Source organism: Streptomyces silvae (assembly GCF_016745505.1).
Classification (GTDB): Bacteria; Actinomycetota; Actinomycetes; order Streptomycetales; family Streptomycetaceae; genus Streptomyces; species Streptomyces silvae.
The window spans coordinates 1-90,652 of sequence record NZ_JAERUC010000172.1 but is presented as its reverse complement, the minus strand read 5'-3'; the positions used below and the strand labels follow the sequence as shown (position 1 = coordinate 90,652).

Here is a 90,652-nt window from a genome sequence, read left to right as displayed (position 1 = left end):
GGGGCCGGACCGTACGCACGGTCCGGCCCCGCCGCTGTGTGGTGAGGACCGCTACCGCGGCAGCTGCGCCTCGATGGCCGCGACGACCTCGGGGGCGTCCGGCTCGGTGCGGGGGCGGATCCGGGCGACCGGCTCGCCGTCGGGCGAGATCAGGAACTTCTCGAAGTTCCACTGGACGTCCCCGGCCGCGCCCTCGGCGTCCTCCAGCTTCGTCAGCTCCGCGTACAGCGGGTGCCGGTTCTCGCCGTTGACGTCGGTCTTCTCCAGCAGCGGGAAGCTCACCCCGTACGTCGTCGAGCAGAAGGTCCGGATCTCCTCCGCGGTGCCCGGCTCCTGGCCCGCGAACTGGTTGCAGGGCACCCCGACCACGGTGAATCCGCGGTCCGCGTAATCCTTCTGCAGCTTCTCCAGGCCGGCGTACTGCGGCGTGAGCCCGCACCGGGAGGCGACGTTCACCAGCAGGACCGCCGAGCCCTTGTGGGCGCCAAGGGTGGTCGGTTCGCCGGTGAGCGTGCGGAGCGGGATGTCGTGCAGCGTCATGGGATGTCTCCTCGGTCGCGTGGCGTCCCCCTCATTGTGACGGTCCCGCCGGGGACGCCTCCCGCGGGTCCAGCGCCCGGTAGTAGAACGTCGTCGCCCTGAGCGTGCCGTACGGGTCCGCCGCGTAGTCCGGCACGGAGCCGCAGGGGGTCCAGCCCGCCGAACGGTAGAGCCGCTCGGCGTCGCTCCCCGTCTCGGTGTCCAGGACCAGCAGCGCCAGCCCCTCGGCGGCCGCGGACCGCTCGACCGCGGTGAGCAGGGCCCGGCCGACCCCCCGGCCCCGCGCGGAGGGCCTGACCACGAGCTTCGCGACCTCCGCCCGGTGGCGTGCGTTCGGCATGGGTGCCTTCACCAGCCCGATCGTGCCCAGCGGCCGCTCTTCGTCCCGGGCGATCCAGACCTGATGGCTCCCGGCCTCCACCGCGGCTGCCCGCTCCCGCCACCAGACGGCAGCCGCCTCCCGGTCCAGCGGGGCGAGGAATCCGACGGAGGCCCCGCCCTCCACGGCCTCGACCAGCAGGGCGGCGAGCTCATCGGCGTACGTGACCAGTTCGGGGCCGGACACGGGGACGATCTCGGTCATGAAGCGGGTCCTTTCACGTTCACGGCAGGACGATCATCAGTGCGTAGCGGACCCGTGACGGGCCCGGACAGCGGAAGTGCGAGGGGCCGCGCAGCCGGAAACGCAGGCAGTCCCCCTCGTGCACGGTGTGCACGGTCCCCTCGACGGTGATCTGGACCGTGCCCTCCAGCACCCAGATGTGCTGCTCCACACCGGGCACCGGCGCGTTCTCGTACGCGAGGGAGGCGCCGGCGTCGAGTGTCCCCTCGATGACCTCGGCGCGCAGGCCCGGGTGCGGCGGCGAGACGGAGCGCCGGACGAACCCGGTCCGCTCGTCCCGCCACACCGGCTGTCGCGCGGCCGTGACCAGCTGCGGGGGCTCGGCCTCCACCTCCAGCAGCAGCCGCGACATCGTGCGCCCGTACACCGTGCACAGCTGACCCAGTACGACGGTGGTGGGGCTCAGCTCCGCACGCTCCAGCCGCGACAGGGTCGAGCGGCTCACCCCGGTGCGGCGGGACAGCTCTTCCAGCGACCAGCCGCGCTCGGCGCGGAGCATGCCCAGCCGTGCCGCGAGGCGGTCGTCGACGCCGGCGGGCGCTCCAGGCTCTCTCATATGAGGGATTCTATCTCTGCTTCGAGAAGAGGCCAACCGGGTGATGCCGTGTCAGGCTGATAAAAGGAACATAAGCCGCGAAGTGTCTCGACCGAGGCGCTCATCGGCTGGGATCCGAGGAGGCCGACATGGCTGGAAGTGCGAGCGAGACGGGACGCGACACCGCCCGGGGGAGCGCGGCCCAGTCGGGCTGGACCGTATTCGCGGCGGTGATGATGATCTTCGGTGGGGCGATGGCCATCCTCGAAGGCATCGCCGCCATCGCCAAGGACGATCTGTTCGTCTCGACCCGGAACTACGTGTTCCAGTTCAACCTCGCGGGCTGGGGCTGGGTGCACCTCATCCTGGGCATCGTCGTCGTCCTCGCCGGCTTCGCGCTCTTCAGCGGGGCCCTGTGGGCGCGCGCCGTCGGTGTCGTGCTCGCCGGGCTCCTGGTGGTCGCCCACTTCCTGTGGCTCCCGTACTACCCGTTCTGGTCGCTGGTGCTCATCGCGATCAACATCTTCGTCATCTGGGCGCTGTGTGTGGGTCCGCAGAAGAGCGTTCGAGCCTGAGCACGAGGACGTAGGAGACCACCACCGCCACGATGACCAGCGGCATCACGGTGATCCCCTCGCGGCCCAGCAGCAGCGTGGCGAGCAGTACCGACGTCATGGGCAGCCTCAGCATCGCCACGCACATGGCCCCGATGCCCATCGCGAAGCCCGACGTGGGGTCGAGCCCGGGCAGATGGGCGAGCGCCAGCCCGCCCGCCGCCCCGATGAACATCGACGGGAAGATCGGCCCGCCCCGGAAGCTGCTCAGCGACGCGCAGTACGCGAGCGCCTTGCAGACGACGAGGATCAGGAGGGTGGCGGCCGACAGCCCCGCGTCCGTGGAGAGCAGCGGGCCGAGCGCGTCCTGGCCCGAGTAGAGCACCTGGGACGCCTCGTGGCCGGTGCTCTCCGCGTACAGCAGGGCGAGCACCCCGACGGCCAGGCCCATCACGACGGCGGACGACACCGTCCGCCGTCCGGTGCGTTCCTGCAGCAGCAGGGCCAGCCGCTTGATCCATGTCCCGGCGAAGGCCGCCGCGACGCCCAGCACGACGGCCCAGCCGAACGCGGCCAGGGTGGGGTCGTCGGCGTGCGGCACACCGGGCAGCGTCAGGGAGTACGTCCCCAGCCCGGTCCACGAGCCCAGCCCGATGAAGATGAGCGAGCCGATACCGGAGGCCAGCAGCCCCGGGACGAGCACCAGACCGAGCGTCATCCCGGCGAGCCCGGACGCCTCCATCAGCAGGAACGCGCCGAGCAGCGGGGAGCCCAGCAGGGTGCTGACGGCGGCGAAGCTCCCCGCCGCCCCCACCATGGCGGCCGCGCTCGGCTCGATGCCGGGCCTCACCAGGCGCACCGCGTAGACGGCCAGCCCGCCGCCCAGGGCGATGAGCGGCGCCTCCGGGCCGAGCACCGCGCCCAGCGCCAGCGAGGTCAGCGCGGCGAGCGCGATCCCGGGGAGCTCCGCGGCCGCCGGCGCGCCCCCGTGCGACATGCCCTCGGCCGGGTTGCTCCCGCCCCTTCCCGGGAGCAGGCGGATGGTCAGGCCCGTCAGCAGGCCCGCCAAGGCGAGCAGGGGCACCGGCCACCACGACGGTGTGCCGTGGAACCCGAGGGCCCGGGGCAGGTCGTCGTAGGTCAGCGACTGGAGCTCGTGGACGAGCGCCAGGAAGCCGAACGCGGCCGCCGAGATCGGGACTCCGAGCAGCGCCACCATGACCAGCAGGACCAGGTACTGCCGGGTGCGCACCACGGCGAGAGGGTCCGGGCTTCCGGTCCCGGGCGCTGCCCCGGCTTCTGCAGGCATCGTCATGGTCTCCTCGGTGTCGGATCCCGGCCGGGACGGGCCGTCCCGCCGGGATCCACACGGTGATACCACGATGTGACGTTCTGTCCGTGATGTACCCGCTGGCCGCAGGCGGTGAAATCCGGTGCTCCGCTACTTCTCGCCCGCCCCTGCGGCGGGAAGGCGGCCGGCGGCCACCGCGTCGACGAGCGCCCGGTGATCCCGCTCGTTCTGATCGGCGTACCGCTCGGCGAACGTCTCCAGCGCCCGGTCGAAGGCGTCGCCGTGGCCGAGGTAGGCCGCGATGGCGATGCGGTCGCCGGACCGCGCGTGCGCCCGGGCCAGCGTCGTCCCGCACAGCTCCCCGAAGGCACCCATGCCGCGCGGCACCATCAGTTCGGGTTCCACCACGCCCTTCCAGTCACGCAGTTGGCGTACGTAGAAGTCCCGGCGCTGCCCGTCGAACCCCTCGACCCGTCCCAGCCCAGGAAGATGTCTCCCGCGGCCTGCATCAGGCGCTGGCCCGCCACCACCCGCTCGCCCTGGTTCCGGTACGCACTCGCTCCCGCGTGAGGGGCGAGTACCGAGGAGTCCGCCTCCTTGGCCTGGAGGAAGAGCGGATCCCCGCCGTCCCTGCCCAGCAGGAGGAAGATCCAGCAGCGGGTCCCGACGCTGCCCACGCCGACGACCTTGCGGGCCATGTCCACGGCCTGGAAGTCGGTGAGCAGGGACCGCCGGTCCGAGGGCAGACTTCGGCCGTAGCCCCGGAGGAGCTTGCGGAACTGCTTCTCCGTCGCGCGGCGTTCCGCGTCGGGCAGCAGGTCGGCGATCGGCACGACCAGGGGCGGATCCGGCGCGATGCGGACCTGCCCGCCGCTCACCTCGGTGAGCTTCGCGAACGCCTGCAGACTGTCCCGGGTGCGGGCCTTCGCCGTCACGCCGGCCACGCGCCTGCGGCCCCGGGCGGGAAGACTGTCCGCCGCCATGGCCTTGAGGCGGTCCTCGTCGGTCTTCGCGTACCAGACGTCGAGATTGCGCATGTCCGCGAACCGGATCATGGACTCCCGGTACGACCGAACGGTCGCCCGCACGATGCGGGCCCGCTCCTTGTCCGTGAAGCCGTTGGCGCGGGCCGCGATGACGAGACTGGCCGCCAGCCGTTTGACGTCCCACTCCCACGGCCCCGGCAGTGTCTCGTCGAAGTCGTTGATGTCGAAGAGCAGATGACGTTCGGGGGAGGCGAGCAGCCTGAAGTTCATGAGGTGGGCGTCACCGCACAGCTGGGCCCTGATCCCGGAGACCGGCGTACGGGCCAGGTCGGAGGCCATGACCGCCGCGGCCCCCCGGTAGAAGCGGAACGGCGACTCCGTCATCCGCCCGTACCGGATGGGGATGAGCTCCCGCACCCGGTTCGCCGACTGGGCCTCCAGGAGGGCCAGCGGGTCCGGCCGGTCGGCGGGCGGCTCGTACGCGCCGTGACTGGATCTCGGGACCCGTTTGCGGGCCGCCCTGCCGAGCGCGGCCCGTTCCTCCGGAGTGGCGCCCGGTACGGCACGGAGCTGCGAGGCGCGTTTCTGGGGCATGGCGGCCCTCCTGACTGCGAGCGGGGCCCCGCGTGCGGCCCTCGCCTCCCATCATCCCGGCCCGGCCCGGTTCCGGCCGTTCGGCGGGGTCCGGCGGCGGCCACGGTCCCGGTCCGGCCCCGGTGGGACCCGCGGCCTCAGCCCGGTCCGCCACCCCGGCCGTGCCTCAGGCCCACGCGCCGCCAGATCGCCCGCTGGGATCTGAGCGCGAGGGCCCCCACGACGATCAGCACGACGATGTTGACCAGGAGCTGGACGAGGGAGCCCCAGGCCTCCGACCAGCCGGCGAAGGCCGTGGAGACGTTGATGGCGGCGGCCGCCGGGATGGTCGTCACCGAGATGAAGACCCCGAGCAGGGCGCTCGTGCGGGCCTCGGTGAGTGACACGATGCCGACGACACCGGCCAGGGCGGCGACCGCGAAGGAGAAGAAGTTGGGGGTGTTGATCAGGTTGGAGACGGGCCGCAGCCCCCGGTCGAACGCCTCCGACTGCAGACCGAAGCCGCGGATGAGCAGACTGAACAGAAACGTGACCGCGATCGTCAGCAGGAAGCCCGTGCACAGGGCTGACAGTCCGGCGCGGACCATGGCCCGGTTCCCCCGGTCGAGACCCAGGGCCACCGCGACGATCGCCCCGTACTCGGGGCCGACGACCATCGCGCCGACGATCAGGATCTGGGAGTTGGTCACGATGCCGACCGAGCCGATCAGGCCCGCGATGACCAGATAGAGGTAGAAGCTCGGCGCGTACCTCCCCCCGGACCGGATGCGCGCCTCCACCTGCTCCCAGACCGGCATGCCGGCGAGGGCCCCGAGCCGCAGCGCCGCGGCGTCCGGGGCCCGTCCCGGGAAAGCCATGTCGACCGGCTCGACGACCACGGACCCGCGGAGGTCGACCCGGAGGTCCCGCAGACCGCGCAGGACCTCGTTCGCGGCCCCCGCCAGCACGTCGCACGCCACGGAGTCACCGTCCGGGTTGCGCGCGGCACCCCGCTGCACGATCAGGTTCAGGACGTAGGGGGCGCTCCCCAGAAGCTCCTCGACCCGCTCGGTGAGGTCCGGAGGGCTCACGGCGCGGACATGGATCATGTCCACCTGGCACCTCCGCGCGGCCGGGGGAGGTGGTATGCGGGGGACTGGGCGGTCATGGACCGATACCTTCCCACAGCGGCCACGCTCCGCCGGGCGACCCGCGCACGGGGGCGCCGGTGTCGCCGTACGGAGCGGCCGGCCCGGTCCGCGGCCCCGCTTGAGAGAATCAGCCCGTGGAATCCCCAGAGCCCTTCCCCGGCTTTCCCGAACCCCCGGCCGAACCGGACCGGCCGGCGGTCCGCCGCCCCGTGCGCTGCGCCCTGTGCGGGCGCCCCCTCACCGGCACGGAGTCACGCCGGGCCGGGCTCGGACCCGCCTGTGACGCCAAACTGCATCCGGCGGGCCCGGACATCCGGACCCGCCGTCATGAGGTCGATCAGGACCCGCTGCCCGGGACCTGAACGGCCCCGGACGCGCGGGCTACGCGCCGTCGAGGCGGCGGAACAGCCCCTCCTGCACCACGGACACCAGCAGCTGCCCCTGACGGTCGTAGATCCGCCCCCTGGCCAGCCCGCGGCCGCCCGTGGCGATCGGCGACTCCTGGTCGTACAGGAACCACTCGTCCGCCCGGAACGGCCGGTGGAACCACATGGCGTGGTCCAGCGAGGCCATGTCGAAGCCGCGCGGACCCCACAGCGGTTCGACCGGGATCCGTACCGCGTCCAGCAGCGTCATGTCGCTCGCGTACGTCAGCGCACAGGTGTGCACCAGCGGGTCGTCTCCCAGCGGGCCGACCGCGCGCATCCACACCGCGCTGCGCGGGTCCGCGCCCTCGACCTCCTCGGACGTCCAGCGGAGCCGGTCGACGTAACGGATGTCGAAGGGCTGGCGCCGCGCCATCCGCTCCAGCGCCTCCGGCAGGCCGCCCAGGTGCTCGCGCACCTCGTCGGCGACCGTCGGAAGCTCCTCCGGGCCCGGCACGACACGTGCCGGCGGCAGCTGGTGCTCGAAGCCGGCCTCCTCCGGACGGTGGAACGACGCCGTCAGATTGAAGATCGTCCGGCCCTGCTGCACCGCCGTGACCCGGCGCGTGGTGAAGGACCGGCCGTCCCGCACCCGCTCCACGTCGTAGACGATCGGCACCCCGGGGCGGCCGGGACGCAGGAAGTAGGCGTGCAGGGAGTGGACGGGGCGGTCCCCGTCGGTCGTCCGGCCGGCCGCGACCAGCGCCTGGCCCGCGACCTGCCCGCCGAAGACCCGTTGCAGGGACTCCTCGGGGCTGCGGCCACGGAAGATGTTGACCTCGATCCGCTCCAGGTCGAGCAGCTCGACCAGGCTGTCGGCGGGGTTCGTCATGCGGTTCTTCTCCACTCTCCTGGCCGGCGCGCCGTCACAGCTGGCCCACGGCCGTGACCCGGACGACCGCCCGGCCCTCCTCGTCGGAGGCCGCGAGATCGACCTCCGCACGGATTCCCCAGTCGTGGTCGCCCGCGGGGTCGGCGAACGCCTGCCACACCCGCCACAGACCGTGCTCCTGGTCCTCGTCGATCTTCAGAAGCTTCGGGCCGCGCGCGTCCGGACCTGTGCCCAGGTCCTCGTGCGCGTCCCAGTAGGCGTCCATCGCCTCGCCCCAGGCGTCCTCGTCCCAGCCGGAGTCCGCGTCCAGCTCGCCCAGGTCACGGACCCTGTCCAGCGCGGCCAGCTCCACCCGGCGGAACATCGCGTTGCGCACCAGCACCCGGAAGGCACGGGCGTTGGCCGTCACCGGCTTGACCTCGTCGGCCCGCTCCTGAGCCTGCTCGGCCGTCTCCACCTCCGGGTTGGCCAGCTGCTCCCACTCGTCCAGCAGGCTGGAGTCCACCTGGCGCACCATCTCGCCCAGCCAGGCGATCAGATCCTCCAGGTCCTCGGACTTCAGGTCGTCCGGGATGGTGTGCTCCAGCGCCTTGTACGCGCTCGCCAGATAGCGCAGCACGATGCCCTCGGTGCGGGCCAGCTCGTAGTTCGACGTGAACTCCGTGAACGTCATGGCCCGTTCGTACATGTCCCGGATCACCGACTTCGGCGACACCGGGTGGTCACCGACCCACGGGTGGCTCGTGCGGTACACGTCGTACGCGTGCCAGAGCAGCTCGCTCAGCGGCTTGGGGTACGTGACCTCCTGGAGCCGCTCCATCCGCTCCTCGTACTCGACGCCGTCCGCCTTCATCTGCCCGACGGCCTCACCCCGCGCCTTGTTCTGCTGGGCGGCCAGGATCTGCCGCGGGTCGTCGAGCGTCGACTCGACCACGGACACCATGTCCAGGGCGTACGAAGGGGATTCGGCGTCCAGCAGGTCGAACGCGGCCAGCGCGAACGTCGACAGCGGCTGGTTCAGCGCGAAGTCCTGCTGGAGGTCGACCGTGAGCCGTACGATCCTGCCCTCGGCGTCGGGCGTGTCGAGCTGCTCCACGACACCGCCGTCGAGCAGCGAGCGGTAGATCGCGATGGCCCGGCGGATGTGCCTCAGCTGCGCCCTGCGCGGCTCGTGGTTGTCCTCCAGCAGATGGCGCATCGCCTCGAAGGCGTTCCCCGGGCGTGCGATCACCGACAGCAGCATCGTGTGCGTGACCCGGAAACGGGAGGTCAGCGGCTCGGGATCGGACTGGATCAGCTTGTCGAAGGTGGTCTCCGACCACGCGACGAAGCCCTCGGGGGCCTTCTTGCGGACCACCTTGCGCTTCTTCTTGGGGTCGTCGCCCGCCTTCTTGACGGCCTTCTCGTTCTCGATGACGTGCTCGGGTGCCTGCGCGACCACGAAGCCCGCCGTGTCGAAGCCGGCCCGGCCCGCGCGGCCCGCGATCTGGTGGAACTCGCGGGCGCGCAGGGTGCGCACCCGGGTGCCGTCGTACTTGGTGAGGGCGGTGAACAGCACCGTGCGGATGGGGACGTTGACCCCGACGCCCAGCGTGTCCGTGCCGCAGATGACCTTCAGCAGACCCGCCTGGGCGAGCTTCTCGACGAGGCGGCGGTACTTGGGGAGCATGCCCGCGTGGTGCACCCCGATGCCGTGGCGCACGTACCGGGAGAGGTTCTGGCCGAACTTGGTGGTGAAGCGGAAGTTGCCGATCAGGTCGGCGATCTTCTCCTTCTCCTCCTTGGTGCACATGTTGATGCTCATCAGCGACTGCGCTCGCTCCACGGCCGCGGCCTGCGTGAAGTGCACGATGTAGACGGGCGACTGCCGGGTGTCCAGGAGCTCGGTGAGCGTCTCCGTGATCGGCGTCAGCCGGTACTCGTAGCTCAGCGGGACCGGACGCGTCGCGGAGCGCACCACGGACGTGGGGCGGCCCGTGCGGCGGGTCAGGTCCTCCTCGAACATCTTGACGTCGCCGAGGGTGGCCGACATCAGGACGAACTGGGCCTGCGGAAGCTCCAGGATCGGGATCTGCCAGGCCCAGCCGCGCTCCGGTTCCGCGTAGAAGTGGAACTCGTCCATCACGACCTGGCCGATGTCGGCGTACTTGCCGTCACGCAGCGCGATCGAGGCGAGCACCTCCGCGGTGCAGCAGATGACCGGGGCGTCGGCGTTGACCGAGGCGTCGCCGGTCAGCATGCCCACGTTCTCCGTGCCGAAGAGCTTGCACAGGTCGAAGAACTTCTCCGAGACCAGCGCCTTGATCGGCGCGGTGTAGAAGGTGACCTTGTCCTGGGCCAGCGCCGTGAAGTGCGCACCCGCCGCGACCAGGCTCTTTCCGGAGCCGGTGGGGGTGGAAAGGATCACGTTCGCCCCGGAGACCACCTCGATCAGCGCCTCCTCCTGAGCCGGATAGAGGGTGATGCCCTGCGATTCGGTCCATGACGAGAAGGCCTCGAAGAGGGCGTCCGGGTCGGCGGTCGGGGGCAGCTGATCGATAAGGGTCACGCCCCCATCTTGCCTGTCCCCGGCCCGGATGAGGGAACCGGACGATCCGGCGAAGATCACGGACGATACGCTTCCCACTCAACTCGGCTGCCTCGCACAGGCAATGGCGGCCCGGCCTGGACGCACGGCCGAATCACGATGGGGGCGGGAACAGCCATGATGGGACCGGCACACTCTCTGTCAGGGGCAGCGGCCTGGCTGGGGGTGGGTGCCGCCGCCGCGGCCGCGGGGCACACCATGCCCTGGCCCGTCCTGGTCGTGGGAGCCCTGATCACCGCGGGCGCCGCGCTCGCCCCGGACCTCGACCACAAGTCGGCCACCATCTCGCGGGCCTTCGGACCGATCTCCAAGGGCCTCTGCGAGATAGTCGACAAACTCTCGTACACCGTCTACAAGGCGACCCGGGGGCCCGGCGACCCGCGCAGGAACGGCGGCCACCGCACCCTCACCCACACCTGGCTCTGGGCGGTGCTGATCGGCGCCGGAGCCTCGGCCGCGGCCATCTTCGGCGGCCGGTGGGCGGTCCTGGGCATCCTCTTCGTCCACCTCGTCCTCGCCGTCGAGGGCCTCCTGTGGCGGGCGGCCAGGGTCTCCAGCGACGTCCTCGTATGGCTGCTGGGCGCGACGAGCGCATGGATCCTCGCGGGCGTCCTCGACCAGCCGGGCAACGGTTCCACCTGGCTGTTCGACGCGCCCGGCCAGGAGTACCTCTGGCTCGGGCTCCCCATCGTGCTCGGCGCGCTCGTCCACGACATCGGCGACGCCCTGACCGTCTCGGGCTGCCCGATCCTGTGGCCGATCCCGCTCGGCCGTAAGCGCTGGTACCCCCTCGGGCCCCCCAAGGCCATGCGGTTCCGGGCCGGCAGCTGGGTGGAGCTCAAGGTGCTGATGCCCGCCTTCATGATCCTCGGGGGACTGGGCGGCGCGGCGGCGCTCAACGTCATCTGACACCGGGCCGCCGCGTCCGGGGGCGGTACGCCCGCCGCCGTAGCACCATGGCGGCATGCTGCTCGCCAGGCTCGCCCATGTGTCCCTGGAGGTCGCCGCGACCTCGTCCCGCACCCGGAAGACCGCCCTGCTGGCCGGGCTCTTCCGGGAGACGGGGCCGGACGACGTCCCGGTCGTCATCCCCTATCTCGCCGGCCGTCTCCCGCAGGGCCGCCTCGGGATCGGGTGGAGCGCCCTGCGCCACGAGGTGACGCCGGCCCGGACGCCCACGCTGGCCGTGACGGAGACCGACGCCGAGCTGACCGCGATCGGGGCGCTCACCGGCCCGGGCTCGCAGGCCGCACGCAAGGAGCGCCTGGCCGCACTGCTCGGCGCCGCCACCGCCGACGAACAGCGCTTCCTGCGCGCCCTGCTCACCGGGGAGGTGCGGCAGGGAGCGCTGGACGCCGTCGCGGTCGACGCCCTGGCCGACGCGGCCGGAGCACCTCCCGCGGAGGTACGGCGCGCGGTCATGCTCGCCGGGTCGCTCGGCCCCGTCGCCCGCACCCTGCTCGCGGAGGGCCCCGGCGGCCTCGCGTCCTTCCGGCTCACCGTCGGCCGGCCGGTCCAGCCGATGCTGGCGCACACCGCCCGCTCGGTGGCCGAGGCCATCGGCCGGCTGGGGCCCTGCGCCGTCGAGGAGAAGCTGGACGGCATTCGCGTACAGGTGCACCGGGACGGGACGCGGGTGTGCCTCTACACCCGCACGCTCGACGACATCACCGACCGGCTCCCCGAACTCGCCGCCGCGGTGGCCGCCTTCCCCGCGGACCGGTTCATCCTCGACGGCGAGGTGATCGCGCTCGATGCCGACGGCAGGCCCCGGCCGTTCCAGGAGACCGCCGGCCGGGTGGGCTCCCGGCGCGACGTCGCCACCGCCGCCGGCGCCGTCCCCGTGGTCCCCGTCTTCTTCGACGTACTGTCCGTCGACGGACGCGACCTCCTCGACCTCCCCTTCGCCGAACGCCACCGGGAGCTGGCCGCGCTGGTTCCCGAACCGATGCGCGTACGCCGCGTCGCCGTCGACGACCCCACGGACGAGGCGCAGACCGGGGCGGCGGAGACGTTCTTCGAGGAGACGCTGGCCCGCGGGCACGAGGGCGTCGTCGTCAAGGGCGGCACAGCGGCGTACAGCGCCGGGCGCCGGGGCGCCTCCTGGCTGAAGGTCAAACCCGTGCACACCCTGGACCTCGTGGTGCTCGCCGCCGAATGGGGCCACGGCAGACGCACCGGGAAGCTCTCCAACCTGCATCTGGGGGCGCGCCGGGAGGACGGCACGTTCGCCATGCTGGGCAAGACCTTCAAGGGGCTCACCGACGCGCTGCTCGCCTGGCAGACCGAGCGGCTCGGGGAGCTGGCCACCGGCGACGACGGGCACGTGGTGACCGTACGCCCGGAACTCGTCGTGGAGATCGCCTACGACGGCCTCCAGAGCTCCACCCGCTACCCGGCCGGCGTCACGCTGCGGTTCGCCCGCGTCCTGCGCTACCGCGAGGACAAGCGGGCGGAGGAGGCGGACACGGTCGACACCGTCCTCTCCCGCCGGACATGACTCCGGCCCCCGCCCGCACGGCGGAGGCCGGGGGAGGGGGCCGGGACGTGCGGCTCAGCGGTGGACGTCCGCGCCGGCGGTGTGCGCGCGGATCTCCTCCGGCGTGAGATAGGCGTCGGTGTACTCGAAGTCGCGCAGGGTGGCCTGCTTACGGGCCTGGAACCCCGTCCGTACGAAGTCGTCGCCGGCGATCGCGTTGAGCAGCCAGTTGGTCATGACCCGGGTCTTCGCGACGTTCGTCCGCAGCGCCGCCCAGTGGTAGCCGCGCGCCGCGGCCTGGGCCGGCAGGCCCCTCAGCTCGATGCCCAGCGGCTTGGACACCGCGTCCCGGCCACCGAGGTCCACGACCAGACCGAGGTCCTTGTGCTCGTACGGCTGGAGCGGGCGGCCGCGCAGGGACGCGATGATGTTGTCCGCCAGCCTGCGGCCCTGGCGCATGGCGTGCTGCGCGGTGGGCGGGCAGATCGCCCCGTCGCCCTTGTGCAGGTCCGGCACGGCCGCCGCGTCGCCGAGCGCGAACACGCCGTCGCGGCCGGGCAGCGTCATCTCCGGTGTCACGGCGAGCCGGCCGCGCACCGTCTCCGCGTCGAGGGTGGCGATGAGCGGGCTCGCCGCGACACCGGCGGTCCAGATCAACGTGCGGCACGGCAGTACCCGGCCGTCCGTGAACGTCACCTTGTCCGGCCCCGCCTCCGCCACGGAGACACCGAGCGAGACCTCGATCCCGCGCTTGCGCAGGATCTCCTGGGCGCTGAGACCGAGCTTGTCGCCGAGCTCGGGCATGAGCTTCGGCGCGATGTCGATCAGATGCCACTTGATCAGCTTGGGGTCCAGCCGGGGATAGTGCTTGACGGCGTTGGCGGTGAGCAGCTGCAGGCACGCGGCCGTCTCCGTACCGGCGTATCCGCCGCCGACCACCACGAACTGCAGCCGGGACGCCCGTTCCTCCTCGTCGTGACTGGCGTCGGCCAGATCGAGCTGGGAGATGACGTGGTCCCGGATGTAGGCGGCCTCCGCCAGGGTCTTCATGCCCCGGGCGTTCTCGACGAGCCCCGGGATGTCGAAGGTCCGGGTGACGCTGCCCGCGGCCAGCACGATGTAGTCGTACGGCTCGTTCACGATCTCGTCCGTGATCTTGCGGACCACGCAGACCTTCGCCTTCGTGTCCACCCCGATGGCCCCGCCCGGCACGATCCGGGTGCGGTGACGCCGGCTGCGGCGCAGGGAGACGGCGACCGACTGGGGGGTGAGCACCCCGGAGGCGACCTGAGGGAGCAACGGCAGGTAGAGCTGGTACGAGAACGGGGTGACGAGCGCGATGTCCGCCTCGCCGGGCGCGAGGGTGCGCTCCAGCCGGCGCACGCACTCGACCCCGGCAAAGCCGGCGCCGACAACGAGAATCCTGGGTCGTGCCACGGTGTGCGTCCCTTCTCGGGTTTACGCGGTCATCGCTCGCCTGCCCCGGATCCGGGGCCAGTCACTCCTCATCCTCACCTCGGAGGCATCAGTTCGCCTCCCGTGCGGCGGACCGTGCCACCGGACGACGGGTGGATCGGGGAGCGGCCTTCGTACGCGCGCGTGACCTCCTGGCACAGGGGCGGGCCGTCCGTGACCTCACGGCAGAGGGGCGGGCCGCCCGTGACCTCCCGGCAGAGGGGCGGGCCGCCCGTCCGGCGTACCCGCCTCCCTCCTGGGCCGGGTGACTCAGCCGTGCCAGGAGCGCCACAGGGCCGCGTAGGCGCCGTCCGCGGTGACCAGCTCGTCGTGGCTGCCCAGCTCGGTGATGCGGCCGTTCTCCACGACCGCGATCACATCCGCGTCGTGCGCCGTGTGCAGCCGGTGGGCGATGGCGACCACCGTACGGCCGTCCAGCACCCGGGCCAGGGAACGCTCCAGGTGCCGGGCCGCCCGCGGGTCGAGCAGCGACGTCGCCTCGTCCAGCACCAGCGTGTGCGGGTCCGCCAGGACCAGCCGGGCCAGGGCGATCTGCTGCGCCTGCGCCGGGGTCAGCGAGAGCCGGCCCGAGCCGACCTCGGTGTCCAGACCGTCGTCCAGCGCCCGGGACCAGCCGTCCGCGTCGACCGCCGCGAGCGACGCCCACAGCTGCGCGTCGTCCGCGTCCGTACGGGCGAGCAGGAGGTTGTCCCGGAGCGAGCCCACGAACACGTGGTGCTCCTGGTTGACCAGGGCCACATGACCGCGCACCCGTTCGGCCGTCATCCGGGACAGCTCCGCCCCGCCGAGCGTGACCTCGCCGCTGCGGGGCGCGTAGATCCCGGCCAGCAGCCGGCCCAGCGTGGACTTGCCCGCCCCGGACGGTCCGACCAGCGCGAGCCGCGTACCGGGGGCGACGTCGAGCGACACCTCGTGCAGGACGTCCACGCCCGCGCGGTAGCCGAAGCGCACCTCGTCGGCACGCACCTCCCGGCCGTCGGGGCCGACCCGGTCGTCACCGGCGTCCGGCTCGATCTCCCGTACGCCGACGAGCCGGGCCAGCGAGACCTGGGCGACCTGCAGCTCGTCGTACCAGCGCAGGATGAGGCCGATCGGGTCCACCATCATCTGCGCCAGCAGCGCCCCCGTCGTCAGCTGTCCGACGGTGAGCCAGCCCTCGATCACGAACCAGCCGCCCAGCAGCAGCACCGCGCCCAGGATCGTGACGTACGTGGCGTTGATGACGGGGAAGAGCACCGAGCGAAGGAAGAGCGTGTACCGCTCCCACGCGGTCCACTCCCGGACGCGCCGGTCCGACTGCGCGACCCGGCGGGCCCCCAGCCGGTGGGACTCCACGGTCCGCCCCGCGTCCACCGTCTCGGCCAGCACGGCGGCGACCGCCGCGTACCCGGCCGCCTCCGAGCGGTACGCCGACGGCGCACGCCGGAAGTACCAGCGGCAGCCGACGAGCAGCACCGGCAGCGCGACCAGCACCGCGAGGGCCAGCGGCGGGGCGGTGACGGTGAGCGCGCCGACCAGCAGCCCCACCCACACCACGCCGATCGCCAGCTGCGGCACGGCCTCCCGCATCGCGTTGGCCAGCCGGTCGATGTCCGTCGTGATCCTGGACAGCAGATCACCGGTGCCGGCCCGCTCCAGGACACCGGGCGGCAGCCCGACCGACCGTACGAGGAAGTCCTCGCGCAGATCGGCGAGCATCTCCTCACCGAGCATCGCCCCGCGCAGCCGCATCGTCCGCGTGAACACGGTCTGGACGACCAGCGCCAGGGCGAACACCGCGGCGGTGCGCTCCAGATGGAGGTCGGTGACCCCGTTCGAGAGGTCCTCGACGAGCCCGCCGAGCAGGTAGGGGCCGGTGATCGACGCGATCACCGCGACCGCGTTGGCCCCGATCAGCAGGGCGAACGGCCTGCGGTGACGCCGCAGCAGAGAACGTACATACGTCCGTACGGTCGTCGGCGTACCGACCGGCAGAGTCGTCGCCGACGTCGGTGCGGCCGGGTCGTACTCCGGTGGTGCCAGGCCGATCATGCTCTCTCCTCGATTTCCTCGACCGCACGGGCCGGCAGCAGGCCGTCGATCGCGGTGATCCCGTCCTTCGCCCCGCCCTCGTCCTCGGTCTCACGGGTGACGACCGCCCGGTAGCGCGGTTCGTCCCGCAGCAGTTCCCGGTGGGTGCCCGCCGCCACGACCGTGTCCCCGTCCAGGAGCACGACGCGGTCGGCGAGGTCCAGCAGCAGCGGGGACGACGAGAACGCCACCGTCGTACGGCCCTCGCGCAGCCGCTTCACACCGGCCGCGACACGGGCCTCCGTGTGCGAGTCCACGGCCGATGTCGGCTCGTCCAGCACCAGCGCCTCCGGGTCGGTGACCAGGGACCGCGCCAGCGCCAGCCGCTGCCGCTGGCCACCGGAGAGAGAACGGCCGCGCTCGGTGATCCGGGTGTTCATGGGATCGCCGTCCGCGTCGACCGACGCCTGCGTCAGCGCGTCCAGCACATCGGCGCACTGCGCGGCCGCCAGGGCGTCATCGGCGGCCACCGCACCCGACGAGGGCACGTCCAGCAGCTCGCGGAGTGTCCCCGAGAGCAGCACCGGGTCCTTGTCCTGCACGAGCACGGCGGTCCGGGCCGAGCCGAGCGGCAGCTCGTCCAGCGCCACACCGCCGAGCAGCACCGAGGGGACAGGACCGGAGGCGTCCTCGTCCGGCTCGGCGTGGCCGCCGAGCCGGTCCGCGAGCCGGCCCGCCGCGTCGGGGTCACCGCAGACCACGGCGGTGAACAGCCCCCGGGGAGCGAGCAGTCCGGTCATCGGGTCGTACAGGTCACCCTCCGGGACCTGGGCCTCCAGCGTGGACGCCTGATCGCTGCGCTTCAGCGACAGCACCCGGACGGCGCGCTGCGCGGACGGCCGGGAGAAGGAGTACGCCATGGCGATCTCCTCGAAGTGCCGCAGCGGGAAGAGCATCAGCGTCGCCGCGCTGTAGACCGTGACGAGCTGACCGACCTCGATCCGGCCGTCCTGGACCAGCGTGGCCCCGTACCAGACGAGTGCGATCAGCAGCACGCCCGGCAGGAGCACCTGGATCGCCGAGATGAGGGCCCACATCCGCGCGCTGCGCACGGCGGCCTTGCGGACCTCCTGGGAGGCGCGGCGGTAGCGGCCGAGGAAGAGTTCCTCGCCGCCGATCCCGCGCAGCACCCGCAGACCCGCCACCGTGTCCGAGGCCAGCTCGGTGGCGTGCCCCGCCTTCTCGCGCTGGATGTCGGCCCGCCGGGTGGCCCGGGGGAGGAGCGGCAGGACCGCGAGGGCGAGGGCGGGCACGGCGACCGCGACCAGCACACCCAGGGAGGGCAGGTAGAGGACGAGGCCGACGCAGATCAGGACGAGGGCGAGTGCGGCGGCCGCGAAACGCGACAGCGCCTCCACGAACCAGCCGATCTTCTCGACGTCGCCGGTGGAGACGGCGACGACCTCGCCCGCCGCGACCCGCCGCGTCAGCGCCGACCCCAACTCGGCGGTCTTACGGGCCAGCAGCTGCTGCACCCGGGCCGCGGCGGTGATCCAGTTGGTGACCGCCGTCCGGTGGAGCATGGTGTCGCCCACCGCGATGAGAACGCCCAGCGCGACGATGAGCACCCCGGCGAACGCGAGGTCGCCGCCTGAGCGTTCGACGACGGCCTGCACCGCGAGACCCACGCCGAGCGGGAGCCCGGCGATCGCGCACTGGTGCATCAGCCCCCAGGAGAGGGACTTGAGCTGGCCGGTGAGCTGACCCAGGCCCAGCCAGAGGAGGAAATGTGGGCCCGACCTGACATCGGGGTCGCCGGGATCCGTGTACGGAAGATCGCGAATCTGCATGACGTCCCAAGGATCGGAAGGAGCGGAGATCCGCAGGGATCTCGTGGAACAGGAGGGAGCAAACCGTGCAAGGTTCGCTTCCCGCCCCTCTCCGAGGCAAGCGATTTAATCGGCGCGACGGCCGGTTCCGGCCGAGGGTCCGCAGGTGGTGCGCCGCCGGGTCCGCTCCGGGTCCGTTTCGGGTCCGTTCTGGTTCTCTTCCGGTTTCCTTCCGGGGGACGGGCCCCGCCGCCGAGGAGGCGGCGGGGCGTCGGACGGGTCTACTCCGCGGGCTCGGGGGAGTCCACGCCGGAGCGGGCCTTCTTCCACTCACCCCGGGTGAAGTCGGGGATCGGCTGCGGTGCGCCCTTGGCCTTGATGGAGAGATGGCTCAGCGGGACGGGCGCGGTCCAGGTGGCGGCGTCGTACACGTCGAAGTCGGGGGCGAGCCCGAGACGCATGCACTGCATCAGCCGGAAGACCAGCATGTAGTCCATGCCCCCGTGGCCGCCGGGCGGATCGGCGTACTTCTTCCACAGCCAGTGGTCCCACTCGGCGTACGCCCCGAAGTCCGCCCACTCGTCGTTCGAGTGGTCCGGTTCGAGGTAGATCCGCTCGGGGTAGTCCTCGAAGACCCCCTTCGTACCGCCGAGGCTGTTGATCCGTGAGTAGGGGTGCGGCGTCGACACGTCGTGCTCCAGGCGGATCACACGGCCCTTGGCGGTCTGGACGAGACTGATCGTCCGGTCGCTCTCGATGTACGTCTCCTTCCAGCTCGGGTCACCGGCCGGCATGTGCTCCTTGCGGTACGCGGCGAGACCGAGCGAGGGGGAGCCGACACTCGTGATGCTGACCGCGCGGTCGCCGCGGTTGACGTCCATGTAGTTGGCGACCGGGCCGAAGCCGTGGTTGGGGTACAGATCCCCGCGCAGCCGGGTGTGCCACAGCCGTCGCCAGGGCCCCTCGTAGTAGTCCGGGTCGAACATCAGGCCGCGCAGGTCGTGGTTGTAGGCGCCCGCACCGTGCAGCAGGTCGCCGAAGAGACCCGCGTGCGCCATCCGCAGGACCCGCATCTCGTTACGGCCGTAACAGCAGTTCTCCAGCTGCATGCAGTGGCGCCGGGTCCGCTCGGAGAGGTCCACCAGCTCCCAGAGCTGGTCCAGCCGCAGGGCGATCGGACACTCGACCCCGACGTGTTTGCCGTGGAGCATGGCCGTCTTCGCCATCTCGAAGTGGAAGTCCCACGGGGTCGCCACATAGACGAAGTCGATGTCTCCGCGTGCGCAGAGATTTTCGTAGTCGTCCTCCCCCTTCGTGTAGACAGCGGGCGCCGGCTGGCCCGCTGCCGTCACCTTCGCGGCGGCCCGCTCGGCCTTGTCCTTCACCGGGTCGCAGACGGCGACGACCCGCACCCCGTCGACGGCGAGGAAGAGGTCGATCATGCTGCCGCCGCGGTTGCCCAGGCCCACGATGCCCACGCGTACGGTCGAACGCCGGTCGAAGCGGACTCCGGCCATGGTGGCGCCCTTGCGCGCCGGTACGGCCTGTGGGTCGGCGGCCGCGGTGTGTTCAGCGGCCGACGCCGAACCCGCACCGAGCGTTCCGAGCCCGAGTCCGGCACTCGCGGCTCCCACCGCGCCGGCTGTGGTGCGAAGAACGGAACGACGGCTCAGCGAGCCGTCGTCCGTGGTCTGCGGGTCCTGCCCCTGGGGGTTCTGGTCCTGTGGTGCGTCGTCATTCATCGGGCCTCCAGAGAGGGGAATTTGACGGTGCGCGTACCGATCCGGGGCCCGTGTGGACAGGGCGGGTTCCCGAACCTCGGTTAGGACCTTGGACGGTGGGGCTGTTCTGACGCAAGGGACGCGATTGGACTCCTGTGTTTAAACCATGGACTTCCATGAGCTTCCCGGGCTTCCCCTGGGCTTCCGGCACTTGCGGGCCGTCGGCGACAACGGCTCCCATGACACGGCTGCACGCCCGCACGGCCGTGTGCGGTCACACGGCCGTGCGGGCACGCCAGGACGGCGGGGCAGGGAAAGTGTGGGAAGGCCGGGCCGGGCCCCGTGTCAGAGCACCGGGCGGGTGGCCCACTCCAGCTCGATCAGCGCCGAGCGGTAGCGGTGGCCGGTCGCCCGGTCCATCCCGATCTCGCACGTACGGTTGGCCGACAGATAGGCGTCGTACGGACGGGTGTTGACCTCCGCCGCCTCCTTGGCGGTCGCCGAATCGGTGAGTTCCTTGTGGAGCAGCCCGCGGTCGCCCGCGAACCCGCAGCAGCCCGCGTCGTCCGGCACGACGACCTCCTCCGCGCAGGACTCGGCCAGCGTGCGCAGCTGCGCCACATCGCCCAGATGCTCCATCGAGCAGGTGGGGTGCAGCACCGCGGAACCCGTCCTGCGGAACACGGTCAGCGAGGGCAGCAGCTCGTCGGCCGCCCAGACGAGCGAGTCCACGATGGTCAACTCCCGGTGCAGCGCCCGGTTGTCCTCGGTGAGGTACGGGACCACCTCGTGCGCCAGGCCCAGCGTGCACGACGACGCGTCGACGACCAGTGGGAGCGCGCCGCCCGCCGTCCAGCCCCAGGCCGCCTCCACGACACGGTTCGCCATGACCGCGTTGGCGGTGTCGTACCCCTTGGAGTGCCAGATCGTCGCGCAGCAGGTCCCGGCGACGTCCTCGGGGATCCAGACGGGCTTGCCCGCCCGCGCCGACAGGGAGACGACGGAGTCGGCGAGCGGCAGCGCCCCCTCGTCCTCCGGGCTGGCGAAGATGCGGTTCACACAGGCCGGGTAGTAGACGGCGCTCGCCCCCGCCCGGGAGGTGGGCGGCAGCCTGCGGGGTGCGCCGCCGGGGATCTCGGGCAGCCACTCCGGCAGCAGATCCGGACGTACGGCCTTGCGGGCGAGCCGGGTCACGGCCTCCAGCACCCGGTCCCCGGCATGGCGGGTGACGGCGTCGGCCAGGCTCAGGGCGACCCGCGCCGAAGCCTCCACGACCTTGAAGTGCTGTGCGGTCAGCGCCGCGACGCGCTCCTCGCGGGGGGAGTGCCGGTGATGGCGGAAGTCCTTCATCATCGCCCCGGTGTCGATGCCGACCGGACACGCGAGCTTGCACGTGGAGTCGCCCGCGCAGGTGTCCACGGCGTCGTAACCGTAGGCGTCGAGCAGCCCGGACTCCACCGGGGACCCGCTCGGCTGGCGCATCATCTCCCGGCGCAGCACGATCCTCTGACGCGGCGTCGTGGTGAGGTCCTCGCTGGGGCAGGTCGGCTCGCAGAACCCGCACTCGATGCACGGGTCCGCGACCGGCTCGACCTTGGGGATGGTCTTGAGTCCGCGCAGATGGGCCTTCGGGTCCCGGTCGAGGACGATCCGGGGGGCCAGGACCCCGTCAGGGTCGATGGCCTGCTTCGTACGCCACATGAGCTCCGTCGCGGTGGTGCCCCATTCCCGCTCCAGGAAGGGCGCGATGTTACGGCCGGTGGCGTGCTCCGCCTTCAGTGAACCGTCGAAGCGGTCGACGACGAGCGTGCAGAACGCGTCCATGAACGCGGCGTACCGCTCGACGTCGGCCAGTTTCGCGGCGTCGAACGCGAGCAGGAAGTGCAGATTCCCGTGTGCCGCGTGCCCCGCGACGGCGGCGTCGAAACCGTGGGCGGCCTGGAGCGTGAGCAGCGCCTCGCAGGCCTCGGAGAGCCGGGACGGCGGTACGGCGAAGTCCTCGGTGATCAGCGTCGTGCCCGAGGGGCGGGAGCCGCCGACCGCGGTCACGAACGCCTTGCGCGCCTTCCAGTACCCCGAGACGGTGGCGGCGTCCCGGGTGAACGCGTTGGTGACGGAGACGGCCGGGGTCACCAGATCGAGGTCCGCGACGACCGTGGCGGCCGTCCGCTCGAAGGCGGCGAGGGCGCTCTCGTCCGGGGCACGGAACTCCACCAGGAGCGCCGTCGTCCCCTGCGGCAGCCCCGCCCAGTCGGACGGGACGCCCTCGACGCGCACCGAGGCGCGCAGGGTGTTGCCGTCCATGAGCTCCACCGCGATCGCACCCGCCTCGTTGAACCCGGGCACCGCCGCCGCTGCCGCCGTGAGGGAGGGGAAGAACAGCAGCGCGGAGGAGATGTGGCGGTCCAGCGGCAGGGTGTCGAAGACGACCTCGGAGATGAACCCGAACGTGCCCTCCGAGCCGACCATCAGGCCCCGCAGGATCTCCACGGGCGTCGAACCGTCGAGGAACGCGTCCAGGCGGTAGCCGTTGGTGTTCTTGATCTCGTACTTCGCGCGGATCCGGGTGGTGAGCCGCTCGTCGGCCTCGATCTCCGCCTTGAGAGCCAGCAACTCGTCACAGAGACGCGGCTCCGCGTGACGCAGCAGCTCGTCGGCGTCGTCCTCGGCCGTGTCGACCACCGTGCCGCTCGGCAGGACGAAGGTCAGCGAGGAGACCGTACGGTACGAGTTCCTGGTGGTGCCCGCGGTCATCCCCGAGGCGTTGTTGGCCACGACCCCGCCGACGGTGCAGGCGATGGCGCTGGCGGGGTCGGGGCCGAGGATCCGGCCGTGCCGGGCGAGCGTGGCATTGGCCCGCATGACGGTGGTCCCGGGCCGGATCCGGGCGCAGGCCCCGCCGTCCAGAACCTCGATGCCCGTCCAGTGGCGTCGTACGTCGACGAGGATGTCCTCGCCCTGCGCCTGGCCGTTGAGACTGGTGCCGGCGGCGCGGAAGACGACCCCGCGGCCGTTGCCGTGCGCGTACGAGAGGATCGCCGAGATGTCGTCCAGGTCCTCGGGGACCAGCACGACCTGGGGAAGGAAGCGGTAGGGGCTGGCATCGGAGGCGTACCGCACCAGATCGGAGACCTTCCACAGCACCTTCTCCGGACCGAGCAGAGCGGTCAGACCCGCCCGCAGCTCCGCCGGAGTCCCAGACGCCTTCCAGCCGGGCACCCGATCGGGCGACGGCGCGCGTCCCGCACGAGGACGCAGGGCTTCCGGCTTCGGCTCCAGCAGCGGCATGTCAGGGTCCCCTCGACGGCGCGGTGCGGTGGCCGCACCGCGTGCCTCAGCAGCGGCGGCGCTCCGGCATCCCGTCGACCAGAGCGGTGAGCAGCCCGCCGAGCACCTCACGCTGCTCGGCGGTCAATGGAGCCAGGATCTCCTCCGCGGCGGCCTTGCGCGCGTCGCGCATCGAACGGAGCACGGCCCGGCCCTCCTCGGTGATCTCGATGCGGATCACCCGGCGGTTGGCCGGATCCGGGGCGCGCCGCACCCGGCCGCTCGCCTCCAGGCCGTCGACCAGGGTGGTCACGGCGCGGGGGACGACGTCCAGGCGCTCGGCGAGATCGGCCATCCGGGGCGGGCCGTCGTAGTGCGCGGTCGTGCGCAGCAGGCGGAACTGGGCCGGCGTGATGCCTATCGGCTCCAGCTGACGGCTCTGGATGCGCTGGAGACGGCGGGTGAGCCGCAGCAGCTGCTCGGCCAGCATGCCGTCGGAGTCGGGGGAGTCCATGAGGGAACAATATCAGGACCTCGTTCATTGTGAATAGAGGTAACAATGAGCTAAGCTCCCGAAGTCAAGCTCTCGAAGTCCGTCTTCCTCCCGGGCCTCCGCGCCGGCCGCCGGACGCACGAGCCCCGCCCGCCGCACGCTCTCGAAGGAGCCCATGAAACCCGACGAACCCACCTGGACACCTCCCACCGGGGAGGCGGGCCAGCCGCCCGCCGAGCTGCGCCGCATCTTCCGGCTCTTCCGGCCCTACCGGGGCCGGCTCACCGTGGTCGGACTGCTGGTCGGCGCCTCCTCGCTGGTGTCGGTCGCCTCCCCGTTCCTGCTCCGCGAGATCCTGGACACCGCGATCCCGCAGGGGCGCACGGGGCTGCTCACCCTCCTCGCGCTCGGCATGATCCTCACCGCCGTGATGAACAGCGTCTTCGGTGTCCTGCAGACCCTGATCTCCACGACGGTGGGCCAGCGCGTCATGCACGACCTGCGCACCGCCGTCTACACCCAGCTGCAGCGGATGCCCCTCGCCTTCTTCACGCGCACCCGCACGGGCGAGGTCCAGTCCCGCATCGCCAACGACATCGGCGGGATGCAGGCGACGGTCACCTCCACCGCGACCTCCCTCGTCTCCAACCTCACCGCCGTCATCGCCACCGTGGTCGCCATGCTCGCGCTGGACTGGCGGCTGACCGTCGTCTCGCTGCTCCTGCTGCCCGTCTTCGTCTGGATCAGCCGCCGCGTCGGCCGGGAGCGCAAGCGGATCACCACCCAGCGCCAGAAGCAGATGGCCGCGATGGCGGCCACGGTCACCGAGTCGCTGTCCGTCAGCGGCATCCTGCTCGGCCGGACCATGGGCCGCTCGGACTCCCTCACCCAGGCCTTCTCCGAGGAGTCGGAGCGCCTGGTCGACCTCGAAGTGCGCTCCAGCATGGCCGGACGCTGGAGGATGTCGACCATCGGCATCGTGATGGCCGCCATGCCCGCGGTCATCTACTGGGCGGCCGGCCTCACGCTCCAGTCGGGCGTCACGGCCGTCTCCATCGGCACCCTGGTCGCCTTCGTCTCGCTCCAGCAGGGCCTGTTCCGGCCCGCGGTCAGCCTGCTCTCCACCGGTGTGCAGATGCAGACGTCCCTCGCCCTGTTCGCGCGCATCTTCGAGTACCTCGACCTCGAGGTGGACATCACCGAGCCCGCGAAGCCCGTCCGGCTGGAGAAGATCCGCGGCGAGATCGCCTTCGAGGACGTCACCTTCAGCTACGACGAGAAGGGCGGCCCCACGCTGAGCGGCATCGACGTGACCGTGCCCGCCGGGAACAGCCTGGCCGTCGTCGGCCCCACCGGCTCGGGCAAGTCCACGCTCAGCTACCTCGTGCCACGGCTGTACGACGTCACGGGCGGACGGGTCACGCTCGACGGCGTCGACGTACGCGACCTGGACTTCGACACCCTCGCGCGGGCCGTCGGCGTGGTCTCCCAGGAGACGTACCTCTTCCATGCCTCGGTCGCCGAGAACCTCCGCTTCGCCAAACCGGACGCCACCGACGAGCAGATCGAGAGCGCGGCCCGCACCGCGCAGATCCACGACCACATCGCCGGGCTGCCCGACGGCTACGACACCCTGGTCGGCGAACGCGGGTACCGCTTCTCGGGCGGCGAGAAGCAACGGCTGGCGATCGCCCGCACGATCCTCCGGGACCCGCCCGTACTGATCCTCGACGAGGCGACCAGCGCCCTCGACACCCGTACGGAACACGCCGTGCAGCAGGCCATCGACGCGCTGTCGAAGGGCCGCACCACGCTCACCATCGCCCACCGGCTCTCCACCGTCCGGGACGCGGACCAGATCGTCGTGCTGGACGAAGGCCGGGTGGCCGAGCGCGGCACGCACGAGGAACTGCTCGCGCAGGACGGACGCTATGCCGCCCTGATCCGCCGCGACAGCCGTCCGGCCCCCGCGCCCGTCTGATGCGCCGGAGCCGGAGGAGTGGGCGGACACACGGCAGCGCCGCCGCTCCCGTGGGACGGGAAGCGGCGGCGCCGTTGTGCAGAGACGGTCAGACGAGCCAACCCACGAAGTGGACGATGCCGGCAAGCAGGTTGGTCAGGAAGTTCATCTGGTAGTTCTCCTTGTGCGTGGTGCTTCTCTGGGACATGCGCAGTTGCGGTCTGCAGCCCGGTGTGTGCGCTCAGTAATCATCAGTCGCGGTGCGGTGGTTGAGCAACAAATCCCGGAACGACCACGCGTTCGAGCGAACATCCGCTCCCGTGTTCGTGTGTTCTCGTGCCACCCGCGGTCGCTGACGCCCGGTCAGGCCGGCACCCTCTCCAGCAGCCGGCTGACCGAACGGACGGCCGCCCGGCCGGCCCGGTTGGCCCCGACCGTGCTGGCGGACGGCCCGTAACCGACGAGGTGGACCCGCGGGTCCCGCACCGCCTGAGTGTTCTCGACGCGGATGCCACCGCCCGGCTCCCGGAGTTTCAGGGGCGCCAGGTGATCCACGGCGGCGCGGAATCCGGTCGCCCAGAGGATGACGTCGGCTTCCACGGTGCGGCCGTCGGCCCAGGCCACCCCGTCCGGCGTGATCCGCTCGAACATCGGGAGCCGGTCGAGGACACCCTGCTCGCGCGCGCGACGGACGGCGTCGTTGAGCGGCAGCCCGGTCACGCTCACCACGCTCTGCGGCGGGAGCCCGAGGCGTACACGCTCCTTCACCATGGCCACCGCGGCCCGCCCCTCCTCCTCACCGAACGGCCCCTCCCGGAACACCGGGGGCCGCCGCGTCACCCAGTACGTCTCCGCCGCGACCTCGGCGATCTCCATCAGATGCTGGGTACCCGACGCGCCCCCGCCGACCACGACCACCCGCAGCCCGGCGAACTCCGCGGGCCCGGGATAGCCCGCGGTGTGCAACTGCCGCCCCCGGAAGGTCTCCTGACCCGGGTAACGCGGCCAGAACGGCCGGTCCCAGGTGCCGGTGGCATTGATCAGCGCACGCGTGGCGTACGTACCCTCCGAGCTCTCGACGAGCAGCCGGCCACCCTCACCCTCACGCACGGCGGCCACGTCGACCGGCCGGTGCACCCGCAGACCGAAGCGCCGCTCGTACGCGTCGAAGTACGCGCCGATCACCTCGGAGGAGGGACGGCTGCCGTCCGCGCCCGTCAGCTCCATCCCGGGCAACGCGTGCATGCCGTGCACCTTGCCGTACGTGAGCGAGGACCACCGGAACTGCCAGGCGCCACCGGGCCCGGGTGCGTGGTCCAGCACGACGAAGTCCCGGTCGGGCTCGAGACCGGTGCGCGCCAGGTGATAGGCGGCGGACAGCCCCGCCTGCCCCGCGCCGATGACGACGACGGCCGGCTCACTCGTTCCGAAGTTGTTCACGCTTCTACCAACCCGGGGCGCGCCCGGGATCTTCCCGGCGGGCACGGCCCGCCCCGGCAGCGAGAGAATGGAGCCATGTCCGACACCTTTGCCACGTACGTGCTGAGCCTCACCACGGGACGGACCGAGACGGTCCTGGACCTGACGGAGGAGTGCACGCAGTTCCTCGACCGCACCGCTCACGGGCGGGACGGCCTGCTCAACGTCTTCGTCCCGCACGCCACCGCCGGGATCGCGATCCTGGAGACCGGAGCCGGCAGGACGACGACCTCCTCACGACCCTGCAGACGCTGCTCCCCGCCGACGACCGCTGGCGCCACCGCCACGGCAGCCCGGGCCACGGCCGCGACCACGTACTGCCGGCGCTGGTACCGCCGCACGCGACGCTGCCGGTGGTCGGGGGGAGGCTGGAGCTGGGGACGTGGCAGTCGGTGTGCCTGGTGGATACAAACACGAGCAACACCAACCGCAGCGTCCGTCTGAGCTTCCTCGGCCAGTGAGCTGCTCTGTTGTGACTGTAGAGGGATCCTCCGGCCGTACCAACTGGGTAGCCCCAGTGGGCGCCAGGCGAGCGTGTCACATCTGATAGCAGATTCTTTGTCTGCCGGTGGTACACGACTCGCGTGGTTACTGACCAGCGGCAACGGTCGTGATTCGACCGCACTGCAGGCGGCTGGGCCGAGTATGGCCCGGATCTTGGGCAGAGGACAGTGGATCCCTGGCCGACAGCCCGTGACGGTGGCGAGCCTGCACACAAGGGAGGGGAGGGCCGACAGGTCTCCGCAAAGGAGACCTCGGTCCAAAGGGTTACGAGAGAGGAAGTCGTCAGGGCTTGGACCGCGGAGCGGGCAACCCACCGACTGATCGCTGCGTCCTGAGCGTGACGTTCCCTCATCTTGGCCATCTGTCGGACCAGGCGGACCTCGGAAGCGGGGCGCACGCCTGCTGCGGCAGGTGGTCATCCACCCCGGTGCGCGGGTTCCGAACCATCGCCTTGAGCCTCCACCGCTTCCCGCACTCGCTGGTCCTCGCGCAGGGAGCCGACATCGCGCTCCAAGGGGGTGCGGCTCACGGCTGTCGCAAGGTTTTCCAAGGCGTGTTTCTGCCGGTCTGCCTCGCTCCGTAGAGCTGGGCTCCGGACACCGGCTCTTTCCCGTGTCTGGAGGGCCTTCTCCACGCGTGCCCAGTTCGGGTGCCTGTGCTCGCGCATAGCGGCTGCCGCCTGCTCCGTGTCCGATTCCAGGGCTTCGGCCAACTCCTCCACCTCGGAGCGGAAGGGTTGTCGTCGTGCGGGACGCGGCTCTCCATAAGCGTTGCTGCTCTGTCGAAACCTTTGAGCGCCTCCTGAACGTCCTTCGCCTCTTGCGCAGTCAGGCCCCTGGGGCGAGCCGGTTCCTGTTGTGCCCGGTCGTAAGCCTCCTGCCAGGCTGCGCGGGCTCTTCTGCTCGCGAGTTGGGCGCTGCGCATGTCGGCACGGCGTTCCGCGGTCGGTTCGGCGAAGTGGCGGAGCACTGCCGCCGCGTGGCAGCCGTTGGCCGCAAGCCAGGCCGCCAGCCGCTCCCGTAGCCGGGGCGTCTCCCACGCGGGAAAGACCGCGTAGGCCAGCATGGGCGACATGGGGAACTCCCGGCAGCAGATTCCGGGCCGTGTCCACCACGGTCAGCGCTTTCGGGACGTGCAAGGGCGCGAAGTCTGCCACCTGGGTCAAGCGGGCACGGACAGCGTCGATCAGCAGAGTGTGGCTGCGCAGCTCCGGTCCCCCGTGGACGATACGGTGTGCCGCAGCTGCAGGAGGCGGTCCTTCCTCCAGCAGCTGCCGCAGCGCTTGGCTTTCCCCCCTCTGCCTGGCGGGGACACACTGTGGTGTTCGTTGAGGACGTGACCACCGTCGCCGAAGATCGTCAGACGCAGGCTCGATGACCCCGCGTCAGCCACCAGTACCGGCCCGGTTCGTGTACGCACACTCCGATCCTCTCCCTCGTTCCGCGAGGAGGTCGGCCGACCGCGACCGCTGCTTCGTCGCGGGACTGAGGCGTCCGGATGACTGGAGGACACTCAACGGGTTCGAATCGTAGGGGCGCTCCGTCCCGGGGCAGCCCTCCAGGATGTGAACGACGGCGTCGCCCCCTTCGCAGAGGCGTTCTGGCATGTCGCCGCCACACGAGTAGGCATCCTGATGGAATTCTCGGCTCGGGCAACAGGCAGCCCGCCATCGATCCAGCGGTTCGACCGCCGCTGACAGGGGAATGGTTTCCGATCGGCACCCTCACGAAGCTGCGCACCGGTACGCTCACGCAGAACCGGCCCACCGGTTTGCCTCCGACAGGGTCAGGCATGCGCCGGTCGCACGGGCCTCGCAGCCCCGGAAACCAGCCCCGTACGGCTCGATGACCCACACATCGGCAGCCTGACGGAGGATGCTCGACTCATCTGATGCGTTGCGGGACGCCCCTTAGATCCTGCCAAGGTCAGAAGCCCCGGAAGACACCGTTGTCGGCGGCGTTCTCGAAGTCCTCCCAATCCATGTTGGCGAGGGAGATATTGTTCTCGACCGACCACAGTTCTGTGGCGAAGACTCGGAGTTGGCCGTGCTCCTGCCTGGCCTCACTCTCCTCACATTCGTCGTTCTCGTCGAAGAGCAGGAGGGCCAGCAGCGGCATCTCCGGCGCCGTGAGGGCGGTCTTATCGGCCACAATGAACAGATCGGTGTCCACCTCGCGTGCGGCCGAGAGGATCTGCTCGGTCGTCAGGTCGCGATAGGCGAGATCATCCACTGGGTGGACGTTCGCGAGGAAGCCGTCCTGGTTCGGTGTCATGACGGTCGTGAGCAGAACTTGCCAAGCGGTCGGGTCGGAGAAGTCGGTGCGGATCAGCAGGGTCTCGTCCGTGTCCGGCAGGCTCTTCACGAGTCCTCCCTGTGCGGGTGGGTTCGGGGTGGCGGCGGGCTCGGCCACCGCCTCGCCGTCGCGCCAGACGACGGTGCCGTCGGCACGGCACAGGACCACTCCGCCCTCCTCGACACGCAGTTCGTCGGCCGGTCCGCCCAGCGGTGGGCGTTCGTCGCCGAGAACGCGCAGCATGCCGTCCTCGTCGAGTCGCAGTCCGGGCTCGGCCGCTTCGCCGAGGTGCACGTACCAGAGCCAGGACTGGTCGGCCCCGAACAGAACGAGGCGGCGTTCGTCCCAGTGTCCGAGCACGGTGCTTCCGTCGGGGGAGGTGAGGGAGTGCCGTCCGAGCGTCTGTCCTCGGCGCAGCACGGCACCCCGCGGGGCGTCGGCCGTGGGGCCGTGGCATGCCGTGTGTGGGCCTGTTGACCACACCGACCGGCCGTCCACGTCACGCAGTTCGGCACGGCCGTCATCACCGACCACGAGCCGGCGGGCCCCCGAACCGGACGGGCCGGAACTCCACACCGGGACACCATGGGTGTTGCGGACCGAGAGGACACCGTCCTCGGAGAGCTCGGCCCATCCTCCGTCCACCCACCCAGTGCCGGTCGACCACACGGCACGGCGCTCGGTGTGGCAGTACAGAGTCAGATCGCCGTAGCCCTGGTGAGCCAGTGTGTGCGTACCGGCGGGAGACGTCAGGGACTGGTTGCGCAAGCGCCCTCCCACCTCCAACGCGGGCCCACCGTACGCGTAGGGCTCTCCCGGGGGGACCGGTCCATGCGGGCGTTGGGTGCCTTCGTGCCACAGGACGGTCCCGGAGGAGTCGACCAGGCACAGCATCAAGCTTTTGGATGTGGAACCACCCGCCAGGTGCCGGCGCCAGGTGAGCACGGTGTCTTCCTGTTCGAACCAGTCGACCAGTGGACGGGTCAGCGCGTAGCTCATACCCCCGCCCTTCCCGTACTCGCAGACCCGCAGCCATCCGTCCTGCTCGCGGGCCACTGTCCGCCGCGTCTTGCCCTCCCTGACCAGATACGCATCCCGGGTGATGGCAGCCGCGGGCGCCGCTTCTCCGAGCGGCACAGGGTGGGTGAGTCCGGTGCGTATGTTGCCCAGGCGGACGTGTGTGCGGTCCAGGAGTTCCAGCTCTCCGGCATCCGTGAGGATGAGGTACTGCGCCCCGGGCGCGGCGAAACCGGAGCGCCAGACCGTGTCGTCGTTCTCCCCGCCCTCGACGACGACCTCGTACCCGTGTCCGAGAAACAGCTGTCCAGCTGCGCCCGCACGCCAGACGACCTGACCGCGGTCGGTGTCCGTGACCACGGCGACACCCTCCGAGTCGCACCGCAGCGCGAACCTCTCCGAGGGGGACGTCAGCTGGACATCGGGGTAAAGACGTTCGAACATGGGCAGTTCACGCACAGGAACCCTCTTCTCCTACCGGGCGACGCCAGCTCGTGGGGGCGTCGGTGAAGCGGATTCTGCCGGACGCTACCGACAACGGGCCTACGTGGCCCGTCGGCTCCCGCCCCGACACCCCTGCCGCACAGCCGGCAGTCTGGCGCCAGGCCTGCCTTGCCGCCGAGCCGGCCGAGACGCCGCAAGCGGAGGTGGAGCCGACGCTGGCTCGAGACGAGTGAGCGGACAAGCCGCTCCGATCCTCTCGCACTCTGGTCCACAACGGATCCTGGCCCCTTGCGCGCGGCCGCTCAGAGACATGGGACAGGTCTTAGACCAGCCTCTCCTCCATGCGAAACCTGCCGACGACCGAACCGTGGGGGCGTGACCAGATAACGTGGCGGTTGTCCTGACGGAGGTTGGTGGACACGAACGTCGACAACCGGGACCGGCAGGTGCGGCTGAGCTTTCTCAGCTGGTCCGTTGCTCAGGTCACTCGGACATGGACTCCGGTGGGATGCCGCCACGCTGAACTGCTCCCTGAGCCGCTCATCCGCCGAGTCCCGCGCCTCCTGAGGCGAACTCCGCCGGCGATGTCGGCCTCCGTGTGTGGGGCGCGCCCCGCGCCTTCGGCATCGTGCAGTGCTCCCGGGGTGGCCTCGGCCTGGACGCGTACGGCGTGACGATGCCGGCCTCTCACTCTGTTCGCGGGGAGTTCCACCAGCGCCTCTGCGTTCCGGCGGGGCTCAACAGGCTCTGGTTCGCGCCGGTGCACACGGAGCCGTATGTGTGCGTACACGCGCCGCCCGGAGAACTCCGTACGCCCTACCGGTGCGCGCGGGCAGTGGAAAGGATGAGCACACCGCACACGGACCAGGTGATCCGCGGTTCCCCGTCCTCCGGCCGGGCGGACTCGCGGCGGAAGGAGCTCACGGTGTTGCTTCTCATCTCCCCGGACGGCATCGAGGAAGCGCTCGCTTGCGCGAAAGCGGCGGAGCACCTCGACATCGTCGACGTCAAGAAGCCCGATGAGGGCTCTCTCGGCGCCAACTTCCCCTGGGTCATCCGGGAGATCCGCGACGCGGTACCGGCGGACAAACCGGTGTCCGCCACCGTGGGCGACGTGCCGTACAAGCCTGGCACCGTGGCGCAGGCCGCGCTCGGTGCAGCCGTCTCCGGCGCCACGTACATCAAGGTGGGCCTGTACGGATGTACGACTCCTGAGCAGGGCGTCGAGGTCATGCGGGCGGTCGTCCGGGCGGTGAAGGACCACCGCCCGGACGCGCTGGTCGTCGCCTCGGGCTACGCCGACGCCCATCGCGTCGGCTGCGTGAATCCGCTCGCCCTGCCCGACATCGCAGCCCGCGCCGGTGCCGACGCGGCCATGCTGGACACCGCGATCAAGGACGGGACGCGGTTGTTCGACCACGTTCCGCCGGACGTCTGCGCCGAGTTCGTCCGCCGCGCCCACGCGTCCGGCCTGCTCGCCGCCCTCGCGGGCAGCGTCAAGCAGGCCGATCTCGGTCCGCTGACCCGTATCGGCACGGACATCGTGGGCGTGCGGGGAGCGGTCTGCTCGGGTGGTGATCGCAATGCCGGAAGGATCCAGCCACACCTGGTCGCCGCCTTCCGGGCGGAGATGGACCGGCAGGCCCGGGAGCACGCCGCCGACGTCCCGGCCCTGAACTGACCACCGGGATGCCGACACCGGAAGCCGGCCGCGCACCCGGACACCGCGTCCCAGGCCTCCCCGTCATCGACCCGGCCTCTGGGGAGACCTTCGACGAAACCCCTGACCAGCAGCCGCACGAACTGGACGACGCGATCGACCGGGCCCGGCGCGCCTGGATCGGGTGGCGCGCCGACCCGGCCGCTCGCACCATCCGGCTGAACGCCGCCGCCGATGCCGTGGATGCTGCCGGAGACGACCTCGCGCCGCTGCTCACCCGGGAACAGGGCAAGCCTCTGGCCGAGTCGTACGCCGAGGTCGCCCGTACGGCGGCCCGGCTCCGGTACTTCGCCGCTCTGACTCCCCGCGCCCGCCCGATCGACGACGGCCGACCCGTACACAGCGAGATCCGCTGGCGCTCTCTCGGCCCCGTTGCCGCGATCGTGCCGTGGAACTTCCCTCTCCAGCTCGCGTCGGCGAAGTTCGCGCCCGCACTGGCCGCCGGCAACACCGTGGTCCTCAAACCGTCCCCGTACACCCCCCTCGCCACCCGACTGCTCGGTGCCGTCCTCGCCACAGCCCTGCCTGAAGATGTCCTGACCGTCGTCACCGGCCGGGAACCCCTCGGTGCCCACCTCGCCGCCCACCCGGGTATCCGCCACGTCACCTTCACCGGCTCGGTGCCGACCGGGCAGGCCGTCGCCGCAGCTGCGGCGGCCTCACTCGCCCGTGTCACCCTGGAACTGGGCGGCAACGACGCGGCCGTCCTACTGGACGACGTCGACGTGGACCGGGTCGCGGACCGGCTGTTCTGGGCCGCCTTCCGCAACTGCGGGCAGGTCTGCATGGCGGTCAAACGCGTCTACGCACCGGCACGGCTCCACGCCGAGGTCGTCGAGGCCCTCGCACACCGCGCGAAGACCGTCGTCGTCGGATCCGGCCTGGACCCGGAGACCCTGCTCGGGCCGGTCAACAACGCCCCTCAGCTGGCTCGTGTCGAGCGGCTCACGCAACGGGCCCTGGCGGTCGGCGCCCGGGCGGCGGCCGGTGGTCACCGGCTTGACGGACCGGGCTACTTCTTCGCTCCCACGATCCTCACGGACGTCCCTCCCGACGACCCGGTGGTGACCAAGGAACAGTTCGGGCCAGTACTGCCGGTGCTGCCGTACCGAGACCTCGACGAAGCCGTCGAAGCAGCCAACGACACCGGCTTCGGGCTGGGCGGTTCGGTGTGGGGCACCGACCTCGACCGGGCGGCGGCGACAGCCGAGCGGCTCGAATGCGGCACGGCCTGGATCAACCACCACGCCGAACTCTCCCTTGCTCAGCCCTTCGCAGGCGTCAAAGACAGCGGGGTCGGTGTCGCGGGCGGGCCGTGGGGCCTCTACGGCAACCTCAGTCCGTTCGTCGTGCACCGGCCGAGGGAGGGAGGGCGATGAAGTTCCGCGCAGCCGTGCTGCGCTCCCACGAGACCCCGTTCGCGGTCGAGGAGATCGTCCTGAGTACCGGCCCGGCCGCCGGTGAGATCCTCGTCGAGATCGCGGGATGCGGAATGTGCCGGACGGATCTCGCGGTCCGGCACTCAGCCGGCCGCACCCCGCTGCCGGCGGTCCTCGGCCACGAGGGGAGCGGAGTCGTGGTGGCGTCCGGCGATGGTCCGGACAGCACGATCGGCCTCGGTGACCACGTCGTGCTGAGCTTCGATTCCTGCGGAGACTGCCGGAACTGCCGCAGTGCTGCCCCCGCCTACTGCGACTCCTTCGCCTCACTCAACCTCTTCGGGGGACGCGAGGAGGACGCGTCACGGCTCACCGACGCCGTCGGGGGAGCGCTGGCGCCCCGGTGGTTCGGCCAGTCCTCCTTCGCCGAATACGCCCTCGTCCCGGCGCGCAACGCCGTCAGGGTCGACGCCGCCCTGCCGCTCGAACTGCTCGGTCCACTCGGCTGCGGCACCCTCACCGGGGCCGGAGCCGTGCTGAACACCTTCCGTGCCGGCCCCGGTGACACCCTCGTCGTGCTCGGCGCGGGAGCGGTGGGCCTGGCCGCAGTCATGGCGGCCACCGCCGGCGGCGTACGGACCGTGGCCGTCGACCGGCATCCGGAGCGCCTGGACCTGGCCGAACGGTTCGGCGCGGTCCCGCTGCCCGCAGCGACGGCCGGACTGGCCGAGCGCATCCGTCGGTACACCGACGGCGGCGCGCAGTACGCCCTGGACACCACGGCCTCCGCCCCGCTGATCAACGACGCGCTCCGCGCGCTGCGCCCCACCGGCACCCTCGGTCTCGTGGCACGCCTCCACACCGCACTGCAGCTCGAACCGGGCACGCTCGACGGGGGCCGCAGCATCCGGCACATCTGCGAGGGGGACGCCGTACCCGAACTGCTGATACCCCGGCTGATCGGTCTGTGGCAGGCCGGCCGCTTCCCCTTCGATCAACTGATCCGCACCTATCCCTTGGCCGACATCAACGAGGCCGAACGCGACTGTGACGCCGGACGCGTGATCAAGCCCGTCCTGCTGCCGGAAAGAAGAGACCGATGAGTGAAACCTCTACCACCGGAGACCCTCACCCTCCCACCAGCGCCCCTTCCGTGTTCTTCACCCCCACCGAAGGGGACACGGCCACCACGGCGACGCGGAGAACCGGTGCGGAAGGCGTGGACGCAGGTGTGGGACTCACAGCCCTCCTGGTCGCCGCCGCACGGGCGATCGAGACCCACCGCCACGACAGCCTCGCCCGGGACGTCTACGCGGAGCACTTCGTTCGTGCGGCCCCCGCCTGCGCGGACTGGCCGGTGAGCATCCAAGAGGTCCCGGAAGGGGACGACAACCCGTTGTGGGGGAGATTCGCCCGCTACTTCGGTCTGCGGACCGGAGTCCTCGACGACTTCCTCCACCGGTCGGTCGGTAAGGGCGTTCGCCAATTGGTCCTGCTGGGGGCGGGATTGGACACCCGTGCTTTCCGGCTGGACCTGCCGTCCGACTGCGTCGTCTTCGAGATCGACAGGGAGGGCGTGCTGGCCTTCAAGGAACAGGTGCTCACGGATCTGTCGGCCGCCCCGAAGGCGAAGCGGATCCCGGTACCGGTCGACCTGCGCGACGACTGGGTCACCGCCCTGACCTCTGTCGGCTTCGACCCGGCCGCTCCAAGCGTCTGGCTGGCCGAAGGACTGCTCTTCTACCTACCGGGCCCCGCCGAGACGTACCTCATCGACACGGTGGACCGGCTCACCACCGGGGGCAGCGCCCTGGCCTTCGAGGCCAAGCTGGAGGAGGACCTGCTCGCGTACCGCGACAGCCGGATCTACACGGCGACGCGAGAGCAGATCGGCATCGATCTGCTCGACCTCTTCGACAGGGGACCGCGCCCGGACTCCGCGGGTGACCTGGCGGCCAAGGGCTGGTCCACCTCGGTGCACACGCCCTTCGACTTCACCCGTCAGAGGGGACGTGGTCCCCTCCCCGAGCCGAACGACGCGCTGGAGGGGAACCGGTGGGTCTTCGCGTACAAGACCCGGTCCTGACGTCCGCTCACGAAGGCGTCCGCACGGGCCCGGCACCGCCTTGACCGCGCGGAGCCGACGGCCGCGCGCGTGGGGGTGGTCCGGGGCCCGGCCCGTGGCGTCCCGGGACGGCCCGCGCCGCCACGGAACGCTCATGTCCGGGCGTGTCAGACGGCCCGGACAGCCACCAGTTGGTCAGCCGGGATTCCACCCATGTCCGGCGCGTAGTAGTCCTCGATGCCCCTGGCCCACGTGGTAACGGTGATGCGGTCCTCGACGTCCGGGCCGAAGGCGTCGAAAAGCGCATGGATGTTCGCCTCCGCGAAGCCGATCGCTCTCATCAGCGATACGAAGAGCGGGCGCTCGATCAGGCCGTCGCCGTCGGGATCGCCGAGTGCGGAGAGCGCCTCGGCGAACTCGGTGATCGTGGGACCGAAGCGCTCCGGGTCGAGCACGAACGGGCGGAACTCGTCGACGGAGATCACACCATCGCCGTTGGCATCCAGCTCCGTGGCCAGGGTGGTCCAGTAGCGGCGGAACGCGGCCCGGATGGCCTCCCTGGCGCCGTCGTCCGACGCGACCGCCACCTCCAGAACACGTCCCGTCATGAGGTCGAAGTCCTCGGAGTCGAGGACTCCGTTGCCGTTGGCGTCGAAGAGGGAGAAGACCAACTCGGCCCTCTCGGTGGCCTCGGTTCGCATGTCCATCACTTCTCTCCTACGGTCCTTCGTTCCCGGACTCGGCTCGATGAGTGCTCCCATGAAACCGCCTAGGGGGAGAAACGTGACGGTCAGGAGACCTCCGCTACCAGAAGGAGTGAGTGCGTCGACAAACAGTTCGTACGGTTGGCAGGGCGCCAATGGAGGCGGGCTGGTCGACGACGACAGGACGGTGCCGTGCTTGGCGGTGAGCTTGTCGAGGACGGCCCGCATCTTGGGCTCGCTGTTCGGCAGCCACCTGTCGAAGACCCGCTTGCCGGCCGGGATGACGGCGGTTCCGTGGTGCTCGCCCTTGCCGACGTCCAGGCCGAGGAAGGCGTCCACGTCGCCGGTGTCGATCATGCTGATCCCTTACGAGGTCGCGCTGTCCCGGTCCCGTTGGCGTGGCACCAGTCGCCCGCATTCACGTTACAAAGAGCCTCCCAGCACGCTGGTGGTCCTGCCTCTGTCAGCGGTCTACCGATGCCTCCCGCCCGGTGCCCCCCGGATCATGCGAACTACAGGGGGAACATTCACGCCGGACCGGAGGCCGGGAGCCCCGTTGCGGGGGCACCATGAAGGTAACGGGGGGCGAGCAAAGGCCGGCTAGTCGGCGTCGCGCCGCCGGCGTGCGCGCTCGAACTCAGCGGCGTCCGCTATCCAGGAGCCGTGCTGGTCGAGTGCCGCGCAGCCGCCGCGGACGAAGGCGCTCACCAGGGTCCGGTACCCGCCGATCCCGTCGACCAGGCTGTATTCCACCCGGTACTCCGGATCCGCCCCGCCCTCACCCTCCCGCACCGTCGTGATCCGGGCGAGGGAATCCGCGTAGAAGTGGAGCTGGATCCCTTCGCCCATCTTCTCGTCCTCGATGGTGAACACTTCGTTGTCCCCGGCAGAGCGGTCCTCGACGAACTCCCAGAACACCGCAGTGGCAGTCCGGGGACCGTCAGCGCGCCACTCCTTCTCGACGCCCTTGTCGTCGGTGAACGACAGGGCCGTCTTCCTCGCGCCCTCGCCAAAGGTGCCGTCAGGCTCCTCGTCATCCTCCATGGGCGCGCTCCTGGAGCGGTCCGCGGCCTCCGAGCACATCAGGAAGCTCACCGTACGCACCGCGTCATCGACGAGCCCGGGGTGTGCACGGCGCACGGCCGCGTCGACCGTCGTAGCCATCCGCTCCCAGTCGCGCTTGTCGGTGGCGCGCTTTCCCCGTCGCGGATCGCGGCAGATCCGCATCCCGGCGCATGCCTGCTCCGCGGTGGCGATCACCCGCATGACCTCCGTCAGCAGCGCGGGGTCGACAGCGTCGGGCATCCGCCTCGGAACCGTCGCGCCGTGCACGTACTGGCCCGTGTACCTCAGAAGCGCCGCGTCGAGTGGGCCCAGCACTGTTCCGCGCTCGGCGCGACGACGGTTCGCGTCGTACTCCTGAGCTCGTTTCCTGTTGGAGGTCTCCGTCGCCGCGCGCATCGCCGCGCAGACCTGACCGCGCTCGAGCAGATCGATGTCAGCCCCATGAGCGATGAGCTGACCCCTGTCCCACCGGATGTGTCGGAAGAACGCGTCGACGTCCGCAGGCGCGGAGAGGAGGATCGGGTCCAGGAGCGCGACGGCAGCGTCCTCGTCGAGCCGGTCCCGGGTTCCGGCGGCATCGCACAGCGGAATGACCGCACTCCACAGCAGCAGGTGTCTGGCCAGGTCCTCCCGGATCACCGCGAGATGGGCTTCTCCGATCGGGAACGTGAACGTGCGCGGGGCGTGGTTGGCGTCGGCCCCGGCACCGAGCATCAGCTTCAGCTCACCGTCCTCGCGGATCACGTTCGGGATCCAGCCGCTCGCGCGCGTGAAAACGATGTCTCTCATGGCCTCAGTCTTCCCCATCGGGCGGGGCGAGCGAGCCCGGCCCGCACCGATCTGACCGGCCGCCCCCGTGCGTGCCTCACAGTGCCCGGCGTGTGCTGGGCGCTGCCGGTGCCGTCGTGCGTTTTGATCTGTGGGGGAGTGGGTGGGCCGCCCCGTCGGCGCGTGGCCGGGCGACAGTTCGTCGAGGGAGTGCTCGGAATGGCTGAGGCGGAGTCAGGCGCCACCCACTGGCTGTTCGGTGATCAGCTCGGTCCTCATTTCGTCGATCCGGCGCGGGGTGGTCCGAGCCGGGACACCCCGCTGCTGATGATCGAGGCCCGCAGCGTCTTCCGGCGACGGCGGTTCCATCGTGCGAAGGCCCACCTGGTTCTGTCCGCGATGCGGCACCGGGCCGCCGAGCTCGGTGACCGCGTGCGGTACGTCAAGGCGGACACCTACCGTCAGGGCCTGCGCGAGGCAGTGGGGGACGGCCCGGTGACCGTGCACCATCCCACCTCCCACGCCGCCCACGCCTTCGTACGGTCGCTGCCCTCCGTCACCGTCCTGCCGGCGCGCGGCTTTCTCGTGACGCACGACGAGTTCAGGGGCTGGGCGGACGGCCACGGCGAGAAGCACCTCCGCCAGGAGGACTTCTACCGATGGGTCCGTACGACGCACGACCTGCTGATGGAGGGCGACCGCCCCGTCGGCGGCCGGTGGAACCTGGACCACGACAACCGGCAGCCACCACCGCGCGGCGCCACCGGCCTGGGCGTTCCGGCGGCCTACCGTCCCCGGGAGAGCGACATCGACGCCGAGGTGCGGGCCGACCTCGACCGCTGGTCGCGTGACGGGGACGCCGAGTTCGTGGGTGAGGACGCGCCGCGCGGGTTCCCCGCCACGCGCAGGGAGGCGCTGGCCGCGCTCCGCCGTTTCGTGGAGCACCGGCTCGCCACGTTCGGCGCGTACGAGGACGCGGTTCTCGCGGGGGACGCGACGATGAGCCACAGCCTGCTCTCCTCGTCGCTCAACCTCGGCCTGCTGGACCCGGCGGAATGCGTCGAACGGGCGGAGGCGCAGTGGCGGTCCGGTGAGGTGCCGCTCAACAGCGCCGAGGGATTCGTGCGACAGATCGCCGGATGGCGCGAGTTCGTCTGGCACGTCTACTGGTACTTCGGTGCGCGATACCGGGCGAGCAACACCCTGGGCCACCACGAGCCGCTGCCCGGCTGGTTCACGGAACTGTCCCCGGACGGCACGGAGGCGAACTGCCTCGCCCACGTCCTGGAGCAGGTCAGGACGACCGGCTGGACCCACCACATTCCACGCCTGATGATTCTGGGCAGCCTCGCCCTGCAACGCGGATGGGATCCCGGGGCCGTCACCGACTGGTTCCACCGCAGCTTCGTCGACGGCTACGACTGGGTCATGGTCCCGAACGTGGTGGGCATGTCGCAGTACGCGGACGGGGGCCGGATGACCACCAAGCCCTACACGTCCGGAGGCGCGTACATCGACCGCATGAGCGACTTCTGCGGCTCCTGCCGTTACAAGCCGTCCGTACGGGTCGGCGAGGACGCCTGCCCCTTCACCGCCGGATACTGGAATCTCCTGCACCGCCACCGCGACCGGTTCGAACACAACGCGCGGATGACCCAGGCGGTGCGGGGGCTGGACCGGCTCCGCGATCTCGACGCGCTGCTGGAGCAGGAGCGCGGCCGTCGTGACTGAGGGTCCCTTCGGCAGTACGCACACGGGGAGAGGAGAGGAACGTGGTCCAGCCGTCGCCGGGAGCCGCCTCGGGAGAGCCTGAGCAGCAGGCGCTCTTCGGGTGGTCGGACATCGCAGCGACGCCGGACGCGCAGCCGGCCTTCCGGGACAGCCCGGAAGCCCGCCGCATGCTCGACGTGAGGGAGGTCTACGCCGAGCCGGCCGCGCTCGACTCCCCACGCGGCCGACAGATCATGGCCCGGCTGCCGGGAGCGCGCGTGACCGAGGTCGCGAGCCACTGGGGCATCCCCTCCCTCCACGGCAACGACGGCAACACCGCCCGCTGGGTCCGGATCAAGACCGGGACGCTCGTCCTCGGGGTGAAGCACACACTCCGCACACGCCCCAACGGCAGGTCGGCCGACTGGATCGCTCCCGGCCCCTCCAACGGGTGCGCGATGGCCTGCGCCTACTGCTACGTCCCCCGTCGCAAGGGCTACGCCAACCCCATCACGCTGTTCACCAACATCGAGGCGATCGTGGCCCACGTCCGCCGCCACGTACGGGCCCAGGGCCCCAAGACCGAGCCCAACCAGTGTGATCCCCAGGCGTGGGTCTACGACATCGGCGAGAACGGTGACTGCTCGGTCGATGCCCTGGTCTGCGACAACACGGCGGACCTCGTCGCCGCCTTCCGAGGCATGCCGACGGCGAAGGCCTCCTTCGCGACCAAGTTCGTCAACCCCGACCTGCTCGCACTCGACCCCCAGGGGCGCACCCGGGTGCGCTTCTCCCTCATGCCCGCCGACGACGCCCGGCTGCTGGACATCCGGACCAGCCCGATCGACGGCAGGATCGCCGCGGCCGCCGACTTCCTCGACGCCGGTTACGAGGTCCACTTCAATCTCTCGCCCGTCATCCTGCGCCCGGGGTGGCAGCGGGACTGGGCCGACCTGCTCGCCCACCTCGAAGACGTCCTGCCCACCCGTGTGAAGCAGCAGGCCGCGGCCGAGATCATCATGCTGACCCACAACCGGTCGCTCCACGAGGTCAACCTGGGCTGGCACCCACGCGCCGAGGAAGTGCTGTGGCAGCCGGCCGCCCAGGAGACCAAGCGCTCGCAGAACGGAGCCCTCAACGTCCGCTACTCCCGGGACATCAAACGGCAGTCACTGGAGCACCTCCGGCAACTGATCGTCACGCACGCACCATGGCTGCGCGTCCGGTACGCCTTCTGAGTACGGGCTGACTACGGGACCCGCGCACCGTCCTCCAGCTGAGACCCCCACGCGGCGCCCGGCTCACCGACTCGTCAACCGGCTGCCTACCGGCCCCAGTCGAGGCGGAGCACGGCCAGGTCGTCGGAGTGGCGTCCGGCGTTCAGCTCGTTGGTCTCCTGGATGAGGAGGTCGACGTGGCGGGCCGGGTCCGCCGGCGGCAGGTTCTCGATCAGCGTGAGCAGTCCTTCCACGCCGAGCCGTTCGCTCGATGCCCCGTTGTGCCCTTCGGTGAGGCCGTCGGTGTAGAGGGTGAGCGCTCCGGCGGCCGGGAGCGGGATGACGGTGGAGGGCCAGCTGCGCAGTTCGGGGACGATGCCGAGTGCGATGCCGTGCGCGGCGGTCAGTTCCCGGGTGCCCTCCGCGGTGGTGAGGAGGGGCTCGTGGTGGCCGGCGAGGTGGAGGGTGGCGGTAGCGGCGTCCTGGTCGATGGTGAGGAGGGTGCAGGTGGCGAACAGGTGGTGGCTGCCGCGTTCGGCGATCAGGATGCGTTCCATCAGGTGCAGCAGGTCCTCGCCGCGGTGTCCGCCGAGTACGAGCGAGCGCCACGCGATGCGCAGGCAGACACCGAGGGCGGCCGCGTCGGGGCCGTGTCCGCTGACATCGCCGACGACGGCGTGCAGGAGCCCGTCGTCCCCCTCCACGACGTCGAGGAAGTCCCCGCCGAGGAGGGCCATCGCGGCCCCCGGCAGATAGCGGGAGGTCACTTTCACCGTGGAGGTGTCGAGCATCGGCTGGGGCAGCAGGCCCCGCTCCAGACGGGCGTTCTCCTCGGCCCGCATCTGGGCGACCTGGGCCAGGGCGCTCGCGCGCTCGGTCCGGCTGCGGTAGACGGCGTAGCGCACCGTGCGGTGCAGCAGGTCCGCTTCGACCTTGCCCTTGACCAGGTAGTCCTGTGCTCCCGCGGCCATGGCGTCCGTGCCCGCCTGCGCTTCGGACAGCCCGGTCAGGACGATGACCGCGGTGTTCGGGGCCAGGATCCGGACCGCGGCGACCGCTTCTATGCCCGACACGTCGGGCAGGTGCAGGTCGAGGAGGATGCAGTCGATCGGGGTGAGCGTCAGTTCGGCGCGGGCCTCGGCCAGCGTGGTCCTGGTGGTCAGTTCGAACCGTAGCCCGGTGTCGTGCAGGAGCTCCTCGACGAGCAGGGCGTCGCCCTCGTCGTCCTCGATCAGCAGGATGCGGTACGTCGGCTCGTCGGACGCCGCCTCCACGGCGTCCGGCATGGCGGTGGTCATCTCATCCGCTCCGCTCCGCGCCGGAGCGGCTGGCCTCCGGCAGGGTGGAAGGACCCGGATTCTCCGGCGGTTCCGGCGCCAGCGTGAAGGTGATGCGCGTGCCTTCCTGGTACGCCGTGTCGACGGAGATCGTGCCGCCGTGGAACTCCACGACCTTCTTGCACATCGCGAGGCCGATGCCGCTGCCGGAGTAGACGTCCTTTGTGTGCAGGCGCTGGAAGATCACGAAGACCTTGTCGGCGTATTCCGGTGCGATGCCGATGCCGTTGTCGGTGACGGTGAACCGCCACAGGTCGTCCTCACGGGCCGCCGTGACATGGATCTTCGGTGTCTCGTCCGGCCGACGGAACTTGACCGCGTTGCCGATCAGGTTCTGCCAGAGCATGCCCATCTGGGTGGGGTCCGCGACCAGCGTCGGCAGAGGGTCGTGGGTGATCGTCGCGTCGGTTTCCTCGATGGCGACACTCAGCCCGGACAGGGTCCGCTCCAGCACCTTGTCCAGGTCGATGCTCTGGTGTGTGTGGTTCACCCGTCCGACCCGCGAGAACTCGAGCAGGTCGTTGATGAGGGTCTGCATGCGGTTCGCCCCGTCGACCGCGAAGTCGATGTACTGATCGGCCCGGTCGTCGAGCTGTCCTCCGTAGCGCCGCTGAAGGAGCTGGGTGAAGCTGGAGACCTTGCGCAGCGGCTCCTGGAGGTCATGGGAGGCCACGTACGCGAACTGCTCCAGCTCGGCGTTCGAGCGCTGAAGGTTCGCGGCCTGCGCGTCGAGCCGCTGACGTGACTCCTCGCTGAAGGCCAGCTCCCGCACCAGGCGGCGGCGCATGAAGTCGATCTCGCTGCTCAGACGTCTCAGGTCGGCGGGCCCGGTCGGGGCGATGGGGTGGTCGAAGTCACCGCCGGCGATGATCCGGGCGTCCGTGCCGAGCTGTTCCAGCGGCCGGTTGATGCCGCGGCGCAGTCCTTCGAAGACGAAGGCCGTCAGGACGACCATCAGGGCGGCGATGGCGCTGAAGACCCCGTTACGCAAGGCCATCGTGGCCTTGAGGTCGCCCTTCACCCGGACGACCTCCGAGCGCAGCCGTTCCTGCTGGCGGCTCACGGCCGCGCGTACCTCGTCGAAGGTCTGCTTGCCCTCCGCCGCCCGTTGGGTGGCCAGCGGGGAGGGTGAGCCGCCGGGTGCCGCGGTGATCGGCCGTGCGATCCTCTCCTGCCACGTGGCCGTGGCGTCCTGCACGGCTTCGAGGTCGTCGAGGCCGGCCGGGTCGTCGCGGAGCAGCCCGGAGAGCTCCGTGACGACGGCTTTCTGCTTGGCGAGGCCGTCCTCGTACGGAGTGATGAACTCCCGTGAGCCGGTCAGTCCGTAGCCACGGATGCCCGTCTCCTGGTTGAGCAGAGCCGATTCCAGGCGGATCGCCTGTGCCAGCGCCGGGGACCGCACGTCCACGAGATCGCTGCTGATCGACGCGCTCCGTGCCAGCACCCATGCCCCGGTCGTCCCGAGGAGGGCCAGCACCGCCAGGGAGACGGCCGCACCCACGCGAAGCCACCGCCGGGTCGTCCACGTGGAGAACCACCGCGTACGCGGTGGTTTCGTATTCCCGGTCATTCGGTGGACTCCTCGCTGCGGCAGCCGCCCGGAGGAGCGGCCAGCACACTCTAATGGGTGACAACGATTGTTGTCACAGAGAGCTTCGAGGCCCTAGAGTGCCGGACATGCCAGGCAAGAACTTCGAACTGCGGACCACGCCGGATGAGACGGCCCTCATCGCGGACGCAGAGGTCGACAGTCTTGCGCAGCGCCTCGCTCGCCGTTTGTCGGAAACCTCACGGCGTCCGGCGCCGGACGACCCGGCGCCGGCTCTGGCTCTGCTACATGTGCTGGAAAACCTTCAGCAGGCGGCTGAGCGGCTCCAGCGGGAAGCAGCCGTGGCTGCCGCCCGCGCGGGTGCCGGCTACCCCCAGCTCGGTGCCGCCTGCGGTATGAGCCGGCAAGGCGCACGCCGCCGCTGGCCGGGCCTCTTCCAGCACTCCGACGAGAAACCCACGGAGCATCCGATGATGAGCACCACCCCCTCCCGCGCGTTCGACGTTCTGCTCGTCGAGGACGACATCGCCGACGCCATGCTCATCGAGGAAGCCCTCGCCGAGCGCGGAGCCCGCAATCTGGTCCAGGTCACCGACGGTGTCGCCGCCTTGGAGCACCTGCGCGCCCCGGGCAACTCGCGGCCCGACCTGATCGTCCTCGACCTGAACATGCCGAGGATGAACGGCCGTGAGCTGCTGAAGGTCCTGAAGAACGACGAGGACCTGCACACCATCCCGGTGGTGGTCCTCACCACGTCCACCGCCCCGGACGACGTGACCGGCGCGTACAGCAGTCACGCCAACGCCTATGTGACCAAGCCGGTCAACCTGCAGGAATTCGAGCAGGCCGTCCAGAGCATCGACGCCTTCTACCTCGACACCGCGACCCGGCCCCGCCCCTGAAACCACGGTCGGGGAGAACGGTGGACCGCTGCTCCGACGGGTACGTCGGTGCGGGTCATGATCTGCCCGCGAAGTAGCCGGTGGCGGCAACCGCCAGCAGCAGGTAGCCGCCGGGGAAGACGATGTTGTGGAAGACGCGCGCGCGGACGTGGGCCATGACGGCGCCGGCGAAGAACGCGGTCAAGCCGATTCCTGCCGCCAGGCCCAGCCCGTGCGCGCCGAGAAGTCCCATGACAAGCCCGGCGGCGCCCGCCAGTTTGAGGGTCGCCAGGTACGGCAGCGCAGCCGGCGGGAGTCCGACCTCTGCCGAGTTCTCCCGTACGAACGGTGCTCGCATGTAGTCCGCGATCGCCACGAACGTGTTCGCGAGGACGCATCCGACCGTGGCGATGACGAGTACGGAGCTCATGAGTCGTACGCCCTCACGTCGCTGAGCGGCCGGGGTGGCACCGCGGGGGCCGCCTCCCTCACCTTCGCGCGTGGCGGCCCGGCCTCGGCAGCCGGTTCGCCGGCGGTGCGGAGCCGCACCATCTGTAGGGTCATGACGTCGTCATCTCCTCGGGACGTGAACAGGAATGGGTTGCACCGACCGTCCTGACGTCAGCCGGCCCGGAAAGGTGACACCCATGCCGATCACGCTCGAGGACTTCGAGGCCGTGCGACCGCATCTGCTGTCGGTCGCCCACCGCATGCTCGGCTCCACTCATGACGCCCAGGACGCTGTCCAGACGGCCTGGTTGCGGGCCGGGGCCGCCCGGCCGTCGCCGCCGATCGAGAGCCCGTCCGCCTGGCTCACGACCGTCACCGCCAGGGTCTGCCTGGACGAGCTGCGTGCCCGGCGCCGTCGCAACGAGGCGCCGCTGCTCGCGCACGCCGTCCCGGCCGCGGGACTGGCCGCGGACGAAGCGGTCCTTCGCGCGGAGGACGTCTCCCGGGCGCTCATGGTCCTGATGCAGCAGCTGACCCCGCCTCAACGGGTCGCCTACGTCCTGCACGACCTGTTCTCCGTGCCGTTCGACCGGATCGCACATGTGCTGGGCGGGACGGTGCCCAGCGCCAAGAAGCACGCCAGCAGGGCTCGACAGCGCCTCGACGGGCCCCAGGACGCCTCGCTCCAGGCCGGCCGGCCGGACCAGCAGGTCGCCGAGGCCTTCATGGCGGCGGCCCGGACGGGGGACACCCGCAGGATGCTGCAGCTGCTCGCGCCGGACTGTGTCCGCGACGCCGAGGCAGCGCTCCTGCCTCCCGGAGCCCGCACGACCGTCGTCGGAGCCCTCGACATCGCCACCGAAACCGCTCACCACCGTGACCGCATCCAGGCGGCTTGCAGGATCGTCGTCAACGGAGAACCGATGTACCTCATCGCCCCGGGAGGACATCCCCTCGCCACGATCGGGATCAGCACCGCCGACGGGAAGGTCACGAAGATCCTGCTCCGATCGGCCCGAGCCGACGACCACTTCGCCCGCACCGCGCCATCGCCCGCACCGGCATACCGGCGCCGGGACCCGTGACGGCGCAAGGACACCGTGCCGGCAACCCGCCCCCGACCGCCCCGGGCAGAATGAGGACCATGAAGTACGTCGTACGCCGGATCAGGGCGGAGGAGTGGCGCGAGCTGCGTGCCGTACGCCTGGAGTCCCTGCTGGACTCGCCCGGTGCCTTCGGTGTACGTCACGCCGATGCCGTCGCGCTCCCGGACCGCGCATGGCGGGAGCAGGCGGAGAGGGCCGCAGCCGCGGCTGACGACGGGCTGTTCGTGGCCGTCGACGAGACCGGCTCCTGGGCCGGCACCGCCGGAGCCGCACCCCTGGCGGACATCCCCGACACCGCACACGTGTACGCCGTCTACGTCGCCCCGGCGCACCGCGGTCCGGACGGTCCGGCGCGGGCGCTGATGGAGGCGGCGGTCGACTTCGCGCGCGAGCACATCGACCGCGCCCGGCTCACGCTGGGGGTGCGCGAGGACAATCACCGCGCCCTGGCGTTCTACCGGCGCATCGGGTTCCACGACCTGGGGACGGTGGTTCCCTACCCGCTGGACCCCAGCAAGTTCCTGCGCATCCTGGGCTGCCCCGATTTCCGCGCCGCAGGGGCAGCCCCGCCGGGCGGCCCGTAGGCCGCAGGGCCCGGCACCGCGCCTCGCGGTGCCGGGCCCTGCGGCCGTGCGGAGCTGCCCTGGGGGCTCTCAGCTCTGTGCGGTGTCGTCGCCCGTCTGCCCGGTGCCGTCAGCCGGTCCCAGGCCCGCCTTCTCGCGCATCTTGCGTACCAGCTCCGCCTTCTTGTCGGCCGCACCCTGGCGGTCGAGGTTGCGATGCGGACCGTTGTTCTGCCGTTCGGTGCGGGACAACCTCTTGCGCTTGCCGCCGCCCATGCCCACGGGGTTGTTGATGTTCTTGCTCACGGTCACGGGTTCTCCCGGTAATGAGGTGAATGATCGACGGATTCGTCGGTGGGGGACGGGTTCCTGCTGACATCGAAGGGCGTACGCAGGAGCCCGTCACGCTCTCACTCGTAGATCGACGTCCGGAAGAACATGGCAAAGACGTTACCCGGTTCCGCCGGCCCCGCGCACCAGCCGATCGGCCGGGCTTTCGGTGTGGCTGGCCGGTGCGGTGCGGTGCGGTGCGCGGGCGATGGCTTCCGGCGGGCCGGCCCGGTTCCGGGTCAGCTGAGCCGGGTGGTGACGTACGCCTCGATCGCGTCCCGCTGGTACGCGGCCAGACCGGGCGCGATCGCCTCGTACGCCGCCCGCCACGCCTCGTTGTCCACGCAGGAGCGTCCGAGGGCGCGGTACTCCTCCGCGGACACGGGGCGCAGCTCGGTCAAGGCCCTGTACTGGGTGTCGATCCGGTCCTGCACGGGCTCGGCGTCAGCCGGGCGTCCGTCGGCCATCAGGTCGGCCAGCAGGATCATCTGCTTCGTGCGCTCGCGCTGCCCGGCCTCGATGTCCTGCGGGGTCATCACCGCGACCCTTCGTGACACCTCCTCGGCGTGCTCGGGGAAGTCACGCAGGCTCTCCTGGTACCGGGAGGGCTGGACGCCCTCGAACAGGTTCTCCGGTCGGTTGACTGCGGTCATGGGTGTGCCGTCCTTCCTGGACTGCTCCAGTTCGGCGATCGTGCGGGAGACGGTGGCGGCCAGGGCTTCGAGCCGGTCACGCTCGGCGAGCAGTCTGCGACGGTGTCCGCGCAGGGCGACCACCGCGTCGATCTCCTCAGCCATGATCCGGCCGATCTCGGGAAGCCCTACGCCGAGTGCCCGCAGTACGAGGATCTGCTGCAGCCGCAGCAATTGGTGCTCCTCGTAGTAGCGGTGGCCGTTGGGCCCGATTCCGGCCGGTGGCAGCAGGCCGATCTCGTCGTAGTGCCGCAGGGTCCGGGCGGTCACGCCCGACATGCGTGCGACCTCCGCAATCGGCCAGCTCATCGCCGTCTCCCTCACGATCACGTCACGGGGCCGGTCTTTCCGGCCCTGTCAAGGACGGTAGAAGCTGCCGCAGCGACAACTGCAAGCCCAGCCGTTCAGGCTTTCCAGCCTTTCCTGTCAACGAGCCCGGTCGCTCTTCGGCCCGGTCCCTTCGGGTCCGGCCGGCGTTCCCTCCGGGGTGAACGAGTGGCGGAAGGTGAAGGCGCGCGGCGTGGGGCCGTGGTCGTGGAGGTGTTCCAGCCTGGAGACCCCGTCCTGCCAGGTGGGTGTCTCGCCGTCGGAGACCCACCAGAACACGTAATTCGGGTGCGCGGGCCTCTCGAACCAGTCGTAACGCCTGTTGAGCGCCGTCCGGTGCAGGCCGGTGTAGACGGCGTCGACAGCGGGGCGCAGGCCGGTCCAGAGCGAGAGGGTGGTGGCCAGGGCGGTGGTGTCCGCCGTACGGCCCTTGTCGTACCAGGCCGGTACGGCGAACTCTCCCCATGCACCCCAGTCCGCACCGAAGAGCATGCCCGGGACACCGTCCAGCGCTTCAGCGCGAGCGAGGTACCCGGGGCGCCGGTCGATCTCCCGGTAGACGGCCTCACCGATGTCGTAGAACTCGCGCGTGAGCGGTGCGGGATCGGCGAGAGGCGACTTCAGGACGCCGAATGTGTACAGAGCAAGCTGGGGCATGCATCTCTCCCTGGTGGGGGGCTGGTAGGCCCCGGTCCGGTGGCTCACGCATGGGGGCGAAGATGCGTGGGGCGTGACCGGCCCGTCCCTGGCGGGTGGACCGGCCCGAAGGAACTCCCGTGCGGGCGTGGGGAATTGCCGAGGACCAGGTGAACGTAGCTTCCTTCGCGGGCCTTGTCGAAGTTGCGTTTTCGCCGGCCGAGTGGCCTCCCGAGCTGGTCGTCGCGGGCCCCGTGCATGCCGCCGCGGCCGGATGGATGCGTGGACGAGCCATCTATGTCATCATGCGAAGACATCGCTCGATGACACAGCTCGGCGACAGGAGATCCGCCTCGTGCACCCGATAGGCCCTTCCGTCCCCTCCCCCTGGCGACAGCGGGCCCTCGTCCCGGTGCTGGTCTCCCTCTGCATGCTCGTCGCCGTCATCAGCAGCCTCGGGGCTCCGCTGATCCCGACGATCGCCGCCGTGGATCATGTGTCGGTGTCCGATGCGCAGTGGTCGCTCACCGTCACGATGCTGGTCGGGGCCGTCGCGACCCCGACGATGGGACGCCTGGGCGACGGCCCCCACCGCAAGAAGGTGATCCTGACGGGTCTCGGCGTGGTGATGGCCGGGAGCCTGATGGCCGCCCTTCCGCTGGGGTTCGCCTGCCTCATCGTGGGGCGGGCGATGCAGGGCGTGGGGATGGGCCTGGTGCCGCTGGCGATCGCCACCGCGCGCGACTCCGTACCCCCGCAGCGGGCCAGGGCGGCGCTGTCGACGCTGTCGCTGACCACGGCGGCCGGCGTCGGCGTCGGCTACCCGCTCACCGGCCTGCTCGCCGAGACCCTCGGGATGTACGCGGGGTTCTGGTTCGCCGTGGTCGCCACCGCTCTGGCCTTCGCCGCCGCGGCGCTCGTACTGCCGAGGACTCCGCCGCGCCCGGCGCACCCCATGGACGTACCGGGGGCGCTGCTCCTGGCCTTCGGCATGGGAGGGCTTCTGTTCGCCCTCACCCAGGGCGAGAGCTGGGGCTGGGGATCGCCCCGGCTGCTGGTCCTCGGCGCAGTCTCCGTGCTGGTGCTGCTCGGCTGGGTGCTGCACGGGCTGCGTACCGCCCACCCGCTGGTGGATCTGCGGCTGATCCGGGACCGTACGGTCTTCGCCGCGCACCTGACCACGATGATGGGCGGCGTCGGCATGTACTTGCTGATCTCGCTCGTGACCCGGTACGTGCAGACGCCGCCCGGTGCCGGGTACGGACTGGGGGCCTCCGTGGTGGTCACCGGGCTGATCCTGGTGCCGTTCTCGGTGGGCAGTCTGGCGGCCGGCCGTGTGGTGCGGATCCTGGTCCGGACCCAGCCGCCCGTGCGACTGCTGCCGGTCAGCTGTCTGCTGTCGCTCGCGGCTCTGCTGACCTTCGTGTTCGCCCACGGCCGGCTGTGGGAGATCTTCGTGACGATGGCCCTGGCCGGGCTGGGTGTCGGCATGAACTTCGCGGTCACGCCGGGACTCGTCGTCGCGAGCGTCCCCGCGCACGAGACGGGCAGCGCGATGAGTTTCAATCAGGTCGTGAAATACATCGGATACTCGGCCGGAAGCGCCCTGAGCGCCATGATCCTCCAGGCCGCGACCTCCTCCGGACAGGAGATTCCCCCCGGGAGCGGGTACCGGACGGCCGGGCTGACGGGCTGTGCGGTCTGGGCCGCCACGGCACTGGTGGGCTACGTACTGATCCGCACGGGCATGCGTGGCGGCTCCCTGCGGATGCCGGACACACGCCCCGCGACGGCCGGCGCGGGCGCGGACAGCGAGGGTCTCGTTCCCGGCGCAGGGGCACAGCGGTGACCGGCGAGGCTCCCGGGCGCCGGCGTGATGCGGCGCGCAGTCGTGAGCTCCTGCTGACAGCGGCGAGCGAACTGTTCGGGGAGCGGGGCTTCGACCGCACCACCATCCGGGACATCGGCCGGCGGGCCGGCGTGGATCCGACGCTGATCGCCCGCTACTTCGGCAGCAAGACCCTGCTCTACGTCGCCGCGCTCCAGGCGGAGGCGGGCGACGTGGCCTTTGCCGACCTGTACGAGGACGAGCGGCTGCGCGAGGTCTTCGACCGGGCCGACCGGCGCGGTCCCGTCCCGCTGCTCCAGGTCGCGGTTCAGCCCCTGAGCGAACCTGCGGCGCAGGAGGCCGCACGGGCGGCACTGCACACGCGTCTGGTCGAGCCGCTCCGGAGGCGCTTCGTCCGTGAGGGGGCGGACCGGCCGGGGTTGCGCGCCGAGCTGGTGGCGGCCGCGATGGCCGGGGTCCTGCTGGGGCGGCACTCCGGCGCCTTCGACGAGCTGGCCGATGCCGATCCGGGCGACCTGATCGAGGTGCTCCGGGGCACCCTCCTGAGCGAGGACTAGACACGCCGACGGCTGCGGTGGACGTGTCGGGCGTCGAGCGGGGCAGGCTGCGCAGGTACGGCGACCGGTGGGGTCGTGGCAGCGCCTACGGCTCCGACCCACGTGCGCCGTCGGCCGCGGAAGCCACCGGCTGAGCCTGAGCGATCAGGAGCGCGACATCGTCGTGGTCGCCCGGGTGCCGCAACGTGTCCAGGAGGTGCCGGCAGGTCGCTTCGAGGGGCCGGCGTGGTTCGTCGAGTGCCCGGAGCAGGGCGCCCAGCCGCTCGTCGATGGGCTGGTCACGTGTCTCGACGAGGCCGTCGGTGTAGAGGAGGAGCCGGTCACCGGGCATCAGGTCGAAGGCGGTGGTGTCGAACCGGACCCCGCCCACGCCGAGGGGCGCCCCGGCCTGGAGGTCCAGGAGTTCGGGGCTCCGGCCCGGGCGCGCCAGGACCGGTGGCAGGTGCCCGGCGTTGGCGACACGGCAGCGGTGCCGGTGCGGGTCGTAGACGGCGTACAGACAGGTGGCGATGGACTGCCCGAGTCCGGAGGTGAGGTTGTCGAGGTGGCGGAGCACCTCCGCGGGCTCCAGGTCGAGGTCGGCGTAGGCGCGGGTGGCTGTCAGCAGGCGCCCCATCGTCGCCGCGGCGCCGATCCCGTTGCCCATCACGTCGCCGACCACCAGGGCGGAGGTGTCGCCGGACAGGGGGATGACGTCGTACCAGTCCCCGCCGATCTCGCTCGACGCCTGCGCCGGCTGATACAGCGAGGCGACCTCCAGACCGGTGAGGCGGGGAGCATGGGTGGGGAGCACGCTGCGCTGGAGGCTCTCGGCGGAGTCGCGCACGCTCTGGAACCAGCGGGCGTTGTCGATGGCGACGGCGGCCCGGGCCGCGAGTTCCCTGACCAGCAGAAGATCGTCCTCGTCGAAGGGGGCCTGGTTACGGGCCCGGATCAGGTCGAACGCACCGAGGACCTGGTCGCGGGCGATCAGCGGCACGGCGAGATAGGAGTGGACGCCCGCCCGGGCCAACGCGGCGGCGGCGTCCTTGTCACGTGCGATGTGCAGCAGGTCCTCGGGACCGGTGTGGGGTACGAGGACGGGCCGGGCCGTGTGCACACACCGGGTGACCAGCCGGTCCGGGCCGTACGCGGCGACGCTTCCGACCTCGTCCGCGGCGCCGGTGGCCTCGTTGGGATAGGCGGCGGCGACCGCGAGCGCGCGGAACAGCTCGGGTCCGTCGTGTCGCTCGTCGGTCCGGCGGCAGGCCAGGACGCTGTCGAGGACGTCGACGGCCACGACGTCCGCCAGTTCCGGTACGGCGATCTGTGCCAGTTCCCGGGCGGTGCGCTCCACCTCCAGCGTGGTCCCTATGCGCGCGGAGGCATCGGCGATCAGTGCCAGCCGGTGCCGGGCCCGGTCCGCCTCCGCTGCCGCCCGGTGGCGCTCGGTGACGTCGACGACCGAGTTCGCCACTCCGACCACCCGCCCGCCGGGCCCGTGGAGCCGGTAGTACGACACCGACCAGGCATGGTCGTTGTCGGGGTCCGCGGGGGTGCGGCCGACAAGGTACTGGTCGATCACAGGCGTACCGCTGGCCAGGACCTCCCGCATCACTTCCTCGACGGAGCCGACCGCGGGCGAGTCATGGATGTCGTGGGGGCGCCGTCCGAGATGGTCGGCGGCCGGGATCCCGTTGATGCGTTCCAGCGCCGGATTCACCAGGAGATAGCGGAGGTCGGTGTCCAGCAGGGCGATGCCGACGGGTGCCTGGGACACCAGCTGCTCCGACAGCGCCAGCTTGTTCTCCACCTGTTCCAGCACGCGCTGTTCGGCGGCGATGCCCAGGGCGTACACATCACCCAGGTCGTCCTGCAGCCGCACGTTGCGGAACTCCACGAGCCGGGTGCTGCCGTCCTTCCGCCGGACGGGAAACGCACCGGCCCAGCTCTCCCCTGATCTCATGACCTCGGCGAACAGCCGCGTCGCGAGGTCACGGTCCTCCTCGCGCAGCAGGAGCCGGGCGGCGTGACGGCCCAGCGCTTCCTCGGAGGAGTAGCCGAAGACATCACTGGCCTGCGGGCTCCAGAACACGATCCGCCCGGAGTCGTCCAGCACGATGGCCGACACACCCAGCAGATCGAGCAGCCCTCCTGCCGAAGACGACCAGGCCTCGGGGAGCCCGGGCACCGGTCCCCGGCCCTCGGCGGATGCGCGGCTGCTCATTGCTCCGGGCCCCTTCCTGCGGTGACCCCTGATGGTCCGCGTCGGCGGCTCACCCCTCCATGGTGCTCTCGGCACCGCTCCGGCACGAACGGGGCCCCGCGGTACTTGTTGACTCCATTCCCACCTCCACGGTCGTGCCGCCCAGGAAGGCCAGCGTGACCGGTCCGTCACCGGCCGCACGCACGGAGACCGCGTGGCGCAGTGCCTCCGGATGCACCGTGTCACGGGACAGCGCGACGAGGGACACCAGAACGCTCTGGCCGCCCGGATGACCCTCCAGCCGCAGGCCGGGTGCCCGACTGCGGTCCGTACGCGTTGGACTCCACGTCCCGGGCCACCTGCGCCGTCGAGCCGTCCCAGCCGTGGAGCGCGACCATCGCGCTGCTCAGCCCACCGGCCGTACGTGCCATTGCCCAGCCGGGCCCGACGTCGCGTCCGGGCGCAGTGTGTGGGCCACCGCGTGCCCGCCCTCGTGCACCGTCGCCCCCGGGGGCGCGTCGATCCGGTGGACCCGGGTCTCTTACGGGCCGTGGAGCACGCTCGTCCCGCAAGCCGCGGCCCGCGGGATCGACGACCACCTGGCACTGCTCGCTTCGGACGGCGTTACACGACGGGCCTGATGCTCCAGAAGGCCGCACACGACATCGACGTACTGCACCGGCTGGCGGGAGGCTACGCGCGCGACGTCCGGGCGCTGGGCGACCTGATGGTCTACGGGGACAACCCGCACCGGCGCGCGCCGGGGGTGCCCAAGGCCGACGACTGGTACACCAAGGACGGCCACTGGCCTCCGCACACCCCGCGCGCGCTGAACCCCGTCATCGACGTCGAGGACGTCTCGCTGCTCAACATGCGCCTCGACAACGGCGTCCTCGCCTCGTACCAGCAATGCCACTTCACCCCCGACTACTGGCGCAACTACACGGCGGGGATACGGGCCACGTCCTCCCTGCGCACAGGGGGCACCCCGGAGCGCGTACCCGTCCTCGCCCCGGAACTGGTCGCGTACTTCGAGCGGGGCCAGTCCCGGGGGTGATCCACCACCTCGCGGGGGCCGGCCCCCGGCCCCCGTAAGGACCTGCACAAGGAGTACGCAACCTCACCGCGCCCCCGCGCGGAAATCCTGTCGACGCCCGCCCCGCTCCTCCCGGACCATGTGCCGCATGAGACAGGAAGAGATCTGGGACGCAGGTGTTGCCGGCGGCTACGACACACCCGGCACCGGCATGTTCGCTCGTGATGTCCTCGGGCCGACCGTGGACACTCTCGCTGAACTCGCCGACGGCGGAGGAGCGTTGGAGTTCGCCATCGGCACGGGCCGGGTGGCCGTCCCGCTCGCGGAGAAGGGCGTCGCGGTCACCGGCATCGAGCTGAGCCGGCCCATGGTCGACCGGTTGCGCACCAAGGCCGACGAGGAGGCGGTCCCCGTCGTCCTGGGCGACATGGCCACCGCGACGGCTCCCGGCGCGGGCCGCTTCCGGCTCGTCTACCTGGTCTTCAACGCGATCTCGCTGCTGCAGACCCAGTCCGAGCAGGTCGAGTGCTTTCGCAACGCGGCCCGCCATCTCGCACCCGGCGGCCGGTTCGTGATCGAACTATGGGTGCCCGAGGTACACAAGCTGCCGCCGGACAAGAAGGCCGTGGTCTGCCGGTCCGAGCCCGGCCGCATCAGCCTGGACACCTACGACGTGCTCAACCAGCATGTCGTCTCGCACCATTTCGACTTCTTGGAGGGCCAACGGACGGCGGGTCTGTTCCAGAGCCCGCACCGCTACATCTGGCCCTCGGAGCTCGACCTCATGGCTCAGCTCGCCGGGTTCGCACTCGAATCCAGGCACGCGGACTGGCAGGGCGGCCGGTTCACCGCCGACTCGGGGTCCCATGTCTCGGTCTACCGACTCCCGCGCGGTGAGGATCGCGCTCCGGCCGCCGGGGCGGCGGACTGAGCCCGCCCCCTCCGGCAGGCGCGTTCCCGCAGCCGTGGCGGCATCCCGTAGGGACCGGTGCGCCGCCACGATGCAGGGGAACCCGGGCTGCCGCCCGATGGATCAGCCGCAGTTCGTCGCGTACCGGATCACGTACTGCTCGGGCGCGGGGCCGATCGCCCCGGACCAGTCGATGCAGGACCCCTTGCCGCTGATGTACACGGGGCCCGCGTAGCTGGTGTACGTCCCGTGGTCGTCCACGGCGGTGTTTCCCTGGTTGGCGAGCTGGAATCCGGCGTAGATGTAGACGCCCGTACCCGGCGTGTTGCGAATGGTGACGATGCAGTTCTTCCCCGTGGCCGCGCTGTACGTCAGATACGTCATTCCCCGGGTGCCGACCGCACCCGAATTGACGACGGAGTATCCGGCCCCGCAGGCGCCGTTGTACGCCGCGGCCGCGGAGGCCGAGGGCGCGGCGACGAGCCCGGCTCCCAGGAACGTCATCGAGAGAGCGCCACCGGTGACCGTACGCTGCAGGGAGGGACGCATGAATACTCCTTCAGGAACGACCGCGAGAGCCGTAGGCCATTATCAAGATCATCAGAGCACCGGTAGTGAGTTCACGTCAACACCCCTGAGCCTTCAACTCTCCTTCACGGTAGTGGAGTTAACTGGCGGCAGAGGAGCGGTAGATCGTAGCTTTCCGTAGCTGTTCGTCCACGACGGCGTTCGTCGCTCAGCCACTGGTTGTCCCGTCGGTCCGTTCCCGCAGGAAGTCGGCGTGGCCATGTGGCGGGCGTACTCCTGGATCATCACCACGTATACCCAGCGCAGGCTGAGGGGGACTCCTCGGGAGGACATGAAAGAGACGGCTCAAGCAGTGAAGGGGAAGGTGTGCAGGTCGTCCGCCGAAGGCTTCTGAGGGCAGGGCGGTGCTGACTCCTTGAGAGCCTCGGGGGCTACAGGTGCTCGTCGTCCAACTCTCTTACGATCGCATCGGCTTCCTCCGCGCGGCCGAGGATTCGCAGCACGTCGGCCTGAGCGGTGAGCACGATGCGCAGGTCCGTCGCGTAGGTGTCCGGCTCCGCCGCGACCAGGCGGCGGCAGAGTCGTACCGCCTGCTCCGCGGCCTCCAGTGCGGCGTGCGGACGCTGGTTCTTGTGTTCATCCGCGATGGTCCACCAGGTGCGCAGCAGTTCGGGTTCGTGGAGGGCGGGGTTCCCGGCCGCGAGCCGGCGCAGGATCGCCACCGACTCCCCGGATGCCTCGGCTGCTTCCTCGGGACGACCGGCGCGTATCAGGTACACACCGAGATTGCCGAGCCCGCTCGCCAAGTCCTGTTCGTGAGCCGCCGGGTTGACCCCGACCAGGCGCCGCAGGACCTCCACTGCCTCCCGGCCCGCTGTCAGCGCGTCCGGCAGCCGCTGGACCTCGTACAGATGCGCGCCCAGATTGCTGAGTGTCCAGGCGAGATCCGGTTCGTACGCAGCCGGGTTGGCCCGCGCGAGCCGGCGCTGGATCGCCACCGCTTCCGCAGTCGGCGGCACGGCATCCTCCAGGAACCCGGCTCCCGCCAGATGGGCGCCCAGATTGGCCAGGGCGTCCGCCAGATGGGATTCGTACGCCGCCGGGTTGACGGCGGCCAGCCGGCGCCGGATGGCCACGGCTTCCCGGGTCGGGACGTGTGCTTCGTCCATCCGGTGGGCCTCCCACAGGTGAATCCCCAGGTTGCTCAGGGCCGTGGCGAGCTGAGGTTCGTGCGCCGCACGGTCCTCGGCGGTCAACCGCCGCTGGATGGCAAGGACTTCCTGCCCGATCTCCAGCGTCTCGCTCCTGTGCCCGGCCCGTGAAAGGAAGCTGCCGAGGTTGTTCAGGGCGGCGGCCAGACCCTCCTCGTACACCGCAGGGTTCGTCGAGGCCAGCCGCCGGCGGAGGGCCACGGCCTCCGCCGCCGCGGTGACCGCCTCCTCGCGCCGGCCGACTTCGGACAGCCGGATCCCGAGTTCGTTGAGGGCCGTGGCGAGGCCGTCATCGGCGTCGGTGCGCGCGCCGGGGGTGGCCGCTTCCGCGGCGCCGCGGCAGATGCCCACCGCTTCCTGGGCCGGGGCCACTGCCTCTTCGCGCCTGCCCACCCGTGCCAGGCGGATCCCCAGATCGGTCAGCGCCCCGGCCAGCCCGGTCTCATGGGTTTGCGGGTCTGCTGCGACGAGTGACCGCCATGTCTCCAGCGCTTCCTGGGTACGTTCGAGGCCCTCCGCGTGCCGGCCTGCGAACCCCAGACGTCCCCCGAGCCGGTCGAGTTCCCGGGCACGGGTCAGTGGGTCCCGGGTCCGGGGCAGCCGGCGGACGGCCAGCCCGTGGACGAGCGCGGCGATCCCGGTGTCCAGGTCCGTGTGGCTGCCCGGCGGGAGCCGCTCTTCGATGGCCTCCAGGACTTCGGTGTCGAGTTCGGCTGCGGCGAGAGCCGTCAGGGCGGCGCCGCCCGCGTCGAGCGCCAGCAGGGGATCTGTGCGCAGGATCTCCTCGACGTACCCTGTGAGATGGGGCCAGCGGTCGGGCATGGCGGCGGAAGCCAGGAACGTGAGCGCACGGGCGAGATGTGCCGGTGCCGAGCCCTCCTCATCGCGTACGGTCAGCAGTCGGCTGGTGGGCCCCGCCCAGGCCTGGGCGGGATAGTCCGTGACGGAGTGGCCGGGCAGGGTGAGGGCGAGGAAGTCCTCGGCCAGTCGGTCGGGATACAGCGGTTCCAGGACGGTGCGGTCACCGGGCTGTGCGGCGGGATAGCAGAGCGCGTGGTCGGCAAGGATCTGGTCCGGGCGGTGCGAGGCGCCGTGGATGCCGGCATCCCGCAGTGCGGTCCGCCCCCGGTCGTGCGTCTGCGGCCCGGTGAGTGAGGCGACGAAGACGGTGTGGTTCATCACCTCCGGCGTCGTACGGAGAGCTCCGCGAGTGGCGCCGACGTGGTGCGTTCCGTCGTCGGCCATCCGTGACCAGTGCGCATGCTCACGGTCGAGCAGGTACACCGTCAGCCCGGCCATGTCGGCGGGCGCCCGCCGGCCCGAGACGTGGGCGTCCACGGCGACCAGCGCCGTGACATGCAGCGCCAGGGTGAGTCCCATCCCGGCGGATTCCAGCGGCACGGCCGGCACGACGGTGGGTGATTCGGCAAATCCGTAGTGCTGAGCGAATCCGTCCCGCGCCGCGCTGAACATCTCCGTCCGGGCCGTTACCGTGGCCGGCAGCGCGTCGAGGCGCTGCTGAGAGGTCGCGGCTCCCTGCTCCGCCGCCGCCTCGGAGACCGGGAGCCAGGCGTCATCGGTGCGGGCGAGCAGCAGCACGCGGATGGGCAGGCCCGGTTGCCGCAGGAGCGAGTTGCTGAACAGCCAGTTCAGGTGGGACAGCGGCCAGCGATCCGCGTAGTCGACGATGATCAGCAGACCGGCGTGGTTGTCCGAGCGCAGGTCGTGCGAGGCTGAACGCACCACCGCCCCCGGGCCATGCGTCGCCACGACGGTCTTCCATCCCCTCGCACCGGCTTCCAGGGCCAGCTGATCCGCCAGCCGGGTCTTGCCCTGTCCCCCGACACCGTGCAGCCACCTCATCGACAGCCGCGCGTCCTCGGCCAGCCACGCGTGCAACGACCGACGCTCGTCATGCCGCCCGTGGAACCCGACCACGGCGTTCCGTGCGTTGAGCATGCGGCTGGGCAGCTCCCGCAGCCACGGCGTCGGCGCAGGTGCGGCAGGGCTCCAGTTCCCGAGGAGGTAGAGCGGCATACCGTTGCCGAGAATGTGCAGATCCGCGCCGATCACTCCGTACGCGAAACCGCTCTCCGCGCGGACACTCTGGTGGGTCGGTGGAACCGTGCTGTCCGGTGCGGCTGACATCGACGGCGCTCCTGGGGGTCGACGGACGGTCGGACGAACGTACAGCCCGGCCACCGCGGCCACGCAGGAATGCGCAAAGTCAGGTACGGGCGGGCATGACCGCACATAATCGGACTTGATGCCGATCACTTCAGGCCCGGATCCGGGCGGCGGACCGTGCCCCGCCGGCGAACAGCGCATCGTCGCGGCGGACGGATTCGCCTACGGCGCGATGCACGCGGACATTCACGTGTTCGGCGACGGTGCTCCGGCGTACCGGCTGGACACCTGGCCGTCCGGTCGGGCGCCCCTTCCTCGTACCGACGTCCCCGCTGCGGCACTGGAGCGCCTGCGCGAGTGGCGCGACAGCGGGCCGGCCCTCTCCGGGCGCTGGCTGCACGGACCTGATGACGGCCGCAGGGGCGAGCTTGCCGCCCGGTTCGCAGCGGAGTCGGCGGGGGCCGGATGGGAGGTGCTCACCGCGTCACTCGGCTCCGGTCCTTCCCCCGTAGCAGCGGTGGCCCCTGAGATACGCGCTGGCGGGCCCGTGGGGGTTCTGCTGATCGTGGACCACATCGACCGATGGCCCCACAGCCATGTGACGTGGCTCTTCAGTAACGCTCTGCTGGAGCGTGCGGACGCCCCGGTGAGGATGCTGCTCCTGTCGTCCCGTCTCGATGCCTGGCCCGCGATACGCGCGTCCCTCGCCGGCCGTCGAGCGGCGCACTCGGCTCAAGCTCTTCCCCGGCGCGATGACGACAGCGGGCGATGAAGGCTCGGCCGGACGGGCTCCCCGCCGGGCCTTGCCATGCCTTTCCGGACGCGCGGCAGGCCCGTGTCAGCCGATCTGTTCGGCCAAGGCGACGATGATGCCCGCTGGGCCGCGGAGGTTGCAGAGCCGGAAGACGTTCTCGTACTGCGCTACCTCGCCCAGGAGTTCGGCACCGTGGGCGCGCAGACGGGCGATGGTGTCGTCGATGTCGTCGACGGCGAACATGACGCGATGCAGGCCAAGCGTGTTGGGCGGAGGGTTCCGCGGCTCGGCTTCGGAAGGCGCGGGGGCGTGGAACTTGGTCAGCTCCAGCTTGCTGTGACCGTCCGGGGTCCGCATCATCGCGATGCTGCTCCGGACACCGTCGAGTCCGACGGTGCGGTCCGCGTAGAGGCCTTCGATCTGTGCCCTGCCTTCCAGCTCCATGCCCAGCTCGGTGAAGAAGGCGACGGCCGCGTCCAGGTCGTCGACGACGATGGCGACGTTGTCCATCCGCTGAAGAGTCATGGCGCTGAGAATAACGACTCGATACGCGCGGGCGTGGGGTCAGCAGAGGCATGTCGACGGCCTCGCGGACTCGGGCGCCCTCCCCGGCCGTCCCGACGAATCCGCGGAACCGGGGCGCGGCGCGGCGCGGACTCAGTCCCGTACCACTTCGTGAGCCGGGGAGTCGGCAGCTCCGCGCACCTCCGTGAGCGCAGCCAGAAACTCCGCCAGTCTCGCCTCGTGGGCCTGTGGCGTGGTGTCCGCGAGCCGGCGTTGCACGGCGACGGCATCGCTGAGGGAGTCGACCGCGTCCATGTGCCGGCTGAGGCGCGCCAAGTTCACTCCGCGGAGATACAAGGCCTGGGCGAAGGCCGGCTCGTACACCCGGGGGTGCCCGGCGGTGAGCCGCCGGTAGATGTCCACCGTCTGTTCCGCCGCCGCCAGAGCGGCCTGTGGGCCCTTCTCGCGCGCGTAGGTCTCCGTGAGGTGGACCAGCACGCGTGCGAGGTCGGCCTCGTGGAGCACCGGGTTGGTTCGCGCCAGGCGCACGAAGCGGGTGAGGGCCAGTTCCAGGGTTTCCAGGGCCTCTTCGTGACGGCCCGTCATGGAGCACACGACGCCCAGGCTCGACAGGTCGTCCAGCAGACGCGGCTCGTAGGCCTGGGGATTGACCTCGACGAGACGTTCGGCCATGGCCACGGCCTGACGGAATGCCGCACGCGCCTGCTGAGTTCGGCCGGACGCCAGAAGGGCGGTGCCGAGTGCGGAGACCGCTTGCTGGTACGGCGGCAGGAGGTAGGGGACGGTGCCGTCTTCCGGCAGAGGATCGGGTAAGAGCTGCTCGAAGAGTGTCACCCCTTCTTCGGCCGTGGCCAGGGCTGGTTCGTGGCGGCCGAGATGGAGCTGTGTGCCGCTGAGATGTGCAAGGCTCTGCGCGAGACCGGCCTGCATGGCCTCCAGGTGTTCGGTCTCGCCGGCACGGGAGTGCTTCCGGACCTGGCGGCGCCAGACGTCTCGCGCCTTGATCCTCACCTTCAGTGCTTCCGTATGGCTTGCGACCTGGCTCAGCAGAGTGCCCTGGTTGTCGAGTGCGTGGGCGAGGTCGTGCGCCGAGCGTGGGCTGCCGTCGTCCGCCAGCTGCCGACGTAACCTGACGGCCTCGTCGGCCTGCTCCAGGGCCTCCGGGTACCGGCCCAGCGCCCAGAGTGCGGTGCCGAGGGCGTGGAGCGCATGGGCGTACCGGCGACGGTCACGGTCGGCGAGTGGCCGGCGGAGGGCCACGGATGCCTGTGCTGATTCCAGCGCTTCCTCATGCCTGCCGGCGGCGCTCAGCCGGACGCACAACTCTTCATGGAAGTCGGCCCGCGTCGCATCCTCTTCCGTGTGGGCGAGCACGTGGTCGCCGAGCCGCCGCATGACATCAGCGATCCCCGGCGCGAGATCGGGGGCCGGGTAAGGGAAGAACGGGTGCATGGCCATGAACAGCGAGACGTCGATACCGGGAACGCTCGCGAGAGAGGTCAGCGCCGCGTTGCCCCCCGCTGTCGCGAGCGCAGGGTCCCTGAGCAGGATCTCGTTCAGATACGCCGCGAGATGGGGCCAGCGGGCCGCCGCGTCAGCGAGGAACGTGAGACCGCGGGGTGTCCAGGCCGGTGGCTCGGCGCCCTCGCCGGTACGGGCCATCAGCGTCGACACCGTTCCGGGAGCCCACGCCTGGTGCGGGTGGTCCGCCTGGTGGCCGGGCAGGGTCAGGGCGAGGAAGTCCTCCGTGAGCCGGTCCGGGTAAAGCGGCTCCAACGCCAGGGCCGCGTCCGACGGCGGATAGCAGAACGCGTGGTCCTCCATGGCCTGCGCGGCTGCGGGCGTCTCCAGGCGCCCCAGGACCGCCAGGCCCCCCGCGCGCGGGAGGGCCCCGGTCAGCCCGGCGATGAAGACGAGGCGGTTCATCGCATCGGGTGGGGTTCGGAAGGGGCGAAGGGCGGGGGAGTCCGGAGCCCCGTCGCCGTACAGACGTGCCCAGTGGAGCTGTTCACGGTTGAGGAGGTACGCCGTCAGGCGGCCCATGTCGTCGGGCGGTCGCCCGCCCCGGCCATGACAGTCGACGGCGACGAGCGCGGCCATGTGTACGGCCAGGGTCAGCCCGAAGTCCGCACCGGAGAGGCTGTCGGGCGGAGGGACTAGGCGAGCCGAGGGACGTCCGTAGATCCGCGCGAAACTGTCCCGGGCGGCCTCGAACATTTCGGTTCGCTCGTCCGGGGTCGCGGGCCTGGCGTCCCCGGCTTCGCCGTCGAGCGGTGCGAGGACGTGCCCTGAGGTCCCGGCCTGGTACGTATCCAGGATGCCGCGGATCGCGGGCCAGGCGTTGGCCGTGCGCGCCACCATGAGGACCCGGGTGGTCACCCCGGTCCTGTGCAGCAAGTTGTTCTTCAGCAACCAGGTCAGGGCTGCCAGCTGCCACCGGTCCGCGTAGTCGACGACGACCAGCAGCCCCGTGTGCCCCGTCAGGCTCAGGTCCTGGGTACTCTCCCTGATCCAGTCCGCATCGGGCCCGTGGAAGGCGGCCACGACCTTCCAGCCCGCCGCAGCGGACCGTGCGGCGAACTCGGTCGCCAGGCGGGTCTTGCCCTGGCCGCCCGGCCCGTGGAGCCAGCGCACGGCGAGGCGCGGGCCCGTATCACGCCATTCGCCGAGGCGGATCAGATCGCCTTCCCGCCCCACGAACGGCACGACGAGCCGACGAGCGTTGAGCATGCGGCTCGGCAGCTCGCGGAGCCAGTCCGGGTCTGCCGGCTCCTCGGAACGCCAGTTCGCCAGCAGGTAGAGGGGCTGTCCGCTGCCGAACACGTGGATGTCCGCACCGACGACACCGAAGGCGAAGCCGTTGACGGCAGTGACCTGTTGGAGGTGCCGGCCCTCTTCCGGAGCTCCGGTCCCGGTCACCGTGCGCCGTCCTCGCCCTCGGCGGCGCCTGTGCCGGTGTCCGTCGCGGGCAGGGGGGCTTGGTGGAAGTGGACGTTGCCGTTCAGCGCGCCGACGGCAATCCCGCCGTACGACGTGATGGATTGCTGCGCAGGCGCGGCCGCCCCCTGCGGCTTCGGAGTGGCGGTTGCTGCTTCCGGCGCCGGGCCGGGGGAGGGGTGCTCGGAAGCGCTGCGGGCAGGGAGATGGGGCCGAGGTCCCAGAGGGGGCACCGTCTCGAACGGTTGCTGGAGGAGGTAGCGCAGAAGCCCCTCGATTCCAGGCCGGTCGAGGGAGGGAACCTCGTAGACAGTGACGGCCCCTCCGGTCATGAATGAAGGAAGGTCGTCACTGCTCTGGCCGGGCAGGACCACTCCCAGGATGCGCATGTGCCAGTCGCTGGGGTTCCGGTGCACGATCGCGCGCAGTTGGCGGGCCTCCCAGGCCACTCCTCTGCCGATCCCGGCTTCCTCCTCGCCCTCTGCGCGACGACGGTAGGCGGGTGACGCGATGACAAGGATGTGGTCCGCCTCGCGGATCTGGCCCGTCATCCACATCGGCCAGTCCTGGGGCTGTTCCGCCGCCGGTCCGTCGATCTGCGCGTCCACATGGTTGCCGCGGAGAAGGGCCCACAGGCACCGGACCCGTTCCTTGTGGGCGTCGTCGTCCTGGGCGTACGAGATGAAGACGCGAGGGGCGGACGGGGAATTCTCTGCCGTCGGCACATCAGGTTCGGTCACCGTTCCACGGTACCGAGCACCGGGCCCCGGGCGCCCTGTCCTCGGTGCGGCCCGGCGGCTTCGTGGTGGTGGGCGAATCTGCCTGCGGCTCATGGCGCATGCGTACCCGCGTCGGTACGATCGGTGCCGCGCGTGAACCGAGGGGGAGTGCCATGACAGCACTGAGTGACGGGCCGGAGACACCTGTGGTCCGTGCGCCCCTCGACGCGGATCGGATCAAGCATCTCGAGTTCATCCAGGCTGTCATCACCCGTATGGGCACCAACTCGTTCCTGGTCAAGGGATGGGCGCTTACTCTCGCTGCCGCCTTCCTCGCCCTGTCCGCCGGCCGACTGAGCTGGCCGCTCGCCCTCGCCGGAGCTGTGCCACTGATCTGTTTCTGGTCACTGGACGGCTGCTTCCTCCGCCAGGAGCGGTTGTTCCGGCATCTGTACGAGGACGCCCGCCGCCCGGCGAGCACGGTCGAGGTCCTGTCGATGAACATCGGGCCTTACATGGAACGGGTTTTGTGGAAACACGTAGCCTTTTCCAGCACACTGCTGTTGTTCTACGGCGCTCTGCTCGTGGCGGACCTCGCGGTCGTCGCTATCGCCGTGTAGCAACTGCGACCCCAGCGGTTCTCGAATTCAAGGTGACATTCTCCGGCATTCCGAGGAGATCTGGGCGGCCAGGGCGTCCAGCTCCGCATCGTCCTCGAACGCGTCGCCCTTCGGCGGCCAGATGCGGCCCATCGCATCCCCGGTCCACCGGGGTACGAGGTGTGTGTGGCAGTGGAAGACGCTCTGCGAGGCAGCGGTCCCGGCGGAGTTGATGACGTTCATCCCCTCCGGCTCCAGCGCCGCACGCAGCGCTCTGCCGACCGCCAGGGTGGTCCGCGTCAGGTGCTGGACGGAAAGGTCGTCCATCGTCCACAGATCCGCGAAGTGCGTGCGGGGAACGACCAGGGTGTGCCCCCGGGTCGCGGGCGCCAGGGGAAGAAAGGCCACTGTGTACGGGTCCGAGAACACCGTGCGCGCCTTGCTCGGGTTGTCGATGATGTCGCAGAAGACGCAACTGTCCATCTGGCTCTCGTCCGTTCGGATCGGAAAATCAGGGAAAGCGTGAAAGTGCGGTAATGCTGCCCTGCCTGCGCAATTCCGGCATTCAGGGTAGCGGCAGGGCCCAGAACGGACAGCGGGTACTCCGACGAACCGGACGGTCGCCACCACCGCCGTGGGATCAGGCGCCCCGCGCACATCCGTCGACGCCGCAGTGCGGTGCCGCTCAGGCCTCGCCGCGTGCGGTCGCGAGCCGCTCCGGGGGCCCGGTACGTCACCCGCTTCGTTCGGCCGTACCTCCCTGCGGCTAGTTTGTGTGCAGGACAGAAAAGCAGGCCCGTGATGGCAGAAGCGCACGGGGGACGGGAGGGCGGGAAGAGTGTCGCTGCGCGGAGGTGATCCAGCCGAGATCGGCGGCTATCCGCTCGAGGCGCGGCTCGGCTCGGGTGGCATGGGCACGGTCTTCCTGGCCCGTACGAGCTCGGGGCGGCCTGTCGCGATCAAACTCATCCACCAGCAGTTCGCGGGGGACGAGGAGTTCCGCATCCGTTTCCGGCAGGAGGTGGCGGCCGCGAGACGGGTGAGCGGCGCGTTCACCGCGGCCGTGGTCGACGCGGCGCCCGAGGCCGAGCAGCCGTGGATGGCGACGACCTATATCGAGGGGCACACGCTCGCCCAGCACATCGCCGCGAACGGTCCGCTCGACGGAGTGGAGCTGCGGAGGCTCGCCATCGGGCTGGCCGAGGCGCTGCGCGACATCCACCGGGTCGGCGTCGTCCACCGCGACCTGAAGCCCTCGAACGTCGTGCTCTCGCCCGAAGGCCCCCGCGTCATCGACTTCGGCATCTCGCGCGCCGTGGACCAGCAGACGCTGACGATGACGGGGCGGGTCATCGGTACGCCGCCCTTCATGTCGCCCGAGCAGTTGCAGGCGCCGCGTGGCGTGGGGCCGCGCTCCGACGTGTTCTCGCTCGGGACGCTGCTGGTGTACTCCGCGACGGGCCACGGGCCCTTCGACGCGGACAGCCCGTACATGACGGCGTACCAAGTGGTGCACGAGGAGCCGTCACTGGGTGCCGTGCCGACGGCTCTGCGCGCGGTCGTCGAGTCGTGCCTGGACAAGGAGCCGGAGGGACGCCCCTCCGCGGACGAGCTCCTCGTGCTGCTCCGGGACCTGCCCGCCGACCTCGGTGGCACCGAGGCGACCGGGGCCGGCGCGGGCCGTACCCGCGACATGATCACCCAGCACGACGCCGCGGCACGGGCCACCCCGGCGCCGTCCGCCCCCGCCACCGGCCCGCCCGGTTCCGGCACGGAAGGCACGGGCGCGGAAAGCTCCGGTACGCAGGACACCGGCACAGCCCTCCGCCGCCGGCTGCGCAGCCGCTGGCGCCCCGTGCTCGCCGCCGCGGTCGCGGTGGCGGCGATCGGCGGCGGAGCCACCGTGCTGAAGGCGGGCGGCTCCGGTGGAGACAGCGGCGGTGACAAGGGCGGCGACGTCGCGGCGGCGGGTGCCGCGCTTCCGGCCGGCTTCAAGCCGTGGCGCACGACGGTGCAGGGCGGAGACGAGGGCATCCCCGACGAGCTGCGCTGCGTCTCGCGCGACGACGCGCTGTTCTGCGGGGGCGGGGGAGTGGTCGCGACCCGTATCAGCCTCCTGGACGGCTCGCAGGCGTGGACGGCGAAGAGCCCCGGCGTTCCCGTCCAGGGCATGCACCTGGTGGGCGCCACCGACGACACCGTGCTCGGATACCGCTTCGCCGCCCAGGACGACCCCCAGGGCCCCCTCAGCGAGGTGGTGGCCCTCGACGCCGGCACGGGGCGGAAGCTGTGGTCCGTCCCGTCCGGCGCCCAGTCGACGGCTGTCACGGGCCGGTCCCAGGACGCCCTGCTGGTCGGTTCGGCCGTCGTGACGGTCGACGCCTCCAACTCCAGCCTGGAGGCCCGGGACGCACACAGCGGCGACGTCACCTGGACGGCGTCGTTCCCCGCCGGCACGCGGTGTGCTCCCGTCCTGGCGGGCCCGCAGCTCATGGCGATGTGTGCCACGGACGCGGAGCTGGATGCCTCCGAGGTCGGCAACCCCACCCTGTACACGGTGGACCGGTCCTCGGGGGCGCTGGGCAGGCCCATCGCGGTCGACGGTCCGGCCGTGCCGACGGGTGTCGCCGACGGCAGTCTCGTACTCCTCAAGGAGCACAGGGACGGACCGGCGACGACCGGCTACGACGGGGTGGCGCGGGTCGACCCGGCCTCGCGGAAGGTCACGTACTCCCGGCTGGCGACGACCTACGAAGGGACGCCCGGCATGGCGGGCGGCACCGTCTACGTGAGCGGGCAGACCGGTCGCGTCACGGCGCTCGACCCCGCCACCGGCCGGAAGAAGTGGTCGCGGCAGACAGCCGTGGAGGGCGCGTCCGGACCCGTGGCGGGAGCCGACGCGCTGTACTTCAGCTCGTCCACCGGCCGGGTGGTCGCGCTGTCGCCGGACGACGGCACGCTCCTGTGGACGACGGACCCGCAGGCCGACGGCCTGACGGGCGAGCAGGGCGCGAGCCCGCGCGTGACCGTCGCGGGGCGTGCGGTGGTCGTGGCCGCGGCCGAGAACACCCTCTTCGCCTTCGACACGCGGAAGCCGCCGAAGTCGGGCTGACCGGGGCGGCCCGGCGTGCACGTGTCACGCCGGTCGTCCCCGTTCCGTACGCCGGGAAGGGCCGCCGGCACCACGCCCACACGTCACGCCGCTTCCGGTGCGCCGCCCGTCGCCGCCTCGTGCGCCGCGCGGCGGCGGTTGGCGTCCTCGTCGGTCCGTGCGTCGTACGTCAGGAGCTTCGGCAGCGCAGCGGCGAGAAGGCCCACCGAGGCCAGGCAGGCGATGCCCCCGGTCCAGATCGCGGGGCGGGCCCCCGTCCAGCCGGCCATCGCGCCCGCGCGCACCTGGCCGAGCTGGGGGCCGACGCTGTAGGAGAGCACCTCGATGCCGGCCAGCCGGCCGCGCAGTTCGTCGGGGATGGTCTGGTTCCAGATGGTCGAACGGCCCAGCCCGCTCAGCATGTCCCCCGCACCGGCCAGCCCCAGGCACACCAGCACCAGCCAGACGTTGGACAGCCGGCCCGCGGCCGCGATGGCCAGACCCCACCCGGCCGCGCCGAACACGACCAGGAGCCCGTGCCGCTGGATGCGGGACACCCAGCCGCTGGTCAGGCTCACCAGTACCGAACCGACCGATCCGGCCGTGTACATCAGCCCCAGGGACCAGTCGGCGTCGAGCGCGTCGGCGAGGAAGGGGAAGATCGTGTTCGGGAAGGCGAAGAACATCGCCGCCAGGTCCACCGCGTACGTCCCCAGCAGGACCGGGCGCGACCAGGCGTAGCGAGCGCCCTGGGCGATGCCGCGCAGTGACGGCTTCTCGGCGTTCTCGGCGGGTGGCACGGGGGTGAGCCGCAGACACATGGCGACCGACACGGCGAAGCAGGTGACCGTGGTGGCGTAGGCCGGAACATTGCCCGCGTACGCCACGACCAGGCCCGCCAGCGCGGGACCGGCGATCGCACCGGCCTGCCAGCGGAACGCGTTGAGCGCGGCCGCCGCCGCGAGCTGGTCGTGCGGCACGATCCGGGCCAGCAGCGAGTCCAGCGCGGGCCGTTGGAGACCGGCCAGCGCCGCCACCCCGGCCGCCACCACGTAGAGCGGCCACAGCATCGGCTCCGGCAGCATCGCGTTCACCAGCAGGACGGCCGCCAGCAGCCCCAGTCCGGCCTCGGTGAGCAGGATGACCTTGCGCCGGTCGACCGCGTCGGCGAGCGCCCCGCCGTACAGACCGAAGACGATCAGCGGCACGAGCTCGACGGCGCCCATCGCGCCCACCGCGAGCGGGGACCCGGTCAGCTCCTTGATCTGGAGCGGCAGCGCGACCAGGGCCATGAAGCTGCCGAAATTGGTGATCAGCCCTTGTACCCAGAGGAGCCGGAAGTCGCGTGAGGAATGCCAGGGGGAGAGGTCGGGCAGCACCGCGGACAGTTTTGACGTCATGGCCGGACGCCCGCTGTCGGCGCGCATGATCGAGGCATTGCGGAACTCCACGTGCTCGGACGCCTGAGGTGCCCTGCTCCCGGTGCTCGTCGACCCACCCGGCACCGGAACAGCCCCGTGACGTGGTCGCACGCGTGAAGTCGGCGCACGCCTCTGGCGAGATATTAGGTAAGGCTTGCCTTTTTCTTTGGCAGTTTATGGGCGTGGGTGCCGTGTCGCAATCAAGGTAATGGGACAGCTGATATAGCGATCAGGACACCGTGCGACGGTGTGGTCGCCCCCTCGTCCCGTCCGGTCGGGCTCCAGTAGGGTCCCGGTCATGACCGAGGAGTACGCCGACGAGTGGGCCGCCCAGGCGCTCCGGCGGGTACGGGCGGGCGGCGCGGATGTGACACCCACGCCTCTGCGGCCGCTCCCGCTCCCCGCGATCCGGGGTATCGACATCTACCTCAAGGACGAGTCCGCGCACCCGACGGGCAGCATCAAGTACCGCCTGGTGCGTGCCCTGTTCCGCGAGGCGATCGCCAACGGCACTCTCACGGCCGGTACGCCGGTGATCGCGGCCACGAGCGGGGCGGTCGCCGTCGCCGGAGCCCACTTCGCGCGCCTGCTGGATCTCGCCTTCACCGCCGTCGTGCCGGCCGGGACCCCTGCGGGCGTCCTGGCCAGGATCGGGGCGGAGGGCGGGCGTTGGCAGGTGGGTGAGCAGCCGCCGGCCGCGGTGCAGCAGGAGGCGAGGGCGCTGGCCGAGCGGCTCGGCGGCCACTTCCTGGACCATTTCGCCGACGCGGGACGGGCGATGGCCGTGTGCGGTGAGCCGACCGCCGCCGACGAGATCTTCGCCCAGCTGGCCGGGGAGCGGCACCCTGTTCCGGAGTGGATCGTCACCGGTGCCGGAACGGGGGCGACCTCCGCGTCGGTCGGACGCCATCTGCGAGACCACGGCCGTAAGACGCGCCTGGCCGTGGTGGATCCGGAGAACTCCGCCTACTTCCCTGCCTGGGCGAGCGGGTGCGCCGACTACACCACCGGGATGCCTTCGCGGATCCCGGGGATCGGCCGCCCACGGACCGAGCCCGGTTTCCTCCCGGAGGTGATCGACCTCATGATTCCGGTGCCGGACGCGGCGTCCGTCGCGGCCCTGCGGTGGCTCCGCACCGCTGCCGGGATCGATGCCGGTCCGTCGACCGGAACCCACTTCTGGGGAACGTGCCACCTGGTGGCACGGATGCGCGAAGCAGGCGTACGGGGCAGCGTCGTCACCCTCATCGGCGACACCGCCGAGCCGTACCTGACAACTCACCTCGACCCCTCATGGGTCCGTGCGCGGGGGCTCGACCCCGCACCGTACGAGGCCGCCGTCGAGCGTTTCGCCCGCACCGGGGAATGGCAGGCCGGGCCCTGGCACGCTCGGTGAATCGCCGCCGTCCTCGCCGCTGACGGTGTGGGAGGTGACGGACGGCTTCGCCGGGTGCTGCCGGTCCCGTGGCCCTCGGTCATGAAGACCGCCCGCCTGGCTGCCAGTTGTGTACCTCGATGTCGGCGTACCGGTCCGGGGTCAGCAGGGCGCGCGCCGTGCCCGGATCGGGCGCGCGGACCAGCGCGGCCGTGCCCACCCAGGTGGCGCCGTCGTCGGCCAGCAGCGGCCCGTAGGCGATCAGGTCGTCCCGGCCGGGCGGCACCGCGAGGTCGGCGGCCTGCCCCGAGCCGAGGCCGATCACCAGGTACCGGCTGCTCTCGGTGGTGATGGCGGGGGAGTCCCACATGGTGCGCCCCAGCAGGTTGCGCCACCGTCGCAGTAGCACGTCGCGGTAGACGCCCGCCTGGTAGTTGGGCTCGTCGAAGGCGAACGCGCGGGCGGCCGCGGGATCGGGCAGGTCGACGATGTGGATGCTTCCGGTGGGTGTGTCGCCGTCGTCCGCGAGGGTCGGACCGCGGGCGATCATCTCCTTCGCGTACCCGTCCATGTAGGACCAGTGTGCTTCCAGCAGTTCGTCGCGCAGCGGGAGGGAGTCGGACCGGTCGCGGTGGTAGCAGAGGTACTCCATGCCCGAAGCATGTCCCGGGGGAGGTGATCGGGTCGAGTGGGTTTCACCGCCGGCTCCGGTCCCGGCGGTGACCCGTGTTCCGCATGCCCGAGCGGAACACGGGTCACCCCCCTGGGGCACCGGACCTTACTGCTGGGCGGCCGCCGCGGCCTTGTCCAGGAAGGTGTCGAGCACACCGTCACCGACCTTGGGCTGGACCTTGCCCCAGGAGTTGCGCGGCGGGTCGACGCGCAGGGCGCGGGCCTGATCCTGCAGTTCGGCCGACTCGGCGAGCAGCCGTTCCGCTGCCGCCGCGTCCCCGTCGGCGTGTGCAGAGAGCGCGTCGACGGTCTTCACCATCGCGCCGCCCCACAGCTCGGTGGCGTCCAGCCACGGCGCCGCGTCCACGGTGAAGCCCTTCTCCACGTCGCCGCCGCGGATGGTGGCCGGGGCCTTCCGCACGGCCACCGCGTAGGCACGCAGCGACTTCAGTGCCTTCGTACGGTCGCCGCCGTCCTCCCAGGCGGTCCAGAACTCCGCGACGCGGCGCCCTAGTTCGGGAGCCTGGGGCTGCCACGGCTCCGCGCCGAAGGTCGGCGCCATGTGCTCCAGGTCGCCGAGAACCAGCAGTGCGTCGGTCGCCGCGCGGTCCCCGCCGGCGAGGTAGGACATGACCCGCGGCCAGCTCTTCGCCGCGTCGTACCCCCGGTCGTTCCAGGCGAAGTCGGCGGCGCCGAAGACGGCGACCTTGCTGGCGTACGGCTGGTTCATGGGGTTGGCGACGATGCCCGAGAGATGCTCCGAGAGGCCGGCCTCACGCTTGTCGTACGGTGCGAGCAGCAGACGGCCGCTGGTGTTGCCGAAGTCGTTGACCGGATAGTTGTCCCAGACGAAGACCCGGCGGCCGAAGAGCTCCGAGATCCGGTCGGCCTCGTCGTTGGTGATCCGCGGGGGCACGACGTCGGTACCGGTCCACATCACCACGACCTCCGGGTCCAGGGTGTCCCGGACGGTCTTCTTGTACGGGCTGTCCCGCAGGTCGCCGTACTCCGTGGGCACCATCTGCAGCGGCTTCGCGCCGTCGTGGCCGGCGATGAAGTCGCGCTGCAGGTCGTTCAGCAGGTCGACCTGGGCCTTGGCGGCCGACTCCTGGCCGGGTTCGCCGTACGCCGCGCGGTCCGCCTCGCAGTTCCAGCTCGTGTAGTTGATGTCGTCGAGCGGGATGGAGAAGGCGCGGGTGCCCAGGTCGTACAGCGCCTGGAGCTTGGCCTTGAGCGTCGCGCGGTCCCCGGCGTCGGAGTAGCAGATCGACTCGCCGGGGGACACGGCGAAGGTGAAGCGCACATGGTTCGCGGTGGCCCGGCCGACCAGCTCGCCGAGCTCGGTGAGCTTGTCCTCCGGGTAGGGCTCGCGCCACTTGCCGCGGTGGTACGGGTCGTCCTTGGGGGCGTAGATGTACGTGTTGGCCTTGACGTCCCCGTAGAAGTCCATCTGGTCCAGGCGTTCCTGGTGTGTCCAGGGCTGGCCGTAGAAGCCCTCGATGGTGCCGCGCAGCGGCATCGACGGGTGGTCGCCGACCTGGACACCGGAGATCTTCCAACGCCCGCCGGCGCGGAGGAAGAGCTGGCGCAGGGTCTGCACGGCGTAGTACTGGCCGTCGGCGTCCCGGCCGCCGAGTGCGACGGTCCCGGCGTTACGGGTCCGGTCGACCCGCAGGGCGTAACCCTCGGCCTGACCGGGTACCTCGGCGTCCCCGAGCGCCCGGGCGATGTCGTCGCGGTCCGCCGCGCCGAGCCGCACGGTGAGGTGCCGCGCGGCGTCCCCGGGAACGTTTCCGGGGGCGACGACCTTGACCTGGCGGGCGCCGTGGTTCTTGAGCTCCCGCACCAGCCGGTCCCTGGCGGCTGCGTCCGTCGCGTCGTCGGCGACGACATAGACCTTGCCGGTCACCCGGACGTCGTCACCTGTGCGGCTGATGCTCTGCGGGGTCGGGGAGACCGGCGGTGTCGTGGCGACCGCGCTGCGGGGTGCGTCGGGGGCGGCGGTGGCCGGCAGGGTCTGGAGCAGCAGACCGCTTGCGAGTGCGAAGCACGTGCAGACAGCAAGCGTGGTGTTTCTGCGACTTCCCACGTCATCTCCTCAAATGGTCCAGTCCAACAACTTGCCTGGTTTCCAACGATGCTGGACCAGGAAGCCGGAAGGCATAAGACGTATGGGGTCTAGACCTCTTGGTGGTGAGCCTTTACTCTGGCCAACATTCCCGACCGGGGTCTATGTTTGGCATGCTCCGGCCATTCTGCCCACCTGGGCCGTTGCCCGGCCCTGCGCGCCGCATGACCCTGTCCCAGAGGAAGCATGGAAGGTGATCATGAGATCCGGAAGACGCCGCAGTACCGTCGCAGCGCTCGGCGTGGTGGCGGCCGTCGCGGCCGCCCTGCTCCCGACAGCCCCCGCCGGAGCGCGGGAGGGCGGTGCCGCGGCGCCCCAGGTGCTGCCCGCGCTGCGGGAATGGCAGGCCGGATCAGGCGAGTTCCGCTTCGGCGCGGGCAGCCGGATCGTGCTCGACGACGCCGATGCGCGGACCACCGCCGACGCACGCCGCCTCGCGGGCGAGCTGCATGAGGTGACCGGGCGCACCCCTCAGGTGGTCACCGACCGGCCGTCCCGCCCCGGTGACATCCTGCTGAGCCAGGACGCCGGCCGGAAGGCGGACCTGAAGGACGAGGGGTACCGCCTGGAGTCCGGCGCCCGGCTGACCGTCACCGGCGCCACCTCCACCGGCGTCTACCACGGCACCCGCACCGTGCTCCAGCTGCTGCGCGCGGACGGCACGGTCCCGGGCGGCTCGGCCACCGACGTGCCGGAGTACCGGGAGCGCGGCGTGGGTGTCTGCGCCTGCTACATCCACATCTCCCTGGACTGGTTCGAGCGGCTGATGCGTGACATGGCGTCGCAGAAGCTGAACCAGCTGTGGATCGAGGCCAAGGTCAGGAGCGACGTCGACCCCGAGTCCGCGTTCTGGGGCTACTACACCAAGGACGAGGTGCGGCAGCTCGTCAGGACGGCCGAGCGCTACCACATCGAGCTGGTCCCGGAGATCAACTCGCCCGGCCACATGGACACCTACCTGGAGGGCCACCCCGAGCTCCAGCTCAAGGACAAGGACGGCACGCCCTCCCCGCCGCGCCTGGACATCACCCGGCCCGAGGCGTTCGCGTACTACACCTCGCTGGTGGACGAGGCGCTCGACGTGTGGGACACCCGCTCCTGGCACATGGGCGCGGACGAGTACATGATCGGCACCGCCTATCCGGACTTCCCGCAGATCCAGGCGTACGCCACCGAGAAGTTCGGCGCCGGAGCCACACCCGACGACGCCTTCGTCGACTTCGTCAACCAGGTCGACGACCACGTACGCGCGGACGGTCGCACCCTGCGGGTCTGGAACGACGGACTGCTCGGCCGCAACCACCTGGTCGCCCTGGACCAGGACATCGCCGTGGAGCACTGGCTCGGCGGCGGTGGCGTGCAGAAGCCGTCCTCGCTGATCGCCGAGGGCCGCGAGGTGATGAACTCCTCGTACTCGCTCTACCTGGTGCGCGGCGGCTACACCATGCAGACCGCGAAGCTGTACGACTCCGGCTGGAGCCCGCTGAGCTTCGAGGACGAGACCCTCGCGACCAGGCCCGCGCACCTCACCGGCGCGAAGATCACCATGTGGCCGGACAGTGCCGCCGCGGAGACGGAGAACGAGGTCGAGGCGAAGGCGTTCATGCCCCTGCGGTTCATCGCCCAGGCCGCCTGGGGAGGCCCCCGGCCGGCACCCACGTACGAGGAGTTCGAGAAGCTGGCCCGGAGCATCGGGCACGCGCCGGGATGGGTGAACACCGACCGTGCGCCGCTCGGATCAGGCACGTACCAGCTGGTCGGGGCCGGCCGGGGCGGGAAGACGCTCGCTCCGGCGGGGCGGGCCGCCGGTGACACCGTGGGCTTCGCCGCCGGCCGTCGGGCGGCCTGGGAGGCCGCGGTCACGGCGGACGGCTACTACACGCTCCGGTCGGCGGAGACGGGCCTGTGTCTGGACGTCGAGCGGGGCAAGCGTTACCTGGGTGCCCCCATCGAGGTGGGGGCGGAGCTCACCCAGGAGGCATGCGCGGCGGACGAGCGCACCCAGCGCTGGCAGTTGTCGGCGGACGGGGGAGCCCTGACGGTGGTGAACGCCATCTCCCAACTGCAGGTGACGGCACGGGCCGAGGACGGCGTCGCGGTGCAGACCGCACCCGACGGGGCGAGGCCGACCCGCGTACGGGCCGTCCCCGCCCAGCTCAGGAACTCCGCTCAACTCGAGAACCCCGCGAAGCTCAGGAACCCCGCGGACTCAAGCACTCCGCGCACCTGACGACCTCCGGGAACCGCCGGCCCTGACCGCCCCGGCGGAGACGGCGTCGGCAACGCGGCGGCCGGGGCGGGCGATCCCTGCCCCGGCCGGCCTCCGCCCGTCGTTCAGGCCCGGCGCAGCGCGGAGAGGCCCGCGAAGCGTGCCGAGTCGCCCAGCTCCTCCTCGATCCGGATCAGCTGGTTGTACTTCGCCGTACGGTCGGAGCGGGAGAGCGAGCCCGTCTTGATCTGGCCGCAGCCGGTCGCCACCGCCAGGTCGGCGATGGTGGTGTCCTCCGTCTCGCCCGAGCGGTGCGACATCACAGCCGTCCAGCCCGCCCGGTGGGCCGTGTCCACCGCGGCCAGCGCCTCCGTCAGGGTCCCGATCTGATTGACCTTGACCAGGACCGAGTTGCCCACGCCGGTACGGATGCCCTCGCGCAGCAGCGTCTCGTCGGTGCAGAACACGTCGTCGCCGACGAGCTGGCAGCGGTCGCCGACGCGGGCCGTCAGCTCCCGCCAGCCCTCCAGGTCGTTCTCCGCCATCGGGTCCTCGACGGAGAGGACCGGGTAGGCGTCGATCAGCCGGACCAGGTGGTCGACGTGCTCGGAGGGGGTACGCCGCACGCCCTCGCCCGCGTAGTCGTACACCCCGTCGCGGAAGAACTCCGAGGAGGCCGGGTCCATGAGCAGGGCGATGTCCGTACCGGGGCGGTAGCCGGTGCGCTCGATGGCGGCCATCACGAAGTCGAGCGCCTCCTCGGCCGTACGCAGGGACGGCGCGAAGCCGCCCTCGTCGCCGACGCCGGTGGAGTGTCCTGCCGCCAGCAGATCGCGGCGCAGGGTGTGGAAGACCTCGCTGCCCATGCGGACGGCCTCGGCGAGACTGTCCGCGCCCACGGGCGCGATCATGAACTCCTGGAAGTCCAGCGGATTGTCGGCGTGGGCGCCGCCGTTGACGATGTTCATCATCGGCAGCGGCAGGAGGCGCGCGTCGGCGCCCCCGAGGTAGCGGTACAGGGGCAGACGGTGGGCCGCCGCGGCGGCCTTGGCGGCGGCGAGCGAGACGCCGAGGATCGCGTTGGCGCCGAGCCTGGACTTCGTGGCGGTGCCGTCGAGGGCGATCAGCGCGGCGTCGAGCCCCGCCTGGTCGGCCGCGTCCCGGCCGCGCACGGCCGCAGCGATCTCCCCGTTGACATGGGCCACCGCGCGGTCGACGCCCTTGCCGTGCCAGCGCGTGGAATCCCCGTCACGCAGCTCCACGGCCTCCCGGGTGCCGGTGGAGGCACCGGAGGGGACGGCCGCGCGCCCCAGGGACCCGTCCGTCAGGACGATGTCGACCTCGACCGTGGGGTTGCCCCGGCTGTCGATGATCCGGCGGGCGGTGACGGTCTCGATGGCGGCGCCGGGTCCTGCTGTCCGTGCGGACATGGGAGGTCCTTCCCGTTGTCGTGTGCCGTGGCTCCGGCTGCGACAACGCTGGCGCTGAGCCCGACAAGCGAAACCATACAGCAATGCTGCTCAGTTTTGCTGTACAGCATTGCTGTGCAGATCAGCTGTGAAGCCAGACTGACCAGCGGGGTAAAGTGCCCTATGCCCACCTCGGAAGCCGCTGCCATCGCCGCCGAACTGCGCACCGCGATGGGCAAGCTCACCCGGCGCGTCAAACACGAGGACCGCATCCCCCTGGGCCAGGTCGCCGTGCTCGGGGTGCTCGACCGGGACGGCGCCATGACCACCAGCGACCTCGCCGCCGATCAGCGCGTACGCCCCCAGTCGATGGCCCGCGCCGTAGGACTGCTGATGGAGCAGAACCTGATCACGCGCCGGGCGCACCCCACGGACGGCCGCAAGTCCCTGGTCGAGCTGTCGGACGCGGGCCGGGCCGCCCTGGAAGCGGAGCGCGGCCGCAGGGCCGGCTGGCTCGCGCAGGCCATCGAGGCCGAACTCACCGACGAGGAGCGGACGGTGCTGGCGCGGAGCGCCGCCCTGCTGGAGCGGCTGGCCACGCGGTAGCGCGCCCCGTGGGTGCGGGCGCGCGTGAAGGTGCGCCCCCGGCTTCCCCCGTACGGCTCCGGGAGCCCCGGCCGTACCGCTTGATCGTCCCCGGGCGGGGTAGCGAACTGGCATGGCCACTGACAACACATCCACTGATCCGAGCGGTTACGTGCAGCCCGAGGTCGACGTCCGCGCGCTCACCCAGGTGCTCGACGGCGACTACGCCGAGATCCGCGACCTCGTCCGGACCAACCTGGTGACGTACGCCTCCGTGCTGGAGGAGGCCGAGGAGCTCGGCGTCGACGCGTTCCGCGAACGGGTGCGTGAGCTCGTGGTCGAGATGGCGGCGACGGGCCAGACCGGCATGGGCTTCCCGGCCGCATACGGCGGGGGCGGTGACGTCGGAGCCTCGATCGCCGCGTTCGAGACGCTCGCCTTCGGTGATCTGTCGGTGCTGGTGAAGGTCGGCGTGCAGTTCGGGCTCTTCGGCGGCGCGATCCTGCACCTGGGCACCGAACGCCACCACGACGCCTATCTGCCGGACCTGATCACCGGGAAGCTGATGGGATGCTTCGCGATGACCGAGACCGGGCACGGCTCCAACGTCCAGGCGCTCGGCACCCACGCGAGGTACGACGCCGCGGCCCAGGAGTTCGTCATCACCACCGACGGCGACCGGGCGCGCAAGGACTACATCGGCAACGCCGCCCGCCACGCGGAGCTGGCCGTCGTCTTCGCCCAGCTGGAGGTGGGCGGGAAGTCCGAGGGCGTGCACGCGTTCGTCGTGCCCGTCCGGACCGGCGGTGAGGTGGCGCCCGGCGTCCGCATCGAGGACGACGGCCGCAAGATGGGCCTCAACGGGGTCGACAACGGCCGTATCTGGTTCGACGGCGTGCGGGTGCCGCGCGAGGCCCTGCTCAACCGCTTCGCGGACGTCACCGCCGACGGTGTCTACGAGAGCCCGATCGACAACCCCGACCGGCGCTTCTTCACCATGCTCGGCACCCTGGTACAGGGCCGGGTCAGCGTCGGCGGGGCAGGGGTGAACGCCGCCAAGGTCGCCCTCACGATCGCCACGAAGTACGCCGTGCGGCGCCGGCAGTTCGAGGCGGCCTCGGACACCGAGGAGCAGCTGCTCCTCGACTACGGACTGCATCAGCGCCGTCTGCTGCCGCTCGTCGCGCGCACGTACGCACTGCACTTCGCGCAGGACGTGGTGCGCACGCAGCTGCACGAGGTCTTCTCCGGCCTCACGGACGACGAGCAGGCACGGCGCCGGCTGGAGTCACGGGCCGCCGGGACCAAGGCACTCGGGACCTGGCACGCGACCCGGGTCGTCCAGGAGTGCCGCGAGGCGTGCGGCGGCGCCGGGTACCTCGCCGTCAACCGGTTCGCCGCCCTCAAGGCCGACAGCGACATCTTCACCACCTTCGAGGGCGACAACCACGTGCTGCTCCAGCTCGTGGCCAAGGGCCTGCTCACCCATCACGCGAGCGAGTTCGAGGACCTGGACCAGCTCGGCATGGTCCGCTACGTCACCGGCCTCGCGGTCGAGACGGTCATCGAGAAGACCTCGGCCCACAAGCTGCTCGAACGGGTACGTGACCTGCTGCCCGGCGGCGACGAGTGGGACCAGGAAGCGGGCCTGCTCGACTCGGAGTACCAGCTCGCCATGCTCCGCTACCGCGAGGAGCACATGCTCGCGGGCGTTGCCCGCCGGCTCAAGCGCGGGATCGACCAGAAGCGCAATCCCGGGGTCGTCTTCTCGCAGGTGCAGGACCATGTCATCGCGGTCGCCCACGCGCACGTCGAGCGGCTGGTGCTGGAGGCGTTCGTCGACCAGGTGCGCGAACTGCCCGAAGGCGGCAACAAGGTTGCGCTGGGCCTGCTGTGCGACCTGTTCGCCCTGTCGACGATCGAGGCGGACCGGGCGTGGTTCATGGAGCACGGCCGGCTGACCGTCCAGCGTTCCAAGGCGATCAGCCGTGAGGTGAACGACCTCTGCCGCAAGGTCCGGCCTCTCGCCGTCGACCTCGTCGACGCCTGGGGCGTCCCGGCCGAGATGCTGCGCGCGCCGGATCTGGTGGGCTGAGTCCGGCCCTACGGCCGTACGGGGATCCGTGCCCGCGCACGGGCGAGCAGACCGGCCGCATCCGGTTTCGCCTGGAGGGACTTGAGCGTCAGCAGCCACCACTGGTCGAACTGCTCCCCCCAGCCCCGCCCGCCCGGCAGGTCGTCGGTCAGGGTGCAGAGCCCGAAGAACGCGCACACGAGCGGCACGGCCGCGGCCGACGGCTTCACGTCGGCCGCGAGCTCGCCCTGCGCGCGGGCTTGGGCGAGCAGCCGGGTGACGGCCAGTGCCCACCCGTCGAACGGAGTGGGCACGGCCGCCTCGATGCCCCGGCGCTCCGCCCACAGCCGGGCGCCCGCCCGCGCCACGACGTCCTCGCTGAGGGAACGCGCGACGCCGAAGCTGAGGACGACCAGCTTCTCCAGCGGCGGGATTCCGGGCGCGGCATAAGGGGCGGCGAGCTGCGGCCAGGTGGCGAACTGTTCCCTGGCGACCGCCAGGGCCAGCTTCTCCTTGCTCGAGTAATGGAAATAGATCGCGCCGCTGGTCTTTCCCGAGTGATCGCTTATGTCATTGACACTCGTTCCCGCATATCCCCGTTCGACAAATAGATGTGCTGCTGATTCCAGCAATACTTTGCGGGTTGCCCGGGCTCTGTCCTGCACGTACGTTCCACCTTCGCTCGCATGTTCTGTCGCTACGGCGAGAGAATGCGGACCCTCCCGTGGAGGGCGCAGTCGCATCGCGCGAAGATCTTATTATTCGTCAGCCACGCCCGTGTGGACGCGTGTTCACACAATCTCCCGCCCGACCGGGAAGAAACGTTTCGCGTGAGCGTCATGACAACGCCTCTCCCGGCATTGCGGGCGACCCGGGAGCGCCGCTCACCAGGCCCGTTGACCGTGTCCCGGGCGCCCCGGCCTCTTTCCCCGGCCCGTCCGTGCGCCCCGGCCGTCGGCGGCCGTGCCAATTCCATGCACTCGAATTGGTGATTGCGGAAATCGGAGAGACCGAAATAACGTAACGGCTACGATGTTTTCGGCTCGGGCCGAAAGCGACGATCCACGTCCGCCACGACGCGCTCAGCAACGTGCACGCGGTCGCAGCAGCCGTGCCCCCGCGCGCGGTTCTCTCATTCTGCTGCGCATTCGTCACCGCATCCCGGCACCTCTCTGCACCCGTGCACCGAAACGGTCGGCGCAGTCTCCGAGAACGGCAGTCATATGACAGTTCGTAACATCCTCGCCTGGTCCCCGTCAGCCATCGTCTTCGACTGCGACGGGACCCTGATGGACACGGAACGACACTGGCAGGAGGCCCGGAACGCCACCTTCCGGGTGTTCGGCCTCAAGCCCCCGGCCGGGTTCGCCGACCGGGCCAAGGGCGTGCACTACACCGAGTGCGGCGCGCTCATGGCGGAGGAGACCGGGAAGCCGGATCTCGCGGACGACCTGGCGGCCACCCTCCTCACCACCTTCACCGCGCTGGTCGACGAGGACCCCGTCACCATGCCGGGCGCCGCCGCGCTGGTCCGGCTGGCCGCCCGGCACCTGCCCCTCGCGGTGGCGAGCAACTGCCCCCGGGAGACGGTGGAATCGTGCCTCGACCGGGCCGGGCTCCTCGGCTCCTTCAGCCATGTCGTGGTCGCAGGCGAGGACGTACGGCCGAAGCCGGAGCCCGATGTGTACAGCGTGGCCGTCCGTCTCTGCGGCGTCCCGGCCGAGAACGCTCTGGCCGTGGAGGACTCGCTCACGGGCATGGAGTCCGCCCGCCGGGCGGGCCTCCGCGTCATCGGCCTCGGGGCCCGCCCGCCGGGCCCCGAGGCGGAGCAGGCCGACCTGTGGGTCGACAGCCTCGCCGACCCGGAGCTGGTGGACTGGGCCCGCAGCCGGATCGGGGAGTAGTGCACCCCGATGCCCGGCGGTCCGGGAGCGGGCGTGGTCAGCCGGTGGGGCGCAGATGCGGCCCCAGCGCGGGCACCGTGCCGGCCGCGGAGGCGAAGAACAGGGCGATCCCCACCGCCCCGGGATCGGGGATGCCGGTCGCACGCTCACCGAGATAGCTGGCCCGGCCCATGCGCGCGGAGAGGGACGCGGTGTCCCGTACACCCCGCCAGGCGCCGTCCGCCGCCGTGGCCAGGGCGGTCGCGGGCGGTGCGGTCCCCGCAGCCCGCAGGGCCGCGGCGGCCGGATCCAGCGCGTCGACCAGTGTCTTGTCGCCGGGCGACGCATCACCCACACGGCGGATGGCGGCGAGGCCCTGGGCCGTGCCGTCGGCGAGCGCGGCCGTCGTCAGACCCGGACCGGAGTCCGCGGCGGCCCTGCTCAGCGCCTGGAACAGCAGACCGAACAGGGGGCCGCTGGTCCCGCCGATCTCGTCGAGGAAGGCGGTGGCCATGGTGCCCAGGGTCTCCGCGGGTCCGGCCGACTCGTCCGTACGGTCGAGCAGCAGTCCCGCGGCCCGGACCCCCGTCGCGAGATTGGTCCCGAAGTCGCCGTCCCCCGCCCGCTGGTCGAGTGCGGTCAGCTCGGCCTCGGTCGCGTACACCGAGTCGGCGAAGCGGCGTATCCACTCACGGGTCCGGGTCCCGTCGAAAGCGGCAGTCGTCATGGGGCCGTCCTCCTGCTCCTGTCACGGGCCGCCGGGGCGCAGGCCCGCGGGCCGCTCACCATCGCAACGCCGGGGTGCGGACCGGCGCATCGTAGAAGCCCAGCGTGTCGTGGTCGGCGACCATCAGGGTCAGGGAGAAGCCCCGCATGTCGAGTGCGGTCACGTAGTCGCCGACGAGATGCCGGGCGAGCCGCACACGCCGGGCGTCGAGGACCCGGGCCAGCTCACCGAAGATGCCGTACAGCTCCAGCGAGGTGACCGACCCCAGACCGTTGACCAGGGCCACGACCGGGTCGTCGGGGCCGGGGCGCAGCGCGTCCAGCAGGGCGCCGGTCATGTCGTCCACCAGCGCGTCCACACTGCCCTGGCTCCTGGTGCGGTCGGCGCGCTCGCCGTGGATCCCGACGCCGTACTCCAGCTCCCCGGGCAGCAGTCCGAACGCCGGTTCACCGGTGGCCGGTGCGTTGTGGGCGGCCGAGGCGGCGGCGAGTGTCCGGGACCGGCCGGCCAGGGAGGTGCCGAGATCCACCAGCGCGCCGAGTCCCATCCCGGTGTCCGCGGCGCCGCCCAGGACCTTCTCGATCAGCATCGTGGCACCCGTGCCGCGGCGCCCCGAGGCGATCTCCTCGGAGTCGGAGGCCAGGTCGTCGTCGATGAGGACCCGCGCGCAGGTGATGCCCGCGTCGGCGAGCCGTTCGGCCGCGATGCCGAAGTTGATCCGGTCGCCGGTGTAGTTCTTGACGATGTGCAGCACGCCCTCCGGCCCCGCCACCGCGCGGGACGCCCGGTAGATCTGCCGGTTGTGCGGAGAGGCGAAGACCCTCCCGGGGCAGGCGGCGTCGAGCATGCCCGCGCCGACGTATCCGGCGTGCAGGGGTTCGTGCCCCGAGCCGCCGCCCGACAGGAGCCCCACCCGACGGGCCGGTGAGGCCTGCCGGGCGGTGAAGAACCCGTCGGCGGGGTCGTACGCCACGAGGTCCGCGTGCGCGCGGGCGAAGCCGGACAGCGCGTCGGGGACGAGTTCGCCGGCGTCGTTCTCGAAGTACCTGGCCATACGCCGAACCCCTTCCGTCCACGGCTGCGGGACCGGGCTGGCCGGCCTCCGGACGAGACCTCCATGGTGGGGGTGACCGAGTGCATGCGGCAACTCGCGGAACGTATCGAATGCTGTCGCGGTGACCGCGGGACCGCCGGCCGGGCACCGCCCGCATCGGAAATCCGATTCCTCGGATCGGATTCTCTATTGGTCCTCCCACGGCGTGCGGGCCTAACGTCATGAGGTCGCCGGGGCGCCGCCACGGGCGGCGGTGCGGGCCGGAACCATTCGAGGAGAGACATGTCGAAGATCGTTTTCGTGATGACCGGCGCCGATGAGTGGACGCTGGCCGACGGCACCAGGCGCCCCACCGGTTTCTGGGCCGACGAGGCGGTCATCCCCTACGAGGCGTTCAAGGCCGCGGGCCACGAGATCACCGTGGCCACCCCGGGCGGAGTGGTCCCGCCCGCGGATCCGACCAGTCTCAGCGCCGGGGCCAACGGCGGGGAGGCCGGCGCCGCCGCGGTCCGGGCGGTCCTGGACTCCGCGGAGTTCCGTCACCCCTCGGTCCTCGCCGACGTGCGGGTGGAGGACTTCGACGCGGTGTACGTCCCCGGCGGCCGGGGACCGATGGAGGATCTGGCGGTCGACGCGGACTGCGGCCGTGTCCTCACCGAGGCCGTGGAGTCCGGTCTGCCGGTGGGTGTGGTGTGTCACGGCCCCGCCGCGCTGCTCGCCGCCGTCAAGGAGGACGGGACCAACGCCTACTCCGGCTACCGGATCACCACCTTCAGCAACGCCGAGGAGCAGCTGACCGGCTGCGCCGAGATCTCGAAGTGGCTGCTGGAGGACCGGCTCACCGCGGCCGGTCTGAAGATCGAGGTGGGGGAGCCGTGGGCGCCGTTCGTCAGGGTCGACCGCAACGTCGTGACCGGCCAGAACCCCGCTTCCTCCGGTCTGCTCGCCACCGAACTCCTCAAGAAGCTCGCCTGACCCCGTAGGCGAACCCTGGGCCAGGGGGGGCAGTGCTGAGACCGCCGTCTCAGCATGTGGCGCAAAAGTTTGACATTAGATGTGCTTATGGTCAATAAAGGTGATGCTTTGGCCACTTATTCACGCCCCGTCACCCGGGGTCGTGAGGGCTGCCCGCCTAACGAATGAGTACCGCCGTGTCCCACTCCGCCCCCGAGCGCGCATCATCCGTCGATCCAGCGGAGGAGTGGGACGCCTGGCGTGCCGAGCGCCACCGCGCGCTCACCTCGCCCACCGGCAACCTCGCCCTGGTCGAGACCCGCTGGGCCCCCGCCGGTGAGGTCCCCGACGCGGCGGGGGCCCGCGAGGGACAGCCGGACCCGGTGACCGTGACCACGCTCCGGCGCACCGACCTGGTCACCGGCGAGGACGAGCACGGCCTGCGCTTCTGGGACGCGGACGCCCCCGCCGTCCGCCACTTCGACCGGGTCGACACCTTCCCCTACGACCCGGCCTGGGTCCTGGAGGCGTCGTACACGCCCGTCCCCGGCGCCCGGCGCCTCGCCTTCGAGCACATCCGGGACAACGGCGGCAGCCGCGACCTGGTCGTCCCCGGCGACATCACGCTCACCGTCGACGGCCGCGCGTACACGCTGAGCGCGTTCGACGACGACGGGACCCTGCTGCTCGTCTTCGGCGACCCGACCAACGGTGACAGCACCTACGGGGCGGGCCGCTTCCTCTTCGTCCGGCGTACGGAGCACGAGAGCCGGGTCGTCCTCGACTTCAACCGGGCCTTCGTGCCGCCCTGCGGATTCTCCGATCAGTACAACTGTCCGATGCCGCCGCGGCAGAACCGCTTCCACCTGCCCGTCGAGGCCGGCGAGAAGCTCCCCCTCTTCCGCGACGGCTTCGACGCCCAGCACTGATCGTCCCCGCAGCTCCCCGCACCGAAAGAGCCCTCACCCATGAGCACCAAGAAGAACATCTCGTACGCCGTCGCCTCCGCCGCCGCTCTCGCCGTGACCCTCACCGCCTGCGGGGGATCCGGCGGGTCAAGCGCCTCGGGCGGCACCTGGGACAAGGACGCGGTCGTCAACATCGGCTCCCTCTACGAGCCGCAGAACCTCGACAACACCGCGGGCGGCGGCCAGGGCGTCACCGAGGCGCTCAACGGCAACGTCTACGAGGGCCTGTTCAGACTCACGGACGACGGCAAGGTCGACAAGCTCCTCGCCCAGGACTACGAGACCAGCGCCGACGGCCTCACGTACACCTTCACCCTGCGCGACGGCGTGAAGTTCCACAGCGGCAAGGAACTCACCAGCCAGGACGTGAAGTACAGCCTGGAGAAGGTCACCGCCGACGATTCCCAGTCGGCCCGCAAGAGCAACCTCGACGTCGTCAAGGACATCGCCACCCCCGACGCGCGGACCGTGAAGGTCACGCTGTCCAAGAAGTCGATCTCCTTCGTCTACAACCTCTCCTACGTCTGGATCATCAACTCCCAGGCGAAGAACCTGAAGACCACCGAGGACGGCACCGGCCCGTACACCCTGAACAAGTGGAGCCGCGGTTCCGCGCTGTCCCTCAACCGGTTCGCCGGCTACTGGGGTGACGCCGCGGCCAACAAGCAGGTCGTCTTCCACTACTACAAGGACGCCACGGCGCTGAACAACGCGCTGCTGACCAACGCCGTCGACGTCGTCACCAGCGAGCAGTCGCCCGACGCCCTGGAGCAGTTCAAGAGCAACGGCTCCTACAAGGTGAACGACGGCGACTCCACCACCAAGCTGCTGCTGGCGTTCAACGACAAGGCCAAGCCCTTCACCGACGTCAAGGTGCGCCGGGCGGTCTCCGCCGCCATCGACGACAAGAAGCTCCTGGAGTCCGTCTGGGGCGGATACGGCAAGGAGATCGGGTCGATGGTCCCGCCCACCGACCCCTGGTACGAGGACCTCACCGACGTCAACGCCCACGACGTGGCGAAGGCGAAGAAGCTGCTCGCCGAGGCCGGCTACGCCAAGGGCTTCAGCTTCACCCTCGACACCCCCAACTACGACCCGCACCCGACCGCCGCGACCTTCATCAAGTCCCAGCTCGCCAAGGTCGGCATCACCGTCAAGATCAACACGATCACGCCGGACGAGTGGTACACGAAGGTCTACAAGAACCACGACTTCACGGCCACGCTCCAGGAGCACGTCAACGACCGCGACCTCGTCTGGTACGGCAACCCCGACTTCTACTGGGGCTACGACAACCCGCAGGTCACCAAGTGGGTCGAGGAGGCGGAAGCGGCGTCCAGCACCGCCGCCCAGACCGAGCTCCTGAAGAAGGTCAACCGGCAGACCGCCGAGGACGCCGCCAGCGACTGGCTGTACCTCTACCCGCAGATCGTCGTCGCGAGCGACAAGCTGTCCGGCTACCCGCTCAACGGCCTGAACTCGCAGTTCTTCGCCTACGACATCAAGAAGACGGGCTGATGGCGCGCTATCTGCTGCGCCGGCTCGCCTTCCTCGGCGTATCGCTGGCCCTGGCGAGCGTGGTGCTCTTCGTGCTGCTGCGCATGCTGCCCGGCGACCCCGCCAACGCGCTCACCGCGGTCGGCGCGAGCCCCGAGCAGATAGCCGCCGCCCGCCACTCCATCGGCTCCGACCGGCCGCTGCCCGAACAGTTCACCCACTGGCTCGGGCAGCTGGCGAGCGGCGACCTCGGCACGTCGTTCGTCAGCTCGCTGCCCGTGGGACCCGAGGTCGTCGCCCGGCTGGACGTCACCGTGCCGCTCACCCTGGCCGCGTTCGTCCTCGCCGTCCTGGTCGCCGTCCCCGCCGGGTTCACCGCCGCGTACAGACGGCACACCTGGTACGGGGCGCTGCTCAGCGGGGTGTCCCAACTGGGCATCGCGATCCCCGTGTTCTGGCTCGGCATGATCCTCATCGCGGTGTTCGCACTGAACGCGGGCTGGCTGCCCTCCGGCGGCTTCCCGCAGGACGGCTGGGGCGACCCCGCCGAGGCGTTCCGCGCCCTGGTCCTCCCGGTCGTGACCATCGCCCTGGTGATGAGCGCGTCCCTGATCCGCTACGTCCGCTCCGCCACCCTCGACGTGCTCGGCAGCGACTACCTGCGCACCGCGCGCGCCCACGGCTCGTCCTTCGGCAGCGCCATGTGGCGCCACGGACTGCGCAACGCCTCCGTACCGGTGATCTCCGTCCTCGGCATCGAACTCGCCTCGACGCTGCTCGGCGCCGTCGTCGTGGAGTCGGTGTACGCGCTGCCCGGCCTCGGCTCCCTGCTCGCCACCGGCATCGCCCAGCACGACTACCCGGTCATCCAGGGTGTGCTGTTCGTCTCCACCCTCGCGGTCCTGGTCATCGGCTTCCTCGCCGACCTGGTCCAGCGGTTCATCGACCCGCGGCTGCGCGGCCGGCTCTCGGGAGGCGCCCGATGACCGGGACGGACCTGCTCACCCCCGCACAGCTTCCCCCGAAGCGCCGCTCCCGGCGCTCGGCCACCCTGGCCGTCGGCTGCGTGCTCGCCGGTCTGATCGCCCTGCTCGCCCTCGTGTCCGTCCTCTGGCTGCCGTACGACGCCGAGGACACCTCCGGCGGACGGCTCGACGGTCCCGGCGGCGGCCATCTCCTCGGCACCGACAAGCTCGGGCGCGACCTGCTCACCCAGGTGATGACCGGCTCCCGCATCGCCGTCGAGGCGGGGCTCGGGTCGGTGACCATCGCCGCCGCCATCGGGATCACGCTCGGTGTGCTCGCGGCGTTCGCCCAGGGCTGGCTCGACGACACGCTCTCCGCGTTCCTCGACATCCTCATCGCCTTCCCGACGCTGCTGCTGGCGATGCTCATCGTCGCCGCCCGGTCGGCGACGCTCGGCTCGGCGGTCCTCGCGATCGGCCTGGCGCAGAGCGCCGTCGTGGCACGGCTGGTGCGCATCCTGGTCAAACGGGTCCTCGCCCAGGACTACATCACCGCCGCCCGCACCTCGGGCACCTCCTGGCCGCGTACCGTCCTCTCGCACGTCCTGCCCAACATCTGGCCCACGCTGGTGGTCAACCTCGCCCTGCAGTTCGGCCTCGCCGTACTCGCCGAGGCCGGGCTGTCCTACCTGGGCCTCGGAGCGCCGCCGCCCAACGCCTCCTGGGGCCGCATGCTCCAGGAGGCCCAGGCCACCTTCACCACGGCGCCCGCCGGTGCGCTCGCCCCCGGCATCCTCCTCGTCCTGCTCGTCATCGGTGTGAACCTCGTCGCCGACGGCCTGCGCGACACCCTCGACCCGGCCACCCGGCGGAGGCGCTCATGACGCTCCTCGACGTACGCGGACTCACCGTCCGCGCCTCCGACGGACGGACCCTGGTCGACGACCTGTCCTTCACCGTGGCCGGCGGTGAACGGCTCGGCCTCATCGGCGAATCGGGGTCGGGCAAGTCCCTGACGACGCTCGCGGTGCTCGGACTGCTGCCCGACGGCATGACCTCGGCCGGCAGCGTCGAACTGGCCGGGACGCAGACGGTGGGCGCCCCCGAGAAGCGGCTCACCGCCGTACGCGGACGGGATGCGGCCGTCGTCTTCCAGGAGCCCCTGACCGCACTGGACCCGCTGATGCGGCTGGGCCGCCAGATCGCGGAGCCGCTCGCCCGCCGTACCGGCCTCAAGGGGAAGCAGCTGCGCGAGGCCGTGCACCGGGCGCTCGAACAGGTACGGCTGCCCGAACCCGGCCGTATCGCCCGCGCCTTCGCACACGAGATCTCCGGCGGCCAGCGCCAGCGCGTCGCCCTCGCGATGGCACTGGCCTGCGAACCGAAGCTGCTCATCGCCGACGAGCCCACCACCGCCCTGGACGTGTCCGTGCAGGCCGAGATGCTGGAGCTCATCGACACCCTGGTACGGGAACGGGAGATGGCCGTGCTGTTCGTCAGCCACGACCTCGCGGTCGTGTCCCGGGTCACCGACCGGGTGCTGGTCATGAAGGACGGCCGGGCCGTCGAGCAGGGAGCGGTCCACGACATCGTGCGCGCGCCCCGCGAGGAGTACACCAGGACGCTGGTCGCCAGCGCCCGGAAGCTGGAGTCCGCCCTGGACCTGAGGAGCCCGCGATGACACCCGTGCTGGAGCTGAAGGACGCGGCCGTGCGCTACCGGGGGACCGCCGCCGACGTGGTGCGGGACGTGTCCCTCGCCGTCGAGGCCGGTGAGAGCCTCGCCCTGGTCGGCGAGTCGGGCGCGGGCAAGACGACGCTGCTGCGCCTGCTGCTCGGCCTGGCCCGCCCCACGGCCGGCACGGTCCGCTTCGACGGCGCGGACCTGAACACGCGCGACCGCGAGCAGATGCGCCGGTTCCGGCGCGGCGTCCAGTGCGTCTTCCAGGACCCGTACTCCTCGCTCGACCCCAGCCGGCGGGTCGGCGCGATCGTCGCGGAACCGCTGCGCTCCCTCGGCCTCGGCACCCGCGCCACCGCGGCGCCCAAGGTGGCCGCGGCACTGGAGCGCGTCGGCCTCGCGGCGGACGCCGTCGACCGCTATCCGCACGAGTTCTCCGGCGGCCAGCGCCAGCG

At 71.0% G+C, this 90,652-nt stretch carries 69 protein-coding genes and 7 pseudogenes; 34 read left to right on the top strand and 42 right to left on the bottom strand.

From position 1 onward, the window contains the following. Window positions 1–51: 51 nt before the first annotated feature. The 3 genes from JKV81_RS27455 to JKV81_RS27445 are packed head-to-tail and all read right to left on the bottom strand — an operon-like array spanning window position 52 to window position 1,718. Window positions 52–540 carry a glutathione peroxidase gene (locus JKV81_RS27455; RefSeq protein WP_202078263.1) on the bottom strand — a complete coding sequence of 163 codons (489 nt, stop codon included), beginning with the start codon at window positions 538–540 and terminating at the stop codon, window positions 52–54. Between the two features lie 31 nt (window positions 541–571). Continuing rightward, complete coding sequence (locus JKV81_RS27450) at window positions 572–1,123, bottom strand: GNAT family N-acetyltransferase (RefSeq protein ID WP_202078261.1); 552 nt, start codon at window positions 1,121–1,123, stop codon at window positions 572–574. A 19-nt stretch (window positions 1,124–1,142) separates the two neighbouring features. Next, window positions 1,143–1,718 (bottom strand): helix-turn-helix domain-containing protein, encoded by a 576-nt coding sequence (locus JKV81_RS27445; RefSeq protein WP_202078259.1) that lies wholly within the window; start codon window positions 1,716–1,718, stop codon window positions 1,143–1,145. A gap of 128 nt (window positions 1,719–1,846) precedes the next feature. On the opposite strand from JKV81_RS27445, the gene JKV81_RS27440 reads away from it, so the two are divergent. Then, entirely contained in the window at window positions 1,847–2,272 is a 426-nt protein-coding gene (locus JKV81_RS27440) for a DUF7144 family membrane protein (RefSeq protein ID WP_124278337.1), read from the top strand. On the opposite strand, the gene JKV81_RS27435 is transcribed toward JKV81_RS27440, so the two are convergent. The 3 genes and pseudogenes from JKV81_RS27435 to JKV81_RS27425 all read right to left on the bottom strand — a co-directional run bounded on the left by JKV81_RS27435 (window position 2,226) and on the right by JKV81_RS27425 (window position 6,216). After that, a complete protein-coding gene (locus tag JKV81_RS27435; RefSeq protein ID WP_372444253.1) occupies window positions 2,226–3,560 on the bottom strand; it encodes a chloride channel protein in 1,335 nt (444 codons plus the stop codon). The genes JKV81_RS27440 and JKV81_RS27435 overlap by 47 nt on opposite strands. A 132-nt stretch (window positions 3,561–3,692) precedes the next feature. Beyond that, window positions 3,693–5,122 (bottom strand): annotated as a pseudogene (locus JKV81_RS27430) (DUF2252 domain-containing protein). A gap of 137 nt (window positions 5,123–5,259) precedes the next feature. Next, entirely contained in the window at window positions 5,260–6,216 is a 957-nt protein-coding gene (locus tag JKV81_RS27425; protein WP_202078257.1) for a DUF389 domain-containing protein, read from the bottom strand. 170 nt (window positions 6,217–6,386) lie between these two features. Here JKV81_RS27425 and JKV81_RS27420 point away from each other — a divergent pair, with 170 nt between their 5' ends. Then, window positions 6,387–6,614 carry a DUF6011 domain-containing protein gene (locus tag JKV81_RS27420; protein WP_099172045.1) on the top strand — a complete coding sequence of 76 codons (228 nt, stop codon included), beginning with the start codon at window positions 6,387–6,389 and terminating at the stop codon, window positions 6,612–6,614. Window positions 6,615–6,633: 19 nt separating this feature from the next. Here the strand turns inward: JKV81_RS27420 and JKV81_RS27415 are convergent, their stop codons facing one another. Together JKV81_RS27415 and JKV81_RS27410 are read right to left on the bottom strand one after the other, a co-directional pair. Then, the gene (locus JKV81_RS27415; protein ID WP_129260954.1) at window positions 6,634–7,509 is read right to left on the bottom strand and encodes an acyl-CoA thioesterase; all 876 of its coding nucleotides are present in this window, start codon (window positions 7,507–7,509) and stop codon (window positions 6,634–6,636) included. Between the two features lie 34 nt (window positions 7,510–7,543). Next, window positions 7,544–10,057, bottom strand: coding sequence for a DEAD/DEAH box helicase (locus JKV81_RS27410; RefSeq protein ID WP_099172044.1), 2,514 nt, complete (start codon window positions 10,055–10,057; stop codon window positions 7,544–7,546). A gap of 156 nt (window positions 10,058–10,213) precedes the next feature. Between JKV81_RS27410 and JKV81_RS27405 the strand changes: the two genes are divergently transcribed. Together JKV81_RS27405 and JKV81_RS27400 are read left to right on the top strand one after the other, a co-directional pair. Further along, complete coding sequence (locus JKV81_RS27405) at window positions 10,214–11,005, top strand: metal-dependent hydrolase (RefSeq protein ID WP_099172043.1); 792 nt, start codon at window positions 10,214–10,216, stop codon at window positions 11,003–11,005. A gap of 55 nt (window positions 11,006–11,060) precedes the next feature. After that, window positions 11,061–12,596, top strand: a complete 1,536-nt coding sequence (locus JKV81_RS27400; RefSeq protein ID WP_129260952.1) for an ATP-dependent DNA ligase — start codon at window positions 11,061–11,063, stop codon at window positions 12,594–12,596. A 54-nt stretch (window positions 12,597–12,650) separates the two neighbouring features. Here the strand turns inward: JKV81_RS27400 and JKV81_RS27395 are convergent, their stop codons facing one another. From JKV81_RS27395 to JKV81_RS27370, 6 genes are all read right to left on the bottom strand, one after another. Continuing rightward, the gene (locus tag JKV81_RS27395) at window positions 12,651–14,012 is read right to left on the bottom strand and encodes an NAD(P)/FAD-dependent oxidoreductase (protein ID WP_202078255.1); all 1,362 of its coding nucleotides are present in this window, start codon (window positions 14,010–14,012) and stop codon (window positions 12,651–12,653) included. A gap of 288 nt (window positions 14,013–14,300) precedes the next feature. Then, window positions 14,301–16,082: an ABC transporter ATP-binding protein gene (locus JKV81_RS27390; RefSeq protein WP_129260950.1), complete on the bottom strand. Its 1,782-nt coding sequence runs from the start codon at window positions 16,080–16,082 to the stop codon at window positions 14,301–14,303. Then, entirely contained in the window at window positions 16,079–17,911 is a 1,833-nt protein-coding gene (locus tag JKV81_RS27385) for an ABC transporter transmembrane domain-containing protein (protein WP_202078253.1), read from the bottom strand. Before JKV81_RS27385 ends, JKV81_RS27390 begins: the two co-directional genes overlap by 4 nt. Before the next feature lie 260 nt (window positions 17,912–18,171). Further along, window positions 18,172–19,632 carry a Gfo/Idh/MocA family protein gene (locus JKV81_RS27380; RefSeq protein ID WP_236057882.1) on the bottom strand — a complete coding sequence of 487 codons (1,461 nt, stop codon included), beginning with the start codon at window positions 19,630–19,632 and terminating at the stop codon, window positions 18,172–18,174. Between the two features lie 324 nt (window positions 19,633–19,956). Further along, complete coding sequence (locus JKV81_RS27375) at window positions 19,957–22,899, bottom strand: FAD-binding and (Fe-S)-binding domain-containing protein (RefSeq protein WP_202078251.1); 2,943 nt, start codon at window positions 22,897–22,899, stop codon at window positions 19,957–19,959. Window positions 22,900–22,945: 46 nt separating this feature from the next. Then, the gene (locus JKV81_RS27370; RefSeq protein WP_031094017.1) at window positions 22,946–23,392 is read right to left on the bottom strand and encodes a MarR family winged helix-turn-helix transcriptional regulator; all 447 of its coding nucleotides are present in this window, start codon (window positions 23,390–23,392) and stop codon (window positions 22,946–22,948) included. A gap of 154 nt (window positions 23,393–23,546) precedes the next feature. Here JKV81_RS27370 and JKV81_RS27365 point away from each other — a divergent pair, with 154 nt between their 5' ends. Then, window positions 23,547–25,352, top strand: a complete 1,806-nt coding sequence (locus JKV81_RS27365) for an ABC transporter ATP-binding protein (RefSeq protein ID WP_129260947.1) — start codon at window positions 23,547–23,549, stop codon at window positions 25,350–25,352. 342 nt (window positions 25,353–25,694) lie between these two features. Here the strand turns inward: JKV81_RS27365 and JKV81_RS27360 are convergent, their stop codons facing one another. Next, a complete protein-coding gene (locus JKV81_RS27360) occupies window positions 25,695–26,771 on the bottom strand; it encodes an NAD(P)-binding domain-containing protein (RefSeq protein ID WP_202078248.1) in 1,077 nt (358 codons plus the stop codon). Window positions 26,772–26,846: 75 nt separating this feature from the next. Between JKV81_RS27360 and JKV81_RS27355 the strand changes: the two are divergent. Further along, window positions 26,847–27,271: pseudogene (locus tag JKV81_RS27355) on the top strand (secondary thiamine-phosphate synthase enzyme YjbQ). 458 nt (window positions 27,272–27,729) lie between these two features. On the opposite strand, the pseudogene JKV81_RS36395 reads toward JKV81_RS27355, so the two are convergent. The 3 genes and pseudogenes from JKV81_RS36395 to JKV81_RS27345 all read right to left on the bottom strand — a co-directional run. Beyond that, window positions 27,730–28,379 (bottom strand): annotated as a pseudogene (locus JKV81_RS36395) (FUSC family protein); the annotation flags it as partial. A 61-nt stretch (window positions 28,380–28,440) separates the two neighbouring features. Further along, window positions 28,441–28,500: pseudogene (locus tag JKV81_RS36390) on the bottom strand (hypothetical protein); the annotation flags it as partial. 739 nt (window positions 28,501–29,239) lie between these two features. Continuing rightward, entirely contained in the window at window positions 29,240–31,069 is a 1,830-nt protein-coding gene (locus tag JKV81_RS27345; protein ID WP_236057880.1) for a DUF6924 domain-containing protein, read from the bottom strand. Between the two features lie 925 nt (window positions 31,070–31,994). On the opposite strand from JKV81_RS27345, the gene JKV81_RS27340 reads away from it, so the two are divergent. The 4 genes from JKV81_RS27340 (at window position 31,995) to JKV81_RS27325 (ending at window position 36,254) form a co-directional block, all read left to right on the top strand. After that, complete coding sequence (locus JKV81_RS27340; RefSeq protein ID WP_124278351.1) at window positions 31,995–32,750, top strand: (5-formylfuran-3-yl)methyl phosphate synthase; 756 nt, start codon at window positions 31,995–31,997, stop codon at window positions 32,748–32,750. An 8-nt stretch (window positions 32,751–32,758) separates the two neighbouring features. Further along, window positions 32,759–34,168 carry an aldehyde dehydrogenase family protein gene (locus tag JKV81_RS27335; protein ID WP_129260944.1) on the top strand — a complete coding sequence of 470 codons (1,410 nt, stop codon included), beginning with the start codon at window positions 32,759–32,761 and terminating at the stop codon, window positions 34,166–34,168. After that, the gene (locus JKV81_RS27330) at window positions 34,165–35,271 is read left to right on the top strand and encodes an NAD(P)-dependent alcohol dehydrogenase (protein WP_202078244.1); all 1,107 of its coding nucleotides are present in this window, start codon (window positions 34,165–34,167) and stop codon (window positions 35,269–35,271) included. Before JKV81_RS27335 ends, JKV81_RS27330 begins: the two co-directional genes overlap by 4 nt. 128 nt (window positions 35,272–35,399) lie before the next feature. Then, a complete protein-coding gene (locus JKV81_RS27325) occupies window positions 35,400–36,254 on the top strand; it encodes a class I SAM-dependent methyltransferase (protein WP_307820609.1) in 855 nt (284 codons plus the stop codon). Between the two features lie 146 nt (window positions 36,255–36,400). Here JKV81_RS27325 and JKV81_RS27320 read toward each other — a convergent pair whose 3' ends face one another. From JKV81_RS27320 to JKV81_RS27310, 3 genes and pseudogenes are all read right to left on the bottom strand, one after another. Further along, window positions 36,401–36,934: an EF-hand domain-containing protein gene (locus tag JKV81_RS27320; protein ID WP_124278894.1), complete on the bottom strand. Its 534-nt coding sequence runs from the start codon at window positions 36,932–36,934 to the stop codon at window positions 36,401–36,403. A gap of 145 nt (window positions 36,935–37,079) precedes the next feature. Next, window positions 37,080–37,294, bottom strand: a pseudogene (locus JKV81_RS27315) (IS110 family transposase); the annotation flags it as partial. Between the two features lie 243 nt (window positions 37,295–37,537). Continuing rightward, the gene (locus JKV81_RS27310) at window positions 37,538–38,791 is read right to left on the bottom strand and encodes a DUF6357 family protein (RefSeq protein WP_202078240.1); all 1,254 of its coding nucleotides are present in this window, start codon (window positions 38,789–38,791) and stop codon (window positions 37,538–37,540) included. Between the two features lie 198 nt (window positions 38,792–38,989). Here JKV81_RS27310 and JKV81_RS27305 point away from each other — a divergent pair, with 198 nt between their 5' ends. Further along, entirely contained in the window at window positions 38,990–40,501 is a 1,512-nt protein-coding gene (locus tag JKV81_RS27305) for a cryptochrome/photolyase family protein (RefSeq protein WP_202078238.1), read from the top strand. A gap of 41 nt (window positions 40,502–40,542) precedes the next feature. Then, window positions 40,543–41,718, top strand: coding sequence for a spore photoproduct lyase family protein (locus JKV81_RS27300; protein ID WP_202078236.1), 1,176 nt, complete (start codon window positions 40,543–40,545; stop codon window positions 41,716–41,718). A gap of 86 nt (window positions 41,719–41,804) precedes the next feature. On the opposite strand, the gene JKV81_RS27295 is transcribed toward JKV81_RS27300, so the two are convergent. Continuing rightward, window positions 41,805–42,995, bottom strand: a complete 1,191-nt coding sequence (locus JKV81_RS27295) for a PP2C family protein-serine/threonine phosphatase (RefSeq protein ID WP_124278357.1) — start codon at window positions 42,993–42,995, stop codon at window positions 41,805–41,807. A gap of 1 nt (window position 42,996) precedes the next feature. Then, the gene (locus JKV81_RS27290) at window positions 42,997–44,604 is read right to left on the bottom strand and encodes a sensor histidine kinase (protein ID WP_202078234.1); all 1,608 of its coding nucleotides are present in this window, start codon (window positions 44,602–44,604) and stop codon (window positions 42,997–42,999) included. A 107-nt stretch (window positions 44,605–44,711) separates the two neighbouring features. Between JKV81_RS27290 and JKV81_RS27285 the strand changes: the two genes are divergently transcribed. Then, complete coding sequence (locus JKV81_RS27285; protein ID WP_129260939.1) at window positions 44,712–45,485, top strand: response regulator; 774 nt, start codon at window positions 44,712–44,714, stop codon at window positions 45,483–45,485. Window positions 45,486–45,540: 55 nt separating this feature from the next. On the opposite strand, the gene JKV81_RS27280 is transcribed toward JKV81_RS27285, so the two are convergent. Further along, window positions 45,541–45,894: a DoxX family protein gene (locus tag JKV81_RS27280; RefSeq protein WP_124278360.1), complete on the bottom strand. Its 354-nt coding sequence runs from the start codon at window positions 45,892–45,894 to the stop codon at window positions 45,541–45,543. A 217-nt stretch (window positions 45,895–46,111) separates the two neighbouring features. Here JKV81_RS27280 and JKV81_RS27275 point away from each other — a divergent pair, with 217 nt between their 5' ends. Both JKV81_RS27275 and JKV81_RS27270 read left to right on the top strand, forming a co-directional pair. Then, on the top strand, window positions 46,112–46,999 hold the full coding sequence (locus tag JKV81_RS27275; protein WP_202078233.1) for a sigma-70 family RNA polymerase sigma factor: 888 nt from the start codon (window positions 46,112–46,114) through the stop codon (window positions 46,997–46,999). A gap of 59 nt (window positions 47,000–47,058) precedes the next feature. Continuing rightward, window positions 47,059–47,604: a GNAT family N-acetyltransferase gene (locus JKV81_RS27270; protein ID WP_164992660.1), complete on the top strand. Its 546-nt coding sequence runs from the start codon at window positions 47,059–47,061 to the stop codon at window positions 47,602–47,604. A 69-nt stretch (window positions 47,605–47,673) separates the two neighbouring features. Here JKV81_RS27270 and JKV81_RS27265 read toward each other — a convergent pair whose 3' ends face one another. The 3 genes from JKV81_RS27265 to JKV81_RS27255 all read right to left on the bottom strand — a co-directional run bounded on the left by JKV81_RS27265 (window position 47,674) and on the right by JKV81_RS27255 (window position 49,589). Further along, entirely contained in the window at window positions 47,674–47,895 is a 222-nt protein-coding gene (locus tag JKV81_RS27265; RefSeq protein WP_164493767.1) for a DUF6243 family protein, read from the bottom strand. 257 nt (window positions 47,896–48,152) lie between these two features. Then, window positions 48,153–48,914 (bottom strand): MerR family transcriptional regulator, encoded by a 762-nt coding sequence (locus tag JKV81_RS27260; RefSeq protein ID WP_202078231.1) that lies wholly within the window; start codon window positions 48,912–48,914, stop codon window positions 48,153–48,155. A gap of 117 nt (window positions 48,915–49,031) precedes the next feature. Beyond that, entirely contained in the window at window positions 49,032–49,589 is a 558-nt protein-coding gene (locus tag JKV81_RS27255) for a DUF3291 domain-containing protein (protein WP_124278362.1), read from the bottom strand. A 334-nt stretch (window positions 49,590–49,923) separates the two neighbouring features. Here JKV81_RS27255 and JKV81_RS27250 point away from each other — a divergent pair, with 334 nt between their 5' ends. Then, window positions 49,924–51,417, top strand: coding sequence for an MFS transporter (locus tag JKV81_RS27250; RefSeq protein ID WP_241748405.1), 1,494 nt, complete (start codon window positions 49,924–49,926; stop codon window positions 51,415–51,417). Continuing rightward, window positions 51,414–51,974, top strand: a complete 561-nt coding sequence (locus JKV81_RS27245; protein WP_124278364.1) for a TetR/AcrR family transcriptional regulator — start codon at window positions 51,414–51,416, stop codon at window positions 51,972–51,974. Before JKV81_RS27250 ends, JKV81_RS27245 begins: the two co-directional genes overlap by 4 nt. Before the next feature lie 85 nt (window positions 51,975–52,059). On the opposite strand, the gene JKV81_RS27240 is transcribed toward JKV81_RS27245, so the two are convergent. Further along, window positions 52,060–54,180: a SpoIIE family protein phosphatase gene (locus JKV81_RS27240; protein ID WP_129260933.1), complete on the bottom strand. Its 2,121-nt coding sequence runs from the start codon at window positions 54,178–54,180 to the stop codon at window positions 52,060–52,062. 598 nt (window positions 54,181–54,778) lie between these two features. Here JKV81_RS27240 and JKV81_RS27235 point away from each other — a divergent pair. Together JKV81_RS27235 and JKV81_RS27230 are read left to right on the top strand one after the other, a co-directional pair. Continuing rightward, a pseudogene (locus tag JKV81_RS27235) lies at window positions 54,779–55,216 on the top strand (hypothetical protein); the annotation flags it as partial. A gap of 127 nt (window positions 55,217–55,343) precedes the next feature. Continuing rightward, window positions 55,344–56,126 carry a class I SAM-dependent methyltransferase gene (locus tag JKV81_RS27230; RefSeq protein WP_202078229.1) on the top strand — a complete coding sequence of 261 codons (783 nt, stop codon included), beginning with the start codon at window positions 55,344–55,346 and terminating at the stop codon, window positions 56,124–56,126. Window positions 56,127–56,228: 102 nt separating this feature from the next. On the opposite strand, the gene JKV81_RS27225 is transcribed toward JKV81_RS27230, so the two are convergent. The 3 genes and pseudogenes from JKV81_RS27225 to JKV81_RS27220 form a co-directional block, all read right to left on the bottom strand. Then, entirely contained in the window at window positions 56,229–56,654 is a 426-nt protein-coding gene (locus tag JKV81_RS27225) for a spore-associated protein A (protein ID WP_202078227.1), read from the bottom strand. Window positions 56,655–56,841: 187 nt separating this feature from the next. Next, window positions 56,842–56,972, bottom strand: a pseudogene (locus tag JKV81_RS36385) (mycothiol transferase); the annotation flags it as partial. Between the two features lie 92 nt (window positions 56,973–57,064). After that, complete coding sequence (locus tag JKV81_RS27220; RefSeq protein WP_202078225.1) at window positions 57,065–59,992, bottom strand: tetratricopeptide repeat protein; 2,928 nt, start codon at window positions 59,990–59,992, stop codon at window positions 57,065–57,067. Between the two features lie 118 nt (window positions 59,993–60,110). Between JKV81_RS27220 and JKV81_RS27215 the strand changes: the two genes are divergently transcribed. After that, window positions 60,111–60,743 carry a hypothetical protein gene (locus JKV81_RS27215; RefSeq protein WP_129260930.1) on the top strand — a complete coding sequence of 211 codons (633 nt, stop codon included), beginning with the start codon at window positions 60,111–60,113 and terminating at the stop codon, window positions 60,741–60,743. Window positions 60,744–60,809: 66 nt separating this feature from the next. Here the strand turns inward: JKV81_RS27215 and JKV81_RS27210 are convergent, their stop codons facing one another. The 3 genes from JKV81_RS27210 to JKV81_RS27200 form a co-directional block, all read right to left on the bottom strand. Beyond that, the gene (locus JKV81_RS27210) at window positions 60,810–61,250 is read right to left on the bottom strand and encodes a VOC family protein (RefSeq protein WP_202078223.1); all 441 of its coding nucleotides are present in this window, start codon (window positions 61,248–61,250) and stop codon (window positions 60,810–60,812) included. A 132-nt stretch (window positions 61,251–61,382) separates the two neighbouring features. Next, the gene (locus tag JKV81_RS36725) at window positions 61,383–64,169 is read right to left on the bottom strand and encodes a tetratricopeptide repeat protein (RefSeq protein ID WP_202078221.1); all 2,787 of its coding nucleotides are present in this window, start codon (window positions 64,167–64,169) and stop codon (window positions 61,383–61,385) included. Continuing rightward, entirely contained in the window at window positions 64,166–64,927 is a 762-nt protein-coding gene (locus JKV81_RS27200; protein WP_164992659.1) for a toll/interleukin-1 receptor domain-containing protein, read from the bottom strand. The genes JKV81_RS36725 and JKV81_RS27200 overlap by 4 nt, the downstream gene beginning before the upstream one ends. A gap of 152 nt (window positions 64,928–65,079) precedes the next feature. On the opposite strand from JKV81_RS27200, the gene JKV81_RS27195 reads away from it, so the two are divergent. Then, window positions 65,080–65,526, top strand: coding sequence for a hypothetical protein (locus tag JKV81_RS27195; RefSeq protein WP_202078219.1), 447 nt, complete (start codon window positions 65,080–65,082; stop codon window positions 65,524–65,526). 27 nt (window positions 65,527–65,553) lie between these two features. Here the strand turns inward: JKV81_RS27195 and JKV81_RS27190 are convergent, their stop codons facing one another. Continuing rightward, window positions 65,554–65,988: an HIT family protein gene (locus JKV81_RS27190; RefSeq protein WP_124278373.1), complete on the bottom strand. Its 435-nt coding sequence runs from the start codon at window positions 65,986–65,988 to the stop codon at window positions 65,554–65,556. Between the two features lie 355 nt (window positions 65,989–66,343). Between JKV81_RS27190 and JKV81_RS27185 the strand changes: the two genes are divergently transcribed. After that, window positions 66,344–68,617 carry a serine/threonine-protein kinase gene (locus JKV81_RS27185; protein ID WP_202078217.1) on the top strand — a complete coding sequence of 758 codons (2,274 nt, stop codon included), beginning with the start codon at window positions 66,344–66,346 and terminating at the stop codon, window positions 68,615–68,617. A gap of 83 nt (window positions 68,618–68,700) precedes the next feature. On the opposite strand, the gene JKV81_RS27180 is transcribed toward JKV81_RS27185, so the two are convergent. Beyond that, window positions 68,701–69,996 carry an MFS transporter gene (locus JKV81_RS27180; protein WP_129266850.1) on the bottom strand — a complete coding sequence of 432 codons (1,296 nt, stop codon included), beginning with the start codon at window positions 69,994–69,996 and terminating at the stop codon, window positions 68,701–68,703. 319 nt (window positions 69,997–70,315) lie between these two features. Between JKV81_RS27180 and JKV81_RS27175 the strand changes: the two genes are divergently transcribed. Continuing rightward, window positions 70,316–71,413: a PLP-dependent cysteine synthase family protein gene (locus JKV81_RS27175; RefSeq protein WP_202078215.1), complete on the top strand. Its 1,098-nt coding sequence runs from the start codon at window positions 70,316–70,318 to the stop codon at window positions 71,411–71,413. Between the two features lie 79 nt (window positions 71,414–71,492). On the opposite strand, the gene JKV81_RS27170 is transcribed toward JKV81_RS27175, so the two are convergent. Both JKV81_RS27170 and JKV81_RS27165 read right to left on the bottom strand, forming a co-directional pair. Next, on the bottom strand, window positions 71,493–72,044 hold the full coding sequence (locus tag JKV81_RS27170; protein ID WP_202078213.1) for a YciI family protein: 552 nt from the start codon (window positions 72,042–72,044) through the stop codon (window positions 71,493–71,495). Window positions 72,045–72,170: 126 nt separating this feature from the next. Further along, on the bottom strand, window positions 72,171–74,153 hold the full coding sequence (locus tag JKV81_RS27165; protein WP_372444252.1) for a glycoside hydrolase family 84 protein: 1,983 nt from the start codon (window positions 74,151–74,153) through the stop codon (window positions 72,171–72,173). A 238-nt stretch (window positions 74,154–74,391) separates the two neighbouring features. Between JKV81_RS27165 and JKV81_RS27160 the strand changes: the two genes are divergently transcribed. Then, entirely contained in the window at window positions 74,392–76,422 is a 2,031-nt protein-coding gene (locus tag JKV81_RS27160) for a glycoside hydrolase family 20 protein (RefSeq protein ID WP_202078211.1), read from the top strand. A gap of 104 nt (window positions 76,423–76,526) precedes the next feature. Here JKV81_RS27160 and eno read toward each other — a convergent pair whose 3' ends face one another. After that, a complete protein-coding gene (eno, locus tag JKV81_RS27155) occupies window positions 76,527–77,831 on the bottom strand; it encodes a phosphopyruvate hydratase (protein ID WP_129260923.1) in 1,305 nt (434 codons plus the stop codon). Between the two features lie 162 nt (window positions 77,832–77,993). Between eno and JKV81_RS27150 the strand changes: the two genes are divergently transcribed. Together JKV81_RS27150 and JKV81_RS27145 are read left to right on the top strand one after the other, a co-directional pair. Beyond that, window positions 77,994–78,416, top strand: coding sequence for a MarR family winged helix-turn-helix transcriptional regulator (locus JKV81_RS27150; RefSeq protein WP_124278377.1), 423 nt, complete (start codon window positions 77,994–77,996; stop codon window positions 78,414–78,416). Between the two features lie 112 nt (window positions 78,417–78,528). After that, window positions 78,529–80,490: an acyl-CoA dehydrogenase family protein gene (locus tag JKV81_RS27145; RefSeq protein ID WP_129260922.1), complete on the top strand. Its 1,962-nt coding sequence runs from the start codon at window positions 78,529–78,531 to the stop codon at window positions 80,488–80,490. Window positions 80,491–80,498: 8 nt separating this feature from the next. On the opposite strand, the gene JKV81_RS27140 is transcribed toward JKV81_RS27145, so the two are convergent. Beyond that, on the bottom strand, window positions 80,499–81,134 hold the full coding sequence (locus JKV81_RS27140; protein WP_241748404.1) for a ScbR family autoregulator-binding transcription factor: 636 nt from the start codon (window positions 81,132–81,134) through the stop codon (window positions 80,499–80,501). A gap of 558 nt (window positions 81,135–81,692) precedes the next feature. Here JKV81_RS27140 and JKV81_RS27135 point away from each other — a divergent pair. Further along, entirely contained in the window at window positions 81,693–82,373 is a 681-nt protein-coding gene (locus JKV81_RS27135) for an HAD family hydrolase (protein ID WP_129260920.1), read from the top strand. Between the two features lie 37 nt (window positions 82,374–82,410). Here JKV81_RS27135 and dhaL read toward each other — a convergent pair whose 3' ends face one another. Beyond that, window positions 82,411–83,079: a dihydroxyacetone kinase subunit DhaL gene (dhaL, locus tag JKV81_RS27130; RefSeq protein ID WP_129260919.1), complete on the bottom strand. Its 669-nt coding sequence runs from the start codon at window positions 83,077–83,079 to the stop codon at window positions 82,411–82,413. 55 nt (window positions 83,080–83,134) lie between these two features. Further along, the gene (locus tag JKV81_RS27125; RefSeq protein WP_129260918.1) at window positions 83,135–84,133 is read right to left on the bottom strand and encodes a dihydroxyacetone kinase subunit DhaK; all 999 of its coding nucleotides are present in this window, start codon (window positions 84,131–84,133) and stop codon (window positions 83,135–83,137) included. Window positions 84,134–84,415: 282 nt separating this feature from the next. Here JKV81_RS27125 and JKV81_RS27120 point away from each other — a divergent pair, with 282 nt between their 5' ends. From JKV81_RS27120 to JKV81_RS27090, 7 genes are all read left to right on the top strand, one after another. Beyond that, on the top strand, window positions 84,416–85,108 hold the full coding sequence (locus JKV81_RS27120) for a type 1 glutamine amidotransferase domain-containing protein (protein ID WP_129260917.1): 693 nt from the start codon (window positions 84,416–84,418) through the stop codon (window positions 85,106–85,108). 164 nt (window positions 85,109–85,272) lie between these two features. Continuing rightward, a complete protein-coding gene (locus tag JKV81_RS27115) occupies window positions 85,273–86,016 on the top strand; it encodes a DUF1684 domain-containing protein (protein WP_129260916.1) in 744 nt (247 codons plus the stop codon). Between the two features lie 39 nt (window positions 86,017–86,055). Next, the gene (locus JKV81_RS27110) at window positions 86,056–87,573 is read left to right on the top strand and encodes an ABC transporter substrate-binding protein (RefSeq protein ID WP_202078209.1); all 1,518 of its coding nucleotides are present in this window, start codon (window positions 86,056–86,058) and stop codon (window positions 87,571–87,573) included. After that, window positions 87,573–88,538, top strand: coding sequence for an ABC transporter permease (locus JKV81_RS27105; protein ID WP_202078207.1), 966 nt, complete (start codon window positions 87,573–87,575; stop codon window positions 88,536–88,538). The genes JKV81_RS27110 and JKV81_RS27105 overlap by 1 nt, the downstream gene beginning before the upstream one ends. Beyond that, on the top strand, window positions 88,535–89,401 hold the full coding sequence (locus JKV81_RS27100; protein ID WP_129260913.1) for an ABC transporter permease: 867 nt from the start codon (window positions 88,535–88,537) through the stop codon (window positions 89,399–89,401). The genes JKV81_RS27105 and JKV81_RS27100 overlap by 4 nt, the downstream gene beginning before the upstream one ends. Then, the gene (locus tag JKV81_RS27095) at window positions 89,398–90,198 is read left to right on the top strand and encodes an ATP-binding cassette domain-containing protein (RefSeq protein ID WP_129260912.1); all 801 of its coding nucleotides are present in this window, start codon (window positions 89,398–89,400) and stop codon (window positions 90,196–90,198) included. Before JKV81_RS27100 ends, JKV81_RS27095 begins: the two co-directional genes overlap by 4 nt. Then, window positions 90,195–90,652: ATP-binding cassette domain-containing protein (locus tag JKV81_RS27090; RefSeq protein WP_202078205.1), on the top strand; the 458-nt coding region annotated here is incomplete at its 3' end. The genes JKV81_RS27095 and JKV81_RS27090, both read left to right, overlap by 4 nt.

Coding starts and splice junctions, on each gene's coding strand:
- JKV81_RS27145 (WP_129260922.1), top strand. CDS start 78,529: ATGGCCACTGACAACACATCCACTGATCCGAGCGGTTACGTGCAGCCC.
- JKV81_RS27105 (WP_202078207.1), top strand. CDS start 87,573: ATGGCGCGCTATCTGCTGCGCCGGCTCGCCTTCCTCGGCGTATCGCTG.
- JKV81_RS27195 (WP_202078219.1), top strand. CDS start 65,080: ATGACAGCACTGAGTGACGGGCCGGAGACACCTGTGGTCCGTGCGCCC.
- JKV81_RS27440 (WP_124278337.1), top strand. CDS start 1,847: ATGGCTGGAAGTGCGAGCGAGACGGGACGCGACACCGCCCGGGGGAGC.
- JKV81_RS27370 (WP_031094017.1), bottom strand. CDS start 23,392: ATGGACTCCCCCGACTCCGACGGCATGCTGGCCGAGCAGCTGCTGCGG.
- JKV81_RS27375 (WP_202078251.1), bottom strand. CDS start 22,899: ATGCCGCTGCTGGAGCCGAAGCCGGAAGCCCTGCGTCCTCGTGCGGGA.
- JKV81_RS27405 (WP_099172043.1), top strand. CDS start 10,214: ATGATGGGACCGGCACACTCTCTGTCAGGGGCAGCGGCCTGGCTGGGG.
- JKV81_RS27415 (WP_129260954.1), bottom strand. CDS start 7,509: ATGACGAACCCCGCCGACAGCCTGGTCGAGCTGCTCGACCTGGAGCGG.
- JKV81_RS27260 (WP_202078231.1), bottom strand. CDS start 48,914: ATGAGCTGGCCGATTGCGGAGGTCGCACGCATGTCGGGCGTGACCGCC.
- JKV81_RS27230 (WP_202078229.1), top strand. CDS start 55,344: ATGAGACAGGAAGAGATCTGGGACGCAGGTGTTGCCGGCGGCTACGAC.
- JKV81_RS27115 (WP_129260916.1), top strand. CDS start 85,273: ATGAGTACCGCCGTGTCCCACTCCGCCCCCGAGCGCGCATCATCCGTC.
- JKV81_RS27365 (WP_129260947.1), top strand. CDS start 23,547: ATGAAACCCGACGAACCCACCTGGACACCTCCCACCGGGGAGGCGGGC.
- JKV81_RS27120 (WP_129260917.1), top strand. CDS start 84,416: ATGTCGAAGATCGTTTTCGTGATGACCGGCGCCGATGAGTGGACGCTG.
- JKV81_RS27175 (WP_202078215.1), top strand. CDS start 70,316: ATGACCGAGGAGTACGCCGACGAGTGGGCCGCCCAGGCGCTCCGGCGG.
- JKV81_RS27210 (WP_202078223.1), bottom strand. CDS start 61,250: ATGACTCTTCAGCGGATGGACAACGTCGCCATCGTCGTCGACGACCTG.
- JKV81_RS27125 (WP_129260918.1), bottom strand. CDS start 84,133: ATGGCCAGGTACTTCGAGAACGACGCCGGCGAACTCGTCCCCGACGCG.
- JKV81_RS27100 (WP_129260913.1), top strand. CDS start 88,535: ATGACCGGGACGGACCTGCTCACCCCCGCACAGCTTCCCCCGAAGCGC.
- JKV81_RS27290 (WP_202078234.1), bottom strand. CDS start 44,604: ATGACCGGGAATACGAAACCACCGCGTACGCGGTGGTTCTCCACGTGG.
- JKV81_RS27285 (WP_129260939.1), top strand. CDS start 44,712: ATGCCAGGCAAGAACTTCGAACTGCGGACCACGCCGGATGAGACGGCC.
- JKV81_RS27335 (WP_129260944.1), top strand. CDS start 32,759: ATGCCGACACCGGAAGCCGGCCGCGCACCCGGACACCGCGTCCCAGGC.
- dhaL (WP_129260919.1), bottom strand. CDS start 83,079: ATGACGACTGCCGCTTTCGACGGGACCCGGACCCGTGAGTGGATACGC.
- JKV81_RS27275 (WP_202078233.1), top strand. CDS start 46,112: ATGCCGATCACGCTCGAGGACTTCGAGGCCGTGCGACCGCATCTGCTG.
- JKV81_RS27390 (WP_129260950.1), bottom strand. CDS start 16,082: ATGATCGGCCTGGCACCACCGGAGTACGACCCGGCCGCACCGACGTCG.
- JKV81_RS27435 (WP_372444253.1), bottom strand. CDS start 3,560: ATGCCTGCAGAAGCCGGGGCAGCGCCCGGGACCGGAAGCCCGGACCCT.
- JKV81_RS27160 (WP_202078211.1), top strand. CDS start 74,392: ATGAGATCCGGAAGACGCCGCAGTACCGTCGCAGCGCTCGGCGTGGTG.
- JKV81_RS27170 (WP_202078213.1), bottom strand. CDS start 72,044: ATGGAGTACCTCTGCTACCACCGCGACCGGTCCGACTCCCTCCCGCTG.
- eno (WP_129260923.1), bottom strand. CDS start 77,831: ATGTCCGCACGGACAGCAGGACCCGGCGCCGCCATCGAGACCGTCACC.
- JKV81_RS27255 (WP_124278362.1), bottom strand. CDS start 49,589: ATGCCCCAGCTTGCTCTGTACACATTCGGCGTCCTGAAGTCGCCTCTC.
- JKV81_RS27455 (WP_202078263.1), bottom strand. CDS start 540: ATGACGCTGCACGACATCCCGCTCCGCACGCTCACCGGCGAACCGACC.
- JKV81_RS27380 (WP_236057882.1), bottom strand. CDS start 19,632: ATGAATGACGACGCACCACAGGACCAGAACCCCCAGGGGCAGGACCCG.
- JKV81_RS27305 (WP_202078238.1), top strand. CDS start 38,990: ATGGCTGAGGCGGAGTCAGGCGCCACCCACTGGCTGTTCGGTGATCAG.
- JKV81_RS27310 (WP_202078240.1), bottom strand. CDS start 38,791: ATGAGAGACATCGTTTTCACGCGCGCGAGCGGCTGGATCCCGAACGTG.
- JKV81_RS27385 (WP_202078253.1), bottom strand. CDS start 17,911: ATGCAGATTCGCGATCTTCCGTACACGGATCCCGGCGACCCCGATGTC.
- JKV81_RS27270 (WP_164992660.1), top strand. CDS start 47,059: ATGAAGTACGTCGTACGCCGGATCAGGGCGGAGGAGTGGCGCGAGCTG.
- JKV81_RS27095 (WP_129260912.1), top strand. CDS start 89,398: ATGACGCTCCTCGACGTACGCGGACTCACCGTCCGCGCCTCCGACGGA.
- JKV81_RS27280 (WP_124278360.1), bottom strand. CDS start 45,894: ATGAGCTCCGTACTCGTCATCGCCACGGTCGGATGCGTCCTCGCGAAC.
- JKV81_RS27215 (WP_129260930.1), top strand. CDS start 60,111: ATGCCGATCACTTCAGGCCCGGATCCGGGCGGCGGACCGTGCCCCGCC.
- JKV81_RS27240 (WP_129260933.1), bottom strand. CDS start 54,180: ATGAGCAGCCGCGCATCCGCCGAGGGCCGGGGACCGGTGCCCGGGCTC.
- JKV81_RS27220 (WP_202078225.1), bottom strand. CDS start 59,992: ATGTCAGCCGCACCGGACAGCACGGTTCCACCGACCCACCAGAGTGTC.
- JKV81_RS27110 (WP_202078209.1), top strand. CDS start 86,056: ATGAGCACCAAGAAGAACATCTCGTACGCCGTCGCCTCCGCCGCCGCT.
- JKV81_RS27190 (WP_124278373.1), bottom strand. CDS start 65,988: ATGGACAGTTGCGTCTTCTGCGACATCATCGACAACCCGAGCAAGGCG.
- JKV81_RS27345 (WP_236057880.1), bottom strand. CDS start 31,069: ATGTTCGAACGTCTTTACCCCGATGTCCAGCTGACGTCCCCCTCGGAG.
- JKV81_RS27295 (WP_124278357.1), bottom strand. CDS start 42,995: ATGACCACCGCCATGCCGGACGCCGTGGAGGCGGCGTCCGACGAGCCG.
- JKV81_RS27150 (WP_124278377.1), top strand. CDS start 77,994: ATGCCCACCTCGGAAGCCGCTGCCATCGCCGCCGAACTGCGCACCGCG.
- JKV81_RS27320 (WP_124278894.1), bottom strand. CDS start 36,934: ATGCGAACCGAGGCCACCGAGAGGGCCGAGTTGGTCTTCTCCCTCTTC.
- JKV81_RS27450 (WP_202078261.1), bottom strand. CDS start 1,123: ATGACCGAGATCGTCCCCGTGTCCGGCCCCGAACTGGTCACGTACGCC.
- JKV81_RS27135 (WP_129260920.1), top strand. CDS start 81,693: ATGACAGTTCGTAACATCCTCGCCTGGTCCCCGTCAGCCATCGTCTTC.
- JKV81_RS27400 (WP_129260952.1), top strand. CDS start 11,061: ATGCTGCTCGCCAGGCTCGCCCATGTGTCCCTGGAGGTCGCCGCGACC.
- JKV81_RS27180 (WP_129266850.1), bottom strand. CDS start 69,996: ATGACGTCAAAACTGTCCGCGGTGCTGCCCGACCTCTCCCCCTGGCAT.
- JKV81_RS27225 (WP_202078227.1), bottom strand. CDS start 56,654: ATGCGTCCCTCCCTGCAGCGTACGGTCACCGGTGGCGCTCTCTCGATG.
- JKV81_RS27445 (WP_202078259.1), bottom strand. CDS start 1,718: ATGAGAGAGCCTGGAGCGCCCGCCGGCGTCGACGACCGCCTCGCGGCA.
- JKV81_RS27330 (WP_202078244.1), top strand. CDS start 34,165: ATGAAGTTCCGCGCAGCCGTGCTGCGCTCCCACGAGACCCCGTTCGCG.